Origin of the sequence: Pseudonocardia zijingensis (assembly GCF_042657305.1) — a bacterium.
Taxonomy (GTDB): domain Bacteria; phylum Actinomycetota; class Actinomycetes; order Mycobacteriales; family Pseudonocardiaceae; genus Pseudonocardia; species Pseudonocardia zijingensis.
In genome coordinates this window covers 553,930-665,612 of record NZ_JBHSKO010000001.1, presented here as the reverse complement: position 1 = coordinate 665,612, position 111,683 = coordinate 553,930, and the positions used below count along the sequence as shown (strand labels likewise).

At 73.4% G+C, this 111,683-nt stretch carries 115 protein-coding genes (2 of these 115 only partly in view); 47 read left to right on the top strand and 68 right to left on the bottom strand.

The annotated features are described in order from the left end of the window. The 8 genes from glmS to ACFPL3_RS03475 form a co-directional block, all read right to left on the bottom strand. On the bottom strand, positions 1–1,704 hold the 5' portion of the coding sequence (gene glmS, locus ACFPL3_RS03510; protein WP_343943584.1) for a glutamine--fructose-6-phosphate transaminase (isomerizing). 123 nt of this gene lie to the left of the window's left edge; 1,704 of the gene's 1,827 nt are visible here — the first part of the coding sequence; the start codon lies at positions 1,702–1,704; its stop codon lies beyond the left edge, outside the window. A 13-nt stretch (positions 1,705–1,717) separates the two neighbouring features. Then, positions 1,718–1,987, bottom strand: coding sequence for a hypothetical protein (locus tag ACFPL3_RS03505; RefSeq protein WP_343943583.1), 270 nt, complete (start codon positions 1,985–1,987; stop codon positions 1,718–1,720). An 85-nt stretch (positions 1,988–2,072) separates the two neighbouring features. Next, a complete protein-coding gene (locus ACFPL3_RS03500) occupies positions 2,073–2,594 on the bottom strand; it encodes an STM3941 family protein (protein ID WP_343943582.1) in 522 nt (173 codons plus the stop codon). 65 nt (positions 2,595–2,659) lie between these two features. Next, on the bottom strand, positions 2,660–6,373 hold the full coding sequence (locus ACFPL3_RS03495; RefSeq protein ID WP_379588367.1) for an ABC transporter ATP-binding protein: 3,714 nt from the start codon (positions 6,371–6,373) through the stop codon (positions 2,660–2,662). Between the two features lie 556 nt (positions 6,374–6,929). Beyond that, positions 6,930–7,757, bottom strand: coding sequence for a hypothetical protein (locus ACFPL3_RS03490; protein ID WP_343943580.1), 828 nt, complete (start codon positions 7,755–7,757; stop codon positions 6,930–6,932). Next, positions 7,754–8,671 (bottom strand): ABC transporter ATP-binding protein, encoded by a 918-nt coding sequence (locus tag ACFPL3_RS03485; RefSeq protein WP_343943579.1) that lies wholly within the window; start codon positions 8,669–8,671, stop codon positions 7,754–7,756. The genes ACFPL3_RS03490 and ACFPL3_RS03485 overlap by 4 nt, the downstream gene beginning before the upstream one ends. An 18-nt stretch (positions 8,672–8,689) precedes the next feature. Further along, complete coding sequence (locus ACFPL3_RS03480) at positions 8,690–9,481, bottom strand: SGNH/GDSL hydrolase family protein (protein ID WP_343943578.1); 792 nt, start codon at positions 9,479–9,481, stop codon at positions 8,690–8,692. 101 nt (positions 9,482–9,582) lie between these two features. Next, positions 9,583–10,074: an NUDIX domain-containing protein gene (locus ACFPL3_RS03475; protein WP_343943577.1), complete on the bottom strand. Its 492-nt coding sequence runs from the start codon at positions 10,072–10,074 to the stop codon at positions 9,583–9,585. A gap of 1,110 nt (positions 10,075–11,184) precedes the next feature. Between ACFPL3_RS03475 and ACFPL3_RS03470 the strand changes: the two genes are divergently transcribed. The 4 genes from ACFPL3_RS03470 (at position 11,185) to ACFPL3_RS03455 (ending at position 17,346) form a co-directional block, all read left to right on the top strand. Next, positions 11,185–12,216, top strand: coding sequence for an LLM class F420-dependent oxidoreductase (locus ACFPL3_RS03470; protein WP_343943576.1), 1,032 nt, complete (start codon positions 11,185–11,187; stop codon positions 12,214–12,216). Between the two features lie 68 nt (positions 12,217–12,284). Further along, positions 12,285–13,097: a hypothetical protein gene (locus ACFPL3_RS03465; protein ID WP_343943575.1), complete on the top strand. Its 813-nt coding sequence runs from the start codon at positions 12,285–12,287 to the stop codon at positions 13,095–13,097. Positions 13,098–13,413: 316 nt separating this feature from the next. Next, entirely contained in the window at positions 13,414–17,160 is a 3,747-nt protein-coding gene (locus ACFPL3_RS03460; protein WP_379588366.1) for a multifunctional oxoglutarate decarboxylase/oxoglutarate dehydrogenase thiamine pyrophosphate-binding subunit/dihydrolipoyllysine-residue succinyltransferase subunit, read from the top strand. Positions 17,161–17,163: 3 nt separating this feature from the next. Then, complete coding sequence (locus tag ACFPL3_RS03455) at positions 17,164–17,346, top strand: DUF6104 family protein (protein ID WP_343943573.1); 183 nt, start codon at positions 17,164–17,166, stop codon at positions 17,344–17,346. A gap of 40 nt (positions 17,347–17,386) precedes the next feature. Here the strand turns inward: ACFPL3_RS03455 and ACFPL3_RS03450 are convergent, their stop codons facing one another. Then, positions 17,387–18,307, bottom strand: coding sequence for a MerR family transcriptional regulator (locus ACFPL3_RS03450; protein WP_343943572.1), 921 nt, complete (start codon positions 18,305–18,307; stop codon positions 17,387–17,389). Between the two features lie 159 nt (positions 18,308–18,466). On the opposite strand from ACFPL3_RS03450, the gene ACFPL3_RS03445 reads away from it, so the two are divergent. From ACFPL3_RS03445 to ACFPL3_RS03435, 3 genes are all read left to right on the top strand, one after another. After that, positions 18,467–19,138, top strand: a complete 672-nt coding sequence (locus tag ACFPL3_RS03445; protein WP_343943571.1) for a peptidase inhibitor family I36 protein — start codon at positions 18,467–18,469, stop codon at positions 19,136–19,138. A 64-nt stretch (positions 19,139–19,202) separates the two neighbouring features. After that, positions 19,203–19,961 carry a maleylpyruvate isomerase family mycothiol-dependent enzyme gene (locus tag ACFPL3_RS03440; RefSeq protein WP_343943570.1) on the top strand — a complete coding sequence of 253 codons (759 nt, stop codon included), beginning with the start codon at positions 19,203–19,205 and terminating at the stop codon, positions 19,959–19,961. A 111-nt stretch (positions 19,962–20,072) separates the two neighbouring features. After that, positions 20,073–21,182: a right-handed parallel beta-helix repeat-containing protein gene (locus tag ACFPL3_RS03435; RefSeq protein WP_343943569.1), complete on the top strand. Its 1,110-nt coding sequence runs from the start codon at positions 20,073–20,075 to the stop codon at positions 21,180–21,182. On the opposite strand, the gene ACFPL3_RS03430 is transcribed toward ACFPL3_RS03435, so the two are convergent. Genes ACFPL3_RS03430 through ACFPL3_RS03410 form a run of 5 tightly spaced genes read right to left on the bottom strand, consistent with a single transcriptional unit; the run spans position 21,163 to position 25,418 of the window. After that, positions 21,163–21,783 carry a class I SAM-dependent methyltransferase gene (locus ACFPL3_RS03430; RefSeq protein WP_343943568.1) on the bottom strand — a complete coding sequence of 207 codons (621 nt, stop codon included), beginning with the start codon at positions 21,781–21,783 and terminating at the stop codon, positions 21,163–21,165. The genes ACFPL3_RS03435 and ACFPL3_RS03430 overlap by 20 nt on opposite strands. 26 nt (positions 21,784–21,809) lie before the next feature. Then, complete coding sequence (locus ACFPL3_RS03425) at positions 21,810–22,166, bottom strand: hypothetical protein (RefSeq protein WP_343943567.1); 357 nt, start codon at positions 22,164–22,166, stop codon at positions 21,810–21,812. Beyond that, positions 22,163–24,904 carry an FtsK/SpoIIIE domain-containing protein gene (locus tag ACFPL3_RS03420; RefSeq protein ID WP_343943566.1) on the bottom strand — a complete coding sequence of 914 codons (2,742 nt, stop codon included), beginning with the start codon at positions 24,902–24,904 and terminating at the stop codon, positions 22,163–22,165. The genes ACFPL3_RS03425 and ACFPL3_RS03420 overlap by 4 nt, the downstream gene beginning before the upstream one ends. A gap of 5 nt (positions 24,905–24,909) precedes the next feature. Continuing rightward, the gene (locus ACFPL3_RS03415) at positions 24,910–25,161 is read right to left on the bottom strand and encodes a hypothetical protein (protein ID WP_343943565.1); all 252 of its coding nucleotides are present in this window, start codon (positions 25,159–25,161) and stop codon (positions 24,910–24,912) included. Continuing rightward, on the bottom strand, positions 25,158–25,418 hold the full coding sequence (locus ACFPL3_RS03410) for a hypothetical protein (RefSeq protein ID WP_343943564.1): 261 nt from the start codon (positions 25,416–25,418) through the stop codon (positions 25,158–25,160). The genes ACFPL3_RS03415 and ACFPL3_RS03410 overlap by 4 nt, the downstream gene beginning before the upstream one ends. A 125-nt stretch (positions 25,419–25,543) precedes the next feature. Between ACFPL3_RS03410 and ACFPL3_RS03405 the strand changes: the two genes are divergently transcribed. From ACFPL3_RS03405 to ACFPL3_RS03375, 7 genes are all read left to right on the top strand, one after another. Continuing rightward, positions 25,544–26,812: an MFS transporter gene (locus ACFPL3_RS03405; RefSeq protein WP_343943563.1), complete on the top strand. Its 1,269-nt coding sequence runs from the start codon at positions 25,544–25,546 to the stop codon at positions 26,810–26,812. Positions 26,813–26,905: 93 nt separating this feature from the next. After that, positions 26,906–27,757 carry a nitrilase-related carbon-nitrogen hydrolase gene (locus ACFPL3_RS03400; protein WP_343943562.1) on the top strand — a complete coding sequence of 284 codons (852 nt, stop codon included), beginning with the start codon at positions 26,906–26,908 and terminating at the stop codon, positions 27,755–27,757. After that, on the top strand, positions 27,754–29,040 hold the full coding sequence (locus ACFPL3_RS03395; RefSeq protein ID WP_343943561.1) for an aspartate aminotransferase family protein: 1,287 nt from the start codon (positions 27,754–27,756) through the stop codon (positions 29,038–29,040). The genes ACFPL3_RS03400 and ACFPL3_RS03395 overlap by 4 nt, the downstream gene beginning before the upstream one ends. Beyond that, positions 29,037–30,431, top strand: coding sequence for a dihydropyrimidinase (gene hydA / locus ACFPL3_RS03390; protein ID WP_343943560.1), 1,395 nt, complete (start codon positions 29,037–29,039; stop codon positions 30,429–30,431). Before ACFPL3_RS03395 ends, hydA begins: the two co-directional genes overlap by 4 nt. Positions 30,432–30,436: 5 nt before the next feature. Continuing rightward, complete coding sequence (locus tag ACFPL3_RS03385) at positions 30,437–31,438, top strand: TIGR03842 family LLM class F420-dependent oxidoreductase (protein WP_343943600.1); 1,002 nt, start codon at positions 30,437–30,439, stop codon at positions 31,436–31,438. Positions 31,439–31,453: 15 nt separating this feature from the next. Continuing rightward, positions 31,454–31,747, top strand: coding sequence for a DUF1330 domain-containing protein (locus ACFPL3_RS03380; RefSeq protein ID WP_343943559.1), 294 nt, complete (start codon positions 31,454–31,456; stop codon positions 31,745–31,747). 54 nt (positions 31,748–31,801) lie between these two features. After that, a complete protein-coding gene (locus ACFPL3_RS03375) occupies positions 31,802–32,677 on the top strand; it encodes an NAD-dependent epimerase/dehydratase family protein (protein WP_343943558.1) in 876 nt (291 codons plus the stop codon). Between the two features lie 258 nt (positions 32,678–32,935). On the opposite strand, the gene ACFPL3_RS03370 is transcribed toward ACFPL3_RS03375, so the two are convergent. Continuing rightward, the gene (locus tag ACFPL3_RS03370; RefSeq protein ID WP_343943557.1) at positions 32,936–33,337 is read right to left on the bottom strand and encodes a MerR family transcriptional regulator; all 402 of its coding nucleotides are present in this window, start codon (positions 33,335–33,337) and stop codon (positions 32,936–32,938) included. Positions 33,338–33,364: 27 nt separating this feature from the next. Between ACFPL3_RS03370 and ACFPL3_RS03365 the strand changes: the two genes are divergently transcribed. Continuing rightward, complete coding sequence (locus tag ACFPL3_RS03365; RefSeq protein WP_343943556.1) at positions 33,365–34,111, top strand: methyltransferase domain-containing protein; 747 nt, start codon at positions 33,365–33,367, stop codon at positions 34,109–34,111. Here ACFPL3_RS03365 and ACFPL3_RS03360 read toward each other — a convergent pair. Together ACFPL3_RS03360 and ACFPL3_RS03355 are read right to left on the bottom strand one after the other, a co-directional pair. Further along, on the bottom strand, positions 34,098–35,654 hold the full coding sequence (locus ACFPL3_RS03360; RefSeq protein WP_343943555.1) for a multicopper oxidase family protein: 1,557 nt from the start codon (positions 35,652–35,654) through the stop codon (positions 34,098–34,100). The genes ACFPL3_RS03365 and ACFPL3_RS03360 overlap by 14 nt on opposite strands. Next, the gene (locus tag ACFPL3_RS03355) at positions 35,651–36,079 is read right to left on the bottom strand and encodes a hypothetical protein (RefSeq protein WP_343943554.1); all 429 of its coding nucleotides are present in this window, start codon (positions 36,077–36,079) and stop codon (positions 35,651–35,653) included. The genes ACFPL3_RS03360 and ACFPL3_RS03355 overlap by 4 nt, the downstream gene beginning before the upstream one ends. 99 nt (positions 36,080–36,178) lie before the next feature. On the opposite strand from ACFPL3_RS03355, the gene ACFPL3_RS03350 reads away from it, so the two are divergent. Together ACFPL3_RS03350 and ACFPL3_RS03345 are read left to right on the top strand one after the other, a co-directional pair. Further along, a complete protein-coding gene (locus ACFPL3_RS03350) occupies positions 36,179–36,511 on the top strand; it encodes a PadR family transcriptional regulator (RefSeq protein WP_343943553.1) in 333 nt (110 codons plus the stop codon). After that, positions 36,508–37,206: a permease prefix domain 1-containing protein gene (locus ACFPL3_RS03345; RefSeq protein ID WP_343943552.1), complete on the top strand. Its 699-nt coding sequence runs from the start codon at positions 36,508–36,510 to the stop codon at positions 37,204–37,206. The genes ACFPL3_RS03350 and ACFPL3_RS03345 overlap by 4 nt, the downstream gene beginning before the upstream one ends. Before the next feature lie 56 nt (positions 37,207–37,262). On the opposite strand, the gene ACFPL3_RS03340 is transcribed toward ACFPL3_RS03345, so the two are convergent. Next, on the bottom strand, positions 37,263–37,490 hold the full coding sequence (locus ACFPL3_RS03340) for a type II toxin-antitoxin system VapB family antitoxin (RefSeq protein WP_343943551.1): 228 nt from the start codon (positions 37,488–37,490) through the stop codon (positions 37,263–37,265). Positions 37,491–37,554: 64 nt separating this feature from the next. Here ACFPL3_RS03340 and ACFPL3_RS03335 point away from each other — a divergent pair, with 64 nt between their 5' ends. Further along, positions 37,555–38,478 (top strand): SDR family oxidoreductase, encoded by a 924-nt coding sequence (locus tag ACFPL3_RS03335; protein WP_343943550.1) that lies wholly within the window; start codon positions 37,555–37,557, stop codon positions 38,476–38,478. 629 nt (positions 38,479–39,107) lie between these two features. Here the strand turns inward: ACFPL3_RS03335 and ACFPL3_RS03330 are convergent. From ACFPL3_RS03330 to ACFPL3_RS03300, 7 genes are all read right to left on the bottom strand, one after another. Further along, positions 39,108–40,025: an ABC transporter substrate-binding protein gene (locus ACFPL3_RS03330; protein WP_343943549.1), complete on the bottom strand. Its 918-nt coding sequence runs from the start codon at positions 40,023–40,025 to the stop codon at positions 39,108–39,110. Beyond that, the gene (locus ACFPL3_RS03325) at positions 40,022–40,783 is read right to left on the bottom strand and encodes an ABC transporter permease (protein WP_343943548.1); all 762 of its coding nucleotides are present in this window, start codon (positions 40,781–40,783) and stop codon (positions 40,022–40,024) included. The genes ACFPL3_RS03330 and ACFPL3_RS03325 overlap by 4 nt, the downstream gene beginning before the upstream one ends. Further along, entirely contained in the window at positions 40,780–41,433 is a 654-nt protein-coding gene (locus ACFPL3_RS03320; RefSeq protein WP_343943547.1) for an ABC transporter permease, read from the bottom strand. The genes ACFPL3_RS03325 and ACFPL3_RS03320 overlap by 4 nt, the downstream gene beginning before the upstream one ends. Before the next feature lie 10 nt (positions 41,434–41,443). Next, positions 41,444–42,541 carry an ABC transporter ATP-binding protein gene (locus ACFPL3_RS03315; RefSeq protein ID WP_343943546.1) on the bottom strand — a complete coding sequence of 366 codons (1,098 nt, stop codon included), beginning with the start codon at positions 42,539–42,541 and terminating at the stop codon, positions 41,444–41,446. Between the two features lie 110 nt (positions 42,542–42,651). Next, on the bottom strand, positions 42,652–45,228 hold the full coding sequence (locus tag ACFPL3_RS03310) for a putative bifunctional diguanylate cyclase/phosphodiesterase (protein ID WP_343943545.1): 2,577 nt from the start codon (positions 45,226–45,228) through the stop codon (positions 42,652–42,654). 178 nt (positions 45,229–45,406) lie between these two features. Then, positions 45,407–46,576, bottom strand: coding sequence for an NAD(P)-dependent malic enzyme (locus ACFPL3_RS03305; RefSeq protein ID WP_343943544.1), 1,170 nt, complete (start codon positions 46,574–46,576; stop codon positions 45,407–45,409). A gap of 186 nt (positions 46,577–46,762) precedes the next feature. Then, positions 46,763–47,053: a S26 family signal peptidase gene (locus ACFPL3_RS03300; protein WP_379588386.1), complete on the bottom strand. Its 291-nt coding sequence runs from the start codon at positions 47,051–47,053 to the stop codon at positions 46,763–46,765. 98 nt (positions 47,054–47,151) lie between these two features. Between ACFPL3_RS03300 and sodN the strand changes: the two genes are divergently transcribed. Further along, positions 47,152–47,568 carry a superoxide dismutase, Ni gene (gene sodN, locus ACFPL3_RS03295; protein WP_425564210.1) on the top strand — a complete coding sequence of 139 codons (417 nt, stop codon included), beginning with the start codon at positions 47,152–47,154 and terminating at the stop codon, positions 47,566–47,568. Positions 47,569–47,613: 45 nt separating this feature from the next. On the opposite strand, the gene ACFPL3_RS03290 is transcribed toward sodN, so the two are convergent. Next, a complete protein-coding gene (locus ACFPL3_RS03290; protein ID WP_343943543.1) occupies positions 47,614–48,213 on the bottom strand; it encodes a TetR/AcrR family transcriptional regulator in 600 nt (199 codons plus the stop codon). Positions 48,214–48,270: 57 nt separating this feature from the next. On the opposite strand from ACFPL3_RS03290, the gene ACFPL3_RS03285 reads away from it, so the two are divergent. From ACFPL3_RS03285 to ACFPL3_RS03275, 3 genes are read left to right on the top strand one after another with little or no spacing between them, the layout of a single operon-like run. Beyond that, the gene (locus ACFPL3_RS03285; RefSeq protein WP_343943542.1) at positions 48,271–49,302 is read left to right on the top strand and encodes a hypothetical protein; all 1,032 of its coding nucleotides are present in this window, start codon (positions 48,271–48,273) and stop codon (positions 49,300–49,302) included. Further along, entirely contained in the window at positions 49,299–49,892 is a 594-nt protein-coding gene (locus ACFPL3_RS03280) for an acid phosphatase (protein WP_343943541.1), read from the top strand. The genes ACFPL3_RS03285 and ACFPL3_RS03280 overlap by 4 nt, the downstream gene beginning before the upstream one ends. Continuing rightward, positions 49,889–50,368 (top strand): GNAT family N-acetyltransferase, encoded by a 480-nt coding sequence (locus tag ACFPL3_RS03275; protein ID WP_343943540.1) that lies wholly within the window; start codon positions 49,889–49,891, stop codon positions 50,366–50,368. Before ACFPL3_RS03280 ends, ACFPL3_RS03275 begins: the two co-directional genes overlap by 4 nt. 8 nt (positions 50,369–50,376) lie before the next feature. Here ACFPL3_RS03275 and ACFPL3_RS03270 read toward each other — a convergent pair whose 3' ends face one another. Further along, positions 50,377–50,790 (bottom strand): hypothetical protein, encoded by a 414-nt coding sequence (locus tag ACFPL3_RS03270; RefSeq protein ID WP_343943539.1) that lies wholly within the window; start codon positions 50,788–50,790, stop codon positions 50,377–50,379. 531 nt (positions 50,791–51,321) lie between these two features. Between ACFPL3_RS03270 and ACFPL3_RS03265 the strand changes: the two genes are divergently transcribed. After that, positions 51,322–51,573 (top strand): WhiB family transcriptional regulator, encoded by a 252-nt coding sequence (locus tag ACFPL3_RS03265; RefSeq protein ID WP_343943538.1) that lies wholly within the window; start codon positions 51,322–51,324, stop codon positions 51,571–51,573. A 154-nt stretch (positions 51,574–51,727) separates the two neighbouring features. Here ACFPL3_RS03265 and ACFPL3_RS03260 read toward each other — a convergent pair whose 3' ends face one another. Beyond that, on the bottom strand, positions 51,728–53,203 hold the full coding sequence (locus tag ACFPL3_RS03260; RefSeq protein ID WP_343943537.1) for a sensor histidine kinase: 1,476 nt from the start codon (positions 53,201–53,203) through the stop codon (positions 51,728–51,730). A gap of 95 nt (positions 53,204–53,298) precedes the next feature. Here ACFPL3_RS03260 and ACFPL3_RS03255 point away from each other — a divergent pair, with 95 nt between their 5' ends. Further along, complete coding sequence (locus ACFPL3_RS03255; protein WP_369805044.1) at positions 53,299–53,373, top strand: 50S ribosomal protein bL37; 75 nt, start codon at positions 53,299–53,301, stop codon at positions 53,371–53,373. A 43-nt stretch (positions 53,374–53,416) separates the two neighbouring features. Here ACFPL3_RS03255 and rsrA read toward each other — a convergent pair whose 3' ends face one another. Next, the gene (gene rsrA / locus ACFPL3_RS03250) at positions 53,417–53,761 is read right to left on the bottom strand and encodes a mycothiol system anti-sigma-R factor (protein WP_343943536.1); all 345 of its coding nucleotides are present in this window, start codon (positions 53,759–53,761) and stop codon (positions 53,417–53,419) included. A gap of 70 nt (positions 53,762–53,831) precedes the next feature. Continuing rightward, the gene (locus tag ACFPL3_RS03245; RefSeq protein WP_343943535.1) at positions 53,832–54,521 is read right to left on the bottom strand and encodes a sigma-70 family RNA polymerase sigma factor; all 690 of its coding nucleotides are present in this window, start codon (positions 54,519–54,521) and stop codon (positions 53,832–53,834) included. Positions 54,522–54,742: 221 nt separating this feature from the next. Here ACFPL3_RS03245 and ybaK point away from each other — a divergent pair, with 221 nt between their 5' ends. Beyond that, on the top strand, positions 54,743–55,216 hold the full coding sequence (ybaK, locus tag ACFPL3_RS03240; RefSeq protein WP_343943534.1) for a Cys-tRNA(Pro) deacylase: 474 nt from the start codon (positions 54,743–54,745) through the stop codon (positions 55,214–55,216). Positions 55,217–55,257: 41 nt separating this feature from the next. Here the strand turns inward: ybaK and ACFPL3_RS03235 are convergent, their stop codons facing one another. Together ACFPL3_RS03235 and ACFPL3_RS03230 are read right to left on the bottom strand one after the other, a co-directional pair. Then, a complete protein-coding gene (locus ACFPL3_RS03235) occupies positions 55,258–55,911 on the bottom strand; it encodes an alpha/beta hydrolase family protein (RefSeq protein ID WP_343943533.1) in 654 nt (217 codons plus the stop codon). 567 nt (positions 55,912–56,478) lie between these two features. Beyond that, on the bottom strand, positions 56,479–57,273 hold the full coding sequence (locus ACFPL3_RS03230; RefSeq protein WP_343943532.1) for an SOS response-associated peptidase: 795 nt from the start codon (positions 57,271–57,273) through the stop codon (positions 56,479–56,481). Between the two features lie 108 nt (positions 57,274–57,381). Between ACFPL3_RS03230 and ACFPL3_RS03225 the strand changes: the two genes are divergently transcribed. After that, a complete protein-coding gene (locus ACFPL3_RS03225) occupies positions 57,382–57,717 on the top strand; it encodes a hypothetical protein (RefSeq protein WP_343943531.1) in 336 nt (111 codons plus the stop codon). Positions 57,718–57,720: 3 nt separating this feature from the next. Here ACFPL3_RS03225 and ACFPL3_RS03220 read toward each other — a convergent pair whose 3' ends face one another. Then, on the bottom strand, positions 57,721–58,560 hold the full coding sequence (locus ACFPL3_RS03220) for a TIGR03619 family F420-dependent LLM class oxidoreductase (RefSeq protein ID WP_343943530.1): 840 nt from the start codon (positions 58,558–58,560) through the stop codon (positions 57,721–57,723). Positions 58,561–58,562: 2 nt separating this feature from the next. Continuing rightward, a complete protein-coding gene (locus tag ACFPL3_RS03215) occupies positions 58,563–59,465 on the bottom strand; it encodes a zinc-binding dehydrogenase (protein WP_379588365.1) in 903 nt (300 codons plus the stop codon). Positions 59,466–59,526: 61 nt separating this feature from the next. Between ACFPL3_RS03215 and ACFPL3_RS03210 the strand changes: the two genes are divergently transcribed. The 4 genes from ACFPL3_RS03210 to ACFPL3_RS03195 are packed head-to-tail and all read left to right on the top strand — an operon-like array spanning position 59,527 to position 63,145. Beyond that, a complete protein-coding gene (locus ACFPL3_RS03210) occupies positions 59,527–60,426 on the top strand; it encodes a LysR family transcriptional regulator (protein ID WP_343943528.1) in 900 nt (299 codons plus the stop codon). Beyond that, complete coding sequence (gene aroA, locus ACFPL3_RS03205) at positions 60,423–61,691, top strand: 3-phosphoshikimate 1-carboxyvinyltransferase (RefSeq protein ID WP_343943527.1); 1,269 nt, start codon at positions 60,423–60,425, stop codon at positions 61,689–61,691. Before ACFPL3_RS03210 ends, aroA begins: the two co-directional genes overlap by 4 nt. Beyond that, positions 61,688–62,686: a ribosome small subunit-dependent GTPase A gene (gene rsgA, locus ACFPL3_RS03200; RefSeq protein ID WP_343943526.1), complete on the top strand. Its 999-nt coding sequence runs from the start codon at positions 61,688–61,690 to the stop codon at positions 62,684–62,686. The genes aroA and rsgA overlap by 4 nt, the downstream gene beginning before the upstream one ends. A 60-nt stretch (positions 62,687–62,746) precedes the next feature. Then, positions 62,747–63,145 carry a DUF1707 SHOCT-like domain-containing protein gene (locus ACFPL3_RS03195; RefSeq protein ID WP_343943525.1) on the top strand — a complete coding sequence of 133 codons (399 nt, stop codon included), beginning with the start codon at positions 62,747–62,749 and terminating at the stop codon, positions 63,143–63,145. Positions 63,146–63,149: 4 nt separating this feature from the next. Here the strand turns inward: ACFPL3_RS03195 and ACFPL3_RS03190 are convergent, their stop codons facing one another. Genes ACFPL3_RS03190 through ACFPL3_RS03180 form a run of 3 tightly spaced genes read right to left on the bottom strand, consistent with a single transcriptional unit; the run spans position 63,150 to position 65,798 of the window. Next, entirely contained in the window at positions 63,150–63,836 is a 687-nt protein-coding gene (locus ACFPL3_RS03190) for a hypothetical protein (protein WP_343943524.1), read from the bottom strand. 37 nt (positions 63,837–63,873) lie between these two features. Continuing rightward, positions 63,874–64,377: a DUF6912 family protein gene (locus tag ACFPL3_RS03185; RefSeq protein WP_343943523.1), complete on the bottom strand. Its 504-nt coding sequence runs from the start codon at positions 64,375–64,377 to the stop codon at positions 63,874–63,876. An 11-nt stretch (positions 64,378–64,388) separates the two neighbouring features. Next, complete coding sequence (locus ACFPL3_RS03180) at positions 64,389–65,798, bottom strand: WS/DGAT/MGAT family O-acyltransferase (protein WP_343943522.1); 1,410 nt, start codon at positions 65,796–65,798, stop codon at positions 64,389–64,391. A 22-nt stretch (positions 65,799–65,820) separates the two neighbouring features. Between ACFPL3_RS03180 and ACFPL3_RS03175 the strand changes: the two genes are divergently transcribed. After that, positions 65,821–66,591, top strand: a complete 771-nt coding sequence (locus ACFPL3_RS03175) for a TrmH family RNA methyltransferase (RefSeq protein ID WP_343943521.1) — start codon at positions 65,821–65,823, stop codon at positions 66,589–66,591. A gap of 3 nt (positions 66,592–66,594) precedes the next feature. Here the strand turns inward: ACFPL3_RS03175 and ACFPL3_RS03170 are convergent, their stop codons facing one another. Next, a complete protein-coding gene (locus ACFPL3_RS03170) occupies positions 66,595–66,888 on the bottom strand; it encodes a hypothetical protein (RefSeq protein ID WP_343943520.1) in 294 nt (97 codons plus the stop codon). Positions 66,889–67,199: 311 nt separating this feature from the next. Between ACFPL3_RS03170 and ACFPL3_RS03165 the strand changes: the two genes are divergently transcribed. Together ACFPL3_RS03165 and ACFPL3_RS03160 are read left to right on the top strand one after the other, a co-directional pair. Beyond that, positions 67,200–68,420: an alpha-hydroxy acid oxidase gene (locus ACFPL3_RS03165; RefSeq protein ID WP_343943519.1), complete on the top strand. Its 1,221-nt coding sequence runs from the start codon at positions 67,200–67,202 to the stop codon at positions 68,418–68,420. Positions 68,421–68,470: 50 nt separating this feature from the next. Beyond that, the gene (locus tag ACFPL3_RS03160; protein WP_343943518.1) at positions 68,471–68,677 is read left to right on the top strand and encodes an antitoxin; all 207 of its coding nucleotides are present in this window, start codon (positions 68,471–68,473) and stop codon (positions 68,675–68,677) included. A 68-nt stretch (positions 68,678–68,745) separates the two neighbouring features. Here the strand turns inward: ACFPL3_RS03160 and ACFPL3_RS03155 are convergent, their stop codons facing one another. Then, entirely contained in the window at positions 68,746–69,123 is a 378-nt protein-coding gene (locus ACFPL3_RS03155; protein ID WP_343943517.1) for an HAD-IA family hydrolase, read from the bottom strand. Between the two features lie 9 nt (positions 69,124–69,132). Next, positions 69,133–69,570, bottom strand: a complete 438-nt coding sequence (locus ACFPL3_RS03150; RefSeq protein WP_343943516.1) for a MarR family winged helix-turn-helix transcriptional regulator — start codon at positions 69,568–69,570, stop codon at positions 69,133–69,135. A gap of 99 nt (positions 69,571–69,669) precedes the next feature. Between ACFPL3_RS03150 and ACFPL3_RS03145 the strand changes: the two genes are divergently transcribed. Next, positions 69,670–70,125 carry an Rv3235 family protein gene (locus ACFPL3_RS03145; protein ID WP_343943515.1) on the top strand — a complete coding sequence of 152 codons (456 nt, stop codon included), beginning with the start codon at positions 69,670–69,672 and terminating at the stop codon, positions 70,123–70,125. 36 nt (positions 70,126–70,161) lie between these two features. Here the strand turns inward: ACFPL3_RS03145 and secA are convergent, their stop codons facing one another. From secA to mtrA, 6 genes are all read right to left on the bottom strand, one after another. Continuing rightward, positions 70,162–73,176, bottom strand: coding sequence for a preprotein translocase subunit SecA (gene secA / locus ACFPL3_RS03140; RefSeq protein ID WP_379588364.1), 3,015 nt, complete (start codon positions 73,174–73,176; stop codon positions 70,162–70,164). Positions 73,177–73,364: 188 nt separating this feature from the next. After that, complete coding sequence (hpf, locus tag ACFPL3_RS03135; RefSeq protein ID WP_343946336.1) at positions 73,365–74,054, bottom strand: ribosome hibernation-promoting factor, HPF/YfiA family; 690 nt, start codon at positions 74,052–74,054, stop codon at positions 73,365–73,367. Positions 74,055–74,303: 249 nt separating this feature from the next. Beyond that, positions 74,304–74,978 (bottom strand): ComF family protein, encoded by a 675-nt coding sequence (locus ACFPL3_RS03130; RefSeq protein ID WP_379588363.1) that lies wholly within the window; start codon positions 74,976–74,978, stop codon positions 74,304–74,306. Positions 74,979–75,152: 174 nt separating this feature from the next. After that, positions 75,153–76,907, bottom strand: a complete 1,755-nt coding sequence (locus tag ACFPL3_RS03125) for an LpqB family beta-propeller domain-containing protein (RefSeq protein ID WP_343937773.1) — start codon at positions 76,905–76,907, stop codon at positions 75,153–75,155. After that, positions 76,904–78,634: an MtrAB system histidine kinase MtrB gene (gene mtrB / locus ACFPL3_RS03120; protein WP_343937775.1), complete on the bottom strand. Its 1,731-nt coding sequence runs from the start codon at positions 78,632–78,634 to the stop codon at positions 76,904–76,906. Before mtrB ends, ACFPL3_RS03125 begins: the two co-directional genes overlap by 4 nt. A 10-nt stretch (positions 78,635–78,644) precedes the next feature. Then, the gene (gene mtrA, locus ACFPL3_RS03115) at positions 78,645–79,322 is read right to left on the bottom strand and encodes an MtrAB system response regulator MtrA (RefSeq protein WP_343937777.1); all 678 of its coding nucleotides are present in this window, start codon (positions 79,320–79,322) and stop codon (positions 78,645–78,647) included. A 96-nt stretch (positions 79,323–79,418) separates the two neighbouring features. On the opposite strand from mtrA, the gene ACFPL3_RS03110 reads away from it, so the two are divergent. Beyond that, positions 79,419–79,661 (top strand): FitA-like ribbon-helix-helix domain-containing protein, encoded by a 243-nt coding sequence (locus tag ACFPL3_RS03110; RefSeq protein ID WP_343937779.1) that lies wholly within the window; start codon positions 79,419–79,421, stop codon positions 79,659–79,661. Further along, a complete protein-coding gene (locus ACFPL3_RS03105) occupies positions 79,658–80,059 on the top strand; it encodes a type II toxin-antitoxin system VapC family toxin (protein ID WP_343937781.1) in 402 nt (133 codons plus the stop codon). The genes ACFPL3_RS03110 and ACFPL3_RS03105 overlap by 4 nt, the downstream gene beginning before the upstream one ends. On the opposite strand, the gene ACFPL3_RS03100 is transcribed toward ACFPL3_RS03105, so the two are convergent. The 6 genes from ACFPL3_RS03100 to ahcY all read right to left on the bottom strand — a co-directional run bounded on the left by ACFPL3_RS03100 (position 80,044) and on the right by ahcY (position 86,857). Next, entirely contained in the window at positions 80,044–80,685 is a 642-nt protein-coding gene (locus tag ACFPL3_RS03100; RefSeq protein WP_343937783.1) for a dTMP kinase, read from the bottom strand. The genes ACFPL3_RS03105 and ACFPL3_RS03100 overlap by 16 nt on opposite strands. Positions 80,686–80,757: 72 nt before the next feature. Then, positions 80,758–82,839: an iron ABC transporter permease gene (locus ACFPL3_RS03095; RefSeq protein WP_343937785.1), complete on the bottom strand. Its 2,082-nt coding sequence runs from the start codon at positions 82,837–82,839 to the stop codon at positions 80,758–80,760. Positions 82,840–82,844: 5 nt separating this feature from the next. Beyond that, entirely contained in the window at positions 82,845–83,837 is a 993-nt protein-coding gene (locus ACFPL3_RS03090) for an iron-siderophore ABC transporter substrate-binding protein (RefSeq protein ID WP_343937787.1), read from the bottom strand. Next, positions 83,834–84,742 (bottom strand): ABC transporter ATP-binding protein, encoded by a 909-nt coding sequence (locus tag ACFPL3_RS03085; protein ID WP_379588362.1) that lies wholly within the window; start codon positions 84,740–84,742, stop codon positions 83,834–83,836. Before ACFPL3_RS03085 ends, ACFPL3_RS03090 begins: the two co-directional genes overlap by 4 nt. Before the next feature lie 112 nt (positions 84,743–84,854). Further along, complete coding sequence (locus ACFPL3_RS03080; protein ID WP_343937789.1) at positions 84,855–85,307, bottom strand: NUDIX domain-containing protein; 453 nt, start codon at positions 85,305–85,307, stop codon at positions 84,855–84,857. Positions 85,308–85,357: 50 nt separating this feature from the next. Next, positions 85,358–86,857: an adenosylhomocysteinase gene (gene ahcY, locus ACFPL3_RS03075; RefSeq protein ID WP_343937791.1), complete on the bottom strand. Its 1,500-nt coding sequence runs from the start codon at positions 86,855–86,857 to the stop codon at positions 85,358–85,360. A gap of 283 nt (positions 86,858–87,140) precedes the next feature. Here ahcY and ACFPL3_RS03070 point away from each other — a divergent pair, with 283 nt between their 5' ends. From ACFPL3_RS03070 to ACFPL3_RS03055, 4 genes are read left to right on the top strand one after another with little or no spacing between them, the layout of a single operon-like run. Continuing rightward, complete coding sequence (locus tag ACFPL3_RS03070; protein ID WP_343937793.1) at positions 87,141–87,869, top strand: (Fe-S)-binding protein; 729 nt, start codon at positions 87,141–87,143, stop codon at positions 87,867–87,869. Continuing rightward, positions 87,866–89,332, top strand: a complete 1,467-nt coding sequence (locus ACFPL3_RS03065; RefSeq protein ID WP_343937795.1) for a LutB/LldF family L-lactate oxidation iron-sulfur protein — start codon at positions 87,866–87,868, stop codon at positions 89,330–89,332. The genes ACFPL3_RS03070 and ACFPL3_RS03065 overlap by 4 nt, the downstream gene beginning before the upstream one ends. Next, positions 89,329–89,958, top strand: a complete 630-nt coding sequence (locus tag ACFPL3_RS03060; RefSeq protein ID WP_343937797.1) for a LutC/YkgG family protein — start codon at positions 89,329–89,331, stop codon at positions 89,956–89,958. Before ACFPL3_RS03065 ends, ACFPL3_RS03060 begins: the two co-directional genes overlap by 4 nt. Positions 89,959–89,965: 7 nt before the next feature. Next, positions 89,966–90,379 (top strand): NUDIX hydrolase, encoded by a 414-nt coding sequence (locus ACFPL3_RS03055; protein WP_343937799.1) that lies wholly within the window; start codon positions 89,966–89,968, stop codon positions 90,377–90,379. Positions 90,380–90,443: 64 nt separating this feature from the next. On the opposite strand, the gene ACFPL3_RS03050 is transcribed toward ACFPL3_RS03055, so the two are convergent. Beyond that, entirely contained in the window at positions 90,444–90,926 is a 483-nt protein-coding gene (locus ACFPL3_RS03050) for a hypothetical protein (protein WP_343937801.1), read from the bottom strand. A gap of 316 nt (positions 90,927–91,242) precedes the next feature. Next, entirely contained in the window at positions 91,243–92,526 is a 1,284-nt protein-coding gene (locus ACFPL3_RS03045; protein WP_343937803.1) for a glutamate mutase L, read from the bottom strand. A 117-nt stretch (positions 92,527–92,643) separates the two neighbouring features. On the opposite strand from ACFPL3_RS03045, the gene ACFPL3_RS03040 reads away from it, so the two are divergent. Genes ACFPL3_RS03040 through ACFPL3_RS03030 form a run of 3 tightly spaced genes read left to right on the top strand, consistent with a single transcriptional unit; the run spans position 92,644 to position 95,687 of the window. Next, complete coding sequence (locus tag ACFPL3_RS03040; RefSeq protein WP_343937805.1) at positions 92,644–94,305, top strand: long-chain fatty acid--CoA ligase; 1,662 nt, start codon at positions 92,644–92,646, stop codon at positions 94,303–94,305. Next, the gene (locus ACFPL3_RS03035; protein ID WP_379588361.1) at positions 94,302–95,075 is read left to right on the top strand and encodes a maleylpyruvate isomerase N-terminal domain-containing protein; all 774 of its coding nucleotides are present in this window, start codon (positions 94,302–94,304) and stop codon (positions 95,073–95,075) included. Before ACFPL3_RS03040 ends, ACFPL3_RS03035 begins: the two co-directional genes overlap by 4 nt. A gap of 24 nt (positions 95,076–95,099) precedes the next feature. Beyond that, positions 95,100–95,687, top strand: a complete 588-nt coding sequence (locus tag ACFPL3_RS03030; RefSeq protein WP_343937808.1) for a nucleoside/nucleotide kinase family protein — start codon at positions 95,100–95,102, stop codon at positions 95,685–95,687. 1 nt (position 95,688) lies between these two features. Here the strand turns inward: ACFPL3_RS03030 and ACFPL3_RS03025 are convergent, their stop codons facing one another. The 5 genes from ACFPL3_RS03025 to ACFPL3_RS03005 are packed head-to-tail and all read right to left on the bottom strand — an operon-like array spanning position 95,689 to position 99,880. Further along, entirely contained in the window at positions 95,689–96,468 is a 780-nt protein-coding gene (locus ACFPL3_RS03025; RefSeq protein WP_343937810.1) for an SRPBCC family protein, read from the bottom strand. Continuing rightward, the gene (locus ACFPL3_RS03020; protein ID WP_343937812.1) at positions 96,465–96,776 is read right to left on the bottom strand and encodes an ArsR/SmtB family transcription factor; all 312 of its coding nucleotides are present in this window, start codon (positions 96,774–96,776) and stop codon (positions 96,465–96,467) included. The genes ACFPL3_RS03025 and ACFPL3_RS03020 overlap by 4 nt, the downstream gene beginning before the upstream one ends. Positions 96,777–96,819: 43 nt before the next feature. Next, a complete protein-coding gene (locus tag ACFPL3_RS03015) occupies positions 96,820–98,316 on the bottom strand; it encodes an amino acid permease (protein ID WP_343937814.1) in 1,497 nt (498 codons plus the stop codon). Between the two features lie 49 nt (positions 98,317–98,365). Beyond that, a complete protein-coding gene (locus ACFPL3_RS03010) occupies positions 98,366–99,286 on the bottom strand; it encodes a cation diffusion facilitator family transporter (RefSeq protein WP_343937816.1) in 921 nt (306 codons plus the stop codon). A gap of 9 nt (positions 99,287–99,295) precedes the next feature. Then, entirely contained in the window at positions 99,296–99,880 is a 585-nt protein-coding gene (locus ACFPL3_RS03005; RefSeq protein WP_343937818.1) for a TetR/AcrR family transcriptional regulator, read from the bottom strand. Between the two features lie 75 nt (positions 99,881–99,955). Between ACFPL3_RS03005 and ACFPL3_RS03000 the strand changes: the two genes are divergently transcribed. Beyond that, positions 99,956–101,122: a DUF418 domain-containing protein gene (locus ACFPL3_RS03000; RefSeq protein WP_343937820.1), complete on the top strand. Its 1,167-nt coding sequence runs from the start codon at positions 99,956–99,958 to the stop codon at positions 101,120–101,122. A 75-nt stretch (positions 101,123–101,197) separates the two neighbouring features. Continuing rightward, positions 101,198–102,601, top strand: coding sequence for an outer membrane protein assembly factor BamB family protein (locus ACFPL3_RS02995; protein WP_343937822.1), 1,404 nt, complete (start codon positions 101,198–101,200; stop codon positions 102,599–102,601). Positions 102,602–102,631: 30 nt separating this feature from the next. Here the strand turns inward: ACFPL3_RS02995 and manA are convergent, their stop codons facing one another. From manA to ACFPL3_RS02970, 5 genes are all read right to left on the bottom strand, one after another. Then, the gene (gene manA, locus ACFPL3_RS02990; protein WP_343937824.1) at positions 102,632–103,846 is read right to left on the bottom strand and encodes a mannose-6-phosphate isomerase, class I; all 1,215 of its coding nucleotides are present in this window, start codon (positions 103,844–103,846) and stop codon (positions 102,632–102,634) included. A 16-nt stretch (positions 103,847–103,862) separates the two neighbouring features. Beyond that, entirely contained in the window at positions 103,863–104,957 is a 1,095-nt protein-coding gene (locus tag ACFPL3_RS02985; RefSeq protein ID WP_343937826.1) for an SIS domain-containing protein, read from the bottom strand. Between the two features lies 1 nt (position 104,958). Further along, complete coding sequence (locus tag ACFPL3_RS02980; protein ID WP_343937828.1) at positions 104,959–105,168, bottom strand: Trm112 family protein; 210 nt, start codon at positions 105,166–105,168, stop codon at positions 104,959–104,961. Between the two features lie 117 nt (positions 105,169–105,285). Further along, a complete protein-coding gene (locus ACFPL3_RS02975) occupies positions 105,286–106,641 on the bottom strand; it encodes a phosphomannomutase/phosphoglucomutase (RefSeq protein WP_343937830.1) in 1,356 nt (451 codons plus the stop codon). Positions 106,642–106,689: 48 nt separating this feature from the next. Next, positions 106,690–107,046, bottom strand: a complete 357-nt coding sequence (locus ACFPL3_RS02970) for a DUF3499 domain-containing protein (protein ID WP_343937832.1) — start codon at positions 107,044–107,046, stop codon at positions 106,690–106,692. Between the two features lie 263 nt (positions 107,047–107,309). Between ACFPL3_RS02970 and ACFPL3_RS02965 the strand changes: the two genes are divergently transcribed. After that, entirely contained in the window at positions 107,310–107,789 is a 480-nt protein-coding gene (locus ACFPL3_RS02965; protein WP_343937834.1) for a metallopeptidase family protein, read from the top strand. Positions 107,790–107,812: 23 nt separating this feature from the next. Here the strand turns inward: ACFPL3_RS02965 and ACFPL3_RS02960 are convergent, their stop codons facing one another. Continuing rightward, entirely contained in the window at positions 107,813–108,145 is a 333-nt protein-coding gene (locus ACFPL3_RS02960; protein ID WP_343937836.1) for a WhiB family transcriptional regulator, read from the bottom strand. A 211-nt stretch (positions 108,146–108,356) separates the two neighbouring features. Here ACFPL3_RS02960 and ACFPL3_RS02955 point away from each other — a divergent pair, with 211 nt between their 5' ends. Next, a complete protein-coding gene (locus ACFPL3_RS02955; RefSeq protein WP_343937838.1) occupies positions 108,357–109,064 on the top strand; it encodes a site-2 protease family protein in 708 nt (235 codons plus the stop codon). A gap of 12 nt (positions 109,065–109,076) precedes the next feature. Here ACFPL3_RS02955 and ACFPL3_RS02950 read toward each other — a convergent pair whose 3' ends face one another. The 3 genes in view from ACFPL3_RS02950 to cofD are tightly spaced (each overlapping or abutting the next) and all read right to left on the bottom strand, a layout consistent with a single transcriptional unit that may run on beyond the window. Then, positions 109,077–109,619 (bottom strand): NUDIX hydrolase, encoded by a 543-nt coding sequence (locus tag ACFPL3_RS02950; RefSeq protein ID WP_343937840.1) that lies wholly within the window; start codon positions 109,617–109,619, stop codon positions 109,077–109,079. Continuing rightward, on the bottom strand, positions 109,613–110,821 hold the full coding sequence (locus ACFPL3_RS02945) for a coenzyme F420-0:L-glutamate ligase (RefSeq protein WP_379588360.1): 1,209 nt from the start codon (positions 110,819–110,821) through the stop codon (positions 109,613–109,615). The genes ACFPL3_RS02950 and ACFPL3_RS02945 overlap by 7 nt, the downstream gene beginning before the upstream one ends. Then, positions 110,814–111,683 carry the 3' portion of a 2-phospho-L-lactate transferase gene (gene cofD, locus ACFPL3_RS02940; protein ID WP_343937843.1) on the bottom strand. The gene runs 123 nt beyond the window's last position, so 870 of the gene's 993 nt are visible here — the last part of the coding sequence; its start codon lies off the right edge, out of view; its stop codon occupies positions 110,814–110,816. The genes ACFPL3_RS02945 and cofD overlap by 8 nt, the downstream gene beginning before the upstream one ends.

Below are 111,683 nucleotides of genomic sequence, written 5' to 3'. Positions count from 1 at the left end.
CTCGGCGCGGGGCACCACGATCGTGCGGTCGGCGAGGTCGGTGGGCAGCTCCCGGTGGGCCACGGCGACCACGGGCCCCTTGCGCGCCTTGATCTCCGACAGCGTCGAGGTGTTCTTGTCGAGCAGGTCGTCGTCGGGGACGATCGCGACGGTCGGCATCTCCGGGCTGATCAGCGCGAGTGGGCCGTGCTTGAGCTCCGCGGACGGGTAGGCCTCCGCGTGCACGTAGCTGATCTCCTTCAGCTTCTGCGCACCTTCGCGGGCCACCGGCCAGCCGCGTCGGCGGCCGACGAACATCACGCTATGGCTCTTCGCGATCTCCGCGGCCACCTCCGCGATCGCGTCGGACTGCTCGATGATCTGCGTGATCTGGTCCGGGAGCGCGGTGAGCCCCGCGATGATCCGCCTGCCCTGTTCGGGCGACAGGTCGCGGATGCGACCGAGGTGGAGGGCGAGCAGCGCGAACGCCGCGACGGTGGAGGTGAACGACTTCGTGGCCGCCACCGACATCTCCGGGCCCGCGTGCAGGTAGATGCCACCGTCGACCTGGCGGGCGATCGTCGACCCGACCACGTTGACGATTCCGATCACGCGACCGCCCTTGCGCTGCAGCTCCTGCACCGCGGCGAGCGTGTCGATGGTCTCGCCGGACTGGCTGACCGCGACGTAGAGCGTGTCCGGCTCCACCACGGGGTTGCGGTAGCGGAACTCCGAGGCGGGCTCCGAACTCGCCGGCACCCGCGCGAGGTCCTCGATCAGCTGCGCGCCGAGCTCCCCGGCGTAGCAGGCCGAACCACAGCCGAGGATCTTCACCCGCCGGAACTCCCGCGCCTCCCGGACGGTCATGTTCAGCCCGCCGAGGTGTGCGGTGGCGAACCGCTCGTCGATGCGGCCCTTGAGCGCCCGCTCGATGGTGCGCGGCTGCTCCCGGATCTCCTTCGCGAGGAAGTGCGCGTGGTCGCCGATCTCGGCGCCCACCACGTCCCAGTCGATCGTGGACGGGCTCTTCGAGACGGCCCGGTCGTCGAGGGTGTAGGTGCGGTAGCCGTTCGCGGTGATCGTCGCGAGCTCGCCGTCGTCGAGGTACACGACCTGGCGGGTGTAGCCGATCAGCGCCGCGACGTCCGACGCCACGAACATCTCCTTCTCGCCGACGCCGAGCAGCACGGGGCTGCCGTTGCGCGCCACGACGATCCGGTCGGGGTGCTCCGCGTCGAGCACCGCGAGGCCGTAGGCCCCCACCACCTGCCGCAACGCCTGGCGGACGGCCTGCTCGAGGTCGTCGGCGTCTGCGGTGAAGGCCGCGGCCACGAGGTGCGCCACCGTCTCGGTGTCGGTCTGCGAGGTGAACTCCACCCCTTCGGCCGCGAGCTTCGCGCGCAGCTCGTCGGCGTTCTCGATGATGCCGTTGTGCACCACGGCGATGCGCCCCGCCGTGTCGACCTGCGGGTGGGCGTTGGCCTCACTCGGCTCACCGTGCGTCGCCCAGCGGGTGTGCCCGATGCCCGGGGCCCCCTTGAACCGCGCAGGCAGATCCGCAGCCAGCTCCGCGACCCGCCCGCTCACCTTGCGGACCTTCAGCCCGCTCCGCCCGCGGACCGCGAGGCCGGCGCTGTCGTACCCGCGGTACTCCAGGCGGCCCAGACCCTCCAGGAGGATCGGGGCGGCGTCCTGGGGTCCGACGTATCCGACGATGCCGCACATAGAGAAGTCCCCTTCACCCGTAGACGATCCGCCGCAGCTGGCGCGCGGAGAGCTCGGGCGGGGCCACCCGCCGCGTCGCGAGCTCCGCACCCAGCACCGCGAATATCTGCTCGTTCGTGAGCCCGCGACGTTTCAGTTCCGCGTGCCTGCGCCGCACGAACTCCGGTAGCTGCTCGGAGAAGTAGCCGACGACCTCGGCCACCACGCGTGCCGCCTCCCCCGCGTCGAGCGGGGTGCTGCGGACCAGGTGCGCGATGAGGTCGTCGTACGGTCCGGCGGGCACGGGGAAGATGGTGCCCCACTACGGCGCGAAATCCCAACTTCCTGCCCGAAATCGGGCAGGATTCGCCAGAACGGGCACCTGCTCGCTACAGAGCGCGAGCGCGGAACGCCTCGATCTCGGCCGCCAGCTCCCCGGCCGGGATCGGCAGGATGCTCTGGGGAATCAGGACGGGCGGGAACCCGAGCCCCATGTTGGCCTGCACCAGCCGGCGCTTCACCGAGATCAGCCGGGCGAGGTGCGCCGCCGGTTCGACCAGACCGATCCCGACCATCAGCTGCCCCCGGTACTCGCACACGCCGCACCCGGTGATCTGGGCCCACGGGATCCGGCCGCCGCCCATCGGGGAGGCGTTGTCGTGGATCCCCTGCCGATCGATCACCAGCAGCGGCCGGGGCACGACGAGTCGCCAGAGGGAGTACAGGCCGCAGGCACCGAAGAACGCGATCGGCAGCACACCGTCGAGGCGACCACGGGACAGCATCCAGAACCCCCCGACCACGAAGGCCAGCGCGCCGACCGACAGCAGCGCGAGCCTGCCGCGGTCGGGGAAGACGACGATCCGCTCGTCGCTGCCACCGGGCCTGCCGAATCGTCGCATCCTGCTCATGCCGATCCACGACCCGCGCGGCGAGCCACACCGTTGGGCACGGGTGACGCGCGTCACTCCCGGAGTCAGGCTGCGGGCTCCATCTCCCCGGCCTGCCAGAGCGCCGCGTAGTGACCGCCCTTCGCGATCAGCTCGTCGTGCGTGCCCACCTCGACCACCCGGCCGGCGTCGAGCACCACGATGCGGTCGGCGCGCGCCGCCGTGCCCAGCCGGTGGGCCACGACGAACGCCGTGCGCCGGGACGTGACGCGGTCGCCCGCGGCGTGGACCGCGGCCTCCGTGGCCGGGTCGAGGGCCGCCGTGGCCTCGTCGAACAGCAGCACATCCGGGTCGGCGAGCTCGGCGCGGGCCAGCGCGATGAGCTGCCGCTGCCCCGCCGACAGGCCCTGCCCCCGCTCACCCACCGGGTGCCGGAACCCACCGGGCAGCCCGCGCACCAGGTCGAGCGCGCCGACGGCCTGTGCGGCCGCCTCGATCTCTGCCCGGCTCGCGTCCGGCCGCGCGTAGGCGATGTTGGCGGCGACGTCGCCGGTGAACAGGTGCGGCTCCTGCGGCACGATGCCCAGCCGCTGCCGGTACGCGGCCAGCGGGTAGCGGCGCACGTCCACGCCGTCGACGAGCACCGCTCCGGAGTCGGCGTCGTAGAACCGGGCCACCAGCTTGACCAGCGTGGACTTGCCCGCACCCGTGGCACCCACGAACGCGACCGTCTCCCCGGGCGCGACCCGCAGCGAGACGCCGGACAGCGCGGGCACGTCGGCACCCGCGTAGGTGAAGCCGACGTCGCGCAGCTCCACCTCGCCGCGCAGCCGTTCCGGCACCGGGACGGGGTGGGCCGCCGGCTCCGGCGGCACGGACGTGGGCGTGCGCAGCAGGTCGGCGATGCGCGACAAGCCGACGCGGGCCTGCTGGTAGCCGTCGAACACCTGCGAGAGCTGCTGCACCGGGGCGAAGAACAGCCCGAGGTAGAGCAGGAACGCCGTGAGCACGCCCGGCGTCAGGTCGCCCGCCGCCACCCGCGCCGCGCCGACCCCGAGCACCGCCGCCGTGGCGACGTCCGACAACAGAGCCACGAACGGGAAGTACGTGGCGATGTAGCGCTGCGCCCGCAGCCGCGACGCCCGGTACGCCGCGCTGCGCTCGCCGAACGCGGTGGCGCTGCGCTCCTCCCGGACGTAGGCCTGCGCGACCCGCACCCCGGTGACGTTCTCCTGCAGGTCGGCGTTGACGACGCTCACCCGCTCCCGGGCCTCCGCGTACGCCGCCGACGACACCCGGCGGAACAGCACCGTGGCGATGGCGAGCACCGGCACCACCGCGAGCGCGACGAGCCCGAGCTCCACGTCGGTGACCAGGAGCGCCACCGCGACCCCGCCGATGGTGAGCACGCTGACCACGGCCTGGGCCAGGCCCGTCTGCAGGAACGTCGACAGCGCGTCGACGTCGGTGGTCATCCGCGTCATGATCCGGCCGGACAGCTCGCGCTCGAAGTAGTCCAGCCCCAGCCGCTGCAGGTGGGCGTAGCTGCGCACCCGCAGCAGGTAGAGCAGCGACTCGCCGGCGCGCGCCGTGACCACGGTCTGCATGGCCACCACGACCCAGCCGACCACCACCAGCCCGACCCCCAGCAGCGTGGCCGTGACCAGCACCGAGGGCGCGCCCGCCGTGATGCCGCCGTCGATCGCCAGCCGGGTGACGGCCGGGAGCGCCAGGCTGCCCAGCGCGTCGAGCGCCACCAGCGCGATCCCGAGCAGGAGCGCCCCGCGCACCGGGCGCAGCAGGCGAGCCAGGCGGAACCCGGGATCGGGCGCCGTGGGGTCCTCGCCCCGGACGTGCGGCACCTCGGTGGCCGGTGGCAGCGCCTCGACCGCCGCCAGCAGCTCGGGTGTGGGCGCCATGTCGCCCGCGGCCCCCATGCCGGCTCCGCGCGCACCGATCCCGCCGCTCGACGAGGAGGTCACCCGCGGCTGCGGCACGGTGCCCTCGGCCCCCGGCTCCGGCCACAACTGCCGCGAGTCCCCCGTCTCGTCAGGGTGAGTGCCGCGTTCGCCGCCGTCGGACGCGTCGAGCAGCTCCCGGAACAGCGCGCAGCGCTCCACGAGCTCCGCCTCCGTGCCGGCGTCCACCACGCGGCCCGCGTCGAGCACGGCGATCCGGTCGGCCAGCGCGAGGCTCGAGCGGCGGTGCGCCACCAGCAGCGTGGTGCGGCCCGCCGTGAGCGTGCGCAACGTGTGGTGGATCGCCGCCTCCGTGGCCGTGTCGACGGCCGACGTGGCGTCGTCCAGAACCAGCACGCGCGGGTCCGTGAGCACGGCCCGAGCCAGCGCGATCCGCTGCCGCTGCCCGCCGGACAACGTGAGGCCACGCTCGCCCACGCGCGTGTCGTACCCGTCGGGCAGCGCCTCCACGAACCCGTCGACCTGCGCCGCGCGCGCCGCCGCCCGCACCTCCTCGTCGCTCGCGTCCGGGCAGCCGTAGGCGATGTTGGCCCGGATCGTGTCGGAGAACAGGAACGCCTCCTCGAACACCACCCCGAGCTCCCGGCGCAGGTCGGCGAGCCGCAGCTGCGGCAGCGGCACCCCACCCAGCAGCACCTCGCCCTGCTGGGGGTCGTAGAACCGGGGCAGCAGCAGCGCGATCGTCGACTTGCCGGAACCCGCCGTACCGACCACCGCGAGCGTCTCCCCCGGCTCCACCCGCAGCGTGACGGCGTCGAGCACGGGGTCGCGGCGCGAGTAGCCGAACGTGACGTTCCGCAGCTCCACCGACAGCGGGCCCTCCGGGAGCGCCGACGGGGACTCCGGGTCGACCACGTCGGGCTGCGAGTCGATCAGGTCGTGCACGCGCTCCACGCCCGCGCGCGCGAGTTGAGCGCTCACCACCACCGACCCCAGCAGCCGGGCAGGCCCGACGAGCTGGGCCACGTACGTGGAGAACGCCAGGAACGTGCCGAGGCTCACCGACCCCTGCAACGCCAGCCAGCCACCCACCGCGATCACGCCGACCTGCCCGATCGTGGGCAGCGCGAGCAACGTGGGGTTCAGCCTCGCCGTGAGCCGGGCGGCCCGCATCCGCTCGGCGAACAGGCGCGCCGCCCCCCGCTCGAGCGTGGCCGTCTCCCGGGCCTCCTGCCCGAAGCCCTTCACCACCCGGACGCCGGTGACCGTCTCCTCCACCTGCTGGGCGATGTCGGCCGCCCGCTGCTGCGCCGACCACGTGGCCGGGAACAGCTTCGCCCTCGTGCGCAGCGCGATCCAGCCGACCGCCGGCACCACCACGAGCGCCACCACCGACAGCAGCGGCGACAGCCACACCATGGCCGCCACCGAGGCGACCACCAGCACCACCGCCCCGAGCGCGAGCGGCGCCATCGACAGCAGCGACTGCACCAGCTGCAGGTCCGTGATCGCCCGCGACACGACCTGCCCTGTGCGCAGCGCGTCCTGCCGCTCCCCGTCGAGGCGCTGCATCGCGGCGAACACCTGCCGCCGCAGGTCGTGCTGCACGTCGAGCGCGAGGCGCCCGGCGAGGTAGCGCCGCATGAACGCCGCGGCGAAGCGCACCAGCGCGAGGCCGAGCACCGCCGTGACGATCGGGCCGAGGACCGCCGTGGACCCGGCCACGGCGTCGTCCACGGCGACCCGGGTGAGCAGCGGCCCGATCGCTTCCAGGCTCACCCCGAACGCCGACGCCACGAGAGCGCCGATCGCCACCCCCCGGTGCTTCAGGCAGGCGCGGACCAGTCGGCGGATCCATCCGGGGGAGCGAGCGTCGGGCACACCACCACGTTATGCCGCCCCGCCGACACCCGGGCCCACGGAGCACCACCCCCACGCGAGTCCCCCATCTCATGGGCCGAGATGCGCGTCCCGCGAGGGGAGTCCCCCACACCCACTCCGCAAGTCCCGCGAGGCGAGTCCCCACCCTCCGCGCGAGTCCCGCGTTCTGCGCGGCGAGTCCCGCATCCGCGCAGCCGAGACACGCATCGCCCCGCGAGTCCCCCACCCCGCCGGGCGAGTCCCCCGTCTCGCGGGCCGATGTGCGCGGGTGGACGGGCGCGACCTCGGTGCGGGCCGCGCGAGGGGCACGTCCGCCCCGCACGTGCGGGACTCTGCCACGCAGACGCGAGACTCGCGTGCGGGCGCGGGGCTGACCCGCAGGACGCAGAATGCGGTACACAGCTGCGCAGACGCGAGACTCGGCCTGCACGGGCGCGGAGGGCTCACCCGCAGAACGCGCAACACAGCCACACAAACGCGAGACTCGCCCCCCAGGAGAACGCGGGACTCGCCGCGCGGAATGCGGAACTCGGCTGCCCAGATGCGGGACTCGCGCTCAGGTGATGTCGCGGCGGGCGCCGATGAACCAGCCGAGGACACCCACCGCGCCCGTCCAGAGCGCGAGGACCAGCAGCGCCATCGTCCAGTCCGGCGGGGCGGTGACGCCCGCGAGGAGCTCGACGACCTGCGGACCCGTGATCGGCCCGGCGAGCTCGCGAGCCGGGATGCCGTAGACCGCCACCTCGCCCGCGTTGCCCGGCAGGTACGACGACAGGGCGCGGACGGTGCCGGACTCCGCCTCGTCGAGCAGCGCGCCCAGCAGGAGCTCACCGACCATCAGGTAGAGCAGCAGCGCCACGAGTGCGCTGACCAGGTTGCTCACCACCGTGCCGAAGGCGGCGCCGAGCGCTCCCCAGCACGCCGACACCGCGACGCCGATGAGGACGGTGGCGACCAATGGTCCTGCGGCGGGGAACGTGGTGCCCGCGTCGGCCGCGACGCCCGCGAGCAGGCCCGACACCACGGTCGCAACCGCGTAGCAGGCCCCCACCCCCGCGCTCACCAGCATCTTCGCTGCCAGCACAGGACCGCGGCCGCGGGACGTGAGGTAGGTCGTGGTGATCGTGCGGTGGCGGTACTCGCCCGCGGCGGCGACGATCCCGTGCACGGCGGCGAACACGCTGGTGGTGCCGAGGGCGTAGGCGAGGGAGCCGAGCAGCAACGGGAGCTGCTCCTCGGGGAACGCGGCGGTGAAGACCCCGCCGAACAGGTTGATCATGCTCGACAGCAGCACGACGGGCACCAGGAGGCCCCACCAGAGCCGCGTCGACACCACCTTGCGCCACTCGGCGCGGACCGGCGGCCAGATCGGTGCGGGCCTCATCCGACCCGCCACGGCTCGGCGGTCAGCTGGAAGTACAGCTGCTCGAGCTCGACGCGCTCGTGCACCATCCCGTACACGGGGACGCCTGCGGCGAGCGCCACGTCCCCGATGTGGACCGGGTCGCTGCCCGCGACACCGAGCCACCCCTCGGAGAGGGTATCGATCTCGAGCACGCCGGTGGCGGCCAGCGCGTCGGCCAGTTTCACCGGATCGTTGCTTCGCACGAGCACGCGCGCGGTGCGCGATCCCTGCAGCTGGGCGAGCGAACCCTGGTAGACGCAGCGGCCGTGGCTGATCACGACGAGGTGGTCGGCGGTCTGCTCCACCTCGGCGAGCAGGTGGCTGGAGATCAGCACGCTGCGGCCCTGCGCGGCGAAGGCGCGCAGGAAGGCGCGCAGCCACGCGATGCCCTCGGGGTCGAGCCCGTTGCCCGGCTCGTCGAGTACGAGGACCTGCGGATCGCCGAGCAGCGCGACGGCCAGCGCGAGGCGCTGCCGCATGCCGAGCGAGTAGTCGCCGACCGGCTGGAAGCCCGCGTCGCCGAGGCCGACGGCGCCCAGCACGTGCTCGACCGCGTCGTCGGGCACCTCGATCGCCGCGGCGCAGGCGAGCAGGTGCGCCCGCGCCGTGCGGGCGGGGTGGAATCCCTGCGCCTCGAGCACCGCGCCCACGACCCGGGCCGGTCGGCCGAGCTCCGCGAACGGCACCCCGTTGATCCGCGCCTCGCCCGCGGTGGGCGTGACCAGCCCGAGGATCATCCGCAGCGTCGTGGTCTTCCCGGATCCGTTCGGCCCGAGGAAACCGGTGACGGCGCCCGGCTCCACCGAGAAGGTCAAGCCCTCGACGGCCTGCACGCCGCCGAATCGCTTGCTCAGCTCGCGGACGGTGACGCGGCCGCTCCGGTCGTCCTGCACCAGGTCGTCGGGTCCGATCTAGTCGTCGCCCGGCTTCGCGTCGCCGGCCTTCGCACGGCCGGCCGGCTTGTCGTCGCCCGCGGGCACCACGGGCAGTTCGGGGTCGGTGGACGGGGCGATCTCGGCGGGCGGGCCGTCGATCGCGGCCAGGACGGCCTCGGCCCATCCGGCGTGCTCGACGTCGCCGAGCGGGTTGGACTCCCGCCCTCGGTTGCCCGGGCCGAAGCGCGGCGGCAGCTCGGCGACGCGCAGCCGGTGGCGTGCGGCCTCCTCGCGGGTGATCGCGTCGAGCGCCGCGGCCGGACCGCTGCGCGCCCCGCGGGCGAACGTGCCGACCACCGCACCGGACGGGAGCGAGGCGAGCAGCTGCCGGAGCGCGACGTCGAGGCCGGACGCCCGGCGCGCGAGGTCCTCGGCGCCCACGATGCAGCTGACGAGGGCGGCGGACTGGTCCCTGGTGAGGTCGATCAGCTCGGGGAGCTGGCGGGTGAGCACGTCGTTGATCCCCGCTCCCGCGCGGGAGAGGTTGATCACGCGCCACGCGTCGCGGTGGCGCAGCTTCTCGTGGACGACGCCGACGTACCCGGTCTCGCGCCGCGTGGCGCCGATGCCCTGGCTCGCCGAGTCGCCGAGCACGATCCACAGCGGCCCGGTGGCCTGGCGGGCTTCGAGGTTGGCGGCGGCCCAGTCGTCGGCGAAGGCCTTGATCTGGAGCCTGCGGGCGGACGCGCCAGGCAGCACGCCACCGAGGAAGCGCTCGCCGCCTGCCTTCACCCGCCGCGCCGCGGCGCGCATTCGAGGGACCTGCATGGGAGAGCTCATGACGGAACTCCGAGTGGTCGTGACTACCCGCCGGCACGGGGGTTGCACGCGGGTGGGAAGTCACCGTATCCAGTAGCGCTCCCCGGCCGTCACCGGGCCTTGGTTTCCGGCAGGCGGGGCGGGAAACCGAAGGTCGTGATCGCCGGCAGAACGTCCTCGCGCAGGGCCTCGAGCACGTACCGCTCGTGCGGCACCACCGGCTCGGGCAGCGCCGCGAGCGGGAACCAGCCGAGATCGGCCGCCTTGGCCACCTCCAGCAGCCGCGGTTCGCCCACCCAGCGGCGGCAGGCGAAGAAGAAGTCGACGCGCTCGTCGATGGGCTCGTGGTTGGCGTGGGTGCGGTGCATCGTGGTGAGCGGTTCGAGGTCGGCGGGCTCGATCGTCACGCCCACCTCCTCCGCCGCCTCCCGGCACGCCGCCACCAGGACCGATTCGTCGGCCTCGACGTGCCCCGCGGCCGCCGCCGCCCAGTGCCCGTCGCGGTACCCGGTGCCCTGGCGCAGTTGCAGCAGCACCTCGGCGTCGCGGCCGGTTCCGCGCAGCAGCAGGACGTAGGCGGCCGGGACGACGCGGAACCTCACGTCCGCACCCTAGGACGGCCGATCCGAGCAGTACTTCGCGGCCGTCGCGGCGCCCGGCACGAGCCGGCTCGGCGCACCGGAGGTTCAGGAACGCCACGTTGCTGTACTGCAGGTTCATGAAAGTGGCGTTCCTGAACTTTCGCCCAGCCCAGGCGTCGCAAGCACATCACCGCCGCCGCACCCACCGGGACGTACTGCTCAGCCCGACGAACCAGCCCGAGCAGGACGTCACGGCCGTCCCGACAGCCCTGACGTACGACTCGACGTGACCGCCCCCGAACGAGCCCCAGACGGCCGAGTCGACCAACTCTGGTCCGACAACCCGACCCGAGCAGGACACCCCGGCTGCCCCGACACCCCTGGCGTCCGACTCGACGCGATTCATGATCGAGCCCCAGGCAGCCGACCGCCCGAGTAGAACAAGACCGTCGCAACCACCGACACGAAGTACTTCTCGATCCGACCGACCGCCCCGAGCAGGACATCACGGCTGTCGCGGCAACCCTGACGTACGACTCGACGCGACCGCCTCCCGAACGGGCCCCCAGGCAGCCGCGCCGACCCGCTCCCGGTCCGACCAACCAGCCCGAGCAGGACACCCCGACTGTCCCGACAACCCCCGACAACCCTGGCGTCCGACTCGACGCGATTCATGATCGGTACCTGGACAGCCGACCGCCCGAATAGAACAAGACCGTCGCAGCCACCACCGAGAGGTACTCCTCGGTCCGACCGACCAGCCCGAGCAGGACGTCACGGCCGTCCCGACACCCCTGACGTACGACTCGACGTGACCGCCCCCCGATCGAGCCCCAGACGGCCGAGCCGACCAACTCCCCGTCCGACCAACCAGCCCGAGCAGGACATCACGGCTGCCCCGACAACCCTGGCGTCCGACTCGACGGCATTCATGATCGGCCACCGAACAGCCGCACGCCCGAGCAGAACGAGACCGTCGCAACCACCGACACGAAGTACTTCTCGATCCGACCGACCGCCCGAGCAGGACATCACGGCTGTCGCGGCAACCCTGGCGTGTGACTCGCGGCGACGTAGCCGTCGCGGGCGATCAGGGCCGCACTACTTGACTCGCCGGTAACATCCCGGCCCATGCTGCTCTCGACCCAGCTCCAGTACGGGGACGACCCGATCCGCAACGCCGAGTCGGTCGTCGTGATGGAGCAAGCGGGGCTCGACGTCGTCTGGGTCGCCGAGGTGTACAGCTTCGACGCGGTCTCGCTGATGGGTTACCTCGCGGCGCGCACCGAGCGCGTGCAGATCGGTTCGGGGATCCTGCCGATCTACAGCCGCACGCCCACTCTCACCGCGATGACGGCGGCGGGGCTCGACGCGCTGTCGGACGGCCGCGCGATCCTGGGGCTGGGGGCGTCCGGGCCGCAGGTGATCGAGGGCTTCCACGGTGTCCGGTACGACAAGCCGGTGGCCCGCACGCGGGAGATCATCGAGATCTGCCGGAAGGTGTGGCGCCGGGAGCGGGTCACCAACGACGGGCTCTACCCGATCCCGCTGCCGGAGGGGCAGGGCACCGGGCTGGGCAAGCCGCTGAAGCTGATCAACCACCCGCGGCGGCCGGACATCCCGATCTGGGTGGCCGCGCTCGGCGACAAGAACGTCGAGATGGCGGCGGAGATCGCCAACGGCTGGCTGCCGCACGTGCTCGTGCCGGAGAAGCTGCGGGACGTGTTCGGGCCCGCGCTGGACGCGGGGCTGGCGAAGCGCGCACCCGAGCTGGGCCCGCTGCAGATCACCGGCGGTGGGTTCCTCGCGCTCGAGGAGGAGATGTTCGAGCCGGCGCGGCAGCTGGCCCGCTCCATGTACGCGCTGTACGTGGGCGGCATGGGCGCGCGGGGGCGGAACTTCTACAACACGGTCTTCGCCCGCCAGGGGTACGCCGACGCGGCGCGGGTGGTGCAGGACCTCTACCTCGAGGGGCGCAAGGAGGAGGCGGCCGCGGCGTTGCCCGACGAGTTCATCGACCGGATCACGTTGATCGGCCCGGCGTCGCACGTGCAGGAGCGGATCGCCGCCCTGCGCGAGGCGGGGGTCACCCACCTGCACGTCACCCCGGTCACGAGCGACGTCCCGAAGGTCCTCACGCAGGTGAAGGAGTGGATCAGCTAGGTCGGCGTGATCACGCTCGGTGACTGGGTCACACTCTGTGGCGACCGTCGCCGAGAACAGGGAGCGCCGTGATCGAGCTCGCCATCGCCGTGTCCGACCGACCGATGGCGCCGCACCAGTACCGCTTCGTCGAGACGCACGCGTGGTGGCTCGGCACCTTCGGTCCCCACCAGCACCTCACCGAGCACCGGTTGCGGCAGTGGATCCCGGCCCAGCCCGAACGCGAGTGGGTGCTGGAGCGGGAGCTGACGGGGGCGCAGACGTGGCTCACCGGGTCGGCGGAGGAGGCCCGCGAGGACGGCTTCGACCTGTACGACCTTGCGCCCGTGGGGCGGTTCCGCGCGCGCTACGGCGAATTCGACACCGTGCCGGACCCGGATCTCGACCTCGATCTCGGCGGCGATCTCGGCAGCGCCTTCTGCCCGCGCCCGCGGCCGCCGCGGCGGGGTAGCTGGCAGTCGCCCACGCCGGAGTTCCTCGGGCGCCTGCCCCGTGACCCGGCCGCGCTGCTCGACCGGCTCCGCGAGGAGAACCCGGGCAGCTGGTTCGGGCCGTTCGCGGCGGCCGTCACGGCGCTGCGCACGGCGCTGGTGCCCGCCGAACTGCGGTCGGCGTTCTTCCGGGCGCTCACCGCGCTGCCGGGTGTGAGCTTCACCGACGACGCGCGCAACGTCGACGGCCACGAGTGCCTCGCGCTCGTGCACGACGCCGGGCGCACCCGCACGGAACTGTTCCTCGACCCGGCCGACGGCCAGTTCGCCGGGGAGCGCGACACGTTGCGCACCGACTCCCGGGCGGGGTTGCGCGCGGGCACCGTGATCAGCACCACTGCGGTGCGGACGGCCGTGGTCGACGCCGAGGGCGAGCTGCCCGCCGCCTGAGCGGGCCGGCGCCGAGAATGCGCCTCACCAGGCGGTTCGCCGATCGTGACGAACCGCCCGGACCGATCACGCCGCCGGACGACCCGCCGCGCCCACGATCGGGGGCGCGCTCACTGATCCATCTGTAACGACCCCTGGAACGGTGCAGCCGCGTGCCGCACGTGCGCGGTACCCGGCGCTCGACCGTGAGGACTAACCTGGCGGGCAGTCCTCGGCGAGTCGATGAGATCCGATCAAGGCGGTCATCAGCGTGTCCAGCAGCAGTACGTCCAGTCCAGCAGGCGAATTCGGGCCGAACGAATGGCTCGTCGAGGAGATGTACCAACGTTTCCTCGACGACCCCAACACCGTCGACCCGGCATGGCACGAGTTCTTCGCGGACTACCGACCCACCGATGCGCCGCCCACCGCTGCCGCCGACACCGCCGATGACTCGGCCGGCACCGGTTCCGTCCAGGAGGCCGCGCAGCGGCCCGGCCGCCCGTCCGCCCCGTCGGAGGCGCCCACGGCGCCCGCGCCCACCCCGGTTGCCGAGCGCCCGGAGCCCAGCGAGCGCACGCGGGCCGCCGACCGCGCGGCCCTCACGCCGACCGGTGGCAGCAACGGCAGCGCGCCCACGCAGAAGCGCAGCGCCCCCACCGCCGGGTCGAAGCCGCCCGCGGGCAGCACGTCGCAGGCCGCCCGGCCCGCCGCCAAGGCCGCCGACGCGGGCGGGGGCACCACCATTCCGCTGCGCGGCGCGGCGAACGCAGTCGTCAAGAACATGAACGCCTCGCTCAGCGTGCCCACGGCCACGAGCGTGCGCGCCGTGCCGGCGAAGCTCCTCGCCGACAACCGGGTCGTCATCAACAACCAGCTCAAGCGCACCCGCGGCGGCAAGGTCTCCTTCACGCACCTCATCGGGTACGCGCTGGTCAAGGCGCTCGCCGAATTCCCGGTGATGAACCGCCACTACTCCGAGCAGGACGGCAAGCCGGTCGTCGTGCAGCCCGACCACGTCAACCTCGGGCTGGCGATCGACCTGCCGGGCAAGGACGGCCAGCGTTCGCTCGTCGTCGTCTCGATCAAGGGCTGCGAGACGATGAACTTCGCGCAGTTCTGGTCGGCCTACGAGGCCATCGTGCACAAGGCGCGCGCGGGTGCCCTGCAGAGCGAGGACTTCGCGGGCACCACGATCACGCTCACCAACCCGGGCACGCTGGGCACCAACCACTCGGTGCCGCGGCTGATGCAGGGCCAGGGCGCGATCATCGGCGTCGGCGCGATGGAGTACCCCGCGCAGTTCCAGGGCGCGAGCGCCGAGAAGCTGGCCGAGATCGGCGTCAGCAAGATCATCACGCTGACCTCCACCTACGACCACCGGATCATCCAGGGCGCCGAGTCCGGCGACTTCCTGCGCCGGATGCACGCGCTGCTCCTGGGCGAGGACGAGTTCTACGACGAGATCTTCCGGTCCGTGCGCGTGCCGTACGAGCCGGTGCGGTGGGTGCAGGACATCCCCGAGGGCGCGATCGACAAGACCGCCCGGGTGATCGAGGTGATCGACGCGCACCGGACGCGCGGCCACCTGATGGCCGACACCGACCCCCTGAACTACCGCCAGCGCCGCCACCCCGACCTCGACATCCTGTCCCACGGCCTCACCCTGTGGGACCTCGACCGGGAGTTCGCCGTCGGCGGTTTCGCCGGCAAGCAGCACATGAAGCTGCGCGATGTGCTCGGCGTGCTGCGCGACGCGTACTGCCGCACCATCGGCACCGAGTACATGCACATCGCCGACCCCGAGCAGCGCGCCTGGCTGCAGGAGCGCATCGAGGTCCCGCACCAGAAGCCGAACCCGGCCGAGCAGAAGTACATCCTCTCCAAGCTCAACGCGGCCGAGGCGTTCGAGACGTTCCTGCAGACCAAGTACGTAGGGCAGAAGCGCTTCTCGCTCGAGGGCGGCGAGACCGTGATCCCCCTGCTCGACGCCGTGCTGGACAAGGCGGCCGAGCACGAGCTCGACGAGGTCGTCATCGGCATGCCGCACCGCGGCCGCCTGAACGTGCTGGCCAACATCGTCGGCAAGCCGATCAGCCAGATCTTCCGCGAGTTCGAGGGCAACCTCGACCCGGGCCAGGCCCACGGGTCCGGCGACGTGAAGTACCACCTGGGTGCCGAGGGCAAGTACTTCCGGATGTTCGGCGACGGCGAGACGGTGGTGTCGCTGGCGTCCAACCCCTCGCACCTGGAGGCCGTCGACCCGGTCCTCGAGGGCATCGTCCGCGCCAAGCAGGACATCCTCGACAAGGGCGAGGGCGGGTTCACCGTGCTGCCGCTGATGCTGCACGGCGACGCCGCGTTCGCGGGCCAGGGCGTGGTGGCGGAGACGCTGAACCTCGCCAAGCTGCGCGGGTACCGCACCGGCGGCACCGTGCACGTCGTCATCAACAACCAGGTCGGCTTCACCACGGCGCCGGAGCACTCGCGCTCGTCGCAGTACTCCACCGACGTCGCGAAGATGATCGACGCCCCGGTGTTCCACGTGAACGGCGACGACCCGGAGGCGTGCGTCTGGGTGGCCAAGCTGGCGGTGGAGTACCGGCAGCGCTGGAACAACGACGTCGTGATCGACATGATCTGCTACCGGCGCCGCGGCCACAACGAGGGCGACGACCCCTCGATGACCCAGCCGGCGATGTACGACATCATCGACGCGAAGCGCAGCGTCCGGAAGATCTACACCGAGTCGCTGATCGGCCGCGGGGACATCACCGTGGAGGAGGCCGAGCACGCGCTCAAGGACTTCTCCAACCAGCTGGAGCACGTCTTCAACGAGGTCCGCGAGCTGGAGCGCACCCCGCCGGCGCCGAGCCCGTCGGTCGAGCGGGAGCAGTCGGTGCCCACCGACCTCGACACCTCGGTGTCGCTCGAGGTCGTCCACCGGATCGGCGACGCGCACGTCGAGCTGCCCGAGGGCTTCAACGTGCACCAGCGCGTCAAGCCGGTGCTGCAACGGCGCCTTCAGATGTCGCGCGAGGGCAACGTCGACTGGGCGTTCGGCGAGCTGCTCGCGCTGGGCTCGCTCGCGATGGACGGCAAGCTGGTGCGGATCTCCGGTCAGGACACCCGCCGCGGCACGTTCGTGCAGCGCCACTCGGTGATCATCGACCGGCGCACGGGCGCGGAGTACTACCCGCTGCGCAACCTGGCGGAGGACCAGGGCCGGTTCCTGCCCTACGACTCGGCGCTGTCGGAGTTCGCCGCACTCGGCTTCGAGTACGGGTACTCGGTGGCCAACCCCGACGCGTTCGTGGCGTGGGAGGCGCAGTTCGGCGACTTCGTCAACGGCGCGCAGTCGATCATCGACGAGTTCATCTCGTCCGGTGAGGCCAAGTGGGGCCAGATGTCCGACGTGGCGCTGCTGCTGCCGCACGGCCTCGAGGGCCAGGGCCCGGACCACTCCTCCGGCCGCATCGAGCGGTTCCTGCAGCTGTGCGCCGAGGGCTCGATGACGGTGGCGCTGCCCACGGAGCCCGCCAACTACTTCCACCTGCTGCGCAGGCACTCGATGGACGGCGTGCGCCGCCCGCTCGTGGTGTTCACGCCGAAGTGGATGCTGCGGGCCAAGCAGGTGGTCAGCCCGCTCACCGACTTCACCGGCGGCCGGTTCCGCCCGGTCATCGACGACCCGCGCTACCGCGACGGCGACGGCGCGGCGTCCGACGTGCGCCGCGTGCTGCTCTGCAGCGGCAAGATCTACTACGAGCTGGCCGCGGCGCGTGAGAAGCGCGGCCTCGACGGGGTGGCCCTCGTGCGCCTCGAGCAGCTGTACCCGCTGGCCGACCGCCAGCTCGCCGCGGTGCTCGACCGGTACCCGAACGCCGAGTTCCGCTGGGTGCAGGAGGAGCCTGCCAACCAGGGCGCGTGGCCGTTCCTGGGGCTGGAGCTGCCCGAGAAGCTGCCGCGGCTGGTGGGGATCCGGCGGGTCTCGCGGCGGCGGATGGCCGCTCCGGCCGCGGGATCGTCCAAGGTCCACGAGGTCGAGCAGACTGCGCTCATCGACGAGGCGTACGCGGAGTAGGCCGTGTACGCCACGGACAGAGGCATCGAGGAGCTGGTCGACCGGCGCGGTGACGAGCAGGTCAGCGTGGAGTGGCTGGCCGACCGGCTGCGCGCGTTCGTCGACCTCAACCCCGAGTTCGAGAACGCCGTCGACCGGGTGGCGAGCTTCCTTGCCCGCGACGACGCCGACGACCTGGAGGACTGAGCTGCCCGCCCACCGGCCGGTCCGGCCGGTGGGCGGGTGGTCACGACGCGCGGGTCAGTGAGCGTTCGAGCGCGTCGACGAGCCACGCCTGCGCCGATCCGACCGGCACGGGCTCACCGGTGACCTCACCGACGAGGCGCCAGTAGCGGCGCAGGCGCGGGTCGCGGTCGACGACGGCGGTGGTGAGCAGCTCGCTGCGGAACGCCGGGGTGTCGCGCGTGCGCTGCACGGTGGCGTACGCGGCCACGTACCGGTCCAGGGCCGGTCCGGGCGCGGGGGTTCGGCCGACGAGCAACAGGGGCCGGGCCAGCTCGCAGGCCTCGCCGATGCCCATCAGCAGTTCGGCCTCATCGGTGATCCGCTCGATGTTGATCCGTGCCCGGGCCCGCATCCGCTGCGCCAGGGTGCGGTCGCGGGTGAGCGCGACCATCTCGGCGTAGGCCACCACCTGCTGCGGGGTGGGGTCCGCGGGTGGCCGGGGCACGCTGACCTCGAGGAACATCTCGGTGAGGTCGGGTGGCAGGTCGGCGATGAACAGCCCGTGCCAGAAGTCCACGAGCGCGCCGCGGGCGGCGGTGTGGTCGGCCACCGCGGCGAGCAGCGCGAGGCGCGCGGCCCGGTCGCCGGGCGTGGCGGCTTCCACCGCGGCGAGGGACGCACGCCGCCACGCGAGCGCCGCGAGTTCGGCGTCGAGAGCGGCACGCTCGGCGGCGACGACCTCCGCCACCGAGCGTTCCCCGGACAACACGGCGGCGATCGCCTGCAACCCCAGCCCGAGCCCGCGCAGCCGTCGCACGAGGTCGAGCCGCTCCACCGCCGAGCGCGCGAAACGGCGGTGGCCGCCCGCGCTGCGGCGGAAGTCGAGCAGCCCCTCGTCGCAGTAGAAGCGGATCGTGCGCACCGGCACGCCGGTGAGCTCCGCGAGATCCCCGATGCCGAGTCCAGACACGTCCTGCGTCACGGTCGACCCTCCACCTCGGTGGAGTTCCCACGGTACGGACTGGCAGGAATCGGGCGCCACCAGGCAAGAGTTGATCTTTCTCGATCCACGAGCCACCGCCAGGATCCACGGGTCCGCGGAGATCCGCCCCGGCCTGACGTACGACCACGAGGAGATGCGATGTGGCGCCGGATCCTTTCCACGGCAGCCGCGGCGGTGGTGCCGCTCCTGCTGCTACCAGGCTCTGCGAACGCCGGTCCGGCGGCCGAGCAGGAATCGTTCGAGTGCGCGGCGGACATCATCTGCATCTTCGACCTGGCCGACGGGGGCGGTGACTCGCGCACCATCGACATCAGCTGGCAGGGTGGCTACGGGCTCGCGAGCTCCGGCTGGGCGGACCGGGTGTCGTCGATCACGAACAACGAGAAGATCCCGCTGAACCTCCTCGACGGCGTCTACGGCGGTTGCCGGATCCTCGACCGGATCGAACCCGGTGAGTCGAAGAACCTCACCGGGGACGCGGACGACAACGTCGACCTCATCGACTACGACAGCGAGGGCGACCTCTGCCCTCCGCCGCAGTGCCCGGACGGCTCCTTCTGCACGTGGGAGGAGGCCGGCTACATCGGCGAGCCGCAGACCTACCGCGACCTGGCGGACGGGTGCCACGAGCTCACGCCCGACGAGCGGCAGACCCGCTCCTACATGAACAAGGGATCCGGTCTCGAGGGGTACTTCCACTCCGAGCCCGGCTGCGCCGGGGACACCAGGGCCGTCCTCTCGACGAGCGAGAGCACGGACATCGGGTTCACCGCACGGAGTTTCGAGGTGGCCTGCGTGTCCTGCCGCTGATCCGGTATGGGCCCGGTCACAGTCGCTGGAATCTCCAGCCGGGTGGAGTTCCTAGCGTGGACCCATGAATCAGACGCAGATCCGGCTGGTCGACGGCCTGTCCGAGGTGACCGACGCGTTCGCGGTCGCGGTCGCCGGGGCCGACCCGCAGGCGCCGGTCCCGACGTGCCCGGACTGGCGGGTGCGGGACCTCGTCGGGCACATCGGACAGGCCTACCGGTGGAGCGCGGAGCTCGTGCGCAGCCGGGCCGCCGCTCCCCCGCCGGACCCGCGCGACGAGGATCCCGGCGACCCACACGGATGGGCGGAGTGGCTCGTGGCGAGCGCGGCCGACCTCATCGGGGCGGTCACGGACACGGGCCCGGAGACCGTCGTGTGGACGTTCCTCGGGGAACGGCCCGCGTGGTTCTGGCTCCGGCGGATGGTGGCCGACACGGCGGTGCACGTCGCGGACGCGGCGTTCGCCGCCGGGCGCCCGTTCACCATCGCCCCGGACCTCGCCACCGGGGCGATCAGCGAGGGCCTCGAGCTGATCTCGGCGGCCGAGGCCGCCGCCCTGAAGCCCGACTTGCGCGAGCTGCGCGGGGACGGGCAGACGCTGCTGCTGCGGCCCACCGACGCCGGCTCCGGCTGGCTGATCACCCGCACCCCGCACGGCGTGACGTGGGAGTGCGGCACGGACGACGCGGACGTGGTGGTGACCGCGCCGGTGGGCGACCTGCTGCTGGCGTTCTCCCGGCGCATGACGCCCGACGACCCGCGGCTCACGCTCACCGGCGACGCGGCGTTGTTGCACCACTGGTGGACGCATACGGCGTTCTGATGCCCCGATCCGGTGAAGATCATCGCGTCTGTACGATTCGCGCACCCGAACGGGTGATGTGAATGCCGTCGCCCGTCACCGGAACAGTGGGGGAACACGATGGCCGGATTCATGACGCTGACCGCAGCCCTGGCGACCGCGATGGCCACTCTCGGCCCGGTCCAGACGGCACCCGCGGCACCACCCGAGATCACGAACCTCGCGGAGCGGGTGATCAACTGCCGCAACAACGCGAACATCGACTCGCGGCTGATCGCGAACACGATCGCCCGCAGCAACGCGGGCGACGCGATCGTGTTCGACGGCACCTGCCTGGTGACCGAGACGATCCCGCTGCTGGGCAACCGCTCCTACCAGGGGCGCTCCCGCACCGGCACCGTGATCCAGCAGGCCGACGGCGCGAACCTGCGGGCGATCTTCGCCAGCGACAGCTGGCTGGACAACTCGCCGACCACCGGCAGCGCCACAGCGCTGCGCACCTTGAACATCAAGGCCAACAGCGCGGCGAACCCGGAGGCGGGCGACGCCGTGGTGATCCGCTCGTGGCAGACGTTCGTCGAGGACGTCCAGATCTCCGATGCCAGGCGCGACGCGATCCGGCTGACCAACCTGTCGGAGAACGGCACCGAGCTCACCAACACCCAGGTGAACGGCCGCATCGCCAACACCCAGCTCAACGACTCCGGCGGCAGCGGCGTGTACGTCGAGGACACCGGCAACTCCATCACCGACTGGCAGCTCGAGGACAACTACATCGCCGAGACCGGCGGTGACGGCATCCACCTCGACAACGCCGCCGGGTGGATGATCAACGGCAACCACGTCTACGACGTGGGCGGCGACCACGCCCTCTACGCCGACCGCCTCTACGGCTCCTCGATCGACGACAACTACATCGAGGACTTCGGCACCGTCGGGATCCTCGGCCGCGTCCAGGGCGGGGCGGCGAGCACGATCCTGGGCAACCGCGTCTTCCAGAACCGGGGCAAGGGCGGCACGTTCCTGCAGGTGCTCGGCAACTACGGCGACGCCAAGGCCGCCGTCAACAGCAACACGATCCGCGGGCGCGGCCTGGGCATCGGCCTGGACTACCAGCGCGGCAACGCCGACAGCCTCGAGGTCACCTCGAACGGCAACCTGGTCACCGAGGTCGAGATCGACCGCCAGGTCGGCGAGGGCGTCATCATCAACCCCGGCACGCTCAGGCTCGGCCAGCCGTGACCGGCTTGGACCACAGCAGGGAGTAGCGCCAGAGGACGTGGCGGCGCAGCCGCGCCCCCGGCAGCAGCCGCCGGGCCACCTCGCCGACCTGGGCGAAGGTGTCCGGCGGCGGCCAGGCCGTGGGCGCGGCCATCTCCGCCTCCCCGCCGCGGCGCCACCGGTGCCAGCGGTGCGCCACCACACCCGCCACCGCGTACGGCAGGTCCTGCGGCCAGCGGGAGCGGGGCAACCCGACCACCGCGAGCACGCCGCCCGGGCGCAGGAGGTCCCGCATCCGCGACAGCCCGGTGGCCGTGTCCATGTGGTGCAGCGTCGCGATCGACGCCACCATGTCGAAGGACTCGGGCTCGAACGGGTGGGTCAGGACGTTCCCCTGCAGGTACTCGATCCCCGGGCCGCCCGCGTGCGTGCGCGCCCGCTGGAGGATCGGCCCGTCGCGGTCGATCCCGATCACCGACGGCACCACCGCGCTCAGCTCCCGGGTGAGCAGCCCTTCGCCGCAGCCCACGTCGAGCGCCGCCCGGCTCCCCGGCGGCACCGCGGCGAGCACGAACGGGTGGTAGTGGGTGTTGTGGTTCCAGGGGCGGTCGGGGCCGGGCACGCGGGCACCCTCCCACGGGCGGGGGATCAACGGCGGGGCAGGCCGAAGCGGCGGCGGGTGGCGTCCAGCAGCTCGGCCGCCCTGGCCTCCACCTCGGCGTCGAGCGCGTCGATCTCGGCCGCGTCGGCGCGCGGGTCGGGGCCGGGGCGGGGCCGCAGCTTCATCCACGACTCCACCCACACCGCCTCGAGCGCGGCCTCCCAGTGCAGCTCCACGCCGAGGCGGGTGAGGCCGGCCCGCTCCTCCGCGTGCGCCATGGCCTCGGCGAGGCCCACGAGCTCCCGGTTCAGCTGCGCCGCCCGTTGCCGGTCGCGCTCGCGCAGGGCCTCTGCCGCGGCCGCGATCCCGGCCACGACCTCCTTGTACTCCCGCGCCGCGCTCACGACCGCTCCTCCAGCGACGGCACGATGACCACCTCCGGCTGGGTGTGCTGCGCCCGGTCGAACAGCAGCCCCCGACCGGGCCGGGGTGACCAGGTGACGAACATGCCGGGCACGAGCGGCTGCACCTCGGAGCCCTGGACGTCGAGGGCCACCCACGCGCCGAGGTCGTCGGGCGAGGCACCCATCATGAGCAGGGCCTTCAGCCGCGCCGGGCTGCGCCACCAGCCGAGCACGTGCACCCCGGCCTCCGGGCCGAAGTGCAGCACCTTCCGCAGCGCGTCGGTGCCGGCCCGGTCCAGGGTGGTGTCGGCGGCGTCGGCCGCGTAGAGCACGAGCGCCACGGGGTGGCGCGACGCGGTGCCCGCGAGTCGCTCGTCCACCTCCCGGGCCAGCGCTTCGACGCGGGCGCGCAGGCCGTCGAGCCGCACGATCTCCACCCGCTGACCCGCACCGGCGACGCGGTCGGCGAGCTGCTGCGCGGGCCCTTCCGCCTCCGCGATGAGGGGCGCGATCACCACGTCGAGTGTGTCGCGGGTGTGCCGCCCGGCCAGGGACGCGGCGGCCGCGCCCAGCACCTGCACCGCCTCCCGGCCGTCGGAGGCGAGCACACCGATGTTGCGCCCCGGGGCATCCGGCAGGCCGACGACGGCGGGGCTGCCCGCCACGTCGATGCACTGCCCCACCAGCGCGCGCGGCCCGCCGCCCGCGGGCAGCCCGGACAGCAGGTCCGCCAGGCGCGGCGACCGGCTGCCGTCGAACAGCCGGGGCTCCTCGCGCCCCTCTGAGTGCTCCTCGTGCAGTACGCGCTGCACCTCGTCCACCGACCCCTTGCCGGTGGCGTCCGGGATCCGCACCACCTCGTTGCCGTGGGTGATGCCCGACTCGTGGTTGACCACCGCGTGCCAGCGCGGCAGGCCGAGCGTGGCGTCGTTGAGCTCGGCGAGCACGCGCCGCGCCCGCGGCAGCGCGATCCGCAGCACGAACTGCTCGAAGATCGCCGGACGTCCCCAGAACGCCTCGATGCCCGACACGTCCTGGCTGGCCAGCACCAGGTGGATGCCCTGGGAGCGCCCACGCCGGGCGACGTCCTCCAGCAGCAGCGTGGCGGCCCGGGTGACGGCGTCGCGTTCGGCGAACAGGTACTGGAACTCGTCGATCACGGCGACGATCCGGGGCCACCGCCCCTCGGGGTCCTCGCGGCGCAGCTCCTCCAGCTTCGTGACCTCGTGCGCCTTGGCCGCCTCGGCGCGGCGGCGCATCTCGTCGGAGAGGAACTGCAGCAGCGCGAGCCCGAACTCGCGGTCGGTGTTGATGTTGACGCCGATCAGGCGCGCGTGCGGCAGCCACGTGCGGTCCCGCCGCCCGGGCGCGAACTGGGCGAACGAGACGCCCTCCTTGAAGTCCAGGAGGTAGAACTCGAGCTCGTCGGGGCCGTACCGCGCAGCCATCGAGCTGATCATGGTGAGCAGCAGGTTGGTCTTGCCGGACCCGCTCGGGCCACCGATCAGCGCGTGCGGCGAGGAGTCGGCCAGGGAGACCTGCGCCGGCAGCCCGTCGGTGAACCCGACGGGCGCGTGCACACCACTGATCGACCGGGCCTCGCCCCACTTCTCCCGCGGCGGCAGCAGGTCGGCGAACGTGCCGATCCGGCTGCGCCAGCGCTCGTGCTCGTCGGCGATCGCGTGGGCGGCCCGGGTGACCTCGGCCTGCGGCAGCGGCGGGTCCGGCTCCACCGCGACGTGCGGGCCGGTCATGGACGACGTGGCGGCACCGGTGTCGTCGAGGCGGACCGTCTCGATGGGGGCGTTGACCGTCATGGGGACGTCGAGCAGCACGAGCTGCACCCCGCACGCGAGCCCGTCGCGCGCCACCCGCTGCAGCTGTCGGTGCTCGGTGTCCTTCAGCGACGCCCGGTTGCCCAGCAGCACCGCGACGATCCACGGCTCGGTGCGCCCGCCGCTCGTCTCGGCCATCGCCCGCAGGGAGGGGTGGCCGTCGACGAGCACGCGCGTGTGGACGCGGCGGATCCGGTCCGACAGCTCATCGAGCAGCTCCTCGAGCATCGCGGGGTCGTGCACCGTGAGCAGCCCGGTGCGGGTGAGCGGGTACAGGCCGGGCAGCGCGCCGGTGAACCGGCCGACGTCCCAGACGTGCAGCTGCACCACCCCGGGCCGGAAGCTGCTCATCACGCGCAGCAGCAGCTGCTCCACGAGCGCCTCGGCCCGCAGCCTGCTGTCGTGGGTGGAGGTGATCTGCAGGTGCGACTCGTCGAGCAGCGGCACCGCGACCGGGAAGCCGGGCTCCCCGCCGCACACGCGCCCGGTGCCGATCCGCCACAGGGACGGGACGGGCCCCGCACCGTCGATCTTGCCGACCTGGCCGAGCCACTCGTCCGGGTCGCCGCCCGCCGGGCCGGGAGCCGCCTCCGCCACGATCTGCTCGATGCGCCGCGGGCCGGTGGCCGTCCACTCCCGGAACGCGGCACGGCGGTCGCGCTCCACGCGCTCGACGGGGCCGGTGAGCCCGGGGTTCGCGAGCAACCTGCGCAGGCCGGGGTCGGCCTCCGCCGCCTCGAGGCCCTCGGCGCGCAGCCACATCTCGACCATCGCCTCGGCGTGCGCGCGCACCGCGGCCTCGCGCGCGCCCTCCGCGGCACCGAGCGCCCGCGCCACCGCGTCGCACAGGGCGTCGAACGCCGTGGCGATCCGCTGCTGCCGCTTGCTGGGCCCGCGTGCCATCGCGGCTACAACCGCGCGTCGATGTCGGCCACGGCGGTGGCGCCGAACGTGATCAGGCCCAGGCCCCGCTCCAGCTCCTCGGCCGCCTGCAGAAGCTCCGGGGGCACCAGCGGCTCGGAGTGGACCTCGCCGAGGCCGTCGAGCACGGCGACGGCGTCGGCGATCCGGGCACGTGCGATCCCCGCGTGCTGGTAGGCGCTGCCGAGCTGGTCGGCCACCCCCGCCAGCACGGCGCGGACCTCCCCCAGGTCTGTCACAGCCGGTTGGCGACGCCCTCGGACGCCTGGATCGCGGCCTGCACCTGGTTCTGCACCTCACCGATGCTGCCGACGGCCTGGGCGAGCAGCCCGTTCGCCTCGGAGACGTCGGCCTGGTTGCTGCCCTCCGTCACGCGCTGCAACGCACCCTGCGCCTGTTCCAGGGAGGAGTGCGCCTGTTGCAGCGCTCCGAGGCTCTCCGAGGCCTTGTCGTTGGCCAGCGCGATGCCGGCCCGGACCTCTTCGATGCTCGCCATCTTCCGTAACTCCCCGTCGATCCCGACCCAGTCGTACGGTGCGAATCTAGCCGCGATACGGCTACCCGACGCATGCGGCTCGCTACTCGCTTCCGGGATTTTTCGTGCCCGCCTACGCTCGCCGCGTGACGCGCGGTGGGCCGAACGGAGCACGCACGCGCGGCAGCCGCGGCGGACCGGTCCTCATCGGGGCGCTCGCCGTCGATTCCCTCGGCAACGGCCTGTTCCTCCCGCTCTCGCTGATCTACTTCGTCGAGCTGACCGACGTGCCGTTGGCGCTGGTCGGGGTGCTGCTCACGATCGCCAACGCGGTGACGCTGCCGATCCCGGTGTGGGCGGGCACGCTCGCCGACCGGTTCGGCGCGCTGCCGCTCGTGGTGGGCGCCCAGCTGCTGCAGGCGGCCGGGTTCCTGGCCTACGCCGGGGTGAGCGGCCCGGTGGGGATCCTGGTGTCGTCCGCACTCGTCGCGATCGGGGTGCGGTTCTTCTGGTCGGCGGTGTTCACCGCGATCGCCGACCTCGTCGACGGCACTGCCACCCTGCTGTCGCGCGACACCTGGTACGCGCTGGCCAACGGTGCCCGCACCGCCGGGCTCGCGGTGGGCGGGCTCGTCACCGGGCTCGTCGTCGCCGACGGCCGCGATGCCACCTACCGGGCCGTGGCGTACGCGGCCGCCGCGTGCTTCACGGCCGCGGCCGTGCTCATCACGGCGTTCGTCCGCACCGGGCCCCGCCGCGCGCACGAGCCGCTCGAACGCTCCGGTTACGCCACGCTGCTGCGCGACCGCCCGTTCCTGTCCCTCATCGGGCTCAACTCGGTGTACGCGCTCTCCAGCATGATGCTCGGCGTCGCGCTCCCCACCGTGGTGCTCACCGGGATCGGGGGACCGGCCTGGCTCACGTCCGTGCTGCTCGCGGGCAACGCGGTGCTGATCGCCGTGCTGTCCGCCCCGGTCGTCGCGCGCCTGGGCGGCCTGCGCCGCACGCGCTGCCTCGTCGTCGCGGCCGCGCTGTGGGCGGCGTGGTGCGCCTCGCTCGCGGTGCTCGGGCCGGGACAGCCGGAGTGGGTGCTGCCGGTGCTCGTCGCCGGCACGCTGCAGTTCACCGCGGCCGAGCTGGTGCACGCCCCGGTGTCGATGGGGCTGGCCGCCGCGATCGCCCCGCCCGCGGCTCGCGGCCGCTACCTCGCGACGTTCCAGTACTCGTTCACGATCTCCTCGATCGTCGCGCCGGCGTTCTTCGCCACGCTGTTCGAGCTGGCGATCGCGGCACCGTGGATCGCGCTCGGCGCCCTCGAGCTCGCGAGCATCGCCGGGGTGCTGGCGCTGGAGCGCAGGCTCCCGGCAGACGCGCTGCGGCCGGTCGAAGATGTCCGGCGCGACACGACTGCGTGACGGGCTGCGCACCGTGCCGGATTGGGTCTTGCGACGGGACGCCGTGACGTTCGAAGGTGTCCCCTTTCGGGGAGGACGTCGGAGGTGGGGGCGATGGCGGAAGAGTCCCGGGTGGTGCGCGCAGCGCTGGTGCAGGCGAAGTGGACGGGCGACACCGCTTCGATGATCGAAGTGCACGAGTCGTACGCGCGGGCCGCAGCCGAGCAGGGCGCGCAGATCATGGGGTTCCAGGAGGTCTTCAACTCGCCGTACTTCTGCCAGGTGCAGGAGGCGGAGCACTACCGCTGGGCCGAGCCGGTGCCGGACGGGCCCACGGTGCAGCGCATGCAGGCGCTGGCCAGGGAGACCGGCATGGTGCTCGTCGTGCCGGTGTTCGAGATCGAGAGCGCGGGCAACTACTACAACACCGCCGCCGTGATCGACGCCGACGGCACCGTGCTCGGCAAGTACCGCAAGCACCACATCCCGCAGGTCAAGGGCTTCTGGGAGAAGTACTACTTCCGCCCCGGCAACCTGGGCTGGCCGGTGTTCGACACCGCGGTCGGCAAGGTCGGCGTCTACATCTGCTACGACCGGCACTTCCCGGAGGGGTGGCGCGCGCTGGGCCTTGCGGGGGCGCAGATCGTCTACAACCCGAGCGCCACCAGCCGCGGGCTCTCGGCGTACCTGTGGAAGCTGGAGCAGCCGGCCGCGGCCGTCGCCAACGAGTACTTCATCGCCGCGATCAACCGTGTGGGCGTGGAGGAGTACGGCGACAACGACTTCTACGGCACCAGTTACTTCGTCGACCCGCGCGGCCAGTTCGTCGGCGAGCCCGCGTCCGACCGGGACGAGGAGCTCGTGGTGCGCGACCTGGACCTCGGCATGATCGACGAGGTGCGCCGGCAGTGGGCGTTCTACCGCGACCGGCGACCCGACGCCTACGGCCCGCTGGTGGAAGCATGAGCGACGACCTGCTGGCGCGCACCCGCGCCGTGCTCCCCTCCTGGCTGGCGATCTACTACCAGGAGCCGATCGAGATCGAGCGGGGCGAGGGGCGCTACGTCTGGGACGCCGAGGGCAACCGCTACCTGGACTTCTTCGGCGGTATCCTCACCACGATGACCGCGCACGCCCTGCCCGAGGTCACCAAGGCCGTGGCCGACCAGGCCGGGCGGATCATCCACAGCTCCACGCTCTACCTGAACCGCCCGATGGTGGAGCTGGCCGAGCAGATCGCGTCGGTGTCGGAGATCCCGGACGCCAAGGTCTTCCTGACCACCAGCGGCACGGAGGCCAACGACACCGCGCTGCTGCTGGCCAGCTCGCTGCGGCGGTCGAACCAGATCCTGGCGCTGCGCAACAGCTACCACGGGCGCTCGTTCTCCACGGTGGCCGTCACCGGCAACCGCACCTGGTCGCCCACCTCGCTGTCGCCGTTCCAGGTCTACTACGTGCACGGCGGGCAGCGGTACCGCTCGCCGTTCGCGCACCTGTCCGACGGCGAGTTCACCGCCGCGTGCGTGGCCGACCTGAAGGAGGTGCTCGACCAGGCCGGCGGCGACGTCGCCGCGCTGATCGCCGAGCCGATCCAGGGCGTCGGCGGATTCACCTCCGGGCCGGACGGGCTGCTGGGCGCGTTCGCCGAGGTGCTGCGCGAGCGCGGGATCCTCTGGATCTCCGACGAGGTGCAGACCGGGTGGGGCCGCACCGGCGAGCACTTCTGGGGCTGGCAGTCCCATGGCGCGACCCCGGACATCGTCACGTTCGCCAAGGGCATCGGCAACGGGCTGTCGATGGGCGGGGTGATCGCGCGGCCCGAGATCATGGACTGCCTCACCGCCAACTCGATCTCCACGTTCGGCGGCTCGCCGCTCACGTCCGCCGGGGCGCTGGCCAACCTGCGCTACGTGCTCGACCACGACCTGCAGGCCAACGCCGCCCGCCACGGCCCCACGCTGATCGAGGGCCTGCGGGCGCTGGGATCGCCGATCGTCGGCGACGTCCGCGGCAAGGGCCTGATGATCGGCGTCGAGCTGGTGCGGCCCGGCACGGGCACACCGGGCGAGCCCGCGCCGGACCTCGCGAACGCCGTGCTCGAGGGGTGCAAGCGGCGTGGGCTGCTCGTCGGCAAGGGCGGGCTGCACGGCAACGCGCTGCGCCTCGCCCCGCTGCTCACCCTCACCGCCGACGAGGCGGCGGAAGGACTCGCCATCCTGACGGCCGCGATCGAGGAGGCCACGCCGTGACCCGCACGCTCATCCGCAACGGCCTGGTGATCACCGCGTCCGACGAGCTCACCGCCGACGTCCTGATCGAGGACGAGAAGGTGGTGGCCCTCGCCGACGCCGCCGTGGCCGAGTCCTGGACCGCCGACACCGTCATCGACGCCACCGGGATGTACGTCGTGCCCGGCGGCGTCGACGCGCACACCCACATGCAGATGCCGTTCGGCGGCACCACCGCCGCCGACACGTTCGAGACCGGCACCCGCGCCGCGGCGTGGGGCGGCACCACGACGATCATCGACTTCGCGATCCAGTCGGTGGGGGGCTCGCTGCGCGAGGGGCTCGACGCCTGGCACGCCAAGGCCGCCGGCAACTGCGCGATCGACTACGCGTTCCACATGATCCTCGCCGACGTCAACGAGAGCTCCCTGAAGGAGATGGAGGCGCTCGTCGGCGAGGGCGTCACCAGCTTCAAGCTGTTCATGGCCTACCCCGGCGTCTTCTACTCCGACGACGGCAAGATCCTGCGCGCACTGCAGAAGGGCGCCGAGACCGGCGGCCTGATCATGATGCACGCCGAGAACGGCATCGCGATCGACGTCCTGGTGGAGCAGGCGCTCGCGAAGGGCCACACCGACCCGCGCTACCACGGCGAGGTGCGCCACGCGCTGCTCGAGGCCGAGGCCACGCACCGGGCGATCAAGCTCGCGCAGGTGGCCGGCGCGCCGATCTACATCGTGCACCTGTCGGCCACGCAGGCCCTCGCGCAGGTCGCCGCGGCCCGCGACGAGGGCTACAACGCGTTCGCCGAGACGTGCCCGCAGTACCTGTTCCTCTCCACCGACGACCTGGCCCGCCCCGGGTTCGAGGGGGCCAAGTACGTCTGCTCCACGCCGCTGCGCCCCGCCGAGCACCAGGCCGCGCTGTGGCGAGGGCTGCGCACCGACGACCTGTCGGTCGTGTCCACCGACCACTGCCCGTTCTGCTTCAAGGGGCAGAAGGACATGGGCATCGGCGACTTCTCCAAGATCCCCAACGGGCTGCCCGGCGTCGAGACGCGGATGGACCTGCTGCACCAGGGCGTGGTCGACGGGCACATCTCGCGGCGGCGCTGGATCGAGATCGCCAGCGCCACCCCGGCGAAGATGTTCGGCCTCTACCCGCGCAAGGGCACGATCGCGCCCGGGGCCGACGCCGACATCGTGGTCTACGACCCCACCGCCACCCAGGTGCACTCCGCGCAGACGCACCACATGGCCGTCGACTACTCCTGCTACGAGGGGCGCGAGACCACCGGCAAGGTGCGCACCGTGCTCTCCCGCGGCCGGGTGATCGTCGACGCTGGCGAGTACCGCGGCTCGGCGGGCGACGGCCGCTTCCTCACCCGCGACACCTGTCAGTACCTGCGATGACCGCCATCCACGTCGGCCTGGTGCTGCAAACAGATCCGCCCGCGCGCGACGTCGTCGACCACTTCGTGCGGGCCGAGGAGCTCGGGTTCAGCCACGCCTGGACGTTCGACTCGCACGTGCTCTGGCAGGAGCCCTACGTCCTCTACCCGCAGATCCTGGAGCGGACGCAGCGGATGATCGTCGGGCCGATGGTGACCAACCCGGCCACCCGCGACTGGACGGTCATCGCCTCCATGCACGCCACGCTGAACGAGCAGTTCGGCAACCGCACGGTCTGCGGCATCGGTCGCGGCGACTCCGCGGTGCGTGTGCAGGGCCGCCCGCCCACCACGCTCGCGCGGCTGGAGGAGTCGATCCACGTGATCCGCGAACTCGCGGAAGGCCGCCCCGTGGAGCTGCACGGCACCACGGTGCGGCTCCCGTGGGTGGCCGAGGGCACGCGGCTGCCGGTCTGGATGGCCGGGTACGGGCCGAAGGCGCTCGACCTCGTCGGCCGGGTGGCCGACGGCTTCATCCTGCAGCTCGCCGACCCCTACCTCGTGGAGTGGACGGTCAAGACCGTGCGCGCCTCCGCCGAGGTGGCCGGCCGCGACCCGGCGGCGCTCACCATCTGCGTGGCCGCTCCCGCGTACGTCGGGGACGACCTGGCGCACGCCCGCGACCAGTGCCGGTGGTTCGGCGGGATGGTCGGCAACCACGTCGCCGACCTCGTCACCCGCTACGGCGAGACGTCCGCGGCGGTGCCCGCCGCACTCACCGGCTACATCAGGGGCCGCGAGGGGTACGACTACAGCCACCACGGCCGCGCCGACAACCGCTCCACCGACTTCGTGCCCGACGAGGTCGTCGAGCGGTTCTGCCTGCTCGGCCCGCCGACCGCGCAGCTGGAGCGCCTCGCCGAGCTGAAGGAACTGGGAGTCGACCAGTTCGCGATCTACGCCATGCACGACGCCAAGGAGTCGACGATCGAGGCGTACGGCGCGTCGGTGATCCCGGCCCTGCCCTGACACCTGGAGGTCCCATTGCCCGGCTACCTCATCCTGCACGGCGAGGTGACCGATCCCGACGGCTACGAGGAGTACAAGGCGAAGGCGCAGGGCGTGATCGCCGCGCACGGCGGCCGCTACCTCCACCGCGGTGGCGCGTCCACGCGGCTGGAGGGCGAGTGGCTGCCGCGCTTCGTGGTGGTGGAGTTCCCCAGCTACGAGGCCGCGCTGGCCTTCTACCACTCGCCCGAGTACCAGGAGGTGGCGGAGATCCGGAAGCGGTGCAGCACCTCGGCTGTGGCGATCGTGGAGGGCCTGCCCGCGCCCTGACCCCCGGCCGATACGCCGTTGACGCCGGCGCGAGCGGTCCACAGACTCCACCCCATGAGCGCGTTGCGGATCTTGCTCGCCGGTTCCACGGGTGTCGTCGGCAGCAGGCTCGTACCGCTGCTGGTCGCAGCCGGCCACCACGTCACCGCGCTCACCCGCAGGCCGGAGCGGGTGGCCGCGCTGCGCGCCGCCGGCGCGCACCCCGCCGTCGTCGACGTGCGGGACGCGGGCGCGCTCGCGGCGACGGTCCGCGCCGCCGCGCCCGACGTGGTGCTCCACCAGCTCACCGACCTCGCGGCGGCGGACCTCTCCGCCAACTCGGAGCTGCGCGTCACCGGCACCCGCCACCTCGTCGACGCGGCGCTCGCCGCCGGAGCCCGGCGGATCGTCGCGCAGAGCATCGCGTGGGCCTACGCGGGCGGTGCCGAGCCGGCGGACGAGGGCACGCCGCTGGACCTCGATGCCCCGGAGCCGCGGGCCGGGACCATACGCGGGATCGCGGCGCTCGAGGCGGCGGTGAGCGAGGCGCCGGAGTGGGTGGTGCTGCGCTACGGCATGTTCTACGGCCCGGACACCTGGTTCGCCCCCGACGGGCTGCGGGCCGACGACGCCCGCGCGGGCCGATTGGTGGCCGACGGGGACGTCACGAGCTTCCTGCACGTCGACGACGCGGCCGCGGCAGCGGTGGCGGCGCTCGGCTGGCCGTCCGGCGCGGTCAACGTCTGCGACGACGAACCGGCACCCGCCCGGGACTGGGTGCCGGCATTCTGCGCCGCCGTGGGAGCACCACCGCCGGCCCCGGCATCCGGCGCACCCCGCCGGCCGTGGGCCCGGGGCGAGAGCAACCGCCTCGCCCGCGAGCAGCTCGGCTGGATCCCGGCGCATCCATCGTGGCGGACCGGCTTCTCCCTCGCGGCAGCAAGGTGGTGAGCGTTCCGACACCGGAGATCAGCAGCACCTGAAGGTCGTGCCACCCACGCCGGTGTACTGCTCGGCCGCCACCGCTGCTGCGCACACGTCGTCGGCGCCGAGGCCCATGATCCGCCCGAGCCGCACTCCACGGTCGCGACGAGCGCCCTCGCGTGCGACTCACGCTGATCACCGGGAGATCACCAGCACCTGGGGTCGTAGTGACGACGCTGGAGTACTTCTCGGCGGGCACCGTTGCTGCGCCCGCCATCCGGGTCCTCAGGACGGCGGGATCCGGGCCTCGAGCCCGGCGAGGAACTTCGGGCACTCCACGAAGTCGGGCGCCGGGCAGCGCAGCCCGTGTCCGATCAGCTCCCGCGCCGCGGTGGCCGCCTCGATGCGCCGCTCGAGTTCCGCGTCGTGCTGCGCGAGCACCTGCTTGCGGGCAGCGGGGTCGGTGGTGGTGAGCATTGCGCGGATCTGTTCCAGGCCGAAGCCGAGCTCCTTGAACTGCTGGATGAAGACCACCCGCGCCAGGGCGTCGCGGCCGTACCGGCGCCGCCCGTTCACCCGGCGCGCCGGGGTGAGGAGCCCGACCGCCTCCCAGTGCCGCAGGACGTGCGTGGCGAGCCCGAACCGCTCGGCGAGCTCGCCGATGGCCATCTCGTCCCTTGACTTCACGTCAACATGAAAAGGCAGTCTCGGAGCATGGACAAGGCCTTCCTCGAGACCCTGCTCGCGTTCGACCGCCGCCCCGACTCCGCGCGGCTGCGGATGCGGACCTACGAGCTGCTGAAGGTCGAGCCGGGCCGCCGGGTGCTGGACGTCGGGTCGGGCAGCGGCACCGCCGTGGCCGAGCTCGCCGACGCGGGAGCGGACGCCGTCGGCGTCGACACGGCCGAGGAGGCGGTCGCGTTCGCGCGCGAGCACCACCCGGGCTGCCGGTTCGAGGTGGCGGACGCGCTGCGGCTGCCGTTCCCCGACGGGAGCGTCGACGGCTACCGGGCCGAGAAGCTCTACCACGCACTCCCCGACCCCGACGCGGCCTGCGCCGAGGCGCGCCGCGTGCTCGCACCGGGTGGGCGGATCGTCCTCGTCGGGCAGGACTGGGACTTCCTGGCGATCGAGTCCGACGACCCGCACCTCACCGCGACGATCGTGAGCGCCTCGGCCGACGACATGGCGCACGGCCGGGTGGCCCGCCGCTACCGCAACCTGCTGCTGGACACCGGCTTCACCGATGTCCTCTGCGAGGTGCACACGGCGGTGCTCACCGACCGGGAGCTGGCGGTCTTCACCGTCACCCGCCTTGCCGCGGGCGCGGTGCGGGCGGGCGCGGTGAGCGACGCGCAGGCCGGCGCGTGGCTCGACGAGCAGCGCGCGCGGGCCGAACGGGACCGGATCCTCGTCGCGTTCCCGCAGTTCGTGGCCGCCGGCACGGTCAGAGCGTCCTGATCGTCGCCATCATCGCCATGTCCTCGTGTTCGAGGTTGTGGCAGTGGACGAGGAAGCGGCCCGCGTGGTCGGTGAACCGCACGGCCACGTCGACGACCTCGGCCGGGCGCACGTCCACCGTGTCCTTCCAGCCCGCGTCGAAGTCGCCCGGCCCGCCGGTGCCGCGCCGCAGCACCTGGAACGGGTCCAGGTGGACGTGCACGGGGTGGTGGACGTCGGTGACGAAGCGCCACACCTCGGTCTCGCCGAGCCGGATGTCCGCGAGCGACGTGTCCGGGTCGAACGAGGTGCCGTTGATCGTCCAGCCGCGGTGGTCGCCGACGTCGCCGCGGTTGAACCGGAACGTGCGGTGCGGCTCCCCGGCCGGCGGCACGAGGGGCTCGACCTCGGCGAGCCGCGCGGGCACCCGGCTGTCGTCGGGGGCCGGGCGCACCACCCGGAACCGCATCACGCGGCCTGCGGAGCCCGGGTCCAGGGCGTTGACCATCGTGACCTCGGTGCCCACCGGGAGCACCGAGAAATCCACCAGCACGTCGAACCGCTCCCCCGGCGCGATGTCGATCACCTGGTGCTCCAGCGGGGCGGCGAGCAGCCCGGCGTCCGACCCGATCTGCACCCACGGCAGGTCGGGCCCGCCGGGCACGGTGAGCACGAGCCGGTAGCGGCGGGCGTTGGAGGAGTTGAGCAGCCGCAGCCGGTAGCGCGCGGCGTCGACCTCGTGCACCGGCCACGGCGCTCCGTTGACGAGCACGACGTCGCCCAGCACGCCCTCCATCCAGTCGTCCTCCACGCCCGGGAGCGACCGCATGCCCTGGTCGAGGCCGGGGTAGGCGAACGAGCCGTCGGCGGCGAAGGCGCGGTCGCAGATCATCAGCGGCAGCTCGCGCTCGCCGCGCGGTAGCGGCAGCGCGTCCTCGACCTCGTCGCGGACGATGTGGAACCCGGCGAGGCCCCGGTACACGGCCGGGCCGGTGAAGTCCATGCGGTGGTCGTGGTACCAGAGGGTGGCCGCGCGCTGGTCGTTCGGGTAGCGGTGCTCGCGCTCCCCCACCACGACGTCGCCGAGCATGCCGTGGTGCGCGGCGCGGTCGGCGGTACGGCCCACCGGCAGCACGAGGTCCAGCGGCCACCCGTCGTGCTCGGCGGGCGTGTGCCCGCCGTGCAGGTGCACGACCGTCGGCACCGGCAGCTCGTTGCGGTGGCGCACCACCAGCGGCTGCCCGCGCCGGGTGTCGAACGTCGGCCCGGGGAAGATCCCGTCGTAGCCCAGGACCGGGGTACGCATCCCGGGCAGGATCTCCGCCTCCGCCACCCGTTGCGTCACGCGGTAGACCTGCGCGCCGGTCCCGTCCACCCCCACCGGACGGGCCACCGGGGGCACCGGCAGCGGCACCCGGAACCGCTCCGGCAACGGGACGGCGCTGGTGAGCACCTCGCCGGTGGAGCCCGCGGTCGCTCCCGGCCCGCACGCGGGCAGCGCGGCGAGCGCCGCCGCCCCGCCGAGCATGCCGAGGAACCCACGCCGCGACAGCCGCGCGGTCATCGCGCACCGCCCCGCGGCCGCGCGGCGGACGGCGTCCAGACCCAGGCGGCGAGCAGCACGGCCGTCACCACGATCGCCACCCCGAGCGGGACGTGCAGCTCCAGCTGTCGCGAGTGCCCCGCCCCGATCTGGAACCCCTCGGCGAGGAACACCAGCACGGTGACCGGCAGCAGCCAGAGCCGGCCGCGCCCGACGAGGACGTACGCGATCGCGCCCGCAACGAGGGCCATCGCCACCAGCGCGAGCAGCGACCCGACCAGGCCGTGCACCTCCATTGCGTCGACGTCGCCGGTGAGGTAGCGACCGGCGAGCACCGGCTGGGCGAGCACGGCGAGCAGGTGCCCGGTGAGCAGGAATCGCAGGGCCCAGAGGGAGACCCGGGGTCTCCTCGTCGGCCGGGCCGTCGTCGGCTGCAGAACGTCCACGGTCACGACGCTATGAGTAGACAACCTACCTATAGATCCGGGATGTCCCTGATCCCGCACCGGATATGCCGGCCGCTCGGATAAGTAGGATCCCTGTACATGAAGCCCGACGCCGTTCGCGGTCACCTCGACGGGCTGATCCTCGCGGTGCTCGAGGACGGTCCGCGCCACGGCTACGCGATCATCGAGGCCCTCCAGGCGCGCAGCGGGGGCAGGCTCGACCTGCCCACCGGCACCGTCTACCCCGCGCTGCGCCGCCTCGAGCGGGCCGCGCTGGTGTCGGGCACGTGGAGCACGGTGGGCGGGCGCGAGCGCCGCACGTACACCCTCACCCGGGCCGGCCGCCACGCCCTCGCCGGCCAGCGCGCCGACTGGACCGAGTTCAGCGCGGTGGTCGACGCCGTCCTGCGCCCCGCGGCAGGCCCCGCATGACCGCCGCACCCGACCTCGTCGCCGCCCACGTCGCGGAACTCGACCGCGCGCTGCGCGGGCCCGCGGCCGCGAAGCGGAGCATGCTCACCGAGGTGCGCCACGGCCTCGCCGACGCCGTCGCCGACCACCGGGAGCGCGGGCTCGACGAACGGCGCGCCGCCGCCGCGGCCGTCCACGACTTCGGCCCCGTGCACGCGGTGGCCCCGCTGATGCAGGAAGAGCTCACCGCCCGCCAGGGCCGGCGCACGGCGCTCCTGCTCGCCGTGGTCTTCCCCGCCGAACTCCTCGCGTGGGACGTGCTGTGGTGGACGGGCCACGGGTGGTCGCAGCCGCCCACGACCCAGGTCATGGCACTGGCGCGCGCGGTGGACGCCCTCAGCGTGCTGGTGGCCGCCACCGCGCTCGTGCTGCTGCTGGCCACGTTCCGGCGCGCGCCGCTGCCCGGCCGGGTCACCGGTGCCACGGGACTCCTCGCCGTCCTCGGCGTCGCCGGCTGCGGCGGCTTGTCCGTTGTGATGAACCTGCTGTCGAGCCACCCGGCCGGCCCGGCGGGCCCGGTCCCGCCGGCCGTCGGCGTCGTCGGCGCGGCCACGCTGGTGGTCGTCGTGCTGGTCACGCGGTCCGCCGTCCGGGCGCTGCGCTCCGCCCGCGCGGCGAGGGGGTCAGACCAGGGAGCGCACCCGAAGGTCGGGTAGGGCCGCGGCGAGCACGTCGAAGGCGCGAAGGTACTCGATCCACGCCGACGAGTCGATCAGTTCCACTCGCGGTCCTCGATCTCCTGAACGCGGGACTCGCGCATCTCGTCGAGATCGCCGTCCCAGCCGATCCCATGCATGCTCTCGAAGAACTCCGGCGTCAGCCGCGGCCCGACCAGCCGGCGCAGAGCCAGGTCGACGGCCTCCTCCTTGGTCTTCAGGCCGTACGTGCGCATCGCCTCGGCGACGAGCGCGTCGTCGATGTCGATGTTGGTGCGGCTCATGGGCACAGGATGCACCTCGGATACACCGACAGCAGGCGTCAAGGTAACCGGCGACGATCGCCCCATGCAGGGAACGGAACGACCGCTCGCCGGTCGGGTGGCACTGGTGGCGGGCGCGACCCGGGGTGCGGGCCGGGGCATCGCCGTGGAGCTGGGTGCGGCAGGCGCCACGGTGTACGTCACCGGCCGCACGACGCGGGACCGGCGCAGCGAGTACGGCAGGCCGGAGACCATCGAGGACACGGCCGACGTGGTGACTGCGGCCGGCGGCACCGGGATCGCGGTGCCCACCGACCACCTCGCGGTCGAGCAGGTCGAGGCGCTCGTGGCGCGCATCGACGCCGAGCAGGGCCACCTCGACGTGCTGGTCAACGACATCTGGGGCGGCGAGTACCTCACCGAGTGGGACAAGCCGGTGTGGGAGCACTCCCTCGAGAACGGCCTGCGGATCCTGCGCCTCGCGATCGACACGCACCTCGTGACGGCCCGCTGCGCGTTCCCGCTGCTGATCCGCCGGCCCGGCGGGCTGGTCGTGGAGGTCACCGACGGCACCGCCGCGTACAACGCCGACAATTACCGGCTCAACGTTTACTACGACCTCGCCAAGATCGCGCCCATCCGACTCGCACGCAGCTGGGCGCACGAGCTCGACGCTCACGGCGCCACCGCCGTGGCGCTCACCCCGGGCTGGCTGCGCTCGGAGATGATGCTGGAGCACTACGGCGTGACCGAGGAGACCTGGCGCGACGCCTGCGCGCGCCAGCCGCACTTCGCGATCTCCGAGACCCCGCGCTTCGTCGGCCGCGCCGTGGCCGCGCTCGCCGGCGACCCGCAGCGCGAACGGTGGCAGGGCCAGAGCCTGTCCAGCGGCGGCCTTGCGCAGGAGTACGACTTCACCGACCTCGACGGCTCCCGCCCCGATGCCTGGCGCTACATCGTGGAGGTGCAGGACGCGGGCAAGCCGGCCGACACGACCGGCTACCGCTGACGTCGTACGAACGGCACCCTCGTCCGATAGAGCGGGACGAAGGTGCCGTTCGTACAGCGCTGCCCTTCACTTCACTGGGCAGGCGGGTGCGCCCGCCACTCCAGATCCGACCCCTGATGATGCGCTTTCCCAGGTTCCGGCACTTCTCTCTCGACGAAGAACTCAACCTTGCCACGCTTCCGCCGATATCCGAGAGCGCTGACGTAGTTGAGTCCGTCGCCATGATCGGTCGTGAGCTCCTCGACCAGGTGGATCCGGGTGAGCGACAACGCTTCGTCGATCCCACCCTCGGCACGCCGCCACGCCGACTCATGTCTTCGAGGTACTGCTGCAGCAGGGCAGGCGGAATCGTGAACCGCGGCGTGAGCGGGAACGCAAGCCCCCGGTAGGACCGCACCGAAAAGGCATCTCGGGTAGGCGTCCGCTCGACGACGAAACCCGCAGCCTGCAGATACTCCAGGATGCTGGCCACCAGATCGTTCTCGCCGGCAGCCTCACTCGTCATCGGACAACCGCTCCTCAGCACTGCGGCGTCTCGCCCCTGCGCGGACACGCAGGCTGACCATTGCGCTGTACGAGCGGCACCCTCGTCCAGCTCTATCGGACGGGTGTGCCGCTCGTACGGTGGCTCACAGCCCGTTCTCGGCGATCCAGGCCTCAGCGACCGTGTTGACCTCCGGCTTCTCGGGCGCGTTGAGCTGGCGGTTCAGGTCGATGAGCCCTTCGGTGGTGAGCTTCCCCGAGACCGCGTTGAGGACCTCGGTGACCTGCGGTGTCGCCTTCGCCGAGTTGATCAAGGGCACGACGTTCTGCGCGGCGAAGTTGTTCTGCGGGTCCTCGAGCACCACGAACCCGTTCTCCTCGATGGCGGGGTCGGTGGTGAAGAGGTCGGCCGCCTGCACCGTGCCGTCGGCGAGTGCTGCCACCGTGACCGGTCCACCGGTGTCGAGCGGGCGGAACTCCGTGAACGTGCACCCGTAGGTCTCGGCGAGGCCGGGCAGCCCGTCGGGTCGGGTCTGGAACTCGGGCGGCCCGCCGAACACCAGCTCACCGCAAGCCTGGCCGTAGTCGGCGAGCGAGCTGCCGTAGCGCTGGGCGGTCTCGGCCGTGACGACGACCGCGTCCTTGTTCTCCGCCTCGGACCGCTCCAGCACGGTGAGCGGGGCGGGCACCTGGGTCTTCAGCGCCTCGTACACCGCGTCGGGCGCCGTCTCGGTGGCGGCCGGGTTGATGTACTGCAGGAGGACGCCGGTGTACTCGGGGGCGAGGTCGTAGGAACCGTCGTTGAGGCCTGGGAAGTAGACCTCGCGAGCGCCGATGTTGAAGTCGCGCTGCACCGAGACGCCGGCCTTCTCCAGCGCCTGCGCGTAGATCTCGGCGAGCAGTTGACTCTCCGGGAAGTCGGCGGAGGTGATGGTGAGGGTGTCGGCGGGCGCGGGCTCCTCGCCGCCGCCGCTCGGAGCGAGCGGGTCACTCCCGCCGCCACAGGCCGACAGCGCCAGGAGCGCTGCGAGTGCACCGGTGAGAAGGGGGGACGTGCGCTTCATCGTTCGACTCCAGCGAGTTCGGGAGCGGGGGTTCGTGGGGTGGGCGAGCTGTCGGGTGCGGGACGTGCGACGTCGACCGTGGGCGACCGCCGGCCACCGTCGCGCAGACCGGGCGACACGACCGCTCGCTGCAGGAGCGCGAGCACCGCCTCGACCGCGAGCGCGAGCAGCGCGATCAACAGAGCGCCGGACGCCATCTGCGCGTAGTCCTGCTGGCGCAGACCGTCGATCAGGTACCGGCCGAGCCCGCCGTAGCTCACGTAGGCGGCGACGGCAGCGGTGGCGATGACCTGCAGTGCCGCGGACCGGACCCCGCCGAGCACCAGCGGGAGCGCGTTCGGCAGCTCGACCCGGACGAGTACCTGCGACTCGCGCATGCCCATCCCCCGGGCGGCGTCGACCACCGACCGGTCGACGTTCCGCACACCCGCGTACGTGCCGGCCAGCAGCGGCGGGATGGCGAGCACGGACAGCGCGAGGACGACCGGGAGCAGGCCGATGCCCATCGCGAGCACGAGCAGGATGAGCAGCCCCAGCTCGGGGAGCGCCCGCAACCCGTTGGCGGCGCCCACCACGAGGAAGCTGCCCCGCCCGGTGTGCCCGACCGCAACCCCGATCGGGACGGCGATGACCAGGCCCAGCAGCAGCGCCAGCCCGCTGTAGTAGAGGTGCTCCAGCACCCGGATCGGCACACCACTGCTGCCGGTCCAGTTGGCACCGGAGGTGAGCCACGTCATCACCTCGGCGAGGATGTTCACGCCCCGCTCCTCCTCGCCCGGTCCCACGGGGTGGCGAATCGCCCGGCCGCGAGCAGGACGGCGTCGGCGAGCAGCGCCAGCAGCACGGTCAGGACGATGCCCGTGAGGATCTCGCTCGGGATGTTGCGCTGGTACCCGTCGGTGAACAGGCCGCCGAGCCCGCCGAGCCCGATGAGCGCTCCGACGCTCACGAGGCTGATGTTCGCCACCGTGGCGACCCGCAGACCCGCGACCAGTACCGGGACCGCGAGCGGGAGTTCCACGGAGACGAACCGCCGCGCGGGCTTGAACCCCATCGCGGTGGCCGCGGCGACGACCATGCTCGGAACCGCGGCGAGGGCGTCGGCGATGGTGCGCACCAGCAGCGCGACCGTGTAGATCGTCAACGCGACGATGACGTTGACCGGGCTCTTGATCTGCGTGCCGAGGACGCCCGGCAGCATCACGAACAACGCGAGGGACGGGATCGTGTAGAGCAGCCCGGAGGCGGGGATGAGCACCGCGCGCGCCGGAGCGCTGCGGTTGGCCAACCAGCCGAGCGGGACGGCGAACACCAGCGCGATCAGCACCGGGACCAGGGACAGCAGCAGGTGTTCGCCGAGCAGCTCGACGATCCGGTCCACGTTGCGCGGGACCCACTCCCAGACCACGGACGCCGCCTCAGGCCGCGGCGACGTCGCGCCGGACGTCGTCGAGCGCGCGCAGCACGTCGTCGGCGGTGATCGAGCCGGCCACCCGGCCCTCCGCGTCGACCGCGACCCCCTGGCCCGACGGCGACGACAGCGCGGCGTCGAGCGCGCTGCGAAGCGACCCGCTCCCGATGTCGTAGAGCGAGCCGCCGGGCACCAGGTGCTCAGCCTCCACGACGGTGGCGCCGCCCCGCTCGGCGCCGTTGGACCACCCCTGCGGGCGCCGCTCGGAGTCGACGACCAGCACCCAGGCGTCGTCGGCGGGCACGGGTTCGCCCAGCGCGACGGTGGTGAGCTCACCGATCGGGATCGCGTCGGAGGACAGGAAGCCCAGGCCGCGGTAGCCGCGGTCGCGCCCCACGAAGTTGTCGACGAAGTCGTCGACGGGCCGGGCGAGGATCTGGCCCGGCTGGTCGTACTGGGCGAGGACGCCGCCGACGCGCAGCACGGCGACCTTGTCGCCCAGCTTGACGGCCTCGTCGATGTCGTGGGTGACGAACACGATGGTCTTGCCCAGCTCGGACTGCAGGCGCAGCAGCTCGTCCTGCAGGCTCTCGCGCACCACCGGGTCGACCGCGCTGAACGGCTCGTCCATCAGCAGGATCGGCGGGTCGGCGGCCAGCGCCCTGGCCACGCCGACGCGCTGCTGCTGCCCGCCCGACAGCTGCGCCGGGTAGCGGCCCGCCATCTCCGGCGCGAGGCCGACCAGCTCCATGAGGTCGGCGGCGCGCGAGCGGGCCTTGGCCTTGCTCCAGCCGAGCAGGAGCGGGACCGTGGCGATGTTGTCGAGGATGGTGCGGTGCGGGAACAGGCCCGCCTGCTGGATGACGTAGCCGATGCCGCGGCGCAGCTCGGCGGCGTCGGTGGCGGCGACGTCGCGCCCGTCGACCGAGATCGTGCCCTCGGTGGGTTCGATCATGCGGTTGATCATCCGCAGCGACGTGGTCTTGCCGCAGCCGGACGGGCCGACGAAGACCGTGATCCCACCCGCCTCGACGACCAGGTCGAGGTGGTCGACCGCAACGGTGCCGTCGGGGAAGCGCTTGGTCACGCCCCGGAACTCGATCATCCGAGGGACCTCCGTGTTCCGCCGGCGACCCCTTGCCGGTCGCCGATGCGTGGTGGAGCGAGGCTATCCCGAGGGGCTGACAACCGCGAACCGTCGTGATCCGTCCGGAATCAGACAGCAGCCGGCCGGGCCGCCGAGGCGGGCGTCGCGAGCCGCCCGCGGGACAGCACCTCCCGCACACCCGGGGAACGCACGGGCCGGGAGAACAGCCAGCCCTGGTAGGCGTCCACGCCGATCCCCCGCAGCACGTGGAACTGCTCCGCGGTCTCCACGCCCTCGGCCACCGTGGTGCGGCCCATCGCCCGCGCCATGTCCACCACGGCCCGGGCGACGGCGAAGTCGGCCGGGTCGTCGGCGATGCCGGTGACGAACGCCCGGTCGACCTTGACCGTCTGCGCGGGGAGCTCCTTGAGGCGGGCGAGCGAGGAGTAGCCGGTGCCGAAGTCGTCCACGGCGAACCGCACCCCGCGCTCGGTGAGCTCCGCCATCGCCGCCAGCGCGTGCGGCGGGAGCGCGACGAGACTCGTCTCGACGAGCTCCAGCACGAGCCGGTCCCACTCCAGCCCGGCCTCGGAGACCGCCTCGCTCACCGCGGCGCGGAATCCGGCGTCACCGGGCAGCAGGCCGGCGAGGTTCACCGCCACGGAGCACCGGCGCCCGCCGTGCTCGGGCCAGGCCGCGGCCTCGCGCGTGGCCGAGCGCAGCACCCAGAGGTCCAGTTCCCGCAACAGGCCGCTGCGCTGGGCGACCGGCAGGAAGTCCGAGGGCGGGATCAGCCCGCGTTCCGGGTGCGGCCAGCGCACGAGCGCCTCGGCGGAGAGCACGGTGCCGTCCGGCCCCACCACCGGCTGGTAGTCCAGCACGAGCCCGTCGCTCGCGATCGCCGCGCGCAGTTCGGCCTCCAGCTCGAGCGCCTTCGTGGCCGAGCTGACGACGCCGTCGGTCGCGATGCCGATGCCGCCCCTCGCCTGGCGGCGCTTGGCGTCGTGCATCGCGGCCTCGGCGAACCGCAGCAGGTCGGCCGCCCGGACCTCACCCGTGGGCACGGGCGTGGCGAGCCCGACGGTGGCCGTCATCTGCACGGGGCGACCGTGCACGGTGATCGTGGTACGCAGCAGCTCGGCGACGGTGCGCGCGAGCAGGTCCGGCCCGCCGACCTCGGCGTGGTCGGCGCAGATCACGACGAACTCGTCGGCGCCCAGCCGCGCCGCGGTGCACCCGAACGGGAGTTCGCGCTGCAGGCGGGCGGCGAGCGCCACCAGCAGGTCGTCGCCCGCGTCGTGGCCGAGGGAGGAGTTGACGCGCGCGAAGTCGTCGAGGTCGCCGCAGACCACGGCCACCCGGTCGCGCCCCGCCCCGGCGAGCAGCCGGTCGACGAGCTCGAGCCCGGCGGCCCGGTTGGGCAGGCGGGTGAGCTCGTCCACCGTGCCGGCGCTGCGCAGCACCTCGGCCGCGCGACGGCGGTCGGACACGTCGGTGCACGCCACGACCCACAGCCAGCCGCCGTCGTCGGCCTCGGTGGCGCAGACGGCCAGCTCGCACCACACGGTCGTGCCGTCCGCGCGCCGCAGCGGGGCACTGTCGACGCGGTAACCGTGCCGGGCACCGGTCGGCACGGGGCGCAGCCAGCCCGGGAGCCCGGTCCCGCCGTCCGGCTCGTCCTCGGCCGACAGCGCGGCGGCGGCGGTGCCCCGCAGCCCCTCCAGCGGGACGTCCAGCAGGGCGCACATGCCCCCGTTGGCGTCCACGACGCGGCCCGTGGGGTCCAGCAGCGCCACACCGCCCGGCACGAGCGCCATCAGGTCCGCGAACCGTCGCCCGGACCGCTCCACCCGGCAGCGGGCCACCCGCTCCGCGCTCACGTCGTGCACGACGCCGATCAGCCGCTGGGGAGTGCCGTCGGGGCCGCACTCGACCTGGGCCCGGCAGCTCAGCAGCCGGTCGCCGGGCAGCGCCAGCTCGACGTGGTGGTCGGCGGTGGTGTTGCCGGCGCGCAGCTCCCCGCACAACGCGGTGACCTGGTCGCCCTCGATGGGCCGGCCACCGGCGTCCGGGTCGATCCCGATCGCCCGGTAGAGCTCGTCGAGGGTGCCGCTGCGCTCGAGGGTGGACGTCGCCAGGTCGAACGACCAGGTTCCCACCCGCGCGAGCCGCTCCAGCTCGGTGGCCCACGCCGGGTCCACCACCGGCACGGCGAGCTCGGCGTCGCGCTCGAGAACCACCACGGCGGTGAGGTCGACGCCCGGCAACGGCCAGCGCACCACGCGGACGGGCACCAGGCTCCCGTCCGCGCGCACCAGCTGCAGGTCATCGCCGGACCCGACGAGCAGCCGGTGCATCCGCGCGCCCGTGAGCGCGCCGGTGTCGGCCGCCCCGGCCAGTGCCGCGAGCGCGGCGTTGGCGCGCACTACCCGCTCGCAGCGGTCGTGCACGAGCGCGGGCTCCGTCGGGAGCAGGACGGGGGCCGGCGCCGGCCCGGGCCGCGCCCCGTCCTGCTCCGGCGACTCCGCGACCGCCCGGGCCAGCCGGGTGGCGAACAGCGCCGCCTCCGGGTGCACCTCGGCGCCGAGCGCGGCGTACCGCTCGCGGTACAGGTCCGCACGCAACACCGGCTCGGAGGCACCGTAGGGCTCGGTCGGCGGCTCGATCACCGGGCCGTCGCCGAGACGGTGTCCGAGCTCTCTCACGTGCGTCTCCCAGTGTCGCGGCGTGGATACTCATCGCTACAACGACGGCGGCGGCCACACGATCTGGCCGAACTGCCCGATCGGCCTACACCGCCCCGAGTGAGTGAACGGTCCAGACGGCACGCTGCGTGACGATGATGATCACCATCGGGAGCAAACGTGCTGTTGGAGAGCGGTTTCAGCGCACGTCGGCCGACTCCGCCGCCGCGGCGGCGACACCTGACGACACGGCTGGGGCGACACGCGGGTCGAACGGGCTCGGCACGATCGCGTCGGCCGACAGCTCGTCGCGCGCCACCGAGAAGATGGCGTCCGCCGCCGCGAGCTTCATGCTCTCCGTGATCCGCCGCGCACCCGCGTCGAGGGCCCCGCGGAACACCCCGGGGAACGCGAGCACGTTGTTGATCTGGTTCGGGAAGTCGCTGCGGCCCGTGGCCACGATCGCGGCGTGCTCGCGGGCGATGTCCGGGTGCACCTCGGGGTCGGGGTTGGAGAGCGCGAACACGATGCCCTCGGGCGCCATGCGGGCGAGGGTCTCCTCCGCCACCGTGGCGCTCGACAGGCCCACGAACACGTCGGCGCCCTCGAGCGCCTCCGCGAGGCCGCCTGCCACGCCCCGCGGGTTGGTGACGGCGGCCAGCGCCGCCTTCTCCCCGCCCCGCGTGGCGTCGAGCACACCGCGCGAGTCGAGAACCACGACGTCGCGGACGCCGGCCGCGAGCAGGATCCGCGCGCACGCCACCCCGGCCGCCCCGGCCCCGGAGATGACGACGCGCAGCCCCTCGATGCCGCGGCCCTGCACCTCGCAGGCGCCGCGCAGGGCGGCGAGCACCACGATCGCGGTGCCGTGCTGGTCGTCGTGCATGACGGGGCAGTCGAGCGCCTCGACGAGGCGGCGCTCCAGCTCGAAGCACCGCGGCGCGGACACGTCCTCGAGGTTCACCGCCCCGAAGCTCGGACGCAGCCGCACGAGCGTCTCGACGATCTCGTCGACGTCGGTGGTGTCGAGCACGAGCGGGATCGAGTCGAGCCCGGCGAACGCCTTGAACAGCGCCGACTTGCCCTCCATCACCGGCAGCGCGGCCCGCGGGCCGATGTCGCCGAGGCCGAGCACGGCGGTGCCGTCGCTGACGACGGCGACGAGGCGGTCGGTCCAGGTGTAGCGGGCGGCGAGGGCCGGGTCGGCCGCGATCGCGCGGCTGACCTCGGCGACGCCCGGCGTGTAGGCGACGGAGAGGTCGCGGGCGTCGTCCAGCGGGGCGGTGAGCGCGGTGCCCAGCTTGCCTCCGCCGTGTGCGGCGAAGATCTCATCGCGGGTGGGGATGGTGCGTTCGGGAACGATCGTCACGGGTCCACTTCCTCGTGGTGCTCAGGGGGCGCCCGGAGGCGCGCACTCGCCGTGCACCGGGGGTCGCGGGTCCGCGACCGCTGCCGGACGGCCGGGTGCCGAGCCGCCGCGGGATGGCGCGGCGAACCCGGCGGAGGGGCAGTCGGGTGTCGCCGCCGATCCTACGCACCCGGCGGCCCCGGTGGATCACGCTCGGCTGCGGAACCGCCGCGGGCGGGGCCACAGCCTGCACCGCACCACCGCCAGCACGGCGGCAGGCCCCAGCGTGCGCGAGTCCGTGGAGCCGAAGTCGTTGTCGCCCAGCACCCACCAGCCCTCGTCCGCGGGCCGCGCGGCCCGCTTCACCGACAGCTGCTCCGGCCGCGACGCCCACCGCACCAGCACCAGATCACCCGCGCGCACGCGCGCGCCGAAGCGCACGAGCACCACGTCACCGTCGCGCAGTGTCGGCGACATCGACGGTCCCCGCACGGCCACTCTGCGCCAGCGCACACCCACCCCCTCGTCACACTGCTGTGCCCCGACGTCGGGAGTAGTGTCGGACACGCCAGAACGATCACCATCAGGGAGGACCCATGCGGATGTTCGCCCGCATTCTCCGCCCGCGGCTGGAGGCCACCGCGCACTGCGACCTCCCCTGCGGCGTGTACGACCCCGCACAGGCTCGGATCGAGGCCGAATCGGTGAAGGCGATCCAGGAGAAGTACCAGGCCAACGAGGACCCGGAGTTCCGCACGCGCGCCCTCGAGATCAAGGAGCAGCGCGCCGACCTGGTCAAGCACCACCTGTGGGTGCTGTGGACCGACTACTTCAAGCCGCCGCACTTCGAGAAGTACCCGGAGCTGCACGAGCTGTTCAACAAGGCCACCAAGAAGGCGGGCGGTGGCCCCGGGGGCGCGAAGGCCTCCACCGACCCGGCCACCGGCCAGGAGCTGCTCGACCTCATCGCCCAGATCGACAAGATCTTCTGGGAGACCAAGGCGGCCGCCTGATCCAGGCGCTGGAACGGCGCTGACCTGCGGATACGATCCCGCGGGTCAGCGCCGTTCTCGTTCCTCCAGGCCGCGGACCAGCGGCAGGAAGATCTCGTCGACGATCTCCACCAGCACCTCGTCCGGCACGGACGGCACGCCGCGCAGCGCGTACTCCCCGCGCAACAACGTCATCGGCACCGCCGCCACCCGCGGGTGCACCGCCTCCGCAGGTGCCTCGCCCCGCGTCACGGCCCGTTCCAGGATCGCGCGCCAGGCCGCGTTCACCGCACCGCCACCGGCCTGCTCGCGCAGCAGCTCCAGCAGGGACGGCTCGTCGGCCGCGGCCGCCAGGAGGTCGCGCAGGATCGCCCCGCGCGGCGAGGACCAGGTCGCGTTGGCCTGCCGCAGCAGTTCCAGCGCGTCGCCGCGAAGGGTGCCGGTGTCCGCCGCCGGCGAGCGCGCGTCCGCCACGTACGCGTAGGCGGCGATCCCGAGGGCCGCTCGCTGCGGCCAGCGCCGGTAGATCGCGTTCTTGTTCGTGCCGGCGCGCCGGGCGACCTTGTCCATCGTCATGCCGGCGTAGCCGGAAGCGGTGAGCTCCTCGGCGGCGGCGCGCAGGATCGCCTGCTCCAGCTCCGCCCCTCGCCGCCGTCGCCCCGTCACGGTACGGAGCGTACCTTCCGCTGATAAGGTACGGACCGTACCTCAAAGGAGGATGCGATGCGCGCATGGGGCGTCACCTACGACACCGGCTTCACCAACTGCGGGACCACGACCCACGAGCCGTTCGATGCCGCCGTCGTGGCCGAGGACATGCGGATCATCCGCGCCGAACTGCACGCCGACGCGGTCCGGATCACCGGCGGTGTCGCCGACCGCCTGGAGGTCGCCGCCCGGCACGCAGCCGCCGTCGGCCTGGAGGTCTGGTACTGCCCGTTCACCCACGACCTGACCACCGACGAGCTACTGGCGTTCCTCCTGGACGCCGCCGAGCGCGCCGAGCGGATCCGCCGGGAGGGCGCGGACGTCCGGTTCCTCACCGGTTCGGAGATCAGCCTCATGACGATCGGGCTGATGCCCGGGAGGACCCTGGCCGAGCGGGCCGCGGTGCTCGCCGATCCGGCGCGCGTCCGCGAGGTGCTCCCGGACGTGCAGCGCAGGACCAACGCGCTGCTGACCCGGGCGGTCGCGGGAGCCCGCGAGCGGTTCGGCGGGCCGATCGGGTACGCGTCGCTCCCCATGGAGGGGGTGGACTGGACGCCGTTCGACTTCGTCGCGACCGACGCCGGATACCGCGATGCCGGCAACGCCGCGGCTCTCCCCGCGAACCTCGCCGCCATGACCTCCCACGGCAAGCCGTTCGCCGTCACCGAGTTCGGCTGCGCACCCTTCACCGGTGCGGCGGACCGGGGCAGCCGCTCGGAGATCATCGGCTACGACGAGCGGACCGGGCGGGCGACGCGGCTCACCGAGACCGTCGAGCGCGACGAGGCCGAGCAGGCCGCCTACCTGCTCGAACTCCTCGACGTCTACGACGCCGGTGGCGTGGACACCGCGTTCGTGTACACCTTCGCCTCCCGGCACCTGCCCACCTCCGACGACCCCGAACAGGACTTCGACCTGGGGAGCTTCGGGATCGTGAAGGTCCTCCCGGCAGGGCGCACCGGCAGCGCCTACCCGGGGATGCCGTGGGAGCCGAAGGCGGCCTTCTCCGCGTTGGCCGGGTACGGCCGGGCTAGGGTCGGCCCATGAGTGGTCGGGTGTACCTGCTGCGCCACGGCGAGACCGAGTGGTCGCGCTCCGGGAAGCACACCGGCCGCACCGACGTCCCGCTCACCGAGCGCGGCCGGGAGCTCGCGGTGGCCGCGGGCCGGCTCGTCCCCGAGCTGCACGACCCGCCGCCTGCGCTCGTGCTGGCCAGCCCGCGCAGCCGGGCCCAGGACACCGCCCGGCTCGCCGGGTTCCGCGTCGACGCGATCGACGAGCGGCTCGCCGAGTGGGACTACGGCGAGTACGAGGGCCGCACCACGCCGGAGATCCGCGAGACCGTGCCGGACTGGACGGTCTGGACCCACCCGTGCCCGGGCGGGGAGAGCGCCGGCACGGTCGGCAGGCGGGCCGACGCGGTGCTCGCGGACGTGAGCGCGACCCTCGACCGCGGCGACGTGGTGCTCGTCGGCCACGGCCACTTCAGCCGGGTTCTCGTGGCCCGCTGGATCGGCCTCCGCGCCACCGAGGGCGTCCGCTTCGCGATGGAGGCGGCGTCGTGGGCGGTACTGGGCCACGAGCGGGACGTGCCCCGCCTCGACCACGTCAACCTCGCCCCGAAGGGACGCCCGTGATCCGGGAAGCGCGCCCGCAGGACGTCGCGGCCGTCGTCGGCCTCGTCCACGAACTCGCCGAGTACGAGCGCAGCCCCGAGCTGTGCACGCTCACGGAGGACCAGCTGCAGGCGGCCGTGTTCGGCCCGGACGCCGTGGCCGGGTGCCACGTCGCCGAGGTCGACGGTGAGGTGGTCGGGTGCGCCATCTGGTTCCGCAACTTCTCCACCTGGCGCGGCGTGCCCGGCATCTACCTGGAGGACCTGTTCGTGCGGCCCTCGCACCGCGGCAGCGGCCTGGGCAGGGCGCTCCTGGGCGCGCTGGCCGCCATCTGCGCCGAGCGGGGCTACGCCCGGCTGGAGTGGCAGGTGCTGGACTGGAACGAGCCGTCGATCGGCTTCTACCGGTCGCTGGGAGCCGTTGCCATGGACGAGTGGACGACCTTCCGGCTCGACGGCGAGGCGCTCACGGCGTTCGCGAAGGGCGCGCAGGACTGAGCCCTCGACTACCCCGGGTGCTCCACCTCGTCGAGGCCCATCGACCACCGCCGGGACGGCTCGCTGATCAGCAGCAGGAACGTGCCTGCGACGTACACGCCGGCCACGATGCCCAGCAGCAGCTGCCGGGAGGGGCCCAGCAGGGTGTAGACGACCGGCAGGAGCAGCAGTTGGGTGACGATCGCCGGGGTGCGCGCCCACCGGCGGCTCCCCACCAGCCCGAGCCCGACGGCGACCAGCGCGGCCCCCACCACGACGAAGTAGCCGGCCTCACCCACGATGTCACGCACCAGCAGGCCGGTGCCCTCCACGGTGAGCGCGCGCCAGACCAGCGCGACCGCGAAACCCAGCGCCAGCAGACCCTGGGCCCCCACCAGCACGCCCGCCAGCCGCACCTGGCGGGGGGCCTGCTCGGAGCTCACGTGCTCGAGGATAGGGCCCGCAGGGCCACCGTCCCGCCGCGGCCGGGCCTCCCGGAGGGCGTTTCCGGCCCGTGTCCGGTGCGCTACGCGTCGTCGTGCGAGGGACGCAACTCGTCGCAGCGGAGTCTGCCGATCACCCGCTGGAGTGACGCTCAGGGGCCATTCACCGATGCTCGCGGACCGTCGAGCCGATAAGGGCTCGCACCAGGGGAAACGTTGCCCCATGGTAGTCACGGACAAGCGAGTGATCGTGAGTGGACCATCTCGCATGGTTCGGCCGAGCGCGGGTAACCGGGCGCGGTGGGCGGTTCGAGGTTGATCTCTCAGCACGGCGAAGCAGGCAGTCGGTACAGGCGCAGTAACTGTCAGTGCCCGCGCTCGTTGCGTTGAGTGGGTGAGAGTGCTCACCCGGGTGGACCTCGACCCTTGAAGATCGGGCGCGCTCGTGAAATCCTTCACAAGCGCGTCCACAAGACCGTGACAGACGATCGGCGCGACCCCGATCGCGCAAGTACAAGGAGCCGAAGACCAATGGATTGGCGTCACCGCGCTATCTGCCGCGACGAGGACCCCGAGCTGTTCTTCCCCGTGGGGACCAGCGGTCCTGCGTTGCTGCAGATCGCCGAGGCCAAGACCGTCTGCCGGCGCTGCCCCGTGGTCACCGAGTGCCTCTCCTGGGCCCTCGAGAGCGGCCAGGATGCAGGCGTCTGGGGCGGCATGAGCGAGGACGAGCGCCGGGCGCTGAAGCGCCGCAACGCGCGTACCCGGGCACGCACTGCCTGAGTCCCTCCTTACCCCACCGCGGGCCCGAAGCCGGACTGCACCCGGCTCCGGGCCCGCGGTCGTTACACCGGGCGCACGCGGGGGCTGCTCCGGAGGGGCCGAGGGTCCGGGCGGCGCGACCACGCCCGCAGGACCACCAGCCTCGGGGTGAAGGTTAGCGCCCCCGCAACGAGAGCCTGATGACGGCCTCCGTTCCGCCCCCTGCACGGGGCCGCACCTCCAGCGCCGAACCGAGTTCCGAGTCGACGAGGGTGCGCACGATCTGCAGCCCGAGACCGGTGGAGCGCTCCAGGTCCATCCCCTCGGGAAGCCCGCGCCCGTCGTCCCCGACCACCACTTCGAGCTCGCCGTTCAACCGGTTGGCCGACACCACGACCTCGCCCGCCCGGCCCGGATCGAAGGCGTGGGCGAGCGCGTTGTGCACCAGCTCCGTGAGCACCAGGACGAGCGGCGTGGCCAGCGCGGCCGGCAGGGTGCCGAAGCTGCCCTCCCGGCGTACCTTCGCCCGCGACTCGGCCGTGGCGCCGTCACCGATGGCGGGGAGCACCTTGTCGACCAGCTCGTCGAGGTCCACCCGCTCGGCCACCGACACCGACAGCGCCTCGTGCACCAGCGCGATCGAGTTCACCCGCCGCACGCTCTCGGCCAGCGCGATCCGCGCCTCCGGGATGCCCGTGCGGCGCGCCTGCAGGCGCAGCAGGGCAGCCACCGTCTGCAGGTTGTTCTTGACCCGGTGGTGGATCTCCCGGATCGTGGCGTCCTTCGACAGCAGCGCCATGTCGCGGCGGCGCAGGTCGGTGACGTCCCGTACCAGCACCAGCGCGCCCGCCGCGTCGCCGCGCGGCCGCAGCGGGATCGAGCGGACCAGCATGACCGCACCCCGCGCGCGGACCTCCATCCGCAGCGAGTGCTTGCCGTCCAGCGCACCCTCGATCCGGTCGGCGACCTCGGCCGCGTCGAACGGGTCCTGCACCAGCTCCCGCATCGTGTCGGCGAGCACGACGCCCACGAGGTCGCTGGCGTGGCCCATGCGGTGGTAGGCCGAGAGGGCGTTGGGGCTCGCGTACGCCACCAGGCCGTGGGCGTCCAGCCGCACCAGGCCGTCGCCCGCGCGAGGGCTGCTGACGGCGCCCACGGCCTCCGCGCTGGGCGGGAACGTGCCGTCGGCCACCATCTGGCACAGGTCGGACGCGCTGCCCAGGTAGGCGATCTCGAGCGGGCTGGGCACCCGGGGCATCGCGAGGTTCGTGTCGCGGGACAGCACGGCGATCACCGAGCGGCCGTACCGCACCGGGATCGTCTCGCGCCGCACCGGCACCTCCAGGTGCCACCGCGGGTTCTCCTCGCGGCAGATGCGCCCCTCGACGACCGCACGCCTCAGCTGCGGGCTGTCCGAGGCGGTGATCCGCGCCCCGACCATGTCCTCGGGATGCGCGGTGGGTGCCGTGGTGGGCCGGGCCTGGGCGACGCACAGGAACTCCGCGCCGCCCGCGAGCGGGATCCACAACAGGAAGTCGGCGAACGACATGTCCGCCAGCAACTGCCACTCCGCGACGACGCGCTGGAGGTGCTCGACCGCATCACCGCGCATCTGCGTGTGCTCGGCGAGCAGCTCAGAAAGGGTCGACACCCGACGCCGCCTCCCGGTCCGTACTCGGCTCCATGAAACCACGTGGGAGGATCGGGGCAGCCACTGAACCCGCGGACCGCACGAGGAGGTCGAGCATGTCGAAGCGCGCACGCAAGCGTCGCGACCGCAACAAGAAGGGCGCGAACCACGGCAAGAAGCCCAACACCTGAGCCTCCGGCCGCGGGGGCGGCCTCCGGTCGTCCCCGCCGGCCGTCAGCCGCGCTGCTCGACCCGCGTGGTGCGCACCTCCACGGTGGTGGTGCGCGTGCCCTCCGGCCCCTCTTCCACCGTGACCTGGGCCTGCTCCAGCACCGCCACCCGGATCTGCTTGCGCAGGCGATCCTTCAGCCCGGCGGGGGCGTGCTCGCCGCCGCACTTCGTGGCGAGCAGCCGCTTCAGCTTCTCGTCGAGCCCGTACTCCGACAGGCACGGCTCGCACTCGTCCAGGTGCTGCGCGAGCAGCCGGCGCCGCGCGTCGTCGCACTCGTGGTCGAGGAACAGCCACACCTCGGCGAGCACCTCGGAGCAGTCGGTGTCGTGGTGGTTGCCGCAGCTCATCGCGTGGCCTCGCTCGGGCTGGGGCGACGCCACCCGGGGCGTCGCGCCGTCGACTCGCTCGCACGCTCGCTCATGAGGAGACCCCCTCCTCCTGCCGTCCCCGCAGGAAGCCACGGTCACGGGCGGTGTCGGTGAGCAGATCCCGCAGCTGCCGCCTGCCCCGGTGCAGCCGGGACATCACGGTGCCGATGGGGGTGCCCATGATGTCAGCGATCTCCTTGTAGGCGAAGCCCTCCACGTCGGCGAGGTACACCGCCATCCGGAAATCATCGGGGAGCTGCTGCAGGGCAGCCTTCACGTCGTTGTCCGGCAGCCGGTCCAACGCCTCCATCTCGGCCGACGGCAGCCCCAGCGAGGTGTGCTCACCGGCCTGGGCGATCTGCCAGTCGGTGATCTCCTCGGTGGGCGCCTGCACCGGCTGGCGCTGCCGCTTGCGGTAGCCGTTGATGTAGGTGTTGGTGAGGATCCGGTACAGCCACGCCTTCAGGTTCGTGCCCGCGCGGAACGTGCGGAACGCCGAGTAGGCCTTGAGGTAGGTCTCCTGGACGAGGTCCTCCGCGTCGGCGGGGTTGCGCGTCATCCGCAGCGCGGCGCCGTACAGCTGGTCGATCAGCGGCATGGCGTCACGCTCGAACCGCGCCGCCCGCTCCTCCGCGGTCTCGTCGGAGTCGCCGACCGGCTCGGCGGTTGCGCTCTCGTCGACCTCGTTGCCGTCGAGCCGGGTGTCGACGGCGTCGGCCGTTTGCTCGGTGCCGGGCACCGCGCTCCTCTCGCGCCGGGTCGCCCGCACGGCGACCTCGGGAACGGCCACCCCCACGGCGACCGCATGACGTCCCGAGGGTACGCCGCCCGGCCGGACCTGGCCCGATCGGCGCACCCGCCCGGGACGCCGACCGTCCATCACTGCCTGAGTCACGGCTGCCTCAACACCACGCCGTGCCAGGTGATTCCCGCCGCAACCGGTGTTCTAGGGTGCCGCACGTGGCAGGCAAGGGGACCCCGGCAACGGCGCTGCTGACGAAGCAACGGGTCACCCACCAGGTGCACACCTACGACCACGGCGCCGGTCAGGCCTACGGCCCCGAGGCCGCCGAGCGGCTGGGCCTGGACCCCGAGCGGGTGTTCAAGACGCTGGTCGCCGAGGTGGACGGGGCATTGACCGTCGGCGTCGTGCCCGTCTCGGCCACGCTCGACCTGAAGGCCCTCGCCGCCGCCGTCGGGGGCAAGCGCGCCCGCATGGCCGAGGTCGCCGCCGCCGAGCGCGCCACCGGCTACGTGGCGGGCGGCATCTCCCCGCTGGGCCAGCGCAAGCGCCTCCCCACCGTCGTCGACGAGTCGGCGCAGCGGTGGGACACGGTCTTCTGCAGCGGCGGGCGCCGGGGCCTGGAGATCGAGCTGGCCCCGGCGGAGCTGGTGCGCCTCTGCGGGGCGACGGTGGCGCCGATCGCGTCCTGAGCGGGGGCGCTCGGGCCCCGGGAAGTTCCGGAAAGCCACATTCAGGGCCGCTCCGGCCTTGAATGTGGCTTTCCTGAACCAGCCGGGAGGAGCTCCTCGAGCCATGTCGTGACCGCCGCCCGGAGGCCGGGCGCGTCGGACTTCAGGCTGTGGTCGCCGCGCAACAGCACCACGTCGCGGCCCGGTGCCGGCTCGGGTCGGCCGAACGGGTCGGTCTTCCCCTGCACCACGAGGATCGGGACGGTGGGCTGCACCAGCTCGGGCAGCCGGTCCTTCTCCGGCTTGCCCGGCGGGTGCACGGGGAACGCCAGGCACAGCACGCCCGCCGCACCCGCCTCGGTCGCCGTGCGGCAGGCCACTCGGGCGCCCGAACTGCGGCCACCGACCACCAGCGGCAGGTCGTCGCGAACGTGGTCGACCACGGCGAGCCACGCCGCGTCCAGCTGCGCCGCGGGCGCCGGGGCACGCCGGCCCGCCACCCGGTACGGCTGCTCCACCAGCACCACGTGCACGCCGAGGGCGAGCGCCGCGCCCGCGGCCACGAGCAGGTCGGGGGCGCTCACGCCGCCACCGGCGCCGTGGCCGAGCATCAACGTGCCCCGGGCCGGACCGTCGGCGGCACGCCGCGTGATGCGGGCCGGGCCGTGCGGCGTGGCGACCTCGGTGGTCTCACCTGCGGCGTCGGAGGACGGCATCCGACCAATTTATCGGCCGTCGAACGCTGCCCCCGAAGCGCTCATGGCCGGCCCGAGGAGCACCTCACGGCATTCCAGCGACGCTGGTGCGCGGCTCGGCACAGCCGGCTCGAGCCTTCGTGATGCCGCAGCTTCGCCGGGAGCACGAGCCGCACCGGATTGTCACAGTGTCGACCGGGAGGTACTGCTCAGACCGATCAACCGGCCCGAGAAGTACCTCGCGGTCGTCCCGACACCCCCAGCGTGCGCCTCGTGGCGCACTCCGGACGCCGCCGGCGTACTGATCGGCAAGTCGACGCCAGAACGGGCGTACTCACCACGGGAATGCGCCAACTCGGCGATCAAGGTGAGATGGTCGCTAGATGATCTTCAGGAGCGACCACTTCGCCTTGACCGCCGCGAGAGTGGCCGTTTCGCCCTGATCGCCGCGCAACCCAGGCCTCCCGGGGAGTCAGCCTCCTGGTGGCGCCGCGCGCCAGGTCAGGCAGGCCCTGGCCTGCCCGTAGGGGCCGCACGATGCGCGGCGCCACCAGGAGACCAGTGCCGATCAGCCGGCCGGGGCGCGGCCTACTTCGGGTTCGGCCCCGCCAGCAGGTCGAGCTGGATCGGCTCCCGCACCTCCTCCTCCGGGAGCGCCTCGAGCAGCTGCGGGCCGTTGTTGCGCACGCTGTTGACCAGCGGTGACACCGGCCGCAGCTCCAGCCGCTCGATCAGGTCGGGCGAGGGCGGCGTGACGAGGGAGGTGACCGCGTCGTCGTCGGCACGGCGGTCGGGGTCGAGCCACGCGTCCCACGCCGAGGGCGGCAGCACCAGCGGCATCCGGTCGTGGACCTGGGTGAGGGGGCCGACGGCCTCCGTGGTGAGCACGGTGGCGGTGACCAGGCCGTCCGGGTACTCGTTGTCGGGGTCGTCCTTGGGCTTCCAGTACTCCCACAGCCCCGCGAAGGCCAGCGAGCTGCCGTCGGCGTAGTGCGTGTAGTAGGGCTGCTTGTGCTCGGGACCCCGTTGCCATTCGAACCAGCCGTCGGCGGGGATCAGGCAGCGGCGGGAGTTGAACGCCCGGCGGAACGCGGGCTTCGTGGCCACCGACTCGGACCGGGCGTTGATCATGCGGGCGCCGCCCTTCGGGTCCTTCGCCCAGTACGGCACCAGCCCCCAGCGCACCATCCGCAGCGTGCGCTCGGTGCGGTCCGGGTCGGGGGTGCCCTCGGCGTCGCGCGGATGCCGCTCGACCACCGTGATGATCTGCTTGGTGGGCGCGACGTTGTAGTCGGCCTGCGCCGCGCCGTCGGTGGCGTCGACGGCCCGGAACTCGTCGGCGAGGTCCGCGGGAGCCTTGATCGAGGCGTATCGACCGCACATGCCACCATCGTGCCCGCATCCCGGCGGCATGGCCCACCTGGGCGTCGTTCCGACACGGCCGGGGGTGAATGCACGGCCGTCCACGGGATCGGCGGCTACCATCCGCCCGTGCCCGATCCTTCCGACCGCGACCTCGAAGCCCGGGTGCGCGATCTCGAGGACGAGGTCCTGCGGCTGAAGGACAGCGTCGAGGGCGCCCGCGCCGACGCCGCAGCCGCCCGCATGCTCGCCGGAGGGGCCGACCGCGACGTGTCGGACCTGAAGACGCTGCTGCACGCCCACGCGAAGTCCCTCACCGCGCTCCGCGAGACCCAACTGGGCAACCAGGAGGAGATCCGGACGCTCCGCGCGGAGATGCAGCGCGGCTTCGGGACGGTGCAGTCCGGGATCGCGCAGATCGTCGACGCCCTCCCCCGGCAGCGCGGGGAGGACCAGCCGGGCTGACCGTCACCGGGCCAGCTGCGCGTGCCGTTCCAGGAACCGGGCGATGTCGTCCGGGTCCTCCAGCGGGAGCGGGTAGACGACGAGGCGGTCGACGCCGAGCTGGGCGAACCGGTCGGCGGTGGCCTGGTCGACGGGGCCGAGCTGAATCGCGGTGATCTCCAGGCGGCCCAGCCGGTCGGGCCGTTCGACCTCGCCCGACACGCGCTCGATGCCTGCGAGGTTCGCGGCGATCACGTCCGGGGTGCCGACACCGAACCAGCCGTGGGCGCGGGTGAGCGCGCGCCGGAACGCCGCACGGCTGTGCCCGCCCACGACGATCCGCGGGCCGCCCTCCTGGACCGGCCGCGGGTGGGCGTCGACGTCGGCGAACCGCACGTACCGCCCGTCCATCCGCGGGCGCTCGGCGGTCCACAGCTGGACCATCGCGTCGATGTACTCGTCGGTGCGCCGGCCGCGGTCGGCGAACGGCACGCCGACGGCGGCCATCTCCGGTTCCAGGTAGCCGGCGCCGACGCCGAGCAGCAGGCGCCCTCCGCTCAGCACGTCCAGGCTCGCCGCCTGCTTCGCGAGGACGAGCGGGTTGCGCTGCGGGAGGATCACGATCCCGGTGCCGAGCTCGATGCGGCGGGTCAGGGCGGCGACGTAGGTCAGGTGCACGAGCGGGTCGAGGATCGGGTCCCGCGGGTCCATCGGGGTGCCCGGGGTGCGCGGGCTGGGCAGCACCACGTGGTCCCCCACCCACCAGGACGTGTAACCGAGGTCCTCCGCGAGCCCGGCGAGCCGCGCGGTCACCGCCGGCGCGAGCGCCGCCTTCGCGTTCAACCCGTTCACACCCAGCTGCATTCTCAACTCCCGATCTCCATGACGGCCTTGCCGGCGATCCGCCGCTCGCGCAGGTCCCGCGTCAGCTCGGCGAACCGCTCCCACGGCTCGCGCCTGGCGACCTGCGGCTGGAGCACGCCCCGCGCCACCAGGTCGAGCAGCACCGCGATGTCCGGCCCGAGTCCCTGCCCGACGACGAAGGCCTCGATCCGACGCCCGTTCGGGCCGTGCCTGCGCTCCTCCTCGAAGTCGACCGTGGTCGGCCGCCCGCTCGCCTGCCCCACGCTGAGCGCGAGCCCGTCCTCGGCCAGCAGCCCGTACGCCTGCCCGAGCAGCGGGCCGCCGACGTTCTCGATCACGCCGTCGACCGGCTCACCGACCTCACCCAGGTCGGTCACCACCTCTCGGCCACCGATCTCGGCCAGCCCGGCGGTGCGGGCGGCACACGCGACGACGTGGGCCCCGGCCAGCGCCGCCAGCTGCACCGCGAACCGCCCCACACCGCCTGACGCGCCCGTCACCAGCACCCGCCGTCCGAGCAGCGGGCCGAGCCGGCGCACCGCACGCAGCGCGGTGACGCCGGCCGCGGGGAGCGCCGCGGCGACGGCCAGGTCGATCCCCTCCGGCACGACGGCGGCGTCGGCGACGGGGGCCGCGCGGCGCTGCGCCCACGCCCCGCCCATGGCGAACGTGACGACCCTGCTCCCGGCGGCCGGATCGGTGCCGTCCGCCGCCGGGGCGCGCACGATCCCCGCCGCGTCGACGCCGGGTACGCCGCCGGGCGCGAGGTTGCGCTCCCGGTAGACGACGTCGAGGAAGTTGACCGACGCCGCGCGCACCTCGAGCAGAAGTTCGTGGGGTGCAGGTTCGGGGTCGGGGACGTCGGCGAGCCGCAGGCCCGCGGGGTCGTGGACGATCGCGCGCATGGCGCCAGCCTGCTGCGCCCGCGGGCACCCGGTCCAAGACCGGCTGGAATAACCTCTGGTTGTGGACGTGCGCGTGCAGGACCTGCGTTACTTCCTCGCCGTCGCCGAGGAGCTGAGCTTCACGCGGGCCGCGCAGCGCCTGTTCGTCTCCCAGCCCGGGCTCTCCAAGCAGATCCGCCGGCTGGAGGCGCAGTTGCGCGCCGAGCTGTTCAGCCGCGGCAACGGCGCCGTGGGGCTCACCGCGGCCGGTGCGGCGTTCCTGCCGAGGGCGCGCGCACTCGTGGCCGAATGGGAGGCCGCCGCCGAGGACGTGCGGTTGGCCGCTCGCACGCTCACCATCGGCTTCCACTCCCGCATCGGCCGTGGCCTCGTCCCCACCATCACCGCGACGATGCAGCAGCGGTTGCCCGGGTGGCAGCTGCAGTTCCGGCAGGTCTCGTGGGCCGACCCGGCCGTCGGCCTGACGGCGGGCACGGTCGACGTGGCCCTCGCGTGGCTGCCCGTGCCGTCCGGCCTCGCGGCCCGCCGGATCGCCACCGAGGACCGGTCCGTGGCCCTCCCGGCCGGGCACCGGCTGGCCGCGCGATCGAGCGTGCGGTTCGCGGAGATCGCCGACGAGCCGTTCGTCGCGCTCCCGGCCTCGGCCGGTCCGATGCGCGACTTCTGGCTCGCCGTGGACCACCGCACCGCACCGCCGACGATCGCGGCCGAGGCCACCACGCCCGACGAGGCGTACGAGATCGTCGCCGCGGGTGAGGGCGTCCTCCTGCAGCCGTCCGGAAGCTGTTGGATCCACCAGCGCGAGGACGTCGTGCACCGCCGGGTCCCGGACCTGGGGCCGGCTGAGCTGGCCGTGGTGTGGCGCACCGGCGACCGCAGGCAGGCCGTGCAGGTCGTCACCGACGCGTGTTTCCACTGCGCGAACCCGCCGCAGGCGGCATGCGGAATCATGTCGGGGTGACCACAGCCTGGGCCGCCCCGCTCGCCGCCTCGCCCGTCCGTGGCCGGGTGAGCGTGCCGGGCTCGAAGTCCGTCACCAACCGCGCCCTGCTGCTCGCCGCGCTGTCCGGCGGCCGGGCCGCCGTTTCCGGGGCACCGGCGTCCCGGGACACCGCGCTGATGGTCGGTGCGCTGCGCTCCCTCGGTGTGCCGGTCGAGGTCGACGGCGAGCGGGTGGAGTTCCCGGGCCACCACGGGTTGCGCGGCGGCGGGAGCGTCGACTGCGGGCTCGCGGGCACCGTGATGCGGTTCGTGCCGCCCGCCGCGGCGCTGGCCGACGGCCCGGTCACCTTCGACGGCGATCCACGCGCCCGCGAACGCCCGATGGGCACCGTGCTGGACGCGCTGCGCGCGCTGGGGGCCCGCATCGACGGCGAGGCATTGCCGTTCGTCCTGCACGGCAGCGGCGGGCTGGCCGGCGGCGACGTCGTGATCGACGCCTCCGCGTCGTCCCAGTTCGTCTCCGGGCTGCTGCTCTCCGGCGCCCGCTACGACAAGGGCGTCACCGTCCACCACGACGGGAAGCCGGTGCCGTCGTTGCCGCACATCGACATGACGGTGGCGATGCTGCGCGAGGCCGGGGTCGAGGTCGACGACGCGGAGCCGAACACGTGGCGGGTGGCCCCGGGTCCGATCGCGGCGCGCGAGTGGGCCGTGGAGCCGGACCTGTCGAACGCGGCGGTGTTCCTCGCGGCCGCGGCCGTCACCGGGGGCGAGGTCACCGTGGCGGGCTGGCCCGCAGGCTCCACCCAGCCGGGCCGGGAGATCCTCTCCGTGCTGGAGCAGGCGGGCTGCGCGGTCACCGCGGGGCCGGACGGGATGACCGTGCGCGGGCCTGCCGAGCTCGCCGGCGTGGACGTCGACCTGCACGACGCGAGCGAGCTGACGCCCACGGTGGCCGCCGTGGCCGCGCTGGCCGCCGGGCCGTCGCGCATCCGCGGCGTCGCCCACATCCGCGGCCACGAGACCGACCGGCTCGCCGCCCTCGCCACCGAGCTCACCGCCCTCGGCGGCGACGTCACGGAGACCCCCGACGGCCTGGAGATCCGGCCCGCACCGCTCACCGGCCGCGCCGACCGCCCGTGGGGCGCCTACGCCGACCACCGGATGGCCACGGCGGGCGCGCTCATCGGCCTCGTCGTGCCCGGCGTCGCCGTCGACGACATCGGCTGCACGGACAAGACGATCCCCGATTTCCCGGCCCGCTGGGCGGCCCTGCTGGCGTGAGCCCTCGCGAGTACGACGAGTCCGACGTCCGGGTCCGGCCCGGGCGCCGGGGATCCCGGCCGCGCAGCAAGCGCCGCCCCGACCACGCCGACGCCGCCGAGGCGATGGTCATCGCGGTTGACCGCGGGCGCTGGACCTGCGCGCTCGGCGGCGACGCCGCCCGGCCGCCCGTGGTCGCGATGCGCGCCCGGGAGCTCGGCCGCACCCCCGTGGTGGTCGGCGACCGCGTCCGGCTCGTCGGAGACCTGTCGGGCACCGTGGACACGCTCGCGCGGATCGTGCGGGTGGAGGAGCGGCGCACCGTGTTGCGCCGCACCGCCGATGACACCGACCCGTACGAGCGGGTGGTCGTGGCGAACGCCGAGCAGCTCGTGATCGTCACGGCGGTCGCGGATCCCCAGCCGCGCACCGGCTTCGTGGACCGCTGCCTGGTGGCGGCGTACGCCGGCGGGCTCGCGCCGATCCTGTGCCTGACGAAGGCCGACCTCGGTGATCCCGAGGTCTTCGCCGCGCAGTACCGCGACCTGGACCTCCCCGTGCTCGTCACCCGGCGCGACCGCGAACCGACGGCGCTCGCCGAGGTGCTGGGCGGCCGGGTGTCGGCGCTCGTCGGGCACTCGGGGGTGGGCAAGTCGACGCTGGTCAACCGGCTCGTGCCGGACGCGGAGCGTGCGGTCGGCACCGTGTCGGCCGTCGGCAAGGGTCGCCACACCACCACCGCGGCCATCGCGCTGCCACTGCCCGAGGAGCTCGGGGGTGGGTGGGTGGTGGACACCCCGGGGATCCGCTCGTTCGGGCTCGCCCACGTCACCCCGGACGACGTGCCCGCCGCCTTCGACGACCTCGCGGACGCGATCGAGGACTGCCCCCGCGGCTGCGGCCACCTCGGCCCGCCTGCCGACCCGGAGTGCGCCCTCGACGCGCTCGTCGAGGAGGGACGGCTGCGGCCCGCCCGGCTCGCCGCACTGCGCCGCGTCCTCGTTGCCCTGCGCTGAGGCGCGCGCGGGTGGCAGACTTGCGGGTGGAGCAAGCCGCCGGAGCGCAGCGGAGGCAACGTGACGGATGAGGGGGCGTCGCCACTGCGCATCGGCCACGCGGAGCGCACGGCGGCGCAGAAGGCGCTCGACGAACACCTCGCCGAGGGGCGGTTGACCGTCGAGGAGTACGCCGACCGATCGGCGGCCGCCGCGAACGCCGTGGTGGCCTCGGATCTCGCCGCCCTCTTCACCGATCTGCCGCAGCCGCACCCGGAGCTCCCCGGCACGGCTCCGCTGCCCGCGACCGCACCGTCGGGCGCGGTGGGGCGCCGCACGGGCGCGCTGAACCTCGGCGGTGGGGTGGTGCTGCTCGCCGTGGCCGTCGCGGTCGGGCTGTTCCTCGTCACCCGGGCCGGACCGGTGTTCCTGCTGATCCCCCTGGTCGCCGTGGTGGTCTGGTTCGCGCAGCGCGAGTGACCCGTCAGCTCCCGCGTTCGTCCTGGAACACGGGGAGCCCGCCCTCGTAGAGGCGCACCTCGTAGACGTCGGTGACGCTCTTCGGTTCGCGTGTGTAGCAGCGGTAGGGGGTGCTGCGGTAGCCGGCGCCGAGGCCGGGGCTGTCGTCGAGTGGGAAGAGGTCGGCGCCGCCCGGGATCGTGTCGCAGCGCAGTGCCGCCCCGTCCGCGCGCTGCTCCGCGGCGAAGACCCAGAACTCGTGGTGCAGCCGCTGCTGGCTGAGCAGCCTCGCCCTGCGCTCGAACCGGTACTCGCACGACCGGCTGGTGATGAGGTCCCGGCAGCTCCCGTGGTCGACGCCCATGGTGATCCGCTCGTCGCCGACGGGGATGGTGCAGCTCAGGAGCGCCTCGTCACAGCCGCCGTCGACCGCGGGCAGGCAGGCGGAGACCGCCACCTGCACGCGTGCCGCACGCTCGATCTGCGCTCTGCGATCCGTCTTCTGGTCCGGCGTCAGGTCGGGGATTCCCGAGGCCTCGCACCCGGCCGCCGTGTACCCGGCCGCCGTGTCGAGGACCTCCTGCGTGGTGGCCGGGTCGTAGGCAGGCGGCGGGTCGTAGCGGGAGAACGAGATCCCGGCCCAGACGAGGGCACCGGCGGCCAGGACGAGCGCCACCACGCACCCCGGCCGGGCTCGGAGCGGACGCGTCACGGCCGGGACGATAACCGGTCGATCTTGCGCGTCGGCCTCAGCCCTCGACGAGGTACGCGACCTCCGACGGGTCGTACCAGGCCAGGTCGTGGTCCTCCGCCTCGCCGACGAGGAACTCGGCGTCGAGGTCGCCGAGATCGGCGGCGTCGACGGCACCCGCGGCCTCGCGCACGGCGTACTCGGCCTCCTCCGTGTCGACGTGCACCGCGGCGATCGCCTCGAACGGCACCGCGCCCGTGATGCGGACGGCCCCGTCGTCGAGGTCGGGTCGCAGGGTGACGTCGTCGAGGTCGGCGGCCACCACCACGCGACGGGCCGGAGTGGAGTCCTCGCCGAGCCCGAACTCGACGGACAGCAGCCGCAGCGAGGCGCGCGCCGCGTGGCTCAGCGCCGCGTACTCGAGCTCCTCGTCGTCGCCGCTGGTGTAGGCCTCGCGGAGGCCGGGGGTGAGGGCGAACGCGGTGCCGCCGATGGGGTCGAGCACCCCGGTCTTGACCAGCGTCCGCAACATCGGCCAGGTGGCCGGCACGTAGATGCGCATGTCCGTCGTCCCTACGCGACCGTGGCCGTGAGCTCGTCGAGCGACTCGGTGACCATCCCGGCGAGCACGTCGAGGTCGTGCATGGCGTCGCGGTCCCCGTTGAACCCGTAGTAGACCCCGCCGTCGTAGGACGTGAGACCGATCGCGAGGGCCTGACCCTTGGCGAGCGGGACGACGGGGAACATCTCGAGCATGGGGGCACCTGCGGCGTAGAGCGGGAACTGCGGTCCCGGCACGTTCGTCACCACCAAGTTGAAGATCCGCTTCGAGAACCCGCTGGCAGCACGGGCCCCCAGGGCGTGCAGCGTAGGCGGCGCGAACCCGCCGATCCGGACCAGGGTGTCGGCTCCCACCGACTGCCCGTTCGACGTGTGCTCGCGCATCGCGTGCGCGACCTGGTGCAGGCGGACCACCGGGCTCGGTTCCCCGACCGGCAGGTCCACCAGGAACGACGTTACCCGGTTGCCGAGCGACCCCGCGGTGGCCGAGCTGGGCACGTCGGCCTCGCCGCGCACCGACAGCGGCACCATCGCCCGCACCGTGGACGACGACGTGACCGGCTCCCCGCGGGAGAGCAACCAGCTGCGCAGCGCGCCCGCGACCACACCGAGCACGACGTCGTTCACCGTGCACCCGTGGGCCGCGCGCACGCGGCGGTAGTCCTCCAGCTCGGCCCGGGCCACCGCGAACCGGCGCTGGGTGGAGATGTCGACGTTCAGCGGGGTGCCCGGGGCGGGCCTGCTGGCCGTCCACGCCATGGAGAACAGCTTGCCCGCCGCGCCCGCGACCTTGTTGACGGTGGCCAGCGCGTCGCCCGCGGCCACCCGCACGTTGTCGACGATCTCCCCCGGCCGTGCGACGGCCTCCGCCACCGCGCCGACCACCAGCTCCGCGCCCGACGGTTCCGGCCGGGGCATCCACAGCTCCTCGGGCACCGCGCGCGGCTCCGGCGAGACGTCGAGGATGACCTGGCCGATGTCGATCGCGCTGATGCCGTCGACCATGGCCTGGTGGGTCTTGGTGACCACCGCGACCCGGCTCTGCTCCAGCCCCTCCACCAGGTACATCTCCCAGAGCGGGCGGGTGTGGTCGAGCGGGCGCGACATCAGGCGCGCGACGAGCTCGGTGAGCTGCTCCTCCGACCCCGGGCGGGGCAGGGCGGAGCGGCGGACGTGGTAGGCGATGTCGAAGTCGGGGTCGTCGATCCACACCGGGCGCGCGAGGTTGCCCGGCACGTAGCGCACCTTCTGCCGGTAGCGCGGCACGAGCGCGATGCGCTGCTCGACGAGGTCGACGAGCCGCTCGTAGTCGAACCCCGAGCGCGGCCTGCGGAACACCGACACCGCGCCGACGTGCATCGGTGTGGTGGGCTGCTCCAGGTACAAGAAGGACGCATCGAGGGCCGAGAGCCTGGGCGGCATCCTCCGATCGTAGGCTCGAACGGTGGCGGGCGAGCGGTCTCCGAAGGACACCTTCATCACGGTGTACGGCCGCAAACCCGTGCTCGAGGCGCTCGACGACCCGGCACTGCGGGTCGACAAGGTGGTGCTGGCCGAGGGGGCGCGCGGCGAGCCGGTGCGCGCGATCCTCGACGCCGCCCGCGGCCGGGGCGTGCCGGTGCAGCGGGCCACGGCGCACCGCGTGAAGGTGCTCGCCGGCAACGGGCGCCACGACCAGGGCGTGCTCGCCGACGTGGTGGCGCCGCGGATGGCACCCGTCGCCGAGTTCACGGCGGCGCTGCGGCCGGGTGCGCCCGCCGCGGTGCTGGTGCTCGACCGGCTCACCAACCCCGCCAACGTCGGGATGATCCTGCGCAGCGCCACCGCGGCGGGCCTGGACGGCGTGCTGCTGGCCCGGCGCGGGTTGCCCACGATCGACCCGCTGGTCGTGAAGGCGTCGGCGGGGATCGCGTTCCGGGCGCCGGTGCTGCGCGCCGCCACCGTCGAGGACGGGTGCAGCGCGCTGGCCGAGGCGGGGTTCGCCCTGTACGGCCTGGACGCCCGGGGCAACTCGCTGCCCGCCGCCGACCTGCCCGAACGCGTCGCGCTCGTGCTCGGCAACGAGACGGACGGGCTCTCGAGCTCCGTGCGGCCGCTGCTCGACGGCCTGCTCGCCATCCCCATGCACGGCGATGTGGAGTCGCTGGGCGTGGCGAGCGCGGGTGCCGTCGCCGCCTTCGAGCTGTCGCGCCGCCGCCACGCCCCGCGAACGTGAGCGCTATCCGCCCGCGGCTGCGCCGCGCAGCCGGTGCACCATCACGATGCTGCGACGCAGCCGGAGAACGCAGGCGGCGAGGGCGACGGGCGCGTCGAACCACACGGCGTTGCGACGCAGCGGCAGGTACTCCCCGGTGATCACCACGTCGGGGTAGGAGGCGACGACCTCGAGCTGCCGGGGCTCCCTCCCGAGCCCGGGCGAGAGCTCCCGCCCGCCCGCGAGGGCCACCCGCTTCATGAACACGTGCAGCGCCCACATCGCGACCGCCAGAGCCGTGACGCACCCCGCCGCCACGACGACGGAGATCCACCACGGCGTTGCGCGGTAGTGGAACGGGTCGACCTGGTGCAGCAGGTACGCCGCGCCGCCGAGTGCGGTCGCGAAGCCCAGAGCGCAGATCGGCCAGTACCACCGCAGCGCGCGGGGACGCTTCGGTGCGCAGGTCCAAGCGCTCGGCCCGCTCCCTACGCCGAGCGGCGATCTGCGAGGGCGTCAGCTCCGGCTTCCCCGTGGCGTCGGTCCGGACCCCGTACGCGGCCGGCACCGCGCGGTGCCGGACTCCTGTGCCCCTCACCCGGTTGGGGTGGCGAGCTTAGGCTGGCGGCATGGTCCAGCGTCGCCTCCCCCGCCCGTCCGAACTGCGCTCGCTGCTGCGGCCCGCCCCGTTCGTTTGGGACGGGGACCAGCGACGGCTGCGGCGCGCGGCGAGCATCGCCGACCTTCGGGCCATCGCACGGAGGCGCACGCCGCGGGCGGTCTTCGACTACGTCGACGGCGCCGCTGACGGGGAGCACTCGCTGCGCCGCGCCCGCGCCGCGTACGCGCGGGCCGAGTTCACGCCCACGGTGCTGCGCGACGTCTCCGAGGTGGACACGAGCCGCGAGATCCTCGGCCGGCGGGCCGGGCTGCCGTTCGCGTTCGCCCCCACCGGCTTCACCCGGATGATGCACCACACCGGGGAGCCCGCGGTCGCGTCCGTGGCGCAGCAGTTCGACATCCCGTACGCGCTCTCGACGATGGGCACCACCACGATCGAGGAGGTCGCGGCGACCGCGCCGCAGGCCCGCAAGTGGTTCCAGCTCTACCTCTGGCGCGACCGCGCACCGGCCAAGGACCTCGTGCAGCGGGCAGCCGCCGCCGGGTACGACACGCTCCTGCTCACCGTCGACACCCCGGTCGGCGGTGCGCGGCTGCGCGACATCCGCAACGGGCTGACGATCCCGCCCGCGCTAACGTTGCGCACGTTCGTGGACGGCGCGCTGCACCCGAACTGGTGGTTCAACCTGCTCACCACGGAGCCGCTGCGGTTCTCCAGCCTCGAGTCGAGCTACGGGTCGGTCGAGGACATGATCAACAACGTCTTCGACCCGGCCCTGACCATGGACGACGTCGCCTGGCTGCGGGAGGCCTGGGCCGGCAAGCTGGTGATCAAGGGCATCCAGAGCGTCGATGACGCCGTGCGCGTGGTCGACGCCGGGGCCGACGCCGTGCTGCTGTCCAACCACGGCGGGCGCCAGCTCGACCGGGCACCCGTGCCGCTCGAGCTCGTCGAACCCACGGTGCAGGCCCTCGGCGACCGGGCCGAGGTGCTCGTGGACACCGGCATCACGAACGGCGCCGACGTCCTCGCCGCCGTGGCGCTCGGCGCCCGCGCCGCGCTCGTGGGCCGCGCCTACCTGTACGGGCTGATGGCCGGCGGGCGGCTCGGCGTCGAGAAGGCCGTCGCGATCCTGGCCGCCGAGATCGTGCGAACCCTGCAGCTCATCGGCGTGAACAGCGTGGACGAGCTGCGCCCTTCGCACGTACGCATACGCACGAACGGGTGAGCAATCCTGCGGGGTCCCGGGATCAGGTCCATGGTGCAGGGATGGGTTTCATGGACAAGGCCAAGGACATGCTCAACCAGCACGACGACAAGGTCGACCAGGGGATCGACAAAGCAGGTGATGCGGCCAAGCAGCGCTTCGCCGGCCACGACGAACACATCGACCAGGGAGCCGACAAGCTGCAGGAGATGACGGGCGGCGGCGACACCACCCGCCCGCCGGAGGAGGAGCAGCCCCCTCCGCCCCCTCCGCAGTGACCCTTCCCTGACCCCACACCGCGGCGAGGCGGCCCACCCGGTTCGCGCCGGGGGCCGCCCCGCCGCCTTCACGTCTCGAGCTCGAAGAGCGCCACCAGTTCGTCGATCGTGACCGCCTCGTCCTCGTGGTGCACGACCACCGCGCCCGCCGCACGGGCGCCGCGCACGTTGCGCAGCTGGTCGTCCACCACGACGCAGTCGGTGACCGGGACGCCGAGCCGGGCCGCCACCTGGCGGTACAGGTCCGGGTCCGGCTTCCGGACACCCAACGTGGAACCCAGCACGACGAGGTCGAACGCCGGCGCGTACGACTCCGGGACGGCATCGGCGTCGGTGACGAGCGCTGTCGGTGTGCCGCCCGCGCGCACCCGCCGGACCAGCTCGAACAGCCGCGGCCCGTCGGTGAGCACGCCCGCGTAGTCCATCACCAGCGCTCCCAGTGCCACGCGGGGACGCTACGGCAGGGCCCGCTCGACCGCGTCGAGCAGGTGGATCAGGTGCGCGCGGATCACCGGAGCCTCGCCCGCGGCCGGTTGCGGGAGCGCGGCCACCGCGGCCGCGACGCCCGCCGCGGCGACCGCGTGCCGCTGCCGGCCCCGCTCGGTGATCGAGATCCGCACGACCCTCCGGTCGCGGCCGTCCCGCACGCGGGTCAGCGCGCCCTCCGCCTCGAGAGCGTCGAGGACCGGCGTGAGCGTGGCCGGCGCGAGCCGGAGGTGCCCGGCGAGGTCGCGGTGCGACACGTCGTCGCGGTCGGCGAGCGCCGCCAGCACGTCCAGCGCGGTGGCGCTCAGCCCGTGGGCGGCGGCCGCCTGCCGCACCACGCGCTGCAGTGCCAGGCCGGCGCGCACGACCAGCCGGTCGAGCGGCTCCGGGGCGGGTGCTGGGGGCACGGCCCGACGGTACGGCCGGGACGATCAGGGCACGTACCGTACGGCTCCGAAGCAACTCGTTCGGCCCTGCGATCGACTCCGGGCGCCGAGCATCGAACCGTGACCACCACGCTGCCCGCGCCCACCACCCGAACCCGGCCACGGCTGCGTCCCGTGCGCTATGAGCCGCTCCCCGGGCAGGCTCCCGCCCGAGCCGCGCCGGCCACCCCACCACGGCCCGACCGGCTCACCAGCGGCGCGCGCGAGTTCGTCGAGGCCCACCGCGCCGCCACCCGCATCCTGCGCCTCGCCCTCGAGGTGTTCGACGGGCGGCGCGCAGCGGTGCAGCTCGCGGCGCACTTCACGCCTCGCGCCATGCGCTACTGGCGGGCGGCCACCGGTCAGCGCACCACCCGCACCCGCACCCGGCACGGCCGGATCCGGCTGTGCCTGCCCCGGCCCGGCGCGGCCGAGGTGGCGGCCACGTGCCAGGTCGACGGCGCGGTGCGCGCCCTCGCCGCGCGCTTCGAGCGCGAGGACGGCCGGTGGCGCTGCACCGCGGTGCGGCTCATCTGAATGCGACGAGGCACCGCGGCGCCGCGGGAGATCGCGTCAGGGACGCGCCGTGGTGGGCGACCCGTGGCACTGCTTGTACTTGCGCCCCGATCCGCACGGGCACGGCCGGTTGCGCGAGGGCTCCGCGCCGCCGGTGGCGGTGGAACCACCGCGGTTGCCGCTGCCGGCCGCACGGCCACCGGTGGCGGTGCCGCCGTCCTCGGCCGGGCCGCTGTACCGCAGTTCGGTGGGCCGGGCGCCCCGGAAGGCCGCCGGCAACACGCTGCCCCCGGCCGCCGGGTCGGCGCCCGCGGGTGCCGCGTGCCTGCCACCGGCGGGCCGCTCCGCGGGCGCGCGGCGCGCGGGCGGTGCTTCCTGCGCCGGCGCGGCGCCCGCCTGCTGGGCGGAGTCCTGCGGGGCGGCGGCCCCGTCGGCCGCAGGCGCGGCCTGGGCGGGCTGCGCAGGCTGGACGGTGGCGTTGAACAGGTAGCCGACCGTCTCCTCCTTGATGCCCTCCGACATGGCGTTGAACATGTCGTAGCCCTCGCGCTGGTACTCGATCAGCGGGTCGCGCTGGGCCATCGCGCGCAGGCCGATGCCGTCCTTGAGGTAGTCCATCTCGTACAGGTGCTCGCGCCACTTGCGGTCGATCACCGTGAGCAGCACCTGGCGCTCCAGCTCCCGCATCCCGCCGAGCGGTGCGATGAGCTCGTCGACCTCCGCCTCCCGCCGGGCGTACGCCGCCCGGGCGTCGGCCAGGATCTCCTGGAACAGGGTCTCCTTGTTGAGATCGTCGATGATGCCGTCCTCGTCGCCCTCGCCGACGAGGTCCTGCCAGCGGATGCCGACCGGGTAGATCGTGCGCAGGGCCGTCCACAGCTTCTCGAGGTCCCAGTCCTCGGCGTAGCCCTCCGCCGTGGCGCCGTCGACGTACGCGCGGATGACGTCCTCGATCATGTGCTCGATCTGGGACTTGATGTTCTCGCCGTCCAGGACGCGGCGCCGCTCCTCGTAGATGACGGTGCGCTGCTTGTTGAGCACCTCGTCGTATTTGAGGACGTTCTTGCGGATCTCGAAGTTCTGCTGCTCGACCTGCGTCTGCGCGCTGCGGATGGCCTTGGTGACCATGCCGGCCTCGATCGGCACATCGTCGGGCAGGTTGAACCGGTTCATGATCGACTCGACCAGCTGGCCGTTGAACCGGCGCATGAGGTCGTCACCGAGCGAGAGGTAGAACCGCGACTCGCCGGGGTCGCCCTGACGGCCGGAGCGGCCGCGCAGCTGGTTGTCGATGCGGCGCGACTCGTGGCGCTCGGTGCCGAGCACGTAGAGCCCACCGGCCGCCTTGACCTCCTCGGCCTCCTCGGCGACCTGCTCCTCCATCTTGCGGACGGTCTCTTCCCAGGCCGCCTCGTACTCCTCCCGCGTCTCCACCGGGTCGAGCCCGCGACGGCGCAGCTCGATGTCGGCGAGGAACTCGGGGTTGCCGCCGAGCATGATGTCGGTACCGCGACCGGCCATGTTCGTGGCCACCGTGACCGCGCCGGCGTGCCCCGCCTGCGCCACGATCGCCGCTTCCTTCTCGTGGTGCTTCGCGTTGAGCACGTTGTGCGGCACCTGCAGGCGCCGCAGCAGCCCGGACAGGTACTCCGACTTCTCCACGCTCGTGGTGCCCACCAGCACCGGCTGGCCGGCCCGGTACTTGTCGGCGATGTCGGCCGCGACCGCGGCGAACTTCGCCTCCTCCGTCTTGTAGATCAGGTCGGGCTGGTCGGTGCGGATCATCGGCCGGTTGGTGGGGATCGGCACCACGCCCAGCTTGTAGATCTGGTGCAGCTCGGCCGCCTCGGTCTGGGCCGTACCCGTCATGCCCGAGAGCTTCTTGTAGAGCCGGAAGTAGTTCTGCAGCGTGATCGTGGCGAGCGTCTGGTTCTCGTTCTGGACCTGCACGCCTTCCTTGGCCTCGATGGCCTGGTGCATGCCCTCGTTGTAGCGGCGGCCCGCCAGCACGCGCCCGGTGAACTCGTCGACGATGAGCACCTGGCCGTCGCGGACGATGTAGTCCCGGTCGACCTTGAACAGCTCCTTCGCCTTCAGGGCGTTGTTCAGGTACCCGATGAGCGGGGTGTTGGCCGCCTCGTAGAGGTTGTCGATCCCGAGCTGGTCCTCGACGTGCTTCACGCCTTTGTCGGTGACGCCGACCGTGCGCTTCTTGAGGTCGTACTCGTAGTGGTGCTGCTGGATCTCCGTGGCCCGCCGGGCCAGCTCCTGCGGCGAGAGCCCGGTGGTGTCGTACCCGTGCATCCCCCGGCCGGCGTCCCGCTTGCCGTTCTTGCCCATCGGGCCGTGGACCATGTCGGCGAACGCGCCGTACCAGCGCGAGCTCGCCTCGGCCGGACCGGAGATGATCAGCGGCGTGCGGGCCTCGTCGATCAGGATGGAGTCGGCCTCGTCGACGATGGCGAAGTTGTGCCCGCGCTGCACCATGTCGGCCTTCTTCCAGGCCATGTTGTCGCGCAGGTAGTCGAAGCCGAACTCGTTGTTGGTGCCGTACGTGATGTCGGCGGCGTACTGCTCGCGGCGCACCGCGGGCGGCATCTCCGAGAGGATCACCCCGACGGTGAGGCCGAGGAAGCGGTGGATGCGCCCCATCTTCTCGGCGTCGCGCTTGGCGAGGTAGTCGTTGGTGGTGACGACGTGCACGCCGTCACCGGAGATGGCGTTCAGGTACACCGGGAACACCGAGGTGAGCGTCTTGCCCTCACCGGTCTTCATCTCGGCGATGTTGCCCAGGTGCAGCGCCCCGCCACCCATCAGCTGCACGGGGTAGGCCCGTTGCCCGAGCGTGCGCACCGCGGCCTCGCGGGCCACGGCGAACGCCTCGAACATCATGTCGTCGAGCGACTCGCCGTCGCCGTAGCGCTCCCGGAACTCGTCGGTCTTCGCCCGCAGCTCGGCGTCGGTGAGCGCCTGCATCTCCGGCTCGAGCCCCTCGATCACCTGGGCGTACTTCGCGAGCCGCTTCACCAGCTTGGTCTCGCCGGCGCGGAGCAGACGGTTCAACAGCGGCACGGATCGACCTCATTCGCCTTCGCGGACCAGTTCGCGTTCACGCAGCCCGTCCGGAGCACGCGCTGCCCCGACCAGGGTAGCGAAGCGGCGGGCCGCCACCCCATCAACGCCGGAGGGGCGGCCCGCGTTCCGATCGGACGCGGACCGCCCCCATCCGTGCAGGGCGCTGTGCGCTGCTGCTCCAGGCGCTACTGCTCCAGGCGGATCATCCCGTAGTCGTAACCCTTGCGCCGGTACACGACGCACGGCCGGCCGCTCTCGGCGTCGGAGAACAGGTAGAAGTCGTGGCCGACCAGCTCCATCCGCGAGAGCGCGTCGTCGACGCTCATGGGAGTGGCGGTGTGCACCTTGTGGCGCACGATGCGCCCCGGCACGTCGGAGTCGGGCACGTCCTCGTCGTGCATCCGCGGGCCGGGGATGTTCACGTCGATCGTGTCGTCGGCGCGGATGTCGGAACCGGTGTCCTCGCGGGCGTCGTCACGGTATTCGTCGCGGTGGTCGGTGTGCACCGACGGCTCGTCGAGCACGGCCGTGCCTGCGCCGCCCCGCGCCGCCATCACCCGGGCACGCCTGCCGGTGACCCGGCGACGGTCGTGCGAGCGGCGCAGCCGCGCCTCGAGCTTGGCGACCGCGGCGTCCAACGCGGCGTAGAAGTCCTGCGCGCAGGCCTCCGCTCTCGCGACCGGCCCGCACCCCCTGCCGGTGATCTCGACACGCTGGCAGTTCTTGAGCTGGCGTCGGTTGCGCTCGTGGAAGAGCTCGACCTCCATGCCCACGATCTTGTGGTCATAGCGCTCAAGTCGACCGATCTTCTCGGCCACGTGGACCCGGAAATGGTCTGGGACCTCGACATTACGGCCGGTGACAACGATCTCCACGCAGACTTCCCTCGCTCTCAGCATCGCTTGGGCGTCGGGTTTGATGTTTGCAGGGTCGCCGGGAAGTACCCACCCCCGGCGCTCGATCGGATCCTCCTGATTGGGTGCCTCGGCGGGATGCCGAGCACCGTAACCTGCATCACGGTTCGGCAACACCCCTCTCGTTCGACTGACCCCGAGGTGAGTGGCAACGCGACTCCAGAGGTTCCCTGAACTGGGCCTCAGCGGTACCATTGCCCCGATTCATGATCAACTAACGTGGGTCGGAGCGGTGGCGTCGCAGAGCACCACCGCCGCGTCCACGGCCACCCCGGCACCGGCGAGCGCGTGGCGGCAGGCCCGCAGCGTGGCCCCCGTGGTGACGACGTCGTCCACCAGCAGCACCCGCCCCGGGCCGGGCAGCGCGCCCGGCCGGACCCGCACCCGACCGGCCAGGTTGGCGGTGCGCTGCCCGGCGTCGAGGCCCACGGAATCGCGCACCCGCCGCTCCAGCCGCAGCGGCCGGGCGACCCGCACGCCCGGCCGCACGGCCACGACCGCGCGGCACAGGCGGGCGACGTGGTCGCCGCCGCGTTCGCGGGCAGCGGACGGGCGCGACGGGGCGGGCACGAGCCACAGCGCCCCCGGCCCCGCCGCGTCGCCGAGCCCCACCGCGTCGTCGAGCGCTCCCGCCAGCAGCACCCCGAGCGGCCGGGCGAGGTCGCGCCTGCCGCGCTCCTTGTAGCGCAGCAGCGCCGCCCGCAACGGGCCCGTGTAGCGCCCGACCGCCAGGACGTCCGGCGCGTCGGGCAGACGCGGCGTGGTGGGCGGCCCGAGGTCGGCGCTGCACCGCGGGCACCAGGGCGCCACCGGGGCACCGCACCCCGCGCAGTCGGCGGGCAGCACGAGATCGACCAGCGCCGCCCCCAGCTCCCGCACGCCCACGGGGCCAGCATCCCGCCCGCGTGCGCCACCCGGCCCCGTCCGACCCCGGGTTGTCCACAACCAGCGGCGCAAGCGCGGGATTCACCGCGCGAGACGCGAGACTCGCGCGGCTTGGGCGAGTCCCGCATCTCGGCGGGCGAGTCTCGCGGCTCGCGGGGCGAACCGCGCGGCCGGTCAGCCCGGGTAGAGGGGGACGGCGTCGGGGGCGCCCGCGAGCACCTGCCGCCACGCCACCTGCTCGCCCCCGCCGAAGCTCCAGACGCCGGTCTGGTCGGTGACCCACAGCGGGCGGTTGGCCGCGGCGGCGATCGCGGTGAGCGGGGCGGTGAGGTTGTTGCTCACGATCTGCTGGGCGACGAGCCCGTCGATGCTGACCTGCCCGACCAGCATCTCCGGGCTGCGGGTGATCGCGACGATCGACTCGGTGGAACGCCAGTCCGCCGCCACGACGGCGCCCAGGTCGTCCGAGCGCAGCCGGCGGACGTTGCGGATCGCCACCTCGCCGTCGAGGGTGCGCGCCACCGCCCCCGTGTAGAGTCCGCCGCCCACCACCGCGACGACGCGCACGCCGTCGCGGGACAGGCGCAGGTCCTCGATCGGCCCGTGCCCGGCGAGCTCGTCGGCGTTCACGCGGCCGGTGCGGGGTGGCGCGTTGTCGTCCACGAGCACGCGCGCCACCACGGACGAGTCGAGCACGGTCCAGACCTCCCCGCCGGTGGGGGTCCAGGAGGGCCGCGTCATGGTGCCCGCGCTGAGCGGCACGGGCTCGACGTCACCGGCGTCGATGGCGCCGAGGAGCAGCTCCTGCCGCCCGCCGACACCGGCGACGGCCGCGAGCCGCGAGCCGTCCACGGTGGACGCCGCGGACCGCACGTCGTAGGCGCCGTTGCCGAGCGGGCCGGGCAGCGGGGCGCTGGGTTCCGGACCGCTGAGCTGACGCACGCGGCCACCTGCCACGACGAGTCCAGGCACGTCCGCGCCCGGCTCGACCTCCGCGGAGAGCGCGGCGACGTCCTCGCGGGTGAGGTCCTCGCGGTCGGGGATGAGCGGCTCGCCGTCGGCCAGCAGCCGCACGCGCCCGACGTTCACCTCGGACAGGGACAGCACGACCTGTGCGGCGAGCAGCATCCGGGAGGACTCGTCGAGGTCGCCGAGGCGGGTGAGGTCGACGACCACGGCGCCGTCGTCGGCGGTGGTCACATTGGCGCGCAGCTGCGCGCCCGGCGGGAAGAGGGAGACGGCCGCACCGGCCAGCGCCCCGGACGGTCCGGCGAGCAGCAGCTCCATCACCCGCGCGGCCTGGGCCCGCGCGGGCAGGCTCGGCACGTGGCGGACGTCGACGACGGCGAGCCGCCGCACCGGGTCGACGAACCAGACGCGCACGGGCTTGTAGTTGTCGCGGAACACCGAGAGCGGCACGACGACCCCGGGCGGCAGCGAGGAGATGCGCCACTGGCCGTCCCGGCGCACGACGGTGACGTCCTGCTGGAACGTGGCCTGCCCGGGCTCGAACGCCCCGGACGAGGTGAGGCGCCCGATCGCGGTGCCGCGGATCCGGATCGTCGTGGTGTCGGAGCTCGGGCTCGCCGCCCCGGGCGCCGGGACCGTGTCGAACTGGCCGTCGAGCACGGTGAGGCCCGCGGCGTCGTCCCAGCCGGCGGCGTCGGCGGACAGGAACCGGCGGGCGGCGCCGTGGCGTTCGGTGCTGCTGCCGGAGGCGAACACGAAGTCGCGCACGAGGTCGAGGGGGTTGCTGCCGGCGACGGGGCCGGGTGGCACGAGCGCGTCCTCGCTCCCGCCGACCTGGCGCAGCACCTGCACCGGTGAGCTGTCGGGCACGCTCGCGCACCCGGCGAGCACCGCGAGCGCGAGCAGGAAGGCGGGCACGAGCGCCGCGCGGCGGCCGGTGCCGGAACGCGGTGCGGTCATGCGTCGTCCTGCGCTTGCGACGCCGCGGGCGTGCGGCTGCGGGGCGGGGTGGGCACCGACGCGGGTTCCGCGACCGGTTCCGGCGGCTCCTCGCCCGGACCGAGCGGGAGCGGGCTCGACTCGACGACGTCCCCCACGGTGCGCGGCAACGTCAGCCGGAACGCGGCGCCCTTGCCGGGCTCGCCCCACGCCTGCAGCCAGCCGCCGTGCAGCCGGGCGTCCTCGATCGCGATCGATAGTCCCAGCCCGCTGCCGCCGCTGCGACGGGCCCGCGACTCCTCGGCGCGCCAGAACCGGTTGAACACCAGGCCGGCCTCACCGGGGCGCAGGCCCACGCCGTGGTCGCGCACCAGGACGGCGACGGTGCGCTCGTCGCCTGCGAGCACCACGCGGACGGGTTTGCCCTCGCTGTGGTCGATCGCGTTGGCGACGAGGTTGCGCACGATGCGTTCCACCCGGCGGGGGTCGACCTCGGCGGGCACGCCGGGCGGCAGCTCCAGCTCGAGCGGGGTGCCGGTCTCGTCGGCGATGCCCCGGACGGCCTCGACCGCCCGCATCACGACCCCGTGCATGTCGACGCGTTCGGCGCCCAGCTCCGCCACACCCGCGTCGAGCCTGCTGATCTCGAGCAGGTCGGCGAGCAGCGCCTCGAACCGGTCCAGCTCCGCCACCAGCAGCTCCGAGCTGCGGCGCAACGCGGGCAGCAGCTCGTCACGCGAGGCGTAGAGCACGTCGGCCGCCATGCGGACGGTGGTGAGCGGGGTGCGCAGCTCGTGGCTGACGTCGGAGGTGAACCGCCGCTGGAGCGCGCCGAACTCCTCCAGCTGGCGGATCTGGCTCTGGATGCTGCCGGCCATCTCGTTGTAGGACTCCCCCAGCCGGGCCACCTCGTCCTCGCCCTGCACCGGCATGCGCTCGTCGAGGTGGCCGTCGGCGAACCGCTCCGCGATCTCGGCGGCCTGCCGCACCGGCCGCACGACCTGGCGCGTGACGATGCCCGCGATGCCCGCCAGCAGGAGCAGGAGCACGAGGCCGCCCACGATCAGCGTGCTCTGCACTGTGCCCAACGTGCGCTGTTCGGAGGTGAGGGGGAACAGCAGGTAGAACTCCATCTCGCCGACCGCCGTGCGCACCGGCTGCCCGACGACCAGCGTCGGCACCTCGACGCCCTGCTCGCCGACGGTGGTCGTGTACTGGCTCGCCAGTGCCCCCGACGCGACCGCCTCGCGCAGGGTGACCGGGACGTCCTCGACGGGCCCGGCGGCCACCTGGGCCTGCTCGTCCGCGACGCTCGTGCTGAGCACCGCGCGGAACTCGCCCGCCGTGGCCTGCCTGCCCTCCGCGGAGCTGGCGTTCGTCAACCGGTCGAGAGCGTTGTTGAGCTCGCCCTGCGCGCCCTCGCGGTCGGGGTCGACACCGGCGAGGTCGCGTTCCACCAGCACGGCCCCGGTCTCGGTGCGCACACGGGCGTCGGCCTCCTTGGCCTGCATGAGCCGCTGCGCGATCTGGGTCTGCAGCACCAGCCCGAGCACCAGCACGACCGCCGTCGACAACGCGAGCGTGCTGATCACGACGCGCATCTGCAGCGAACGGCGCCACGCCACACCCCACGCGTCGGTCAGCTCCGCTAGCAGCTGCCGCACCGGCGCGAGGCCCCGCCGCACCCGCTCGTTGATCCCCGCGGTGGTTGCGCCCAGGCGGCTCCGCAGCCCCGCCGACACGCTCATGGCCCGGCGGTCACGGCGGTCCCGCCTTGTACCCCACGCCGCGGACGGTGAGCACGACCTCGGGGTGCTCCGGGTCGCGCTCGACCTTCGACCGCAGCCGCTGCACGTGGACGTTCACCAGCCGGGTGTCGGCGGCGTGCCGGTAGCCCCACACCTGCTCGAGCAGGACCTCCCGCGTGAACACCTGCCGCGGCTTGCGGGCCAGTGCCACGAGCAGGTCGAACTCCAGCGGGGTCAGCGCGATCTGCTCGCCGTCGCGCATGACCTGGTGGGCCGGCACGTCGATCGTGACGTCACCGATCGCGAGCTGCTCGGCGGGCTCGGCCTCGGTGCGCCGGACCCGGGCCCGGATGCGCGCCACCAGCTCCTTGGGCTTGAACGGCTTCACCACGTAGTCGTCCGCGCCCGACTCGAGACCGAGGACGATGTCCACCGTGTCGCTCTTGGCGGTCAGCATCACGATCGGCACGCCGGACTCCGACCGGATGGCGCGGCACACGTCGATGCCGTTCATGCCCGGCAGCATCAGGTCGAGCAGGACGACGTCCGGCCGCAGATCGCGGACGGCGGGGAGGGCGCGGGTGCCGTCGGCGACCACTGCGGTGTCGAAACCCTCGCCCCGCAGCACGATCGTCAACATCTCGGCAAGCGCCGGGTCGTCGTCGACCACCAGAACGCGCGACTTCATGAGCGCAGCATCCCACCTCGCGCCGCGGGCCCGCCTCGGACCCGCGAGTTCGTCGAACTGCACCCACTTTGCATGCACCGGCGGTAGCCGGGCCGGGTGCCCAAGAACGTGCAGATCCGGAATCTGGACGACGCGACGTACGAGAAGCTGCGCGCCCGCGCGAGGGCCGACGGAATGTCGCTCAGCCAGTACCTGAGGCGCCAGCTCGACCACCTGGCCGACCTGGCGACGATGGCCGAGATCCTCGACCGGGCCGACACGTCGCGCGCACGAGGCGGTGGGATCCCCGGTGAGGTGCTGACCGCCGCGCACGAGGCCGACCGGGCCGAGAGACGGTGATCGACTTCGTCATCGACGCATCCGCACTCCTCGAGCTCATCGCGGGACCGGCACCGGATCATCGACTCCGCCGGACAGCGTTGACCCGACACGGGGCGGCCCCGGAACTCATCGACCTCGAAGCTGCGAACGTGCTTCGACGGGCCGTCCTCGCCGGTCACGTACATCCCGACGTCGGCCGCACGCGGCTGCAGGAGATCAGGGACACCCCGATCACCCGAACCTCCCACCGACCGCTGCTCGCCCGGGTGTGGGAGCTGCGCGACGCGATCAGCGCGTACGACGCCGCCTACGTCGCCCTGGCCGAGCAGCTCGACGTCCCGCTCCTGACGTGCGATGCCGAGCTGGGCCGCTCGAACGGCCACCGGGCCCAGATCGTCGTCTACCCGAGGAGCTGAGCCGCGAGCGCGTCGGCGTCTATGGGGGCGCTCCCGTCGAGCACGGTCCACGGCGAGAGCCACCCGACCTCGGCGAGCCGGGCGTAGGCCGCACCCGTGCGCTCCTGCAGCTCCGCGTCCGACTCGTAGGCGTCCCGTTCCCGGCCGGCCTCGGTGCGCTCCCGGTGCGCGGCCCGCTCCGCCGCGACGGCACGGGGCACGGCGAGCAGCAGCTGGTGGTCGGGCACCGGCACGCCGAAGCGCTCCACCTCCAGCTCGTGCACCCACCTCACGAACGGGCCGTCGACGTCCTCCTTCAGCCGCGCCATGTTGTAGGCGGCGTTCGAGGCGACGTAGCGGTCGACGAGCACGACGTCGTGCGCGTCGCGGGCCGCGCGCAACTCGGGGGCCGCGGCCCGCCGGTCCAGCGCGAACAACAACGCCATCCCGTGCACGGACGCCGCGAGGTCACCGTGGCGGCCGTAGAGGGCCTCGCGGGCGAGCTCGGCGTGCACGTCGGCGTCGTAGCGGGGGAACGCGAACCGGGCCACCCGCGCGCCGCGGGCGGCCGGCGCCGTGCACAGCGCGTCGGACAGCGTGCGCTTGCCGGCCCCGTCGAGCCCTTCCACGACGATCAGCCGACCCATGGGGCGCATCCTGCCGGGCCCGGGTGGGGTGGCGACGGGCGGCCCGGGGGTCAGGAACTTCGGGGCCGCCCCTCATCCCGTGGCCGCCCGCGCCCGCCACAGCAACCAGGCGAAGTACGGCGTGCCGATCAGCGACGTGAGCGTGCCCGCCGGGAGCTGGGCGGGGGCGATGACGGTGCGGCCGAGGACGTCGGCGAGGCACACCAGCAGCCCCCCGAGCAGGGCGGCGACCGGCAGTACGCGGGCGTGCCGCGCCCCCACCAGCGCACGAGCGGCGTGCGGCGCCACCAGCCCGACGAAGGAGAGCAGCCCGATCGCCGACACGGCGGTGGCGGTGAGCAGCGCGGCCGCGGTGAGCAGCGCGAGCCGGGCGCCGCCGAGACCGATGCCCAGCACACGCGGTGAGTCGTCGTCGAGCGCGAGGAGGTCCAGCTCGTCGCGGGCCCGGACGAACCCGGCCACCGCGACCAGCAGCACCACCGCCACCGGCAGGACCTGTGCGAACGTGCGCCCGTACGTCGACCCGGCGAGCCAGGTGAGGGCCTTGGCCTGGTTCCACGGGTCGGTGAACACGATCAGGACCGTGATCGTGGCCAGCGCGGCGTAGGAGATCCCGACCCCGACGAGCACGAGCCGGTCGGTGGCCAGGCCGCCGCCCGCGGCGAGGCCGAACACCAGCGCCGACGCCGCCAGCGCACCCACCGCGGCGCTGCCGGAGAGCGCCCACACCCCGACGGAGGGAACGAGCGTGATCACCGCGACCGCCGCGACGCCGGCTCCCCCGCTCACGCCGAGGAGCACAGGTTCGGCGAGCGGGTTGCGGCACACGGCCTGCACGACCACGCCCGCGACGGCCAGCGCCGCGCCCGCGAGCAGCGCGGCGAGCACCCGCGGCACCCGGGCGTCCAGCACGTAGGTGGTGACCGGCCCGGCGCGGCCCGCCACCCAGTTGGCCACGTCGCCCATCAGCAGGAACGCGTCGCCGAGCAGGAGGCTGCCCGCCGCCGTGGCGACGGTCAGCACCAGCGTGGCGGTGACGACCACGAGGAACGCTCGCCGGTCGCGCAGGCGCCCCGAGCGGGCGGCGGGAGCCTGGCGGACGGGGCCGGAGTCGCGGAAGCGGCGGGCCACCGCGACGAGCACGACCGCGCCGAACAGCGTGGTGACCACACCGGTCGGTACCTCGATGCCGCCCTGGCCGCCGAGCACGAGCCGGACGAGCACGTCGGCGCCGAGCACCACCGCCACGCCCGCCAGCGCGGCCATCGGCACGAGCACCCGGTGCCGGTGCAGCCCCGGCACGCGCGGGGCGACGAGCCGGACGAGGGCGGGCGCGCAGAGGCCGACGAAGCCGACCGGACCGGCGACCGTCACGGCCGCGGCCGACAGCAGCACCGCGAGGACGGCCGTCACGATCCGGGTGCTGCGCACCGGCACGCCCATGACGCCCGCGGTGTCGTCTCCCAGGCCGAGGACGTCCAGCCGCCTGCCGAGCACGACCAGCCACGCGATCCCGAGCAGGAGCACCGGCGTCATCCGGGCCACCGAGCCGAGGCCGATCTGCGCGAGCTGCCCGCTCCCCCACGCGTACAGCCCCGTGGTCTCCTCCGTGAACAGCAGGAGGAGCACGCTGACAAGCGCGAACAGTGCGAGCGACACCGCGGTGCCCGCCAGCACGAGCCGGGTGGGCCCGGTGCCGCCCCCGGAGATCGCGAACACGAGTGCGGCCGCGGCGAGACCACCGGCGAAGGCCAGCAGCGCGGACGCCTCGACCGGCACCGACAGCCCGAGCACCGCGGCCACCACGATCGCGAAGTGCGCGCCGGCGTTCACCGCGAGGGTGTCCGGCGAGGCGAGCGCGTTGCGGGTGATCGACTGCAGGGCGGCACCCGCGGCCCCGAGCGCGGCCCCGACCACCACGCCCGCGAGCAGCCGCGGCACCCGTGAGGCCACCAGCACGGCCGCGGCCTGATCGGCACCGCCGCCGGTGAGCACCGCCAGCAGGTCGCCGACCGGGAGGCTCGCCGACCCCTGGGTGAGGTGCACCGCCGCCAGCACGGCGACGACCCCGGCCCCGGCCGTCGCCACCAGCGGGACGCCCACCCGGGAGGTCCGCGGCGCGGCCGGCGCCGCGCGGACGGCCTCCTGCACCACCGGGGTCAGCCGGCCAGCGCGGCCGTGATCGCGTCGACGTACTGCCGCATCGACGCGGGACCGCCGAACATCCAGATGCCGTCCGGCAGCCGCGTCACGTCGCCCGCCTGCACGAACGGCAGCGACTCCCAGACGGCGTTGCCCGCGAGCCCGTCGACGAACGGGTCGGGGCCCTCCACGTCGTTGGTCCAGTAGACGAACTCCACATCGGCGCCGAGCTGGGTGAGCCCCTCGACGTCGGTGCTGGCCAGACCGTAGTCCGCGTCGCCGGTCAGCTGCCACGCGTTCACCAGGCCCAGCTCCTGCGAGACCGTCTCCACCAGCGACCCGTCGGTGAAGGGCCGGATCGCGAGCCTGCCGCCGTCGAGCCATCCGTCGGCGAAGGCGATCCGGCGCCCGGTGAGCCCGGCGTCCGCGATCCGCTTCGCCCCCTCGGCAAGCGCGGCGTCGAACCCGGCGAGCAGCTGCTCGGCCTCCGCCTGCTTCCCGGTGATCTGCCCGACGAGCTCGACGTTGCGGCGCATCTGGCCCAGCGGGTCGGAGGTGTCGGCGGGACGCACGACCACGACCGGCGCGAACGCCTCGATCTGCGCGAGCGCGCCCTCGTTCACGTCCGGCGTGGTGAGGACGACGTCCGGGCGCAGCTGCGCGATCGCCTCGATGCTCGGTTCGCCCCGCACGCCGACGTCGGTGACGTCCCCGGACAGCGGCGCGGCCTGCACCCACGCCCCGTAGCCCTCGACGTCGGCCACGCCGACCGGCATCACGCCGAGCGAGACGAGGTGTTCCACGACGTTCCACTCGAGCCCCACCGCGCGCGTGGCCGGGCCGTCGAACGTGATCTGCTTGCCGCGCGCGTCCGTGACGGTGAACGCCTCGCCGCTCGCCGGACCGGGTGCGGCCGCCGCGTCGGCGGGCGCCTCGGTGGTGCCGCACGCGGCGAGCACCAGTGCGGCCACGGCCGCGCCAAGGGCGACGACGATCCGCCGTCCTCTCATGCTGACTCCTTCTCGCGCCCCGCGCTGTGCTGTCGGGTGCTGTCGTGTCGGGTGCTGTCGTGTCGGGTGCTGTCGTGTCGGGTGGTGTGCCGGCCGATCGGCCGGATGCGCAGGAGGCCGGTGCCCGCGTCGCGCTCGACCGCCACCCGGATCCCGTAGGCCTCGGTGAGCAGGTCGGAGGTGAGGACGGCCGCGGGCTCGCCCACCGCGCGCACGCGCCCCTCGGCGAGCAGCAGCACCTCGTCGGCAACGGCGGCGGCCTGGTCCAGGTCGTGCAGCACAACGCCGACCGCGATGCGGGACTCGTCGGCCAGGTCGCGCACCAGGTCGAGGATCTCCACCTGGTAGCGCAGGTCGAGGTGGTTGGTCGGCTCGTCGAGCAGGAGCACCCCGGTGTCCTGCGCGAGGCAGCACGCCAACCACACCCGCTGCAGCTGCCCCCCGGACAGCTCGTCGATCGGGCGGTCGGCCAGGTCCGCCACCCGCGTGAGCGCCATCGCGCGCTCGACGGCGGCGGGCCCGTCCGGGTCGTCACCCCGGAACCGGCCCCGGTACGGGTAGCGGCCGAACCCGACCACATCGTGCACCGACAGCCCCGTGGGCACCGGCCGGCTCTGGGTGAGCAGCGTGACCCGCCGGGCGAACTCGCGGCGGGTGAGCGCGAGCGCATCGACGGCCGCGTCTGTGTCGTCCCCGTGGAGCAGGATCTTTCCCTGGTCGGGGCCGTGCAGGCGTGCGAGCGCGCGCAACAAGGTGGACTTGCCGCTGCCGTTCGGCCCCACCAGCGCCGTGACCCGGCCCGGCCGGATGGACGCGGCGGCGCCGTGCACGACCTGCGCGCCGTGGTAGCCGAGATCGAGATCGGCCGCTCGCAGCGTGGTGGGTGATCGCCCGGTCGAGAGCACGGCTTAGGATAGCCACACCTTTGCGCGGCAGCCGTGTGACGCTCCGCTCCCCGGTACGAACGGCACACTCGTCCGATAGAGCGGTACGGAGGTGCCGTTCGTACGGCGTGGCTCACGCGATGGCGCGGACCGTCTCCCACGTGGCGGCGAAGCCCGGGTGCAGGGGCAGTTCGGCCAGGCGGTCGGCGCGCACCCAGCGCACCTCGAGGGTCTCCGCGGTGAGGCCAGTGGGCAGCACCGGTGTGGCGGCCCGGCCCACCACCGTGGTGTAGGACCAGCCGCCGTGGTCGTCGACGTACGTGCCGGTGACCTCGTAGGAGTCGGCGACCAGCCCGGCCTCCTCGGCGGCCTCGCGCCGGGCCGCCTGCTCGGCGGTCTCCGCGCGGTTGCGCGCCCCGCCGAGCAGGCCCCAGGTGCCGCCGTGGTGGCTCCACAGCGCGCGGTGCTGCAGCAGGACGCACCCGCGGTGCCAGAGCAGGAGCCCGGCCGCGCCGAAGAGGCCCCAGTGCTTGTGGCCGAGCGCGCAGTGCGTCCAGCCGTCGCCGTCACCGCGGGGGAGCACCATCCCCTCACATTAGGTCGACGGTGCTCCCCGCGGCGAGGTTTCGGTACCTGTCAGTACCGGTAGTGCTCCGGCTTGAACGGACCCTCGACGTCGACGCCGATGTACTCGGCCTGGTCCTTGGTGAGCTTGGTCAGCTCACCGCCCAGCGCCTCGACGTGGATCCGTGCCACCTTCTCGTCGAGCACCTTCGGCAGCCGGTAGACGTCCTTGTTGTACTCCTCGTGCTTGGTGAACAGCTCGATCTGGGCGATCACCTGGTTGGAGAAGCTGTTGGACATCACGAACGACGGGTGGCCGGTGGCGTTGCCCAGGTTCAGCAGCCTGCCCTCGGACAGCACGATGATCGAGTGCCCGTCGGGGAACACCCACTCGTCGACCTGCGGCTTGATGTTGATCCGGCGGATCCCCGGGTAGCGGGCCAGCCCGGCCATGTCGATCTCGTTGTCGAAGTGCCCGACGTTGCCGATGATCGCCTGGTGCTTCGTGCGCGCCATCAGGTCGGCGGACACGATGTCCTTGTTGCCGGTGGTCGTGATGATGATGTCGGCCTGGCCGATCACGTCCTCCAGGCGCGCCACCTGGTAGCCCTCCAGCAGCGCCTGCAGGGCGCAGATCGGGTCGACCTCGGTGACGATCACCCGCGCACCCTGCCCCGCGAGCGCCTCGGCCGAGCCCTTGCCGACGTCGCCGTAGCCGCACACCACCGCGACCTTGCCGCCGATCAGCACGTCCGTGGCCCGGTTGATGCCGTCCACCAGCGAGTGCCGGATGCCGTACTTGTTGTCGAACTTGCTCTTGGTGACCGAGTCGTTGACGTTGATCGCCGGGAACAGCAGCAGGCCCTGCTCGGCCAGCTGGTAGAGCCGGTGGACGCCGGTGGTGGTCTCCTCGGTGACACCGCGGATGTCCGAGGCCACCGTGGTCCAGCGCTTCGCGTCCTCGGCCAGCGAGCGGCGCAGCGTGTCCAGGATGATCCGGTACTCGTCGGAGACCGTGAGGTCCTCGTCGTCCACCGTGGGCACGACGCCGGTCTTCTCGAACTCGACGCCCTTGTGCACCAGCAACGTGGCGTCACCGCCGTCGTCGAGGATCATGTTCGGGCCGACCACGTTGCCGGCCTCGTCGGTGAACTTGAACAGCTGCTCGGTGCACCACCAGTACTCCTCCAGCGTCTCGCCCTTCCAGGCGAACACCGGCACACCCTGCGGCTGCTCCTCGGTGCCGTGGGGGCCCACGACGACCGCGGCCGCGGCGTGGTCCTGGGTGGAGAAGATGTTGCAGGAGACCCAGCGCACCTCGGCGCCGAGGCTGACCAGCGTCTCGATGAGCACCGCGGTCTGCACCGTCATGTGCAGCGAGCCCGCGACCCGGGCCCCGTGCAGCGGGCGCGCCTCGGCGTATTCGCGGCGAAGCGCCATCAGCCCGGGCATCTCGTGCTCCGCGAGCCGGATCTCCTTGCGCCCGAACTCCGCCAGGCCCAGGTCGGCCACGGCGAAGTCGATGCCGTTGCGCTTCTGCAGCCTGCTGCTGATATCGGCAGTGGCGGTCATGGGGTACTAACGCCTCCTCGTAGGGCTGGTGCGGCCGGCCACGCTACTCGTGGGCCGGCACGCGTGGGACGTCGAGGACGGCGGAACGGAACAGGTCACGCGGCCCGCCCTCCTCGTGTGAGTGCAGGCGCCCTTGTTCCGTGTGCAATGGCCAGGTGATCGAGCGTGGCGGGCGCCCCTCCGGGCCCCGTCGCAGCGCCTCTCGACACCGACTTCGCTATTGCGCCCCCAGCATCCGAGCTCCCGGCGATGATGTCAACCGACGCCGTCATAGGGTGACGCCGTGAGGATCGCGCTGTTCCTGACGTGCCTGGGGGACGCGCTGCACCCCGAGGTCGGCCGGGCCACGGTCACGCTGCTGGAGCGGCTGGGCCACGAGGTGGTGTTCCCCGCCGACCAGACGTGCTGCGGCCAGATGCACGTCAACACCGGCTACCAGCGGGAGGCCCTGCCCCTGGTGCGCCACCACGTGACGACCTTCGAGCCCTACGACGTGATCGTCGCACCGTCCGGGTCGTGCGTCGGGTGCGTGCGCCACCAGCACGCGATGGTCGCCCGCGGCGCCCACGACGACCGGCTCGCCGAGCGGGCCGAGGCCGTGGCCGCGCGCACGTACGAGCTGTCCGAGCTGCTCGTGGACGTGCTCGGCGTGGAGGACGTCGGCGCCTACTACCCGCACCGCGTGACCTACCACCCCACGTGCCACTCCCTGCGCATGCTGCGCGTGGCCGACAAGCCGCTGCGGCTGCTGCGCCACGTCCGCGGGATGACGCTGCTGGAGCTGCCCGAGGCCGACCAGTGCTGCGGATTCGGGGGCACGTTCGCGCTCAAGAACGCCGACACCTCCACCGCGATGCTGGCCGACAAGATGCGCAACGTGCTGTCCACCGGCGCCGAGGTGGCGACGGCGGGCGACGCGTCGTGCCTGATGCACATCGGCGGCGGCCTCTCGCGCCTGCGCAGCGGCACGCGCACCGTGCACCTGGCCGAGATCCTGGCGAGCACGGCATGAGCACCTTCCTCGGCATCCCCGCCCCGCGCGGCGTCGGGCACCTGCGCGGCGACCGCTCCTTCCCCGAGGCCGCCCGCGGCGCGCTCGCCGATTCCCAGCTGCGACGCAACCTCGGCCACGCCACCCGCACGATCCGCGGCAAGCGCGCGAACGTCGTCGGCGAGCTCGACGACTGGGAGCAGCTGCGCCTGGCGGGCTCGGCGCTGAAGGCCGCCACGATGGCGCGGCTGGACGAGCACCTGGAGCGCCTCGAGCGCGAGGTCACCGCCCGCGGCGGCACCGTGCACTGGGCCCGCGACGCCAACGAGGCCAACGCGATCGTCACACGGCTGGTGCGGGAGACCGGCGAGTCCGAGGTCGTCAAGGTCAAGTCGATGGCCACCCAGGAGATCGGTCTCAACGAGGCCCTGGAGGCCGCTGGGATCGAGGCGCACGAGACCGACCTCGCCGAGCTGATCGTGCAGCTGGGCGGCGACCTGCCCAGCCACATCCTCGTGCCCGCCATCCACCGCAACCGCGCCGAGATCCGCGAGATCTTCCTGCGCGAGATGCCGGCCGTCGACCCCGACCTCACCGCCGAGCCGCGAAAGCTCGCCATGGCCGCGCGGGCCCACCTGCGGGAGCGTTTCCTGCGGGCCAAGGTGGCGATCTCCGGCGCCAACTTCGCGGTGGCCGACACCGGCACGCTGCTGGTGGTCGAGTCCGAGGGCAACGGGCGGATGTGCCTGACCCTGCCGGAGACGCTGATCACCGTGATGGGGATCGAGAAGGTCGTGCCGACGTGGCAGGACCTCGAGGTCTTCCTGCAGCTGCTGCCGCGCTCGTCCACCGGCGAGCGGATGAACCCCTACACGTCGGCCTGGACCGGCGTGACGCCCGGCGACGGCCCGCAGGCGTTCCACCTCGTGCTGCTGGACAACGGGCGCACCGCGGCGCTCGCCGACGAGCTGGGCCGCAGCGCCCTGCACTGCATCAAGTGCTCGGCCTGCCTCAACGTCTGCCCGGTCTACGAGCGCACCGGCGGCCACGCGTACGGATCGGTGTACCCGGGCCCGATCGGCGCGGTGCTGTCGCCACAGCTCACCGGCGTGGAGGACAACGCGTCGCTGCCGTACGCCTCCAGCCTGTGCGGCGCCTGCTTCGACGCCTGCCCGGTGCGGATCGACATCCCGTCGCTGCTGGTGAAGCTGCGCGCCCGGCACGTCGACGAGCAGCGGGAGCGCGCGGTGCCGAGCGCCGAGGCGATCGCGATGGCCGCGGCGTCCTGGGTGATGTCCTCGCCCGAGCGGTTCCGCGCCGCTGAGAAGGCCTCGCGGGCCGGGCGGCTCCTCGGCAGGCGCGCGGGCCGCATCCGCACGCTGCCGCCGCCACTCTCGGCGTGGACGGCCAGCCGCGACGCACCGCGCCCGCCCGCCGAGACGTTCCGCGAGTGGTGGGCGCGCGAGCGGGGAGGCACGGCATGAGCGCGCGCGACGACGTGCTGGCGCGGATCCGGGCCGCCAACGCCGCGGCCGGGCACCCCCCACCGCCCGAGGTGCCCCGCGACTACCACCGCACCGGCGCCCACCCCGCCGGCTCCCCCGAGCTGCTGGAGCTGTTCCGCGACCGGCTCGTCGACTACAAGGCCACGGTGCTCGACGCCCCGGCCGACGGGATCGCCGAGGCCGTACGCACCGCGCTGGCCGACGTCGCGGGCGCGGTCGTCGTGCCGCCGGGGCTACCGGACGGCTGGTGGCCCGCGGGCATCCCGGCCACCCGTCGCACCGACGACGCGCTCACCCCCGTCGAGCTCGACTCCGCGGCCGCGGTGCTCACCGCCTGCGCGGCCGCCTGCGCCACCACGGGCACGATCGCCCTCGACGGCTCCGCCGACCAGGGCAGGCGCGCCATCACCCTCGTGCCGGACGTCCACGTCTGCGTGGTGCGCGCCGAGCAGGTGGTGCACACCGTGCCCGAGCTCATCGCCGCGCTGGAACCGACCCGCCCGATCACGTTCGTCAGCGGCCCGTCGGCCACGAGCGACATCGAGCTGGAACGCGTCGAGGGCGTGCACGGGCCCCGCACCCTCATCGTCGTGCTCGCCGCCTGACCGGGCGGTGCCCACGTTCCCGGTCTCGATCAAGGGCGTGGTGCTCGACGCCGCCGAGCGGGTGCTCCTGCTCCGGAACGAACGCGACGAGTGGGAGCTCCCCGGCGGCCGGATCGAGCTCGGCGAGTCACCGGAGGACTGCGTGGCCCGCGAGGTGTTCGAGGAGACGCGGTGGCGCGTGCGCGCCGGCCCGGTCCTCGACACCTGGGTCTACCACGTGACCGACGCGGCGCGACCCGTGTTCGTCGTGACCTACGGCTGCTTCGCGACGGGTGACGTTGCGCCCGTGCTCTCCCCCGAGCACGAGGAGATCGGGCTGTTCCGCTCGAGCGAGATCGGCGCGCTACCGATGCCGGACGGATACCGCCGCTCCATCGCGGCGTGGCTCGGCGACCCGCGCCGGGTGGCCGCCCACACGTGACAGCAAGGTGGCTTTGCTGGCGTATTACGCCAGTAAAGCCACCTTGCCGGCATTCCCCGGTGGGCTAAGCCGCGGCCTTGTCCCCGTCCGGCGTGACGGCGAACCACTTCCCCTCCACACCGTGCCCGTCGGTCGCCCCGGGCTCCTCGCCGGCGTGGCGGTAGACGGGCCAGCCGCCGATCGTGAGCTGCGCCTGCCCGTCCGGACGCTCGACGGTGCCGACGGCCTCGTCGTCGACGCCCTCGGCCGTGATCGGGTCGGCGGCCGGCACCGGCTCCCACGTCTCGGTGCAAGGGCCTTCGCAGGTGGCGGTGGACGGGCGGGCGCTGTCGCCGTCGAAGCGGTAGAGCGTGAAGCCCAGCCCGTCGACGACCACCGTGCCGAGCCGGGCGGTGCTGTTCGCGCTCACGATCGTCCCCGGCGGGCGCTGCAGCTCGGTGACGGGCGCGGCGCGCGGCACGGCGGGTGCGGGCGCCTCGACGGTGCTGCAGGCGCTGAGCGCGATCGCGGCGGCGGTGAGCGCGACCAACGCGGTGGTGCGGGACATGCTGAACCTCCGAGTCGGGTTCCGGCCTTCGACTCGACACACGGACCGCGGCGCGGGTGGTTCGGGGTGCCTCGGTGACGGGTCGGGCGGCGTCGACGAGCGGTGTGCATGCGCCCTGGCCGGTCGGGCGGAGGCGACCGGTTCGAAAGGTCCGGGCCTCGGGTGGGTGCTGAGCGCCGGGTCGCGGTCCGCGGAACCCCGCCCCGGAATCCATCCACAAGCTCGAGATCGACGTGGTTGCGCTCGGATCAAGATCGAGGAGCGCTGGTGTCGACGTCGAGCGTGTGGATGTCCGCCGACGGCACCCACCGAGCGACTAGCCGAGCAGGTGGTCGCGCAGCAGCGACTCCGCGGCCGCCGTGCGCCCGCGGGCGGCGAGCAGGCCGGCCGGGACGACGGCGAAGTCGGCGTCGACGACGACGGGTGCGTCGGCGAGCACCGGGGCGAGCACCGGGTCGGTGCGCAGCGTGGCCACCACGGCGGGGAGGCCACCGGCGAGGTTGCGCTGCCGGAACACCCCGCCGGCCAGCACGACGAGCCCGACGTCGTGGCCGGCGTCGGCGTGCACCCGCAGGTGCCTGCGCACCGCGACGACGGCGGCGAGCGCGGCGATGCGGCGGTCCTCGGCGGCGCTGCCGCGATCACGCGGGACGTAGCCGGTCTCGCTGGCCATGCGGGCGACGGTGGGACCGAGGAGGTCGGCCTCCACCGGGTCGACGATGCCCTCCGACTGGCTCTCCACCAGCACGCCGCCCGCGGCCGCGCGCACGCCGAGGTCACCCTCGACGGTGCGGACCGGGTCGGATCGGCCCGCGGAGTGGACGTCGGTGGTGGCGCAGCCGACGTCGACCACCAGGACGCGCGCGTCGCAGATGGCGGCGAGCCGGGTGGCCGCGTGCCCGACCGCCTCCGGGGTGACCACCCGCACGAGCCTGCGGAACCGGGGTGCCACGGCCGGCCCGCGCCCGCCGATGGCGTGCCGCTGGTACAGCTCGACGAGGGCGGCGCGCGCCGGGCCGGGCACCACCTCGCCGCGGCGGGGCAGCACGTTGTCGCAGGCCACCACGCTGCGCCCGGTGGCGCGCAGCAGCGCGAGCGCGTCGTCGCGGGCCGAGGCGTTGCCCGCGAGCACGATCGGGTGCCGGATGCGGGCTCTGGCCAGGCGGCCCGCGTTGTGCAGCAACCCGGCGGGGTCGTCGCCGTCGGCGCCGCCCACGAGCAGCACGACGCCGGGGCGGGCGCTGCGCAGCAGCCGGACGTCGGCCGGTTCCAGCGGGCCGGCGTGCACGTGCACCACGTGCGCGCCCGCGGACACGGCCACCCGGTGGCCGGCCTCGGTGGCCGACAGCCGGTCGGTGCCGATCACCGCGAGCCGCAGGCCACCGCCCGCCGACGAGCACGCCAGCAGTTCCGGCTCGTCGCCGCGGCCCGCCGCGGACACCGCGCGCACCGCCGCGTCCATGCCGGCGAGGACGTCACCGGTGGTGGTCGGGTGCTCGGCGAAACCCGCGAGCGAGCCGTCGGCGTGCACCAGCACCGCCTTGGTCCACGTGGAACCCACGTCGAGGCAGACCGATGCGGCCTGGTCGCTGGGTGTCACGGCGACCGAGCCTAGACGCTGGTGGGCCGGAAAGCGCTGGTTGAAGCCGATGGTGCAGCCACTCGTCCGGAGGTAACTTTCGGAGACGCGTGCCACACCCGCTTCAGGAGGCCATCGATGCTCGGTCTGATGCAGGATCGACCGCTCGCCCTGCCGCACGTCTTCCACCGGGCCGAGGAGTACTTCGGGCACAAGACGATCGTCACGGCAGGCGCTGCGGACGAGACCAGCATGACCGTGTCCGAGTGGGCGCAGCGGGTGCGACGGCTGGCCACGGTGTTCGACACGCTCGACATCAGCGCCGACGGCAGGGTCGGCACGTTCGCCTGGAACACCGGCCGCCACCTGGAGCTCTACCTCGCGGCCCCGTGCACGGGGCGGGTGCTGCACACCCTGAACATCCGGCTGTTCCCCGAGCAGCTGGTCTACGTGGCCAACCACGCCGAGGACGAGGTGGTGTTCGTCGACCGCTCGCTGCTGCCGCTGTTCTGGCCGCTGGTCGACAAGCTGGAGACCGTGCGGCACGTCGTCGTGCTCGACGACGGCGCCGACGTCGAGATCCCCTCCGACCCGCGCGTGCACGACTACGAGGAACTGCTCGCCGCGGCGACGCCGTTCGAGGGGCGGTTCGAGATCGCGGACGAGAACACCGCCGCCGCGATGTGCTACACGTCCGGCACCACCGGCAACCCGAAGGGCGTTGTCTACAGCCACCGCTCCACGCTGCTGCACTCCCTGATCACCCTGACCGCCGACGGTGCCGCGCTCTCCGAGCGCGACGTGCTGCTCCCGGTGGTGCCGATGTTCCACGCCAACGCCTGGGGCCTGCCCTACGGCGCGCTCCTGGCCGGTTCGAGCCTCGTGTTCCCCGGCCCCAACATGACCCCGCAGGCCATCGCCGGGCTGCTGGAGCGCCACCGCGTCACCGTCACCGGTGGCGTGCCCACGATCTGGATGGGGATGCAGCCGCTGCTGGCTCAGCACGACCTGAGCGCGCTGCGCATGATCCTGTGCGGCGGGTCGGCCGTGCCGAAGGCGCTCTCCGAGGCGTACCGGGAGGCCATCGGTGTGCCGATGCTGCACGCGTGGGGCATGACCGAGACCAGCCCCATCGCCACGATGTCCACCGCGCGGTCCCGGCACGCCACGCTGTCGGAGGACGAGCGCGCCGACATCCGCGCGCGGCAGGGCCAGGCCGTGCCGCTGGTGGAGGTTCGGCTGGCCGACCCGGCCACCGGCGAGATCCAGCCGTGGGACGACGTCTCCACCGGTGAGATCCAGGCCGCCGGGCCGTGGATCGCGGCCGACTACTACCGCGGCGAGGGTGGCGGGGCCCAGTTCACCGAGGACGGCTGGCTGCGCACGGGTGACGTCGCCACCGCCGACCGCTACGGTTTCCTGCGGCTCGTCGACCGCACCAAGGACCTCATCAAGTCCGGGGGCGAGTGGATCGGTTCGGTCGAGCTGGAGAACGAGATCATGGCCCACCCCAAGGTCGCCGAGGCCGCCGTGATCGCGGTCCCGCACCCGAAATGGGTGGAACGTCCGCTCGCCTGCGTCGTCGTCAAGCCCGGCGAGACGCTCACCGCCGAGGAGGTCATCGCGCACCTCGAACCCCGTGTGGCGAAGTGGTGGCTCCCCGATGCGGTGGAGTTCATCGACGAGGTGCCCAAGACCAGCGTGGGGAAGTTCTCCAAGAAGACGCTTCGTGAGAAGTTCGGTGGCTACCAGGTAGCCACGCCCACAGCGGCAAGCACGACCGATGACGGCAGGACATGACCACGGCACGACTCGTCTCCACCCGCACCACCACCAACCCCCCGAACGGGAGCCTGCCGCACACGATGAGCGGTGCGTCGCGGACCGATCCGCCGCGTACGGCACCGCAGAAGAGCCCGGAGCTCACCGCACTGCGGATCGCGTACTCGGACATCTCGACGATCGCCGCCTCCCTGGAGGAGGAGGATTCGTGGCTGCCCACCCGCTGCCTGGGGTGGACGGTGCGCGACCTGCTCGTGCACCTGCTCGGGGACGTCCAGCGGGCGCTCGTGGCGCTGGCCACCCCGGCGGCCGGGCCGGCCGACCGGGACGCCGTGACGTGGTGGACGGCCGTCGAGCCCACGGACGACCCGGCCTTCCGCGAGCTGCGCAACCTGCGCACGATCGCCGGCGCCTGGGAGCTCGAGGACCTGGTGCGCACGTTCATGGAGACCACCCGCGCCGTGGTCGCGCTCGCCGGGCGCACCCCGCCGGAGGCGCTGGTGGCCACCCGCGGACACGTCCTCCAGGCGGTGGACCTCGTCACCACGCTCGCGGTGAAGGCGGCCGTGCACCACCTCGACCTCGTGCTGGAGCTGCGCCGTCCCGGGCCGCGTCCCGAGCCGCTCGCGCTGGTGCGCTGCACGCTCGACGCGCTGCTGGGCCAGCCGGCACCCGCCGACTGGCCGGACGAGCGCTGGGCGCTGCTCGGCGCGGGCCGGGTGCCGCCGGGTGGCGGGGAGCGGCGGGCGTTGGGTGCGGCGGCGGCGCGGCTGCCGCTGCTCTGCTGAGGCCTCCCCGCGTAACCTGCCCCCGTGGAGATCGCCGCGCTCGCCCGGCAGGTGCGCGCGGCGCCGCCGCGGTGCGGGCCGACCCGCCTGGTCTGCATCGACGGCCCGTCGGGGTCGGGCAAGACCACGCTCGCCGCCCGGCTCGCCGCGGCCCTCGGCCACCCGCCGGTGCTGCACATGGACGACCTCTACCCCGGGTGGGACGGGCTGGCGGCCTCCATCCCCCTGCTGTACGAGCAGGTCGTGGCACCCCTGGCCGCCGGCCGGGCGGCGGCCTACCGCCGCTTCGACTGGCACCGCGGCGAGTTCGCCGAGCGGCACCACCTCGGCACGCCCGAGCTGCTCGTCGTGGAGGGCGCGGGCTGCGGGGCGCGGGTGGTGGCCGAGCGGGCCGTGCTGCTGGTGTGGATCGAGGCCCCGCGCGCGGAGCGGTTCCGCCGCGGGATCGCCCGCGACGGCGAGACCTACCGCCCGCACTGGGAACGCTGGGCCCGGCAGGAGGCGGCCCTGTTCGCGGCCGAGGGCACGGCCGGGCGGGCGGACGTCCGGGTGGACGGCGCGCCGGCCGCGGCCCACGACCCGGACCGCGAGCTGGTGCTCCTGCCCGGGTAGCTCAGCGGCCGGTGGGGCCCGCTTCGAGGCGATCCAGCAGCTGCGCGATCCGCGACCGGTCGGCCGCGAGCGCGGGGGTGTGGTCGCCCGTGCCGGTGTGGAGGAGCACGAGCCGGGCGCCGTGACCGGTGCCCTGCACGAGCTCCCACCGCACGTATCCGCCCTCCTCGGCGGCGTGCTCGAGGACGTGGTCGTGCGCGGTGGCGTCCGGCGGGGCGAGCTCGGTGAGCGCCGCCCACACGCCGTCGGTGGGGCGGGTGAGCTGGCGTTCGTGGCGCACGCGCCAGCCGTCGGCCCCGTCCTCGACGGTGCCCGCGTCCAGCCCGAACTGCGTGACGAACCGCTCGTGCAGCGCGATGTCGTCCACTCCGGGGTCGGCGCCCGCGCGCCCGTCGAGCGCGAGGTCGAGGGCGACGATGCAGGTGTGCCAGCCGGCGCCGAAGCTCGCCGCGCCGGCGCGGTCGTCGAACGTGTGCTCCAGCACCAGCCGGGTGCCCTCGCCGTCGGGGTGCAGCTCCCAGCGCAGGTGGTCGGTGCCCCAGGTGTAGGCGATCAGATGCGGCGGTTCGAGGTCGGTGATGGTTCCCGTGGAACCGTCGCCGCCCTGGTCGAACGTGACCGCACCGCCCGTCCGCAGGTCGAGCGCCACGGTCCCGGGGAACCACTCCGCGAGCCGTTCCGGCTCGACCATCGCCCGCCAGACCTTCTCCCGCGGGTGCTTCAGCACCCGCTCCATCCGCAGCACGGAACGGCCGTCCCGCTCGTGCAGGTTCTCGGTCACGGCTCCTCCTCAGCGTCGTCGTCGAGGTGCCGTTCGAGGGCGTCGAGACGGGAGTTCCACATCCAGCGATAAGGCGCGAGCCACTCGTCGATCTCGGCCAGCGGCGCCGGGTCGAGCTCGTACCACCGCCGTTGCGCCTCGGCCCGCACTTTCACCAGGCCCGCCTCGCGCAGCACCCGCAGGTGCTTGGACGTGCCGGGCTGGCTCAGCCCGAGCTCGGCGGTGAGCTCCCCGACCAGGCGGGGTCGCTCCCGCAGCAGGTCGAGGATCCGGCGGCGGACCGGCTCCGCGAGCACCTCGAACGTCACGACCTGAACATACCGCTAGAGGTATATAACCGCAAGGGAATGTTCAGTCACTCCGGCCGAGGCGGGCGTGCGAGCGCCCGTAGGCGAAGTAGACGGCGATGCCGATCGCCATCCAGATGACGAACCGCAGCCAGGTCTCCACCGACAGGTTCACCATCAGCCAGAGGCATGCCAGCACCGCGAGGATCGGCACGAGCGGCATCAGCGGCACGCGGAAGGACCGCGGCAGGTCGGGCCGGGTGCGGCGCAGGACGACGACGCCGATCGACACCAGCACGAACGCGAACAGCGTGCCGATGTTGACCATCTCCTCCAGCGCCCCGATCGGGAAGAGGGTGGCCACCACCGCCACGATCGCCCCGACGATCACGGTGATGCGGTAGGGGGTGCCGTGCGTGCCGGTGCGGCTGAGACCGTGGGGCAGCAACCCGTCGCGCGACATCGCGAATGCCACCCGGACCTGCCCGAGCAGCAGCACCATGACCACGGTGGTCAGACCCGCGAGTGCGCCGACCGCGATGATGGTGGCGGCCCAGTCGACGCCGTTGAGGGCGAACGCGGTGGCGAGGGTGGCCCGGTCGCCGTCGGGCGAGGTCTGCAGATCGGTGTAGGGCACCATCCCCGTGAGCACGAGGGTGACGGCCACGTAGAGCACCGTGACGATGGCGAGCGACCCCAGGATGCCGCGCGGAAGCGACCGCTGCGGGTCCTTGGTCTCCTCCGCGGTGGTGGCGACGATGTCGAACCCGATGAACGCGAAGAACACCAGGGACGCCGCGGCGAGCAGGCCGTACACGCCGTAGGTGCTGTTGGCCCCGCCGCCGAGCACCGACAGCAGCGACTGCTGCAGGCCCGTGTCCGCCTCGTCGCCGCCGGACGCGGCAGGCGGGATGAACGGCGAGTAGTTCGCGACGTCGATGTAGAACGCCCCGAGGAGCACCACGAAGACGACGATCCCGACCTTGATCGAGGTGATCACCAGGCTGACGCGGCTGGACAGCTTGGTGCCCAGCACGAGCAAGGTGGTGAGCACGGCGATGAGCAGCAGCACACCCCAGTCGACGTCGATCCCCCCGATGGGGACCGTGGTGGGGACGTCCGCGCCGAACTGAGTGAAGACCGTCTGCAGGTACTCCGACCACCCCTTGCCCACCACGGCGGCCGCCACGGCGAACTCCAGCACGAGGTCCCAGCCGATGATCCACGCGATGAACTCGCCGAACACGGCGTAGGAGTACGTGTACGCGCTGCCGGCCACCGGCACGGTGGAGGCGAACTCCGCGTAGCAGAGCGCGGCGAGGGCGCACGCGATCGCGGCGAGGACGAACGCCAGCGAGACCGACGGCCCCGCCACGTCGCCCGCGGTGCTCGCGGTGAGCGTGAAGATGCCCGCCCCGACGACGACCGCGACCCCGAAGACGATCAGGTCCCAGGTGGTGAGGTCCTTGCGGAGCCGACTATCCGGCTCGTCGGTGTCGGCGATCGACCGTTCGACCGACTTCGTGCGCATGATCCCGTTGCGGGTTCCGCCGAGGGCCATGCGCGCAACCTAACGTCCACGTATGACGGCGGCCACTCCGGCGGACGGGTCACCCGGCGACGGGCGTGCGGTCCAGGTCGGGCTCCAGGTAGATCGCCCTCGCCACCGGCACGCGCTCCCGGATCCGCGCCTCGGCCGCGTCGATGGCGGCGGCGACGGTGGCCAGCGGCAGGCCCGGTTCGAGGGCGATCTTCGCGGCCACGAGCAGCTCGTCGGGGCCGAGGTACTGCGTCTTGATGTGGATGACCCGCTGCACCTCGCCGGCCTCGATCGCCTGCACGATGTCGCTGAGCACCGGCGGGGCGGCGCCCTCGCCGATCAGCAGGCTCTTCATCTCGATGATCAGGATGATCGCGATGACGCCGAGCAGCAGCCCGATGCAGATCGTGCCGATGGCGTCCCAGACCGGGTCGCCGGTGAGCACGCTGAGCCCCACGCCGAAGAGGGCGAGGACCAGGCCGGTGAGCGCACCGAGGTCCTCCAGCAGCACCACTGGCAGCTCGGGCACCTTGGACTGCCGGATGAACTGCCACCAGGTGCTGTCGCCCTTGAGCGGGCGGGACTCGTGGACGGCCGTGCGGAACGAGTAGCCCTCGAGCGCGATCGCCACCACCAGGATCCCCACGGCGACGATCGGCGAGGTGAGCGGCTCGTGGGACTCCAGCTTGTGGATGCCCTCGTAGAGCGCGAACACGGAGCCGAGCGTGAACAGCAGTAGCGCCACGACGAACGAGTAGAAGTACCGGTCGCGGCCGTAACCGAACGGGTGCTCGGGGGTGGCGGCCCGGCGCGCCGTGCGGCCACCCAGCAGCAGCAGGCCCTGGTTGGACGTGTCGGCCACCGAGTGCACGGCCTCGGCGAGCATCGACGACGACCCCGTGATCAGGTACCCGATGAACTTCGCCAGTGCGATCCCGGCGTTGGCGATCAACGCCGCCACGATCGCCCGCGTACCCCCACTCGCAGCCATGCGCGGAGCCTAGCGGGGCCGAATTCCGACTGCGGGCAGGATGGCCTGGTCCACGATCTCCCCGAGGCGCCGCGGCGTGGGCTCCTCCCCCGTGTCGATGGCGTGCTTGAGCACCAGCGCCTCGCCGATGTCCTCGACCACCGGCGTGACCAGGGCAGGATCGATCCGGCCGAGCCGCGCGTAGTGGTGCAGCACCGTGGCTGTGAACCGCCGCCCCGACCGGTCGAAGACGTCCTGGAGCGTCGCCGCCAGCTCGGGGTGGCGCCGCCGCTCAACCATGATCGCCTGCACGGCGCGGGCCGTCGGGTGCCGCGACCACTCGATCAGCAGCTCGAGGGCCGCGATCAGGTCGCTGCGCAGGTCGTCGGCGGCGGGCGAGGGCACCTCCACCGGGTAGGCCGCCGCGACGGCGTCCACCAGCACCTCGCCCGGCGTGGACCAGCGCCGGTAGAGCGTGGTCTTCGGGGTGCCTGCGCGGCGCGCGATGCCCTCCATCGTCAGCCGCCCGATGCCCACCTCCTCGAACTCGGCGAGCGCCGCATCGTGCAGAGCCGCGAGCAGCTCGCCGCCCCGTCGCCGCGATCGACCGGCCATGACCCTCCTTGCAGAGATACGCGAACGTATCTTACGGTGATGAGAAACGTTCCCGTATCTTACGAGAGGTCCCGCGTGCCCACGATCCGCCACGAACCACCCGTCGCCCCGCGGGTCCGCGCCCTCGCACCCGACCTGGCCCGGGGCGCGATGCTCGCCGTCATCGCACTGGCCCACTCCCAGGTCCTCGCCCGGCCGTTCCTCGGCCCGACGCCCGGCCCCGGCTCCGGCTCCGGCTCCGGCTCCGGCTCCGCGATCGACACCGTGGCGCAGACCCTGTTGACCCTGTTCGTCGACAGCCGCGGCTACCCGATGTTCGCCGCGCTCTTCGGCTACGGGATGGTGCAGATCCTGCGGAGCAGGGAGCCACGCCTCGGCCGCGACGGCACGCGCCGGGTGCTGCGGCGGCGCGGCTGGTGGCTCGTGGTGTTCGGCGTCGCCCACGTGGCGCTGCTCTTCCCCGGCGACATCCTCACCTCGTACGGCCTGCTGGCACTGCTGTTCGCCGGTGCGCTGCACCGGCCGGACCGGCGCCTGCTCGGGGGCGCGGCGGCGCTCGCCGCGTTCGGATCGCTCGCGTACGGCTCCGTGCTCGCCCTGCCCGCTCCCGGCGACGCCGGCCCGGCCGCCGATCCACTGACGTCGCTGGCCTTCCGGCTGATGTCGCTCCCGCTGACGACGCCGCTGAACGCCGTGATGGCCGCGGCACCCGTCCTCGTCGGGATCTGGGCCGGGCGCCGCGGACTCCTCGACGAGCCGGAGCGGCACCGCGCGCTCCTGAAGCGGGTGGCCGCGACCGGCATCGCAGGCGCCGCGCTGGGCGCGATCCCTCACGCCCTCGTCACCACAGGGGCCTGGCACCCGGACCCGGGCGTGCTGGTCGCCGCGGGCACGCTGCACACCGCGGCGGGCTACGCGGGCGGGCTCGGCTACGCGGCGCTGATCGGCCTCGTGGCGGCGCGCCTCGCCCGCCGGGACGCGCAGGGCCCCGTGACGCGCGCGCTCGCGGCGTGCGGCCGGCGCTCCATGACGTGCTACCTGGCCCAGTCGGTGGCCTGGTTCGTCCTGTTCGAGCCCTACCTCGCCGGGCTCGCCGGCGCGATGGGCGTGGCCGCGGCGGCCGTCGTCGGGCTCGGGGTCTGGCTGCTCACCGTGGTGGCCGCCGGACTCATGGGCCACGCCGGCCTGCCCGGTCCGGCCGAGGCGCTCCTGCGCCGGCTGGTCAACGGCGCACGACCGTGAACGGTCTGGACCATTTCCACTACCCTCCGGTCCCCGACCGTGATCGACAGCAGGACCGGCGCACCGGAGGGACCGATGACGTTTCCGCACCAGCCGCACCACCCGCCGCCGCCTGGCCGGCGCCGCCGACCGCTGCTCATCGGGGTCGTCGCCGCAGCCGTGGTGGCGGTGCTCGTCGCGGCCGTGCTGGTGCTCGTGCCGTCGAGTGACGCGGGCGGGCCCGGTGTTCCGGTCGCCGCACCGGACCCGCAGGCGGCGCCGCTGGAGCAGGTCGGCCGAGTGACGAAACCCCGGCCGCCCAAGGACGAGGGCCCGCCCACCGGTCCGGAGCCGGAGCTCACGAGGATCCGCGACGGCGTCGTCTACACGGCGTTCCACACCAGGAAGTCGATCTCCTTCACCGCGTTCGACGTGGAGCGGCGCTCCGTGGTGTGGGAGCGGACGCTGCGGCTGCCCGAGGGCGCCATCTCCTCCGTCGCGTTCGAGATCGTGGACGGCGGGCTCATCCTGGAGGGCAGGAACGCCGACGGCTACGAGTACACGCTGGTGCTGAACCCGGGCACCGGCGAAACGGTGTGGGACCTCTCGCTGCCGGTCGGGTGCGACCGCGGCTGCCACCACGGTGGCCGCCTGATCGCCTACGACACGGCCGCGAACCAGCAGAACGCGTTCGACGTGCGCACCGGGGAGCAGGTCTGGTCGGTCCCGGAACGCACCGACGAGCCGTCGTTCACCTGGATCCCCCAGCAGACCGCCGAGTCGCTCGCCGCACCCGGCGACCCGCAGGACCACGAGCAGCGCTACGTCGGGCACGGTCAGAAGGCCACCGGCGCCACGAAGATCATCGAAACCACGTCCGGCCGGATCGTGGCGGAGGGAGCGCTCGGCGAGAAGGTCACCGACTACGTGCTCGTCGGCGACGTCCTCTACGTCTACCGGAAGACCCCTCGAGAGCTCGCGGCCTACCGCGCCGACGACCTGGGAGCGCCGCTGTGGACGCAGCCGGTGCCTGCGGCCGACGACGGCAGCGCCCTGGTGGCCTGCGACGAGACGACGCTGTGCCTCACGCTCCTCCAGGGCGACCGGCGCACGCTGCACGCGATCGACACCGCCGCCGGCGCCACCCGCTGGGAGCTCGGCGACCGGCTGCTGACCGGCCAGTACGAGACCCGTTCGGTCGGCGGCCCGATCGCCGTCACGACGAAGGACTCCACCATGCTGCTCGACCCGGCGTCGGGCGAGGTGCTCGAGACCTTCGCCGCCACCGGCTACACCTACGCCGGTGCCGGGCTGATCCTGCTCGCCGGCCCCGACGGGCACCTCGCCTACGACGCGGCCCGCCGGGCGCCCGTCGACCTCGGCCCGGAGTTCGGCGCCGGGCTCGACCCGGCCACCTGCGTCTGGGCCGAGGGCAGCGCCGCGTGCGCCGACCCCGAGGCGAGCGACCCGGAGATCACGTTCTGGCGCTACCGCGCCTGACCGAGTGCCTGACCGAGGGCCCGAGCGCGCTCAGACGACGAGCGAGTCGCTCGCCAGGAACAGCTGAGTGCCCTCGGCCAGCGGCTCGGCCGTGGCGTCGGTGTCGGCCGCGCTGAGCCAGAGCGACGCCCCGCGGCCGACCTCCAGCTCGGCGCCTGCCGTGCGCACGCGTGCCCCGCCCACCGTGCAGAGCAGGATGCGCGGGCCGCCGCCGGGCACCGGCACCGTGGTGCCCGAGGTGCCGTCGAGGCGCCGGAGCAGGAACTCCTCGGCGGGCGTGTCGTAACGCACCCAGTCGCCGTCGGGCTTGCCCTCCACGATCGGCGGGGGCGTGGAGCGGAAGTCGAGCACGCGCAGGAGCTCGGGGACGTCCACGTGCTTGGGGGTGAGCCCGCCGCGCAGGACGTTGTCCGAGTTGGCCATGATCTCGATGCCCGCACCGGACAGGTAGGCGTGCAGGTTGCCCGCAGGCAGGTAGAGGGCGTCGCCCGGGTCGATGCTGACCCGGTTGAGCAGAAGCGCGGCCAGCACACCCGCGTCGCCCGGGTAGCGCTCGGACAGCTCGAGCACCGTGCGCGCCTCGGTGGAGAACTCCCCGTCGTCGCCGGCCAGCTTCACGCAGCCGTCCTGCAGCGCGGGCACGAGCGTGTCGAGCACCGCTTGGGGCAGCGTGATCCACGTGGTGAACAGCGCCCGCAGGCCGTCGGCGTCGGGCTGGGCCGCCAGGAGCTCGGCGTGCCCGTTGAGCTCAGGCACCCCGATGGCCCGCAGCAGCCGCACCGTGGCGGTGGGGTCGCGGAACCCGACGAGCGCGTCGAGCTCGGTGATCGCGCAGATCAGCTCCGGCTTGTGGTTGGCGTCCTTGTAGTTGCGGTTGGCGGCATCACGGGCGATCCCCGCGGCCTCCTCGCGGGCGAACCCCTCCCGCGCCTGCTCGAGGCTCGGGTGCGCCTGCAACGACAGCGGCTCGTCGGCGGCCAGCACCTTGAGCAGGAACGGCAGGGTGGAGTCCCAGCGCTCGCTGCGCTCCGGTCCGAGCAGGAGCTTCGGGTCGGCACCCAAGGCGTCGAGCAGCGAGGTGCGGCCACCGTCGGGGTGAACCAGCTGCGACGAGTCGGCCGGATGGGCTCCGAGCCACATCTCGGCCTGCGGGTGCGGCGAGGGCACCTCCTGCCCCAGCATCTCGGGAATCACCGTGCGCGAGCCCCACGCGTACGCGCGCACGGGGTTGTCCAGCAGCTCCACGTCCGGTCAGCTCTCCTCAGGCAGGCTCGATCGTGCGGGTGGCCAGTCCCAGGTACACCGCGGCCACGTCCAGCCGGGACGCGAGCAGCACGGCCCGGAGCAGGGCGGCGTGGCGGGTGCCGCGCGCCACCTCGTCCACCGGGTGCTGCACGTCGGCCGACGGCCACCCCCGCCCGGCGCGCCGCAGCGTCACCTGACCGGGATCATCCTCTCCGGTGGCCAGGAGCACGAGACGCACGGGGGGTGCCTCGGTTGCCCCATCCGGGTCGGCGAACGGGTCGCGGAAGATGTCGGCGCCGGTGGCCCCGCGGTCCAACGCCCGCACCAGCGCGGTGGCCGTGGCCTCCTCGGTGACCTCCCCGGCGCGGGCGACCACGCCCGCGTGCGTGGCGAGGGCGCTCGCGCCGTGGTGGGCGACCGCGGCCGCGAGCCGGTCGGTGCCCCACAGCAGCGGGGTGTGGTCGGCCAGGCGCAACGCGAGGGACTTGGCCGGGTTCATGAACGGCTCGTGACCGGGCTGGTTGCGCTCCGCCTCCGCGTCGAGGGCGTCGGCGATCGCGTCCATCCCGGGGTCGAGCGGCGCGTCGAGCAGGCCGAGCGCGCGGAAGGTGGCGAGCCCCACCGCCAGCGCGCGGGGCAGGTCCAGGCCGGGCGGCACGGGGATGCGCGGCTCCACGAGCCGGGCCCGGCCCGCGCCCGCCGATGCCACCGGCCCCTCCGCGGGTGCCGACAGCACGACCTCCGCACCGCGGCGCACCGCCAGCACCACGCTGTCGGCGAGCTCGGCGTCGGTGGGCTCTGCGGTGTGGGCGACCACGACGTCGAGCGGCCCGATCCACGACGGGGTGGCGTCGGCAACCACGATGGGCACCGGCGCCGCCGGGCCGAGCAGCGCGGCCAGCACGCCCGTCGCGGTGGCCGAGGCGCCCGGACGGTGCAGCAGCACGACCGCGCGCGGCCGGTGGCCCGTGAGGTCGCCGATGCCGGCCTCGTCGGCGCCCTGCGCCGCCGAGCGCACCTGCGCACCCGCGGTGGCCGCCGAGCGGAGGATGCCGGCGGTGTCGAGCGCTGCCAACGCCCTCGGGTCGGCGAGCAGGGTGTCGTCGAGCACCTCAGCCGCCGGACCGCGCCGGGTCGGGTGGGATCGCCTCGTCCAGGAGCAGCACCGGGATCCCGTCGACGACGGGGAACCCACGGCCGCACTCGGTGCAGGTGAGCACGTCGGCCTCGGGATCGGTGGGGGTGCCCGCCCGCAGCGGGGCGTGGTCCTCGGACGGGCAGGCCAGGATCTCCATCAATTGGGGATCGAGCTGTACGGCCACGGGCCTCCTCCTTCGCAAGGGCACACGCAACTGCCCGCGATGCTGCCAGTGCGCGGGACGGTCCGCCCGGTTTTCGGCCGGGTTTCCGGGCAGCGGCGCACCGCCCGGCGCTGCAGGCTACGCCCGCACGACTCCGAGCACCTCGTCGCGCAGCGCGGCCATCGCGGCAGCGTCTGCCGCCTCGACGTTCAACCGCAGCAGCGGCTCGGTGTTGGACGGGCGCAGGTTGAACCAGGAACCGTCCGGCAGGTTCACGGTGAGCCCGTCGAGCTCGTCGAACTCGACGCCCTCGCGCGTGCCGTAGACCTCCTTGACCGCGGCGATCCGCTCGGCCTGGTCGGTGACCGTCGAGTTGATCTCACCGGACGCGGAGTAGCGCTCGTAGACGGCCATGAGCTGCGACAACGGCGCGCTCTGCTCGGCGAGCGCCGCGAGCACGTGCAGCGCGGCCAGCATGCCGGAGTCGGCCTTCCAGAAGTCGCGGAAGTAGTAGTGCGCCGAGTGCTCACCGCCGAACACGGCGCCGGTCTCGGCCATCGTCTGCTTGATGAACGAGTGGCCCACACGGGTGCGCACCGGCGTGCCGCCGTGCTCGGCGACGATCTCCGGCACGGCCTTCGACGTGATCAGGTTGTGGATCACGGAGGCGCCGGGGTCCTTGGCCAGCTCGCGGACGGCGACGAGCCCCGTGATCGCGCTCGGGCTCACCGGCTCGCCCCGCTCGTCCACCACGAAGCAGCGGTCGGCGTCGCCGTCGAACGCGAGGCCGAGGTCGGCACCCTCGGCGACGACGCGCTTCTGCAGGTCGACGAGGTTGGCCGGGTCGAGCGGGTTGGCCTCGTGGTTGGGGAACGACCCGTCGAGCTCGAAGTACATCGGCACGACGTCGAACGGCAGCGGCTCGAACACCGCGGGAACCGTGTGGCCGCCCATGCCGTTGCCCGCGTCCACCACGACGCGCAGCCGCCGCGACCCGCTGAGGTCGACGAGCTTGCGCAGGTAGGCCGCGTACTCGGAGAGCAGCTCGCGGTTGGTGACGGTGCCGCCGCCCGGGCCCGCGGGCACGCCCGCCTCGACGGCGGCGCGGATGGCCGCGAGGCCGGTGTCCTGACCGATCGGCGTGGCGCCCGCGCGGCACAGCTTGATGCCGTTGTACCTGGCCGGGTTGTGGCTCGCGGTGAACATCGCGCCGGGCATGTCGAGCGTGCCCGCGGCGAAGTAGAGCATGTCGGTGCTCGCCAGCCCGATCGAGACGACGTCGAGGCCCTGCCCGGTGACGCCCTCGGCGAACGCCGCGGCGAGTTCCGGGGAGCTGTCGCGCATGTCGTGCCCGATCACGACGCCCCGCGCACCCTCGCCCCGCACGAGCGCAGCCATGGCCGCGCCGATGTCGCGGACGGTGGCGGCGTCGAGCTGCTCGCCGACCACACCGCGGATGTCATAGGCCTTCACGATCGCGCCGAGATCTGCCACGGGGCAGACCCTAGCGACCCCGGTCGGGGTGGTGGCCGAGGGCCCGATTCAGTCCTCGGTGGGGCCCGGCAGGACGCGCAGGTGACCCCGCCGCCCCGTGCCCGTGGCGGGCACCGGTTCGACGGGCCGGTCGGCGCGCCCGGCCTCGCGCACCGCCTCGGCGAGGGCGGTGAGGTCGTCGCTGCTGTGCTGGGGCGGGGCGAACTCGCCCTCGAACCGCACGACCTCCCACCCGCGCGGGGCGGTGAGGCGGTGGGCGTGCTCGGTGCACAGGTCGTAGGAATGGGGCTCGGCCTGGGTGGCCAGCGGGCCGACGACCGCCGTGGAATCGGCGTAGACGTAGGTGAGCGTGGCCACCGCGGGCTCGGTGCACCCGGTCCGTGAACACCGCCGCACACTCAGCACGTCGGGGACGATACCTCGTCCGGCCGCCACTACCCCGTCGCGACGCGCGGCCGTCCGCGAAGAGCTCCCCCGACCCGGCGAGCGGTTGCGCCATCCGGCGCGCCCGGACTCCGTTCGGGTGAGTGCCGAGGGTGTCCGGCGCGCCCGGCGCGCCCGCCGGTGCGCGGGCACAGCCCACCGGTCGTCGCCGGGGAGGGTGGCTTCGGTGGCGCCGCGGTGTCGTGGAGTGGGGCGCGCGGTCCGGGGGTCGTAGGATTTGCGGGGTGACGACCGCGCGCCGCACGCTGCGCCGCTCGCCCCGGAGGCGGGACCGCCGGGGCCGCGGCCTGCGGGGGCTGATGTACCCACCCACCATCCCTGCCTCGCGCACCCGTGCCGAGAAGTTCGACGCGATGGTCCTGGAGGCGCTCGAGCCGATCGAGCAGCGCTGGGGCTCCGAGCTGGCCGACCTCGACCTCGCGGTCGACGAGGTGCCCGAGGTCGGGGAGACCTCGCCGGAGGACGTCGTGTGGGGGCAGGGCGTGCTCGCCGACGTCGGGGTGCCGCTCGCGCAGCTCGTGCCGGCGGGCGTCGACCCGGAGGGCCTGCCGTCGCGGGCCCGGATCGTGATCTACCGCCGGCCGCTGGAGGCGCGGGCGCGCGATGGCGCCGACCTCGCCGACCTGCTGCACGAGGTGCTCGTGGAGCAGGTGGCGGAGTACCTCAACATCGAGCCCGACGCGGTCGACGGCGGCGAGGGCTAGCAGCTAGCCCCGCCGCCGCCGGTTCAGGATGCAGCGCGGCGCAGCCGCCGCCGCTCCCGCTCGGACAGACCGCCCCAGATCCCGAAGCGCTCGTCGTGGGCCAGCGCGTACTCGAGGCACTCGGCACGCACCTCGCAGCCCGAGCAGATGCGCTTGGCCTCCCGCGTGGAACCGCCCTTCTCGGGGAAGAACGCCTCGGGATCCGTCTGCGCGCACAGCGCGCGTTCCTGCCAGTCCTGCTCCTCGCCGTCCTCCTCGATGAGGGCGGCGACGGCTTCGCCGAACGGGTCGGCGGTCGGATACGGAACCCCTGCTGTGGTTTCGACCAGCCCCATCGTGGCTGTGATGACGTTCACTCTTGCCCACCTCCCCGCGCGCCCCCGGCGTGGCTGTCACCAACCCTACGGGCTGGGAATGACAGCAATGTAAGTACAGCGCTGTCGGTCGGAGGTTTGCAAGCTGAAGCTGCCGACCGGGTGACGTGATCCACCCGGAAGGTCGCCCGATCAGCACAATGAGCCGGTGCGTGTCGACTCCTTTCGCGTCAGCCCCTGGTTCCTTGCGATCGTGGCGGTCACGGTCGCCGGAGCCCTACTCACGGTGATCGAGACGCCGCCTGTTCTGCTCACGACCGGAATCGTGCTGCTCGTGCTCGGCGGGTGGGCAGCATCGCTGTGCCTGCACGAATTCGGGCACGCGGCGGTGGCGTACCGCGCGGGCGACCGCTCGGTGCGGGCGAAGGGCTACCTCACGCTCGACATCCGCCGCTACACCGACGTCGGGCTGTCGCTGGTGCTGCCGATCGTGATCCTCCTCGTGGGCGGGATCCCGCTGCCCGGCGGTGCGGTGTGGATCAACCACGGGGCGATCCGGTCGCCGGGCGCGCGCAGCCTCGTGTCGCTGGCCGGCCCGGCCACCAACCTGGTGCTCGGCGTGCTGCTCACGGTGGCCGTCGCGATCGTCCCCATGCCGATCGGGCTCGCGGTCGGGCTGTCCTGCCTCGCGTTCATCCAGGTGATCGCGTTCGTCCTGAACATCCTCCCGGTGCCAGGACTCGACGGGTTCGGTGTGATCGAACCATTCCTGCCGCTCCCCGCGCGCAGGCTGGCGGCGCAGCTGCGGCCGTGGGCGCCGCTCGCGCTGTTCATCCTGATCATCGGCGTGCCGGGGGTCAGCGCCGTGTTCTTCCGCTTCGGGGGCGCGGTGTTCACCGCGATCGGCGGCGACGCCACGCTCGCGTTCGCCGGCTACGGCGAACTCCTCTTCTGGCGCTGACGGCGCGGCAGCTCAGCCCAGGCGGCGCCGCGCCGCCGCGACCATCGCCGGGACGGTGTCGGTGCCACCGGGCAGGCCGTCGAGCGGCCACCAGCGCAGGTCGTCGGACTCGTCGCTGATCCTCGGCACCGCACCGGCAGGCGCCCGCACGAGGAACCGGACGTCGAGGTGGCGGGTGGGCTGCCCGAGCGAGCAGGTGATCGGGTGGACGTCGACGTGCAGCGGCTCCGGGTCGATCTCGAGCTCGGGGATGCCCGACTCCTCCTCGGCCTCCCGCAGCGCCGCTCCCGCGAGCGAGCGGTCGCCGGGCTCGCAGTGCCCGCCCAGCTGGATCCACCGCCCGACGCGCGGGTGCAGGGTGAGCAGGGTGTGCTCCGCGGCCGCGTCCACCACGAGGGCGGAGGCGGTGAGGTGCCCCGGCACGCACGAGCGCGAGCACGCGTCCTCGGGGCGGGCGTCGAGGAACGCGAGCAGGGCGTGCCGCAGGCCCTGCTGTGCCGCGTCCGCCGGTTCCCAGGCCCGCAGCTCGGCGGCAGCGGCGGCCGGCGCTACCACTCGACGAGCCCGGTGGCCGGGTCACCTTCGGGGCCGGGCCGCGGTGCCTCCGCCGGCACCCCGACGACCACCACCCCGACCGGCCGCCAGCCCGGCGGGACGTCGACGGCGCCGCGCAGCACGCCCACCCCGGCCGCGGACAGCTCGGTCCACCGGGCGCCGAGCCCCTCGGCGGCGAGCGCCACGAGGAACGACCGCACGGCGCCACCGGTGGCCAGGTCGGACCCGGTGGCGAAGGCCAGGACGAGCTCGGGGGCCCCGGACGGCCGGTCGACCTCGGCGGCCAGGGCGTCGAGCAGCGCGTCGCGCCGGCCCGGGTCGTGCGGCCACGCGAACCGCACAGGGCTCTGCGGCTGCGCGAGCGCGGCGCCCGCGGCACGGCGCACCGCGGCCGCGTCCACCGGCTCGTCGGTGAACCCGTCCTCGGCGCCCAGCAGCACCGCCTCGCGCCGCCCCTGGGCGATCGCCTCCTCGGTGCCCAGCGAGAACAGGTCGTCCTCCACCGGGCGCACGAGGTCGCGCGCTGTGGACCCGTCGTCCACGGGGTTCAGCCCCCGCACCACCGCCACCGGCAACCCGCCGAGCTTGCCCTTCACCAGGTCGGCTGCGGCGGCGAGCTCGTCGGCCAGCGCCACCTCCGTGACGAGCAGCTCGTTGCCCTCCGCGTCGTGGGTGCCCTCGTAGCGGTGCAGCACGGGCAGACCCGCCGAGCCGATCGCCACGTCGGTCTGCCCCACCCGCCAGGTGCGGCCCATCGTGTCGGTGACGACCACCGCGACGTCCACCTCGCGCAGCCGCCGCAGGTCGGCGCGCAGCCGGGCGGCGCTCGCGTCGGGATCGGCCGGGAGCAGGGCTAGCTCGTCGCGGCGCACGTTGGAGCCGTCGACCCCGGCCGCGGCCTGCACGATGCCGAGCTTGCCCGCGACGATCAGCGTGCGCCCACGCCGGGCCAGCACCCGCTCGGTCTCGGCGTCCACCAGCTCGCGGCGCAGCGCGTCGCGCTCCTCCGGATCGGTGGGGGCGGGCACGAGCCTGCCCTCCGTCTTGGAGAACACCTTGGACGTGACCACCACGACGTCGCCGTCCTGGAGCCACGGCGCGGCCTGGGCCAGCGCGCCCGCGAGGTCGTCCCCTGGGCGGAAGTCGGGGAGACCGCGGACCGGCAGGATCGTGAGGCCCTCGGGGGCGGCGTGGTCACGCAACGGTGGTGCCCGCCAGCTCCAGTGCCCGCCGGGCCATCTCGGCCGTGGCCTCGACGTCGGTCATCAGCAGCGGCACGGACCGCACCTCGACGCCCGGGACGTCGGCGGTGTCGCCGCTGTGCACGAGCCAGCCGTCGAGCACGCCGCCGTCGGCACGCGCACCGAGGTGGCGCCCGACGGCCTCGGCCGTGGTCTCCACGCCGATGGCGGTGAGGCACGCGTCGGCCATGCCGCGCACCGGCTTGCCCCCGACGATCGGAGAAAGCCCCACCACCTTCGCGCTGGTCTCGCGCAGCGCCTCCCGCACGCCGGGCACGGCGAGGATCGTGCCGATGCTCACCACCGGGTTGGACGGCGCGAGCAGCACGGCGTCGGCGTCGCGGATCGCGTCGCGCGCCGCGGGCAGCACCTTCGCCTCGTCCGCACCGACCGAGACGATGTCGTACGCGGTGGGCTCGGCGTGGTGGCGCACCCACCACTCCTGGAAGTGGATCGCCTTGCGGGCCTGCGGGCCGGTGTCCGGGTCGTCCACGACCACGTGCGTCTCCACGCGGTCGTCGCTGGCCGGGAGCAGCCGCACGCCGGGCCGCCAGCGGTCGCACAGGGCGGTGGTGACGTCGGAGAGGGGGTAGCCGGCGCGCAGCATCCGGCTGCGGACGAGGTGGGTGGCGAGGTCGCGGTCGCCGAGGCCGAACCAGGTGGGCTCGGCGCCGTAGGCCGCGAGCTCGTCGCGCACCGTCCACGTCTCGCCGACCCGGCCCCAGCCGCGCTCGGTGTCGATGCCGCCGCCGAGGGTGTACATGCAGGTGTCGAGGTCGGGGCAGATCCGCACGCCGTGCATCCACACGTCGTCGCCGACGTT

What these genes read in the sequence shown, in the direction of transcription:
- ACFPL3_RS02995 (WP_343937822.1), top strand. Translation starts at nt 101,198, where the DNA reads ATGACGTTTCCGCACCAGCCGCACCACCCGCCGCCGCCTGGCCGGCGC.
- ACFPL3_RS03050 (WP_343937801.1), bottom strand. Translation starts at nt 90,926, where the DNA reads ATGTCCCGCACCACCGCGTTGGTCGCGCTCACCGCCGCCGCGATCGCG.
- ACFPL3_RS03015 (WP_343937814.1), bottom strand. Translation starts at nt 98,316, where the DNA reads ATGGCCCTCGGCGGAACCCGCAACGGGATCATGCGCACGAAGTCGGTC.
- mtrB (WP_343937775.1), bottom strand. Translation starts at nt 78,634, where the DNA reads ATGAGCGTGTCGGCGGGGCTGCGGAGCCGCCTGGGCGCAACCACCGCG.
- ACFPL3_RS03470 (WP_343943576.1), top strand. Translation starts at nt 11,185, where the DNA reads ATGCTGCTCTCGACCCAGCTCCAGTACGGGGACGACCCGATCCGCAAC.
- ACFPL3_RS03335 (WP_343943550.1), top strand. Translation starts at nt 37,555, where the DNA reads ATGCAGGGAACGGAACGACCGCTCGCCGGTCGGGTGGCACTGGTGGCG.
- ACFPL3_RS03395 (WP_343943561.1), top strand. Translation starts at nt 27,754, where the DNA reads ATGAGCGACGACCTGCTGGCGCGCACCCGCGCCGTGCTCCCCTCCTGG.
- ACFPL3_RS03040 (WP_343937805.1), top strand. Translation starts at nt 92,644, where the DNA reads ATGCTCGGTCTGATGCAGGATCGACCGCTCGCCCTGCCGCACGTCTTC.
- ACFPL3_RS03435 (WP_343943569.1), top strand. Translation starts at nt 20,073, where the DNA reads ATGACGCTGACCGCAGCCCTGGCGACCGCGATGGCCACTCTCGGCCCG.
- ACFPL3_RS03265 (WP_343943538.1), top strand. Translation starts at nt 51,322, where the DNA reads ATGGATTGGCGTCACCGCGCTATCTGCCGCGACGAGGACCCCGAGCTG.
- ACFPL3_RS03420 (WP_343943566.1), bottom strand. Translation starts at nt 24,904, where the DNA reads ATGGCACGCGGGCCCAGCAAGCGGCAGCAGCGGATCGCCACGGCGTTC.
- ACFPL3_RS03440 (WP_343943570.1), top strand. Translation starts at nt 19,203, where the DNA reads ATGAATCAGACGCAGATCCGGCTGGTCGACGGCCTGTCCGAGGTGACC.
- ACFPL3_RS03480 (WP_343943578.1), bottom strand. Translation starts at nt 9,481, where the DNA reads ATGCAGGTCCCTCGAATGCGCGCCGCGGCGCGGCGGGTGAAGGCAGGC.
- ACFPL3_RS03375 (WP_343943558.1), top strand. Translation starts at nt 31,802, where the DNA reads ATGAGCGCGTTGCGGATCTTGCTCGCCGGTTCCACGGGTGTCGTCGGC.
- ACFPL3_RS03215 (WP_379588365.1), bottom strand. Translation starts at nt 59,465, where the DNA reads ATGCGCGCGATCGTCCACGACCCCGCGGGCCTGCGGCTCGCCGACGTC.
- ACFPL3_RS03125 (WP_343937773.1), bottom strand. Translation starts at nt 76,907, where the DNA reads ATGACCGCACCGCGTTCCGGCACCGGCCGCCGCGCGGCGCTCGTGCCC.
- ACFPL3_RS03340 (WP_343943551.1), bottom strand. Translation starts at nt 37,490, where the DNA reads ATGAGCCGCACCAACATCGACATCGACGACGCGCTCGTCGCCGAGGCG.
- ACFPL3_RS03410 (WP_343943564.1), bottom strand. Translation starts at nt 25,418, where the DNA reads ATGGCGAGCATCGAAGAGGTCCGGGCCGGCATCGCGCTGGCCAACGAC.
- rsrA (WP_343943536.1), bottom strand. Translation starts at nt 53,761, where the DNA reads ATGAGCTGCGGCAACCACCACGACACCGACTGCTCCGAGGTGCTCGCC.
- ACFPL3_RS03345 (WP_343943552.1), top strand. Translation starts at nt 36,508, where the DNA reads ATGACCGCCGCACCCGACCTCGTCGCCGCCCACGTCGCGGAACTCGAC.
- ACFPL3_RS03500 (WP_343943582.1), bottom strand. Translation starts at nt 2,594, where the DNA reads ATGAGCAGGATGCGACGATTCGGCAGGCCCGGTGGCAGCGACGAGCGG.
- ACFPL3_RS03180 (WP_343943522.1), bottom strand. Translation starts at nt 65,798, where the DNA reads ATGCCGCCCAGGCTCTCGGCCCTCGATGCGTCCTTCTTGTACCTGGAG.
- ACFPL3_RS03035 (WP_379588361.1), top strand. Translation starts at nt 94,302, where the DNA reads ATGACCACGGCACGACTCGTCTCCACCCGCACCACCACCAACCCCCCG.
- ACFPL3_RS03010 (WP_343937816.1), bottom strand. Translation starts at nt 99,286, where the DNA reads ATGGCTGCGAGTGGGGGTACGCGGGCGATCGTGGCGGCGTTGATCGCC.
- ACFPL3_RS03400 (WP_343943562.1), top strand. Translation starts at nt 26,906, where the DNA reads ATGGCGGAAGAGTCCCGGGTGGTGCGCGCAGCGCTGGTGCAGGCGAAG.
- ACFPL3_RS03280 (WP_343943541.1), top strand. Translation starts at nt 49,299, where the DNA reads ATGAGTGGTCGGGTGTACCTGCTGCGCCACGGCGAGACCGAGTGGTCG.
- ACFPL3_RS03490 (WP_343943580.1), bottom strand. Translation starts at nt 7,757, where the DNA reads ATGAGGCCCGCACCGATCTGGCCGCCGGTCCGCGCCGAGTGGCGCAAG.
- ACFPL3_RS03315 (WP_343943546.1), bottom strand. Translation starts at nt 42,541, where the DNA reads ATGATCGAGTTCCGGGGCGTGACCAAGCGCTTCCCCGACGGCACCGTT.
- ACFPL3_RS03285 (WP_343943542.1), top strand. Translation starts at nt 48,271, where the DNA reads ATGCGCGCATGGGGCGTCACCTACGACACCGGCTTCACCAACTGCGGG.
- ACFPL3_RS03360 (WP_343943555.1), bottom strand. Translation starts at nt 35,654, where the DNA reads ATGACCGCGCGGCTGTCGCGGCGTGGGTTCCTCGGCATGCTCGGCGGG.
- ACFPL3_RS03090 (WP_343937787.1), bottom strand. Translation starts at nt 83,837, where the DNA reads ATGAGAGGACGGCGGATCGTCGTCGCCCTTGGCGCGGCCGTGGCCGCA.
- ACFPL3_RS03460 (WP_379588366.1), top strand. Translation starts at nt 13,414, where the DNA reads ATGTACCAACGTTTCCTCGACGACCCCAACACCGTCGACCCGGCATGG.
- ACFPL3_RS03445 (WP_343943571.1), top strand. Translation starts at nt 18,467, where the DNA reads ATGTGGCGCCGGATCCTTTCCACGGCAGCCGCGGCGGTGGTGCCGCTC.
- ACFPL3_RS03330 (WP_343943549.1), bottom strand. Translation starts at nt 40,025, where the DNA reads ATGAAGCGCACGTCCCCCCTTCTCACCGGTGCACTCGCAGCGCTCCTG.
- ACFPL3_RS03230 (WP_343943532.1), bottom strand. Translation starts at nt 57,273, where the DNA reads ATGTGCGGTCGATACGCCTCGATCAAGGCTCCCGCGGACCTCGCCGAC.
- ACFPL3_RS03365 (WP_343943556.1), top strand. Translation starts at nt 33,365, where the DNA reads ATGGACAAGGCCTTCCTCGAGACCCTGCTCGCGTTCGACCGCCGCCCC.
- ACFPL3_RS03165 (WP_343943519.1), top strand. Translation starts at nt 67,200, where the DNA reads ATGGTCCAGCGTCGCCTCCCCCGCCCGTCCGAACTGCGCTCGCTGCTG.
- ACFPL3_RS03220 (WP_343943530.1), bottom strand. Translation starts at nt 58,560, where the DNA reads ATGCAGCTGGGTGTGAACGGGTTGAACGCGAAGGCGGCGCTCGCGCCG.
- ahcY (WP_343937791.1), bottom strand. Translation starts at nt 86,857, where the DNA reads ATGACCGCCACTGCCGATATCAGCAGCAGGCTGCAGAAGCGCAACGGC.
- ACFPL3_RS03185 (WP_343943523.1), bottom strand. Translation starts at nt 64,377, where the DNA reads ATGCGCATCTACGTGCCGGCCACCTGGCCGATGTTGCGGACGCTGGTC.
- sodN (WP_425564210.1), top strand. Translation starts at nt 47,152, where the DNA reads ATGCGGATGTTCGCCCGCATTCTCCGCCCGCGGCTGGAGGCCACCGCG.
- ACFPL3_RS03080 (WP_343937789.1), bottom strand. Translation starts at nt 85,307, where the DNA reads ATGGTGCTCCCCCGCGGTGACGGCGACGGCTGGACGCACTGCGCGCTC.
- ACFPL3_RS03160 (WP_343943518.1), top strand. Translation starts at nt 68,471, where the DNA reads ATGGACAAGGCCAAGGACATGCTCAACCAGCACGACGACAAGGTCGAC.
- ACFPL3_RS03005 (WP_343937818.1), bottom strand. Translation starts at nt 99,880, where the DNA reads ATGGCCGGTCGATCGCGGCGACGGGGCGGCGAGCTGCTCGCGGCTCTG.
- ACFPL3_RS03065 (WP_343937795.1), top strand. Translation starts at nt 87,866, where the DNA reads ATGAGCACCTTCCTCGGCATCCCCGCCCCGCGCGGCGTCGGGCACCTG.
- ACFPL3_RS03100 (WP_343937783.1), bottom strand. Translation starts at nt 80,685, where the DNA reads ATGGGTCGGCTGATCGTCGTGGAAGGGCTCGACGGGGCCGGCAAGCGC.
- mtrA (WP_343937777.1), bottom strand. Translation starts at nt 79,322, where the DNA reads ATGAAGTCGCGCGTTCTGGTGGTCGACGACGACCCGGCGCTTGCCGAG.
- ACFPL3_RS03060 (WP_343937797.1), top strand. Translation starts at nt 89,329, where the DNA reads ATGAGCGCGCGCGACGACGTGCTGGCGCGGATCCGGGCCGCCAACGCC.
- ACFPL3_RS03235 (WP_343943533.1), bottom strand. Translation starts at nt 55,911, where the DNA reads ATGCCGTCCTCCGACGCCGCAGGTGAGACCACCGAGGTCGCCACGCCG.
- ACFPL3_RS03350 (WP_343943553.1), top strand. Translation starts at nt 36,179, where the DNA reads ATGAAGCCCGACGCCGTTCGCGGTCACCTCGACGGGCTGATCCTCGCG.